Annotated in this window: 103 protein-coding genes and 3 tRNA genes (1 of these 106 running past the window's edge); 57 read left to right on the top strand and 49 right to left on the bottom strand. The window is 57.2% G+C overall.

Annotation, left to right across the window (positions count from 1 at the left end):
* On the bottom strand, window positions 1-143 hold the 5' portion of the coding sequence (locus VNZ60_RS17220) for a LysR family transcriptional regulator (protein ID WP_325661233.1). It extends 793 nt beyond the left edge of the window; 143 of the gene's 936 nt are visible here — the first part of the coding sequence; it begins with the start codon at window positions 141-143; its stop codon lies beyond the left edge, outside the window.
* Between the two features lie 134 nt (window positions 144-277).
* On the opposite strand from VNZ60_RS17220, the gene lysA reads away from it, so the two are divergent.
* On the top strand, window positions 278-1,528 hold the full coding sequence (gene lysA, locus VNZ60_RS17215; RefSeq protein ID WP_325661231.1) for a diaminopimelate decarboxylase: 1,251 nt from the start codon (window positions 278-280) through the stop codon (window positions 1,526-1,528).
* 116 nt (window positions 1,529-1,644) lie between these two features.
* Here the strand turns inward: lysA and VNZ60_RS17210 are convergent, their stop codons facing one another.
* The 3 genes from VNZ60_RS17210 to VNZ60_RS17200 form a co-directional block, all read right to left on the bottom strand.
* Window positions 1,645-3,084, bottom strand: coding sequence for an efflux transporter outer membrane subunit (locus tag VNZ60_RS17210; protein WP_325661229.1), 1,440 nt, complete (start codon window positions 3,082-3,084; stop codon window positions 1,645-1,647).
* A gap of 2 nt (window positions 3,085-3,086) precedes the next feature.
* Window positions 3,087-6,305: an efflux RND transporter permease subunit gene (locus tag VNZ60_RS17205; RefSeq protein ID WP_325661227.1), complete on the bottom strand. Its 3,219-nt coding sequence runs from the start codon at window positions 6,303-6,305 to the stop codon at window positions 3,087-3,089.
* Window positions 6,306-6,366: 61 nt separating this feature from the next.
* On the bottom strand, window positions 6,367-7,578 hold the full coding sequence (locus VNZ60_RS17200; RefSeq protein WP_325661225.1) for an efflux RND transporter periplasmic adaptor subunit: 1,212 nt from the start codon (window positions 7,576-7,578) through the stop codon (window positions 6,367-6,369).
* Between the two features lie 430 nt (window positions 7,579-8,008).
* Between VNZ60_RS17200 and VNZ60_RS17195 the strand changes: the two genes are divergently transcribed.
* Complete coding sequence (locus VNZ60_RS17195) at window positions 8,009-8,632, top strand: TetR/AcrR family transcriptional regulator (protein ID WP_325661223.1); 624 nt, start codon at window positions 8,009-8,011, stop codon at window positions 8,630-8,632.
* A 48-nt stretch (window positions 8,633-8,680) separates the two neighbouring features.
* Here VNZ60_RS17195 and VNZ60_RS17190 read toward each other — a convergent pair whose 3' ends face one another.
* The 5 genes from VNZ60_RS17190 to VNZ60_RS17170 form a co-directional block, all read right to left on the bottom strand.
* On the bottom strand, window positions 8,681-9,880 hold the full coding sequence (locus VNZ60_RS17190) for a type II toxin-antitoxin system HipA family toxin (RefSeq protein ID WP_325661221.1): 1,200 nt from the start codon (window positions 9,878-9,880) through the stop codon (window positions 8,681-8,683).
* Window positions 9,877-10,200 (bottom strand): helix-turn-helix domain-containing protein, encoded by a 324-nt coding sequence (locus tag VNZ60_RS17185; RefSeq protein ID WP_325661219.1) that lies wholly within the window; start codon window positions 10,198-10,200, stop codon window positions 9,877-9,879. The genes VNZ60_RS17190 and VNZ60_RS17185 overlap by 4 nt, the downstream gene beginning before the upstream one ends.
* 68 nt (window positions 10,201-10,268) lie before the next feature.
* Window positions 10,269-10,502: a hypothetical protein gene (locus VNZ60_RS17180; protein WP_325661217.1), complete on the bottom strand. Its 234-nt coding sequence runs from the start codon at window positions 10,500-10,502 to the stop codon at window positions 10,269-10,271.
* A gap of 13 nt (window positions 10,503-10,515) precedes the next feature.
* A tRNA-Lys gene (locus tag VNZ60_RS17175) sits at window positions 10,516-10,591 on the bottom strand.
* Between the two features lie 187 nt (window positions 10,592-10,778).
* The gene (locus VNZ60_RS17170; RefSeq protein WP_325661215.1) at window positions 10,779-11,018 is read right to left on the bottom strand and encodes a hypothetical protein; all 240 of its coding nucleotides are present in this window, start codon (window positions 11,016-11,018) and stop codon (window positions 10,779-10,781) included.
* Between the two features lie 349 nt (window positions 11,019-11,367).
* On the opposite strand from VNZ60_RS17170, the gene VNZ60_RS17165 reads away from it, so the two are divergent.
* Complete coding sequence (locus tag VNZ60_RS17165) at window positions 11,368-11,652, top strand: hypothetical protein (protein WP_325661213.1); 285 nt, start codon at window positions 11,368-11,370, stop codon at window positions 11,650-11,652.
* A 193-nt stretch (window positions 11,653-11,845) separates the two neighbouring features.
* Here VNZ60_RS17165 and VNZ60_RS17160 read toward each other — a convergent pair whose 3' ends face one another.
* Both VNZ60_RS17160 and VNZ60_RS17155 read right to left on the bottom strand, forming a co-directional pair.
* Entirely contained in the window at window positions 11,846-12,082 is a 237-nt protein-coding gene (locus VNZ60_RS17160; RefSeq protein ID WP_325661211.1) for a hypothetical protein, read from the bottom strand.
* 69 nt (window positions 12,083-12,151) lie between these two features.
* The gene (locus VNZ60_RS17155) at window positions 12,152-12,544 is read right to left on the bottom strand and encodes a BON domain-containing protein (protein WP_325661210.1); all 393 of its coding nucleotides are present in this window, start codon (window positions 12,542-12,544) and stop codon (window positions 12,152-12,154) included.
* Between the two features lie 285 nt (window positions 12,545-12,829).
* Between VNZ60_RS17155 and VNZ60_RS17150 the strand changes: the two genes are divergently transcribed.
* A complete protein-coding gene (locus VNZ60_RS17150) occupies window positions 12,830-13,156 on the top strand; it encodes a hypothetical protein (RefSeq protein WP_325661208.1) in 327 nt (108 codons plus the stop codon).
* A 105-nt stretch (window positions 13,157-13,261) separates the two neighbouring features.
* Here VNZ60_RS17150 and VNZ60_RS17145 read toward each other — a convergent pair whose 3' ends face one another.
* Window positions 13,262-13,807 carry a GNAT family N-acetyltransferase gene (locus VNZ60_RS17145; RefSeq protein ID WP_325661206.1) on the bottom strand — a complete coding sequence of 182 codons (546 nt, stop codon included), beginning with the start codon at window positions 13,805-13,807 and terminating at the stop codon, window positions 13,262-13,264.
* 23 nt (window positions 13,808-13,830) lie between these two features.
* Window positions 13,831-14,400 carry a helix-turn-helix domain-containing protein gene (locus VNZ60_RS17140; RefSeq protein WP_325661204.1) on the bottom strand — a complete coding sequence of 190 codons (570 nt, stop codon included), beginning with the start codon at window positions 14,398-14,400 and terminating at the stop codon, window positions 13,831-13,833.
* A gap of 217 nt (window positions 14,401-14,617) precedes the next feature.
* Here VNZ60_RS17140 and VNZ60_RS17135 point away from each other — a divergent pair, with 217 nt between their 5' ends.
* The 5 genes from VNZ60_RS17135 to VNZ60_RS17115 all read left to right on the top strand — a co-directional run bounded on the left by VNZ60_RS17135 (window position 14,618) and on the right by VNZ60_RS17115 (window position 18,743).
* Window positions 14,618-15,853, top strand: coding sequence for an RNA polymerase sigma factor (locus VNZ60_RS17135; RefSeq protein WP_325661203.1), 1,236 nt, complete (start codon window positions 14,618-14,620; stop codon window positions 15,851-15,853).
* Window positions 15,854-16,032: 179 nt separating this feature from the next.
* Complete coding sequence (locus VNZ60_RS17130; protein WP_325661202.1) at window positions 16,033-16,395, top strand: YciI family protein; 363 nt, start codon at window positions 16,033-16,035, stop codon at window positions 16,393-16,395.
* Window positions 16,396-16,472: 77 nt separating this feature from the next.
* Window positions 16,473-16,946: a VOC family protein gene (locus tag VNZ60_RS17125; protein WP_325661201.1), complete on the top strand. Its 474-nt coding sequence runs from the start codon at window positions 16,473-16,475 to the stop codon at window positions 16,944-16,946.
* Between the two features lie 191 nt (window positions 16,947-17,137).
* A complete protein-coding gene (locus VNZ60_RS17120) occupies window positions 17,138-17,857 on the top strand; it encodes a Crp/Fnr family transcriptional regulator (protein ID WP_325661200.1) in 720 nt (239 codons plus the stop codon).
* Window positions 17,858-18,050: 193 nt separating this feature from the next.
* Complete coding sequence (locus VNZ60_RS17115; RefSeq protein WP_325661198.1) at window positions 18,051-18,743, top strand: Crp/Fnr family transcriptional regulator; 693 nt, start codon at window positions 18,051-18,053, stop codon at window positions 18,741-18,743.
* 98 nt (window positions 18,744-18,841) lie between these two features.
* Here VNZ60_RS17115 and VNZ60_RS17110 read toward each other — a convergent pair whose 3' ends face one another.
* Window positions 18,842-19,060: a glycine zipper 2TM domain-containing protein gene (locus VNZ60_RS17110; RefSeq protein ID WP_325661196.1), complete on the bottom strand. Its 219-nt coding sequence runs from the start codon at window positions 19,058-19,060 to the stop codon at window positions 18,842-18,844.
* Between the two features lie 230 nt (window positions 19,061-19,290).
* Between VNZ60_RS17110 and VNZ60_RS17105 the strand changes: the two genes are divergently transcribed.
* Complete coding sequence (locus tag VNZ60_RS17105; RefSeq protein ID WP_325661194.1) at window positions 19,291-20,316, top strand: class I fructose-bisphosphate aldolase; 1,026 nt, start codon at window positions 19,291-19,293, stop codon at window positions 20,314-20,316.
* 22 nt (window positions 20,317-20,338) lie between these two features.
* On the opposite strand, the gene VNZ60_RS17100 is transcribed toward VNZ60_RS17105, so the two are convergent.
* From VNZ60_RS17100 to VNZ60_RS17075, 6 genes are all read right to left on the bottom strand, one after another.
* Window positions 20,339-21,559, bottom strand: coding sequence for a 6-phosphofructokinase (locus VNZ60_RS17100; protein ID WP_325661192.1), 1,221 nt, complete (start codon window positions 21,557-21,559; stop codon window positions 20,339-20,341).
* Between the two features lie 87 nt (window positions 21,560-21,646).
* Complete coding sequence (locus tag VNZ60_RS17095) at window positions 21,647-22,753, bottom strand: substrate-binding domain-containing protein (RefSeq protein WP_325661190.1); 1,107 nt, start codon at window positions 22,751-22,753, stop codon at window positions 21,647-21,649.
* A gap of 345 nt (window positions 22,754-23,098) precedes the next feature.
* Entirely contained in the window at window positions 23,099-24,880 is a 1,782-nt protein-coding gene (gene tfpB / locus VNZ60_RS17090) for a type IV pilus assembly ATPase TfpB (protein WP_325661188.1), read from the bottom strand.
* Between the two features lie 53 nt (window positions 24,881-24,933).
* The gene (locus VNZ60_RS17085; RefSeq protein WP_325661186.1) at window positions 24,934-25,770 is read right to left on the bottom strand and encodes a spermine/spermidine synthase domain-containing protein; all 837 of its coding nucleotides are present in this window, start codon (window positions 25,768-25,770) and stop codon (window positions 24,934-24,936) included.
* A 138-nt stretch (window positions 25,771-25,908) separates the two neighbouring features.
* On the bottom strand, window positions 25,909-26,403 hold the full coding sequence (locus tag VNZ60_RS17080; protein ID WP_325661184.1) for a DNA-deoxyinosine glycosylase: 495 nt from the start codon (window positions 26,401-26,403) through the stop codon (window positions 25,909-25,911).
* A gap of 11 nt (window positions 26,404-26,414) precedes the next feature.
* On the bottom strand, window positions 26,415-27,071 hold the full coding sequence (locus tag VNZ60_RS17075; protein ID WP_325661318.1) for a Crp/Fnr family transcriptional regulator: 657 nt from the start codon (window positions 27,069-27,071) through the stop codon (window positions 26,415-26,417).
* 262 nt (window positions 27,072-27,333) lie between these two features.
* Between VNZ60_RS17075 and VNZ60_RS17070 the strand changes: the two genes are divergently transcribed.
* The 9 genes from VNZ60_RS17070 to VNZ60_RS17030 all read left to right on the top strand — a co-directional run bounded on the left by VNZ60_RS17070 (window position 27,334) and on the right by VNZ60_RS17030 (window position 37,275).
* Complete coding sequence (locus VNZ60_RS17070; protein WP_325661182.1) at window positions 27,334-29,301, top strand: AMP-dependent synthetase/ligase; 1,968 nt, start codon at window positions 27,334-27,336, stop codon at window positions 29,299-29,301.
* An 18-nt stretch (window positions 29,302-29,319) separates the two neighbouring features.
* Window positions 29,320-30,222 carry an ABC transporter ATP-binding protein gene (locus VNZ60_RS17065; protein WP_325661180.1) on the top strand — a complete coding sequence of 301 codons (903 nt, stop codon included), beginning with the start codon at window positions 29,320-29,322 and terminating at the stop codon, window positions 30,220-30,222.
* A 23-nt stretch (window positions 30,223-30,245) separates the two neighbouring features.
* Complete coding sequence (locus VNZ60_RS17060) at window positions 30,246-31,160, top strand: branched-chain amino acid ABC transporter permease (RefSeq protein ID WP_325661178.1); 915 nt, start codon at window positions 30,246-30,248, stop codon at window positions 31,158-31,160.
* Between the two features lie 47 nt (window positions 31,161-31,207).
* Window positions 31,208-32,284 carry a branched-chain amino acid ABC transporter permease gene (locus tag VNZ60_RS17055; protein WP_325661176.1) on the top strand — a complete coding sequence of 359 codons (1,077 nt, stop codon included), beginning with the start codon at window positions 31,208-31,210 and terminating at the stop codon, window positions 32,282-32,284.
* 25 nt (window positions 32,285-32,309) lie between these two features.
* The gene (locus tag VNZ60_RS17050) at window positions 32,310-33,638 is read left to right on the top strand and encodes an ABC transporter substrate-binding protein (protein ID WP_325661174.1); all 1,329 of its coding nucleotides are present in this window, start codon (window positions 32,310-32,312) and stop codon (window positions 33,636-33,638) included.
* A gap of 99 nt (window positions 33,639-33,737) precedes the next feature.
* Complete coding sequence (locus VNZ60_RS17045; protein ID WP_325661172.1) at window positions 33,738-34,541, top strand: ABC transporter ATP-binding protein; 804 nt, start codon at window positions 33,738-33,740, stop codon at window positions 34,539-34,541.
* A gap of 51 nt (window positions 34,542-34,592) precedes the next feature.
* Window positions 34,593-35,840, top strand: a complete 1,248-nt coding sequence (locus VNZ60_RS17040; protein ID WP_325661170.1) for a phenylacetate--CoA ligase family protein — start codon at window positions 34,593-34,595, stop codon at window positions 35,838-35,840.
* Window positions 35,841-35,852: 12 nt separating this feature from the next.
* A complete protein-coding gene (locus VNZ60_RS17035) occupies window positions 35,853-36,602 on the top strand; it encodes an SDR family oxidoreductase (protein ID WP_325661168.1) in 750 nt (249 codons plus the stop codon).
* Between the two features lie 217 nt (window positions 36,603-36,819).
* Window positions 36,820-37,275, top strand: coding sequence for an outer membrane lipoprotein (locus tag VNZ60_RS17030; RefSeq protein WP_325661166.1), 456 nt, complete (start codon window positions 36,820-36,822; stop codon window positions 37,273-37,275).
* Window positions 37,276-37,378: 103 nt separating this feature from the next.
* Here VNZ60_RS17030 and VNZ60_RS17025 read toward each other — a convergent pair whose 3' ends face one another.
* Entirely contained in the window at window positions 37,379-37,969 is a 591-nt protein-coding gene (locus VNZ60_RS17025) for a helix-turn-helix domain-containing protein (protein WP_325661165.1), read from the bottom strand.
* A 92-nt stretch (window positions 37,970-38,061) separates the two neighbouring features.
* Between VNZ60_RS17025 and kbl the strand changes: the two genes are divergently transcribed.
* Together kbl and VNZ60_RS17015 are read left to right on the top strand one after the other, a co-directional pair.
* Complete coding sequence (gene kbl, locus VNZ60_RS17020) at window positions 38,062-39,297, top strand: glycine C-acetyltransferase (protein ID WP_325661163.1); 1,236 nt, start codon at window positions 38,062-38,064, stop codon at window positions 39,295-39,297.
* 24 nt (window positions 39,298-39,321) lie between these two features.
* The gene (locus VNZ60_RS17015) at window positions 39,322-40,275 is read left to right on the top strand and encodes an NAD-dependent epimerase/dehydratase family protein (RefSeq protein ID WP_325661161.1); all 954 of its coding nucleotides are present in this window, start codon (window positions 39,322-39,324) and stop codon (window positions 40,273-40,275) included.
* Window positions 40,276-40,372: 97 nt separating this feature from the next.
* Here VNZ60_RS17015 and htpG read toward each other — a convergent pair whose 3' ends face one another.
* Both htpG and VNZ60_RS17005 read right to left on the bottom strand, forming a co-directional pair.
* Window positions 40,373-42,286 carry a molecular chaperone HtpG gene (htpG, locus tag VNZ60_RS17010; RefSeq protein WP_325661159.1) on the bottom strand — a complete coding sequence of 638 codons (1,914 nt, stop codon included), beginning with the start codon at window positions 42,284-42,286 and terminating at the stop codon, window positions 40,373-40,375.
* Window positions 42,287-42,443: 157 nt separating this feature from the next.
* Window positions 42,444-43,910, bottom strand: coding sequence for an aminotransferase-like domain-containing protein (locus tag VNZ60_RS17005; RefSeq protein ID WP_414648874.1), 1,467 nt, complete (start codon window positions 43,908-43,910; stop codon window positions 42,444-42,446).
* Window positions 43,911-44,047: 137 nt separating this feature from the next.
* Between VNZ60_RS17005 and VNZ60_RS17000 the strand changes: the two genes are divergently transcribed.
* The 5 genes from VNZ60_RS17000 to VNZ60_RS16980 all read left to right on the top strand — a co-directional run bounded on the left by VNZ60_RS17000 (window position 44,048) and on the right by VNZ60_RS16980 (window position 47,856).
* On the top strand, window positions 44,048-44,368 hold the full coding sequence (locus VNZ60_RS17000) for a DUF2917 domain-containing protein (protein ID WP_325661157.1): 321 nt from the start codon (window positions 44,048-44,050) through the stop codon (window positions 44,366-44,368).
* A complete protein-coding gene (locus tag VNZ60_RS16995) occupies window positions 44,368-44,961 on the top strand; it encodes a LysE family translocator (protein ID WP_325661314.1) in 594 nt (197 codons plus the stop codon). Before VNZ60_RS17000 ends, VNZ60_RS16995 begins: the two co-directional genes overlap by 1 nt.
* A gap of 23 nt (window positions 44,962-44,984) precedes the next feature.
* Window positions 44,985-45,863 carry a DMT family transporter gene (locus VNZ60_RS16990; RefSeq protein WP_325661155.1) on the top strand — a complete coding sequence of 293 codons (879 nt, stop codon included), beginning with the start codon at window positions 44,985-44,987 and terminating at the stop codon, window positions 45,861-45,863.
* Window positions 45,864-46,046: 183 nt separating this feature from the next.
* Window positions 46,047-46,505: a RidA family protein gene (locus tag VNZ60_RS16985; protein ID WP_325661153.1), complete on the top strand. Its 459-nt coding sequence runs from the start codon at window positions 46,047-46,049 to the stop codon at window positions 46,503-46,505.
* Window positions 46,506-46,662: 157 nt separating this feature from the next.
* The gene (locus tag VNZ60_RS16980) at window positions 46,663-47,856 is read left to right on the top strand and encodes an aminotransferase-like domain-containing protein (protein WP_325661151.1); all 1,194 of its coding nucleotides are present in this window, start codon (window positions 46,663-46,665) and stop codon (window positions 47,854-47,856) included.
* A gap of 63 nt (window positions 47,857-47,919) precedes the next feature.
* Here the strand turns inward: VNZ60_RS16980 and VNZ60_RS16975 are convergent, their stop codons facing one another.
* From VNZ60_RS16975 to VNZ60_RS16955, 5 genes are all read right to left on the bottom strand, one after another.
* On the bottom strand, window positions 47,920-50,154 hold the full coding sequence (locus VNZ60_RS16975; protein ID WP_325661149.1) for a fimbria/pilus outer membrane usher protein: 2,235 nt from the start codon (window positions 50,152-50,154) through the stop codon (window positions 47,920-47,922).
* A gap of 197 nt (window positions 50,155-50,351) precedes the next feature.
* The gene (locus tag VNZ60_RS16970) at window positions 50,352-50,783 is read right to left on the bottom strand and encodes a DUF1090 domain-containing protein (protein WP_325661147.1); all 432 of its coding nucleotides are present in this window, start codon (window positions 50,781-50,783) and stop codon (window positions 50,352-50,354) included.
* A 267-nt stretch (window positions 50,784-51,050) separates the two neighbouring features.
* Window positions 51,051-53,369 (bottom strand): DNA topoisomerase IV subunit A, encoded by a 2,319-nt coding sequence (gene parC, locus VNZ60_RS16965; RefSeq protein WP_325661145.1) that lies wholly within the window; start codon window positions 53,367-53,369, stop codon window positions 51,051-51,053.
* 18 nt (window positions 53,370-53,387) lie between these two features.
* Entirely contained in the window at window positions 53,388-54,251 is an 864-nt protein-coding gene (locus VNZ60_RS16960) for a lytic transglycosylase domain-containing protein (protein ID WP_325661143.1), read from the bottom strand.
* Between the two features lie 317 nt (window positions 54,252-54,568).
* A complete protein-coding gene (locus tag VNZ60_RS16955) occupies window positions 54,569-56,566 on the bottom strand; it encodes a DNA topoisomerase IV subunit B (RefSeq protein ID WP_325661141.1) in 1,998 nt (665 codons plus the stop codon).
* A gap of 291 nt (window positions 56,567-56,857) precedes the next feature.
* On the opposite strand from VNZ60_RS16955, the gene VNZ60_RS16950 reads away from it, so the two are divergent.
* The gene (locus VNZ60_RS16950; RefSeq protein ID WP_325661139.1) at window positions 56,858-57,697 is read left to right on the top strand and encodes a response regulator; all 840 of its coding nucleotides are present in this window, start codon (window positions 56,858-56,860) and stop codon (window positions 57,695-57,697) included.
* 22 nt (window positions 57,698-57,719) lie between these two features.
* On the opposite strand, the gene VNZ60_RS16945 is transcribed toward VNZ60_RS16950, so the two are convergent.
* On the bottom strand, window positions 57,720-58,889 hold the full coding sequence (locus tag VNZ60_RS16945) for a vWA domain-containing protein (RefSeq protein ID WP_325661137.1): 1,170 nt from the start codon (window positions 58,887-58,889) through the stop codon (window positions 57,720-57,722).
* An 18-nt stretch (window positions 58,890-58,907) separates the two neighbouring features.
* A complete protein-coding gene (locus tag VNZ60_RS16940) occupies window positions 58,908-59,762 on the bottom strand; it encodes an AAA family ATPase (protein ID WP_325661135.1) in 855 nt (284 codons plus the stop codon).
* A gap of 184 nt (window positions 59,763-59,946) precedes the next feature.
* On the opposite strand from VNZ60_RS16940, the gene VNZ60_RS16935 reads away from it, so the two are divergent.
* The 3 genes from VNZ60_RS16935 (at window position 59,947) to VNZ60_RS16925 (ending at window position 63,210) form a co-directional block, all read left to right on the top strand.
* On the top strand, window positions 59,947-62,160 hold the full coding sequence (locus tag VNZ60_RS16935) for a site-specific recombinase (RefSeq protein WP_325661133.1): 2,214 nt from the start codon (window positions 59,947-59,949) through the stop codon (window positions 62,158-62,160).
* Between the two features lie 363 nt (window positions 62,161-62,523).
* The gene (locus VNZ60_RS16930; RefSeq protein WP_325661132.1) at window positions 62,524-62,844 is read left to right on the top strand and encodes a c-type cytochrome; all 321 of its coding nucleotides are present in this window, start codon (window positions 62,524-62,526) and stop codon (window positions 62,842-62,844) included.
* 12 nt (window positions 62,845-62,856) lie between these two features.
* Complete coding sequence (locus VNZ60_RS16925) at window positions 62,857-63,210, top strand: c-type cytochrome (protein WP_325661131.1); 354 nt, start codon at window positions 62,857-62,859, stop codon at window positions 63,208-63,210.
* Window positions 63,211-63,293: 83 nt separating this feature from the next.
* On the opposite strand, the gene VNZ60_RS16920 is transcribed toward VNZ60_RS16925, so the two are convergent.
* Both VNZ60_RS16920 and VNZ60_RS16915 read right to left on the bottom strand, forming a co-directional pair.
* Window positions 63,294-64,703: a heavy metal sensor histidine kinase gene (locus VNZ60_RS16920; protein WP_325661129.1), complete on the bottom strand. Its 1,410-nt coding sequence runs from the start codon at window positions 64,701-64,703 to the stop codon at window positions 63,294-63,296.
* Window positions 64,700-65,371: a heavy metal response regulator transcription factor gene (locus tag VNZ60_RS16915; RefSeq protein WP_325661127.1), complete on the bottom strand. Its 672-nt coding sequence runs from the start codon at window positions 65,369-65,371 to the stop codon at window positions 64,700-64,702. Before VNZ60_RS16915 ends, VNZ60_RS16920 begins: the two co-directional genes overlap by 4 nt.
* Window positions 65,372-65,587: 216 nt before the next feature.
* Here VNZ60_RS16915 and VNZ60_RS16910 point away from each other — a divergent pair, with 216 nt between their 5' ends.
* The 4 genes from VNZ60_RS16910 (at window position 65,588) to VNZ60_RS16895 (ending at window position 71,779) form a co-directional block, all read left to right on the top strand.
* Window positions 65,588-65,818, top strand: coding sequence for a hypothetical protein (locus VNZ60_RS16910; RefSeq protein WP_325661125.1), 231 nt, complete (start codon window positions 65,588-65,590; stop codon window positions 65,816-65,818).
* 174 nt (window positions 65,819-65,992) lie between these two features.
* Window positions 65,993-67,288: a TolC family protein gene (locus tag VNZ60_RS16905; RefSeq protein ID WP_325661123.1), complete on the top strand. Its 1,296-nt coding sequence runs from the start codon at window positions 65,993-65,995 to the stop codon at window positions 67,286-67,288.
* Window positions 67,289-67,333: 45 nt separating this feature from the next.
* Window positions 67,334-68,563 (top strand): efflux RND transporter periplasmic adaptor subunit, encoded by a 1,230-nt coding sequence (locus tag VNZ60_RS16900; RefSeq protein ID WP_325661121.1) that lies wholly within the window; start codon window positions 67,334-67,336, stop codon window positions 68,561-68,563.
* A gap of 21 nt (window positions 68,564-68,584) precedes the next feature.
* Window positions 68,585-71,779 (top strand): CusA/CzcA family heavy metal efflux RND transporter, encoded by a 3,195-nt coding sequence (locus VNZ60_RS16895; protein ID WP_325661119.1) that lies wholly within the window; start codon window positions 68,585-68,587, stop codon window positions 71,777-71,779.
* Here VNZ60_RS16895 and VNZ60_RS16890 read toward each other — a convergent pair.
* From VNZ60_RS16890 to ppk1, 11 genes are all read right to left on the bottom strand, one after another.
* Entirely contained in the window at window positions 71,776-72,201 is a 426-nt protein-coding gene (locus VNZ60_RS16890; protein ID WP_325661117.1) for a DUF1841 family protein, read from the bottom strand. The genes VNZ60_RS16895 and VNZ60_RS16890 overlap by 4 nt on opposite strands.
* A 4-nt stretch (window positions 72,202-72,205) precedes the next feature.
* Entirely contained in the window at window positions 72,206-72,904 is a 699-nt protein-coding gene (locus tag VNZ60_RS16885) for a VIT1/CCC1 transporter family protein (protein ID WP_325661115.1), read from the bottom strand.
* 4 nt (window positions 72,905-72,908) lie between these two features.
* Window positions 72,909-73,559 (bottom strand): endonuclease III, encoded by a 651-nt coding sequence (gene nth, locus VNZ60_RS16880; RefSeq protein ID WP_325661113.1) that lies wholly within the window; start codon window positions 73,557-73,559, stop codon window positions 72,909-72,911.
* On the bottom strand, window positions 73,556-74,290 hold the full coding sequence (gene rsxB, locus VNZ60_RS16875; RefSeq protein WP_325661111.1) for an electron transport complex subunit RsxB: 735 nt from the start codon (window positions 74,288-74,290) through the stop codon (window positions 73,556-73,558). Before rsxB ends, nth begins: the two co-directional genes overlap by 4 nt.
* 104 nt (window positions 74,291-74,394) lie before the next feature.
* The gene (locus VNZ60_RS16870; RefSeq protein ID WP_325661109.1) at window positions 74,395-75,630 is read right to left on the bottom strand and encodes a polyhydroxyalkanoate depolymerase; all 1,236 of its coding nucleotides are present in this window, start codon (window positions 75,628-75,630) and stop codon (window positions 74,395-74,397) included.
* Between the two features lie 378 nt (window positions 75,631-76,008).
* Window positions 76,009-76,413 carry a PRC-barrel domain-containing protein gene (locus tag VNZ60_RS16865; protein WP_325661107.1) on the bottom strand — a complete coding sequence of 135 codons (405 nt, stop codon included), beginning with the start codon at window positions 76,411-76,413 and terminating at the stop codon, window positions 76,009-76,011.
* 155 nt (window positions 76,414-76,568) lie between these two features.
* Window positions 76,569-78,032, bottom strand: coding sequence for an AdeC/AdeK/OprM family multidrug efflux complex outer membrane factor (gene adeC / locus VNZ60_RS16860; RefSeq protein ID WP_325661105.1), 1,464 nt, complete (start codon window positions 78,030-78,032; stop codon window positions 76,569-76,571).
* A gap of 3 nt (window positions 78,033-78,035) precedes the next feature.
* Window positions 78,036-81,197 carry an efflux RND transporter permease subunit gene (locus VNZ60_RS16855; RefSeq protein WP_325661103.1) on the bottom strand — a complete coding sequence of 1,054 codons (3,162 nt, stop codon included), beginning with the start codon at window positions 81,195-81,197 and terminating at the stop codon, window positions 78,036-78,038.
* A gap of 12 nt (window positions 81,198-81,209) precedes the next feature.
* The gene (locus tag VNZ60_RS16850; protein ID WP_325661101.1) at window positions 81,210-82,388 is read right to left on the bottom strand and encodes an efflux RND transporter periplasmic adaptor subunit; all 1,179 of its coding nucleotides are present in this window, start codon (window positions 82,386-82,388) and stop codon (window positions 81,210-81,212) included.
* A gap of 421 nt (window positions 82,389-82,809) precedes the next feature.
* Window positions 82,810-83,268, bottom strand: a complete 459-nt coding sequence (locus VNZ60_RS16845; protein ID WP_325661100.1) for a SixA phosphatase family protein — start codon at window positions 83,266-83,268, stop codon at window positions 82,810-82,812.
* Between the two features lie 13 nt (window positions 83,269-83,281).
* On the bottom strand, window positions 83,282-85,432 hold the full coding sequence (ppk1, locus tag VNZ60_RS16840) for a polyphosphate kinase 1 (protein WP_325661098.1): 2,151 nt from the start codon (window positions 85,430-85,432) through the stop codon (window positions 83,282-83,284).
* Between the two features lie 346 nt (window positions 85,433-85,778).
* Here ppk1 and pstS point away from each other — a divergent pair, with 346 nt between their 5' ends.
* The 8 genes from pstS (at window position 85,779) to VNZ60_RS16800 (ending at window position 93,765) form a co-directional block, all read left to right on the top strand.
* A complete protein-coding gene (gene pstS / locus VNZ60_RS16835) occupies window positions 85,779-86,822 on the top strand; it encodes a phosphate ABC transporter substrate-binding protein PstS (protein ID WP_325661096.1) in 1,044 nt (347 codons plus the stop codon).
* A gap of 338 nt (window positions 86,823-87,160) precedes the next feature.
* Complete coding sequence (pstC, locus tag VNZ60_RS16830; protein ID WP_414648882.1) at window positions 87,161-88,093, top strand: phosphate ABC transporter permease subunit PstC; 933 nt, start codon at window positions 87,161-87,163, stop codon at window positions 88,091-88,093.
* Window positions 88,090-88,983, top strand: a complete 894-nt coding sequence (gene pstA / locus VNZ60_RS16825; RefSeq protein WP_325661092.1) for a phosphate ABC transporter permease PstA — start codon at window positions 88,090-88,092, stop codon at window positions 88,981-88,983. The genes pstC and pstA overlap by 4 nt, the downstream gene beginning before the upstream one ends.
* Window positions 88,984-89,019: 36 nt before the next feature.
* Window positions 89,020-89,820 (top strand): phosphate ABC transporter ATP-binding protein PstB, encoded by an 801-nt coding sequence (gene pstB / locus VNZ60_RS16820; RefSeq protein ID WP_325661090.1) that lies wholly within the window; start codon window positions 89,020-89,022, stop codon window positions 89,818-89,820.
* A 54-nt stretch (window positions 89,821-89,874) separates the two neighbouring features.
* Window positions 89,875-90,579, top strand: coding sequence for a phosphate signaling complex protein PhoU (gene phoU, locus VNZ60_RS16815; RefSeq protein ID WP_325661088.1), 705 nt, complete (start codon window positions 89,875-89,877; stop codon window positions 90,577-90,579).
* Between the two features lie 20 nt (window positions 90,580-90,599).
* Entirely contained in the window at window positions 90,600-91,289 is a 690-nt protein-coding gene (locus VNZ60_RS16810; RefSeq protein WP_144736864.1) for a winged helix-turn-helix domain-containing protein, read from the top strand.
* An 87-nt stretch (window positions 91,290-91,376) separates the two neighbouring features.
* Window positions 91,377-92,681: a phosphate regulon sensor histidine kinase PhoR gene (phoR, locus tag VNZ60_RS16805; protein WP_325661085.1), complete on the top strand. Its 1,305-nt coding sequence runs from the start codon at window positions 91,377-91,379 to the stop codon at window positions 92,679-92,681.
* A gap of 130 nt (window positions 92,682-92,811) precedes the next feature.
* Complete coding sequence (locus tag VNZ60_RS16800) at window positions 92,812-93,765, top strand: patatin-like phospholipase family protein (RefSeq protein WP_325661084.1); 954 nt, start codon at window positions 92,812-92,814, stop codon at window positions 93,763-93,765.
* 130 nt (window positions 93,766-93,895) lie between these two features.
* On the opposite strand, the gene VNZ60_RS16795 is transcribed toward VNZ60_RS16800, so the two are convergent.
* A complete protein-coding gene (locus VNZ60_RS16795) occupies window positions 93,896-94,348 on the bottom strand; it encodes a C40 family peptidase (protein ID WP_414648881.1) in 453 nt (150 codons plus the stop codon).
* A 387-nt stretch (window positions 94,349-94,735) separates the two neighbouring features.
* On the opposite strand from VNZ60_RS16795, the gene VNZ60_RS16790 reads away from it, so the two are divergent.
* From VNZ60_RS16790 to VNZ60_RS16770, 5 genes are all read left to right on the top strand, one after another.
* Window positions 94,736-95,143, top strand: a complete 408-nt coding sequence (locus VNZ60_RS16790; RefSeq protein WP_325661082.1) for a GlcG/HbpS family heme-binding protein — start codon at window positions 94,736-94,738, stop codon at window positions 95,141-95,143.
* Between the two features lie 431 nt (window positions 95,144-95,574).
* Window positions 95,575-96,753, top strand: coding sequence for a glutamine-hydrolyzing carbamoyl-phosphate synthase small subunit (gene carA / locus VNZ60_RS16785; protein ID WP_325661080.1), 1,179 nt, complete (start codon window positions 95,575-95,577; stop codon window positions 96,751-96,753).
* Window positions 96,746-99,967, top strand: coding sequence for a carbamoyl-phosphate synthase large subunit (carB, locus tag VNZ60_RS16780; protein ID WP_325661078.1), 3,222 nt, complete (start codon window positions 96,746-96,748; stop codon window positions 99,965-99,967). The genes carA and carB overlap by 8 nt, the downstream gene beginning before the upstream one ends.
* 232 nt (window positions 99,968-100,199) lie before the next feature.
* Entirely contained in the window at window positions 100,200-100,676 is a 477-nt protein-coding gene (gene greA / locus VNZ60_RS16775; protein ID WP_325661076.1) for a transcription elongation factor GreA, read from the top strand.
* Between the two features lie 79 nt (window positions 100,677-100,755).
* Window positions 100,756-101,217, top strand: coding sequence for a DUF4149 domain-containing protein (locus VNZ60_RS16770; protein ID WP_325661074.1), 462 nt, complete (start codon window positions 100,756-100,758; stop codon window positions 101,215-101,217).
* A 135-nt stretch (window positions 101,218-101,352) separates the two neighbouring features.
* Here VNZ60_RS16770 and VNZ60_RS16765 read toward each other — a convergent pair whose 3' ends face one another.
* A complete protein-coding gene (locus VNZ60_RS16765) occupies window positions 101,353-101,823 on the bottom strand; it encodes a YhbY family RNA-binding protein (RefSeq protein WP_325661072.1) in 471 nt (156 codons plus the stop codon).
* Between the two features lie 31 nt (window positions 101,824-101,854).
* On the opposite strand from VNZ60_RS16765, the gene VNZ60_RS16760 reads away from it, so the two are divergent.
* The 8 genes from VNZ60_RS16760 (at window position 101,855) to VNZ60_RS16725 (ending at window position 109,650) form a co-directional block, all read left to right on the top strand.
* A complete protein-coding gene (locus VNZ60_RS16760; RefSeq protein WP_325661070.1) occupies window positions 101,855-102,499 on the top strand; it encodes an RlmE family RNA methyltransferase in 645 nt (214 codons plus the stop codon).
* Between the two features lie 226 nt (window positions 102,500-102,725).
* Entirely contained in the window at window positions 102,726-104,612 is a 1,887-nt protein-coding gene (gene ftsH, locus VNZ60_RS16755) for an ATP-dependent zinc metalloprotease FtsH (protein ID WP_325661068.1), read from the top strand.
* Between the two features lie 115 nt (window positions 104,613-104,727).
* Complete coding sequence (folP, locus tag VNZ60_RS16750; protein ID WP_325661066.1) at window positions 104,728-105,588, top strand: dihydropteroate synthase; 861 nt, start codon at window positions 104,728-104,730, stop codon at window positions 105,586-105,588.
* Window positions 105,589-105,662: 74 nt separating this feature from the next.
* On the top strand, window positions 105,663-107,000 hold the full coding sequence (gene glmM / locus VNZ60_RS16745) for a phosphoglucosamine mutase (RefSeq protein WP_325661064.1): 1,338 nt from the start codon (window positions 105,663-105,665) through the stop codon (window positions 106,998-107,000).
* 40 nt (window positions 107,001-107,040) lie between these two features.
* Entirely contained in the window at window positions 107,041-107,739 is a 699-nt protein-coding gene (locus tag VNZ60_RS16740) for a winged helix-turn-helix domain-containing protein (RefSeq protein ID WP_325661062.1), read from the top strand.
* On the top strand, window positions 107,736-109,055 hold the full coding sequence (gene phoR / locus VNZ60_RS16735; RefSeq protein WP_325661060.1) for a phosphate regulon sensor histidine kinase PhoR: 1,320 nt from the start codon (window positions 107,736-107,738) through the stop codon (window positions 109,053-109,055). The genes VNZ60_RS16740 and phoR (VNZ60_RS16735) overlap by 4 nt, the downstream gene beginning before the upstream one ends.
* A gap of 326 nt (window positions 109,056-109,381) precedes the next feature.
* Window positions 109,382-109,458, top strand: a tRNA-Pro gene (locus tag VNZ60_RS16730).
* A 115-nt stretch (window positions 109,459-109,573) separates the two neighbouring features.
* Window positions 109,574-109,650: transfer RNA gene (locus VNZ60_RS16725), tRNA-Arg, on the top strand.
* Window positions 109,651-110,050: 400 nt separating this feature from the next.
* Here VNZ60_RS16725 and VNZ60_RS16720 read toward each other — a convergent pair.
* The 3 genes from VNZ60_RS16720 to VNZ60_RS16710 all read right to left on the bottom strand — a co-directional run bounded on the left by VNZ60_RS16720 (window position 110,051) and on the right by VNZ60_RS16710 (window position 113,137).
* Window positions 110,051-111,397 carry a DEAD/DEAH box helicase gene (locus tag VNZ60_RS16720; RefSeq protein ID WP_325661058.1) on the bottom strand — a complete coding sequence of 449 codons (1,347 nt, stop codon included), beginning with the start codon at window positions 111,395-111,397 and terminating at the stop codon, window positions 110,051-110,053.
* A gap of 283 nt (window positions 111,398-111,680) precedes the next feature.
* Window positions 111,681-112,151, bottom strand: coding sequence for a VOC family protein (locus VNZ60_RS16715; RefSeq protein WP_325661056.1), 471 nt, complete (start codon window positions 112,149-112,151; stop codon window positions 111,681-111,683).
* Between the two features lie 182 nt (window positions 112,152-112,333).
* On the bottom strand, window positions 112,334-113,137 hold the full coding sequence (locus VNZ60_RS16710; protein WP_325661054.1) for an inositol monophosphatase family protein: 804 nt from the start codon (window positions 113,135-113,137) through the stop codon (window positions 112,334-112,336).
* 153 nt (window positions 113,138-113,290) lie between these two features.
* Here VNZ60_RS16710 and VNZ60_RS16705 point away from each other — a divergent pair, with 153 nt between their 5' ends.
* Window positions 113,291-114,067: an RNA methyltransferase gene (locus VNZ60_RS16705; RefSeq protein WP_325661052.1), complete on the top strand. Its 777-nt coding sequence runs from the start codon at window positions 113,291-113,293 to the stop codon at window positions 114,065-114,067.
* 74 nt (window positions 114,068-114,141) lie between these two features.
* On the opposite strand, the gene lexA is transcribed toward VNZ60_RS16705, so the two are convergent.
* Complete coding sequence (gene lexA / locus VNZ60_RS16700; RefSeq protein WP_325661312.1) at window positions 114,142-114,792, bottom strand: transcriptional repressor LexA; 651 nt, start codon at window positions 114,790-114,792, stop codon at window positions 114,142-114,144.
* A 305-nt stretch (window positions 114,793-115,097) separates the two neighbouring features.
* On the opposite strand from lexA, the gene rpsF reads away from it, so the two are divergent.
* Window positions 115,098-115,343 (top strand): 30S ribosomal protein S6 (gene rpsF, locus VNZ60_RS16695; protein WP_325661050.1); only part of this gene is annotated, 246 nt, incomplete at its 3' end.

The raw sequence follows: 115,343 nt of genomic DNA, 5'->3' as shown, positions 1-115,343 counted from the left end.
TTCATGTGAACCTGTGATTCAAAACGGGCGAGATCTCTGCTGACGGTCGGTTGCGAGGTCCGCAGCAGCGCCGCTGCCTCGGTGACGCTCCCTGTGGTCATTACAGCTCGGAACACCTCGATGTGCCTAAGTGAAATGGGCATGGCTAGAAAATCCAGAAAATGTTAATCCATATCATAAATGAATAGGTCTCATAAAAATTGATATTTTATTGAATTCACTTTTTAGCGGATGATTAAATCTGATTCCTTACTCGAACTCGAACTGTCCATTACCCATGAATACAATTTCTTCCGATTTGATGCCCGAGCTCGCCCGCTGTTATGGCACTCCGTTATGGATCTATGACTCGCAAACCATCGAGAACCAGGTACAAAAACTGCGAGCCTTCGACGTGATTCGCTTTGCTCAGAAAGCATGCTCGAATATTCACATACTAAAAATAATGCGCGAGCACGGGCTGACGGCAGATGCGGTTTCCTTGGGCGAAATTGAGCGCGCATTAATTGCCGGGTTCAGTCCGCAAGGCTCACCGGCGGGATTGATCTTTACAGCAGACGTCATCGATGCCGATACCCTGGCACGGGTCACCGAACTTGGGATTGAGGTCAATGCCGGCTCCATCGATATGCTAGAACAACTTGGCGCAGTCAAACCCGGCCATCGCGTCTGGCTCCGCGTCAATCCGGGTTTCGGTCACGGCCACAGCAACAAGACCAATACTGGCGGAGAAAACAGCAAGCATGGTATTTGGCACACCGATCTGCCGCAAGCGCTGGCGGTGATTAAAAAACACAACCTGCACTTGGTCGGCCTGCACATGCATATCGGTTCCGGAGTCGATTACGATCATCTACAGCAGGTATGCGCCACTATGACCGCACTGGTAGCGCAGCTAGGGCACGACATCGAAGCGATTTCTGCGGGCGGCGGTCTTTGCATTCCCTATCACGAGAACGATGCGGAGGTCGATACCGATCATTATTTTGGTTTATGGGACGCGGCACGCAAAGAGATGGAGCTGCATCTCGGCCATCCGCTTCGGCTTGAGATTGAACCAGGTCGTTTTCTGGTTGCTGAGGCCGGCGCCTTGCTGGCCGAGGTGCGTGCCGTAAAAGACAGCGGGGCCAATCATTTCGTGCTGGTTGACGCGGGCTTCAATGATCTTGTGCGTCCGTCCATGTATGGCAGCTACCATCATATATCGGTGATCCATCAGGCCGCCATATCTCTTGAGGCAATGCAAGCTCGCCCTACGGTAGTAGCTGGGCCACTGTGTGAAGCCGGTGATGTGTTTACCCAGCAGGAGGGCGGGATTGTTGAGCCGCGCATGATGGCGGGGGCTAGACCAGGCGACTATCTGTTGTTTCATGACACCGGTGCATACGGCGCATCGATGTCATCGAACTACAACAGCCGGCCGCTGTTGCCCGAAGTGTTGATCGAACGCGGCGCACATCGGTTGATCCGGCGACGCCAATCGATTGCAGAGCTGATTGCACTGGAGACCAATCTGGGAGCCGGATAATCCGCAGCTTGAGCGGGCAGATCAAGTTGCGGCCATTGAGCGCGTAAGTGATATTTTCGAAAGTGGCGATGCAGCGTGAGCGGCACCGCCATTTTCTAAGCCGCGTATTTACTTAACTATTTGGCCAGGGCCAATGCGCTGCTGTTGGCAGCCGGCTGCTCCCAGCCGCCGCCCAGCGCCCGTATCAAGCCCACCGACGCCACTGCCCGCTGGCCAACGCTCTGGCTTTTCGCACGCTGCGCGGAGAGACTCGAACGTTGCGCATCGATCACTTCGAAATAGCTGGTAGAGCCATTCCGATAGCGCGAATCCGCGAGGCGGGCGGCGAGTTGCGCCGACTTCACGGCATCTTCCTGAAAACGAATCTGATTATCCAGGGTGCGCAGGGCGCTCAGATTGTCTTCCACGTCCTGGAAGCCGACCAGCACCTGCTGCCGGTAATTCGCTACGACCGATTCATAGTTGGCGTCAGCCCGCGCCAGATTGGCCTTGTTGCGGCCACCATCCAGCAACGGCAGGTTGAGCACGGTGCCGACCAGCGGGCCCAGTAGCCAGCTACGGCTCGACCACTTGAACAGATTGTGCAACGAGTCCGAAGCGAAGCCGCCAGAGGCTGTCAGCACCAGGCTCGGAAAGAACGCTGCCTTGGCGACGCCAATACGGGCGCTGGCGGCAGCCAGCTGGCGCTGGGCCTGGGCGATGTCCGGCCGCCGTTCCAGCAGATCGGAAGGCAAGCCGGGCGGGACGCTGACTGTCACCGGTTGCAGCGGTTCTGCCGCTAGCGTGAACTGCGCCGGCGCTTTGCCGAGCAGGATCGCCAGCGCATGGTCGCGCTGGGCGCGGTTGCGGCTGACGCCCTCCTGTTCGGCCTGGGTCACCGACAGCTCGGTATTGGCTTGCGCCACATCCAGCTCGCTGGTGTCGCCGGCATCGTAGCGATGCTGCACCAGGCGCAGGTTTTCCTGGCGCAGCTTGATGGTTTGCTGCAGCACGTCGAGTTCCGAATCGAGCGAGCGGATCGCGAAATACTGCTGGGCGACGTCGGCCTGCAACGCCAGCAGCACCGAGCGATACGCTGCTTCCTGTCCTTCGGCATCGAGGCGGGCGGCGCGGCTGCTGTCTGACAGACGGCCGAACAGATCGACTTCATAAGAAGCGCTCAGTTGCGCACGCCATTGGGTTGAGGCGCCGCTGGCGTCGCCCTGGCGGGTAGGGCCGAAGCCAGCGCCGAGCTGAAATGCGCGATCGGCGTCGGCCAATCCCGCCGTAGCGCGTGCTTCCTTGACACGCGCCATGGCCATCACCAGAGTCGGGCTGGATTGGGTTGCCTCGGTAATCAGCTTGCTGAGTTCGGCGTCGCCGAACACCGACCACCAGACGCCGCGGTCGGCGGCGTCGGCAGGTTGCGCCAGTTTCCATTTGCCATCCAGCGTCGCCGCTTCGCGATACTGGCCGGGCAGGTCGACGGCGACCTGTTCCGGCGGTTTGGTGGTGGAGCAGCCGGCCAGCACCAGAGCGGCAACCAGCGTGCTGAGTTTGAGATTGAAAAGTTTCATATTCAGATTCCTTCTATGTGCGCCGCAGTTGCAATGGCTGGCGCTGTCGGCGTTGGGCCGGTATGGTGTTCGGCTTGCGGTTTTTTGCCGGTAAAGCGCGACGCCAAGGTGCGCAGCAATACATAAAAAATCGGTGTCAGGAACAACCCGAAAGCGGTCACGCCGATCATGCCGGAGAACACCGCGACCCCCATTGCATGCCGCATTTCGGCGCCGGCGCCGCTCGACAGGATCAGCGGGATGACGCCGGCGATAAAGGCGATCGAGGTCATCAGGATAGGCCGCAGACGCAGATGCGCAGCTTCGATCGCAGCGGCGTAGATGGAACGCCCTTGCGCTTCCAGTTCATGCGCAAATTCGACAATCAGGATCGCGTTCTTGCACGCCAGCCCCACCAGTACGATCAAGCTGATCTGGGTGAACATGTTGTTATCGCCACGGGTCAGCCAGACGCCGAAGATCGCCGACAGGATCCCCATCGGCACGATCAGCAGCACCGCCAGCGGCAAGGTCAGGCTCTCGTATTGCGCCGCCAGCACGAAGAACACCAGCAAGATCGACAGCGGCAGGATGATGAACAGCGTATCGCCGGCGATCTTGTCCTGGTAAGTGATTTCGGTCCATTCGTAGCTGATGCCGCGCGGCAGCGTCTCGGCCGCGATGCGTTCTACCGCAGCCTGCGCCTGGCCGGTACTGTAGCCGGGCGCCGGGCCGCCGTTGACGTCGGCAGAAGGGAAGGCGTTATAACGTATCGCCTGATCCGGGCCGTAGCTTTGCGTCATCTTCAGCAGCGACGACAGCGGCACCATTTCGCCACGGTCGTTGCGCGCTTTCAGCAAGCCGATGTCTTCGGCATGGGCACGGAACGGCGCATCGGCCTGGACCCGCACCTGGAAGGTACGGCCGAACTTGTTGAAATCGTTCACGTACAGCGAGCCGAGATAGATTTGCAAGGTGTCGAATACCGCCGGGATCGAGACTCCCAGTTGCTGGGCGCGCACGCGATCGACATCGGCATACAACTGCGGCACGTTGATCTGGAAGCTGGAAAACATGCCAGCCAGTTCCGGCGCTTTTTGCGCTTTTGCCATGAAGGCCTGCAAGCCGTCGTTCAAGGCCTGGTTACCCAATGCTGCGCGATCTTCGATCTGCAGCTTGAAGCCGCCGATAGTACCTAATCCCTGCACTGGCGGCGGCGGGAACACGGCGATGAACGCGCCCTGGATCGCGGCGAATTTCTGGTTCAGCTGCTGTGCAATGGCGATACCGCTCTGGTCGGCGCCACGGCGCTCGTCAAACGGCTTGAGCGTGGTGAACACGATGCCGGAGTTGGGGCTGTTGACGAAGCCGTTGATCGACAAGCCAGGGAAGGCCACCGCCGATTCCACACCGGGTTGTTTCAGCGCGATTTCGGACATCTTGCGCATCACGTCTTCGGTACGGTCCAGCGACGAAGCGTCAGGCAATTGCGCGAATCCCACCAGGTATTGCTTGTCCTGGGCCGGGATAAAGCCGTTCGGCACGGTGTGAAACAACAGCACGGTGACGCCCATCAATACCGCATACACGGCCAGCGCTGCCGACTTGCGTTTGAGGATGCCGGCGACGCCGCCGCTGTAAGAGTCGGAAGCGCGATGGAAGACCCGGTTGAACACGGTAAAAAAGCCGCCGAAGAAGCGATCGATCAGGCGCTGAAAAGCATCTTTCTTGGCGCCGTGGCCCTTCAGCAGCAAAGCTGCCAGCGCTGGCGACAAGGTCAGCGAGTTGAACGCGGAAATCACGGTCGAAATTGCAATCGTCAGGGCGAATTGTTTAAAGAACTGGCCGGTCAGGCCGCTGACGAAAGCCAGTGGAATAAACACGGCGCACAAGGTCAAGGCAATCGCCACGATAGGCCCGGACACTTCGCGCATGGCTTTGTAGGTGGCCTCTTTGGCGGACAGGCCGTTTTCGATATTGCGTTCGACGTTTTCCACCACCACGATGGCGTCATCGACCACGATCCCGATCGCCAGCACCAGCCCGAACAAGCTCAAGGCGTTGATCGAAAAGCCCAGGCCCATCATCACCGCAAAGGTGCCGATCACCGATACCGGCACCGCCAGCAAGGGGATGATCGAAGCGCGCCAGGTTTGCAGGAAAATAATCACCACGATCACCACCAGCAGGATCGCTTCCAGCAAGGTGTGAACCACGGCTTCGATGGATGAGCGCACGAACTGGGTCGGGTCGTAGACGATCTTGTAGTCGACGCCTTCCGGCATGTCTTGCTTCAGTTCTGCCATGGTGCGACGGACGTTGTCGGAAATTTCCAGAGCGTTGGAGCCGGGCGCCTGGAAGATCGGGATCGCCACCGCTTGTTTGTTGTCGAGCAGCGAGCGCAGCGCGTATTCGCTGGCGCCGAGTTCGATCCGCGCTACATCTTTCAGATAGGTGACCACGCCATCGGGCGAAGTGCGGATCACGATGTTGCCGAACTCTTCCTCGTTGGCGAGGCGGCCGCGAGCATTCACCGAGATCTGATAGTTAACTCCAGGCACCGATGGCGAAGCGCCAATCACGCCGGCGGCGACATTGACGTTTTGCTGGCGGATGGCGTTGACCACATCGGTGGCAGCCAGACCGCGTTCCGCCACCTTGCGCGGATCGAGCCAGACGCGCATCGAATAATCGCCGGAACCGAACAGTTGCACCGAACCGATGCCGGGCAGGCGCGCCAGGCGATCCTTGACATTCAGCACCGCGTAGTTGCGCAGGTAAGCCATGTCGTAGCGGTCATTGGGCGACAGCAAGTGCACCACCATGGTCAGGTTGGGTGAACTTTTAACCGTGGTTACGCCCAGTCGCTGGACCACATCCGGCAATCTCGGCAAAGCCTGGTTGACGCGGTTCTGCACCAGTTGCTGGGCCTGGTCCGGCGAAGTGCCCAGCTTGAAGGTGATGGTCAGCGTCATCAAGCCGTCCGAGGTGGCTTGCGATGACATGTACAGCATGTTTTCGACGCCGTTGATTTGCTCCTCGATCGGCGTCGCCACGGTTTCCGCGATGGTTTGCGGATTGGCGCCCGGATACTGCGCCTTGACGATCACCGATGGCGGAATCACTTCCGGGTATTCGGAGATCGGCAGGCTGAGCATGGAAATCAGGCCGCCGATCAGGATGATCGCAGATAGCACGCCCGCAAAGATCGGGCGGTCGATAAAGAATTTTGAAATATTCATGGTGTTGTGCTCTGCTGAGTGTTTGGCATCGATGCGATTGTGACGATCGTCGTTGCCTTTGTTATTTAGCGCTAGCCACTGTCACGGCAGCCTTGGCGGAGGGCGTACCTTCTCCATCCATGCTTACCGTCACCGGTGTGACCAGATCATTCGGGCGTATCCGTTGCAAGCCGTTGACGACGATCCGTTCATCTTTCTTGAGGCCGGAACGGACCACCCGCAAGCCGTCGACGATCGGGCCTAGCTTGACGGGGCGATACACGACCTTGTTGTCGGCGCCCAGCACCATGACGAATTTCTTGTCCTGGTCGTTGCCGACTGCCTTATCGTCGATCAGCACTGCGGTCTCTGCCGCCGAGCCGCCGGTGCGCACCCGGGCGTACATGCCTGGAGTGAGGGCGCCGTTCGGATTGTCGAACACGGCGCGCACGCGCATGGTGCCGGAGGCGGTGTCAAGCCGGTTATCGAAAGCCTTGATCTGGCCTTGATGCGGATAACCGTCTTCGCTGGCCAGGCCGATAGAGACCGGCAGGTGGCTGACGCCGGAGTTGCCGACCGCGCCATTGGCGGCGTAGCGGATGTAGGTTTGCTCATCGACTTCGAAGCTGACATACACCGGTGACACCGATACCACGGTGGTCAGGGCTGGCGAAGCAACGCCGGCGCCGACCAGATTGCCGACCGTGATTTCAGCACGCGAGACACGGCCGCTGACCGGCGCCGTGATCGACGTATATTGCAGATTCAGGCGCGCGCTCAATACGGCTGCTTCAGCCGCCTTGAGACTGGCGTCGGCTTCCAGCAAAGCATTGTTGCGTTGATCCAGTTCACGCTGGGCCACTGCATGTTCTTCGATCAGGCGGCTGCTGCGCGCCAGTTCGGTTTTTGCCAATGCCAGCCCGGCCTGGGCGCCAGCCTGGGTGGCCGTTGCGCGCGCCAGTTCGGCTTGATAGGGGCGAGGATCGATGGTGAACAGCAGATCGCCTTTTTTCACCAGTTGACCTTCCTGGAAGTGAATTGAGTCGATGGTGCCGGATACCCGTGGCCGGATTTCAACCCGTTCGATGGCTTCCACCCGTCCCGAAAAATCGTCCCACTCAGTCACTGATTTTTCCAGGGCGGCGGCGACCGAGACCGATGCCGCAGGAGGTGGTGCACTGACAGCTTTGGCCTGGCGGCTGGTCAGGGTGAAGGCGCCGGCGGCGGCCAGAACAAGAATGCCGACCGCAATCGCTACGGCTTTGCGAGAAAATAATGGTGTCGAAGTTTGCATGTGAGACCCCTGGATATATGTGTGAAAACGGGAATGGAGAACTGCGTATTCAGAAACAATCGCTTAGCGAAGAATCATCTAGATAAAGTGGCAGTCAGGTCTGGCGACCGACATTGGCGTTTTTGATTAGCTAGCATTGCCTTAAATCGTGATTAGCAATATATGGCTGACTGCCTGTCAGCCGATAGCCGCTTACTGGACGCTTCTTGTCTGATCCTCCAAATGTGCTGATTTTTCTCTTATCTAAGAGCAAAAAGCCGAGCTCGGAAATGTGCCCGGAAAACGCCAAATTTAATTCTGTGCGACACTAATGTTTCCATTCGGCCACATGCGTACTTTCTGAATTTGTATTTGCTAGCGATCGCTATGAATTAGAGTGTGACTCTAGCGGGCTTGTTTTGAGCTGTCAAGTGGTTTAATATCGATCACTATGGAAATGACACAAGACAAGCCGCGCAAGAAGGCCGGCCGTCCTTTATCGTTCGATAGGGAACTCGCGCTGGAGCGCGCAATGCTGGTTTTTTGGCGCTACGGGTACGAGGCGACTTCGCTCAATGACCTCACCGGCGCCATGGGAATCACGCCACCGAGCCTGTACACGGCGTTCGGCGATAAGGAACGCTTGTTCCTGGAAGCGGTGGAATATTACCTGGCAAAAAAACCATGTTTTTTTGAATCGATCGTGGCGGAACCGCTGACCGCAAAGGAAAGTATCAGAAGTTATCTTGAGGTCATCGCGATCTCGCAATCCGATCCGAACCAGCCGCCCGGCTGCATGGTCGTCACCTCGGCCACCAATTGCACTGCTGCCTCCGCCCATGTACAGGAAGTACTGGCGGATTACCGCGGACAGATGGAGGCTGGTATCAAGGATCGCCTCGACCGTGGCGTCCGCGAAGGCGAGATGGCGGCCGATACCGACACTGCCGCACTGGCTAGTTTTTTCGTGACGGTGATTCACGGCATGTCGACCCAGGCGCGTGACAAGGCCGGCCGCGAGAAATTGCTGGCGATAGGTGCGCAAGCGATGCGTGCGTGGCCTGATCCAGTTTGAAACCAGGGTTGCGCGGTCGTGGAGCGGTAGAGCGATAGAGCGGCCGCCTCAAACTCCGGCCAGGATCGATGGCGTCATCACATACTGGCTGCACATCTGAATGTCTTGATCTGAAACGCCGTCTTGCGCAAAGTGTTCGCGCCAATCACGAAGCTGCGCCAGGATCTCGGCAATCTGATCCCGTGCCGCATCCTTCTTCAGCAAGAATCTGCTGCTGCTGGAAAGAACGTTGGATAAAGTCGGTTCATGACCGGCGTCGCCGATGCGTAGTTGCTGATACCCAAGCCCCTGAAGCTGTGGCTGGATATCGTAGGCTGGCGCTAATCGCCACTGGCTCCCTTTGAACAGGAAAGCATGGTTTTTTTCATGATCGTCGGTATTTTCCAGGCAGACGTTGAGCGCCATGCGCCGGAACAATTCAAGACAATCTTCCTGCGGCGATTTCGATAAACGACGAGCCAGGTCGGCGATATCTGCGTATCCCATATCGCTTAGGTCGACGCCTTCGGCGATCAGCATGGTGCGGGCGCTGGCAAAGTGCAGCCGGCTAGCACCTTCGCGGTCGAAGCGCTTTACCAGCAACACGTTGCGCCCGCTAATTTGCTGCAACGACGATTCGGGCACCCGAATTCCACAGCGCGCGGCCAAGCGCAAACTGGCGTGCTCAAGGGCGCAAACGTCGGCTGGATCGCCATCCGCGGGGAATTTGGCTAGCCAGTCTTCATTGTTGTGCGTGATGATGGCTTTCGGGCGCGCACCGCCAGCGCTCGCGCCTGGCCGCAGCAAGCGTCGCATCGCATCGTCGATCGGCATCTGATTTTCAAGCGCCTGGGCGGCGCGTATCAAGCCCGGCAGATCAGCTGTATGAAACGCCTGCTCTTCGGCTACCAGGTAGGCGTCGCGCGAGCGTGAGAAGCCTAGCGCACCGATACGGTCTTCGCCGGCCAATTCCAGATACTCCAGATGGGAGCGGCGACGCGGATTGAATATCTTGTTGATCACCGCTTGACCCCAGCGATCCGGGCCAGCGTCTTCAAAAATAGGGTGGATCTCTTGGCCCGCTGGCGGCTCCATGACACCTGATCGCAGCGCCATATCCGGAGACAGCGCGAAGGACTGCGGATGCTGCAGCCAGGCTTCTTCATACGAAAAAAGGCAGCGCCGGCCGCGCAACAACTCCAGCTTTCCGCAAAGTGCCGGCTGTTGTGCGCCTTCAGGATATATCCACACGTACAGGATGTCGTTCATGAAGAAATCCTTTTACCCTTTTTAATGGTTCGCAGCTCCTGCAACAGTGCCATCTCATCCGCTTCAGGGTTGGCCAGTTCACCCAGGAAATGGATGCCGCCGAGCGCCCACAGTGCAGTCGCATAAGCCCCCATCGAGACCGACGGATCGCCTGCCTCGACCCGTCGCAGCGTCGGAATCGATACCTGGATCCGGCCGGCAAACGTCGCCAGCGATTCCTTGCGGCGTTTGCGCGCGATATGGATATGCTCGCCGAAAGCACGCAGATTGCGTTCGACAGCCGCCGGCAACATGACTTTGACGTTGGAGTTTTTTGACATGAACATATAATTACAAATATTCGAAATTTATGCAAATATATGTTCTGTTTTGAGCGATTTTTGTTTCTTTATTGAAATATTGTTTGTCTGGTATTCTGCGAGAAATCGCCCTGGAAGCTGGTGGAATCCGTGAACGGCGCCTGCCTGGCATGGCCGATGAGTACAAATGCGGCCCGATGTATTTTGGCGGTCGAATGTTTGGTGGCGTGCAGCGGGGGAGAGATGAGGTGGCTAGAAATATGCGCACCCTCCGGAATCTCGAGCAATAAAAAAGCGCCCTTTATTTCTAAAGAGCGCTTCATTATTGTGTTCTGTTGGTGGGGCGTGTGTGATTCGAACACACGACCTACGGATTAAGAGTCCGCTGCTCTACCAGCTGAGCTAACGCCCCAACAGGGGACGAATTATAGCTGCTGTTTATTATTTTTACTAGTTCTTAATAGGAATTTCTATCGGATGGAATACAGATCGTTGTATTCAGTCTTCCCGGCGTTCTGGCGTCAGTAGCAATTCCTCATCGTCCATCTTGTTTTGCGCCTGTCGGCAGCACAATTTGCGCCACAAGCTTTTATTCAGTACTAAGGATTTTTACAGCCCATCTCAATCATCGAAAGGGCAATTTCACGCGCCTCTTCCTGTGCTATTTGTTCATTCGGAAATACGCAGTCAAGCGCAACCCGCTGCGGTGGAAAAATGCCATTTCTATGGATCGGATTGCAGCGTGCATAAATGGCGAGTATCGCGACCCAGTCCTCGCGATCAGGTAATTTAAATCCGGAATACTCGATTTCATATTTGCCAATAGTTTCAGATTTCATCGGCGCCTCCATCAGTGTCATCCCCGCCTTAACAGTATAGACAGCGGATAGCAGCATGCCCTGCTATTTTTCTTGATTCAGTGCGTCGACCGAAAATAGTCTTTGTACGTCAGCGCACAGACCCTGCGATGTTTCCTGAATATTCTGATCTGCAATCGTAGCGCATCGATTGGATGCGATCGTGTAGTAGCGCTGGCCTGATCTGCCGACGCTCATCATTGCCGCCAGAGACTGATCAAATCTGGATGACTGCGCACAATCATGTGCGTAGTTCTGGTTAGCTAATCAAAGGAAATCATCATGAGGTATTCAATACAGTTATTCACATTGTTGGCGACGCTCACGCTGGGTGGATGTTTTACCTTGCCTACTGGCCCGGCCGGACCGCAAGGCGCGACCGGATACACCGGGGCAACCGGTAGCACCGGATATACCGGCGCGACCGGCCGCGCTGGGGCAACTGGCGGCACCGGCGCAACTGGCGATACTGGCGCGACCGGAGGTACAGGTGCAACCGGAGGTACGGGTGCAACCGGGGATACCGGGGCAACTGGCTATACCGGCGCAACCGGCAGCACAGGCGCTAGAGGAAATACGGGCGCCAGAGGAAGCTCAGATCCTGGAACTGTTGTGATTGTGCCGGCGCGTTAAAAGAGCTCCAGACGAGAGTTTCAAGCGAACCCTTGCTGATATGTACATACGCAAGGGTTCGCCAAACATGCGTGAATCCATGCAACAGGAAGCGGCTATTCGTCGGTAGTTTGCATGGTGAAATCATGCTGTGGAGGCGACAGGTGTGACAGGTAGGGCGGGTGCGGTGGTTCGAATCAGGAGATCTTGATGCGTTTGCCGTTGCAACTGACCCTGATCGCCTTTTGACACCAATACTTTGATTTTTCCTGTTGCGGCTCGCAACCGGTCAGCAGGCACATGGTTGAAACGCCAAAGACGTACAGCTTGAACCACCAAGCCATCCTGAATTCGATCAGATCGGTAGAGATGGCGGCTTCGCGATTATGACTGCGCGGCGCGGCGTCGGCAGGCAAGTCTGGTTTGGTATTCATTTTTTGTCCCTTGTCGTCACTCACGCAATTCACGCAATTCACCAAGTTCAGTCAAATCGCAATTAGCGTTCAGGTGAATCTCCTGATGCTCATGCGATTGATTACCCGCCGGACTCCTTCAACACGTTTCACCATTTTTATGCTGCGATCGATTTGAGCCTGACTGTCAGCGAAACCGCTCAACATGACTTCATCTTTTTGCGTCCGGATTCTTATATCGAGATCACTGCTGGCGCCACCCGCCATCAAGGCGATTTTAATTTTGGCTGTGAGCATTGCATCGTCGGCTGTGGCGTCAACCGTAGCGGGTGGGGCGATGACAGGCATGCCCTGCGCACTATTGCAGCCGGATAAAATCACTGGCAGAGTAAGAGCAGCAATTGCGAGCAGGGATGCAAAGCGGTTTGCAGGCGTAACCATGATTTTTTTCAGTGCGAAGTAAGAGAATTTCAATATATGCACTGAACTCTGATCCTTTACGCGACTTCTCTCTGTTCGTTAGCGTACCTAGGGGTAGATAGATCGTCCTGCGCACGTGATTCGAACATATCCCTGACCCTCTTATTTTCCCGCGATTGGAAAATTTTATGCAACGTGGGATAGCGAACGGATCTGTCAGGAAATAAGTTTTATAAGATCTTTCATTGGGTGAGCAACGCGGAATCCTTCCTCGTTGCATTCGCTATTCCACGCTCACTCAATCTAATATCAACTCGATCAACTCGTCTTCTGACAAAGGGGTGTGCCATGGGAATGGAATGGATTAGCGGATGGGCTAGAAAATACGCTGTGACGCCAGAAAAACTGGCAGGAAATGAATTACGCGATACGCGTCTGTCATTGTTCCAGTCCGAAAGACAATTATTGGAAGCGGAAATGCGGGTCGATTACCACCGCAACGTCCTGGCTTTCCTCGAAGCCATTACTACCGACGGTGTGGAAAGTGTCGCCGACAGGCAGCGGCCGCCGCAGCAGCCGTCAGCCCAGCGTCCTGTTGTACTGCATCAGATATTGCAGGAAGAGTCAGCTGATATGAGAAGAGCGGTACGCACCGGAAAGGTGAATTATGAGTAAGCAGCAATTTGAAAAAGCACAATCCAGAACGGAAGGACTGGCAAACGCTTTGTGCATATAAGCCACTCGACGCATGCATTTCTACCGGCCTGCATGCATAGTCGCTCATCCCAATCTGCTGTTTCCTACACGCTTGTAGAAGATAGTAGTTGCGCACAAGCCGCCATTCGGCCACAGCGCATAGTCGGGAATAACTCCGGATACTTGCCACCCCAACTGTTTGTACAACTGTTCCGCCGGGCTGCCGCTGACTGTATCCAATACCAGCAAACTTTTGCCGGCGCGCGCGGCGAAATCCTCCGCTGCCGTCACCAGCGCCGCTCCCAAACCAGCGCGCCGCGCCTTGCGATGGACCAGCAGTTTTGCTACGTCCGCGCGATGCGGCTGATTCTCCGGCTGGCTCAGCACCACTTGTACCGTGCCTAGAATCTCGCCATGCTGGTCTTGGGCCACCAGCAACAGGCGTTCGCCGGCGGCGACACCGGCCGCGACGCCGCGCCAGAAACCGTCTGCCCGCGAGCGCGACAGAGGATGCATGAAACTGACCGAAGCGCCGCCGTCGACGCAATCGATCAGGATTTCGCTCAAGGCGGCGATCGAGGCCGGATCTTCAAGCGAGGTTAAGCGACGGATTTGCAGGTTGTCTTGCATGGCTTACTCCTTATTGACGCAGGCTATCCGTGCGGCTTGTCCGTGCAGGTAATCACGGCGTAGCGCGCAGGTTTGCGATGGGGGTTGTGAAAGGTGACGGGGAGGTTTAACTGGAACGCCAGGCAGTCGCCCGCTGCGATCGCATAGTGTGCATTGCCGACGCTGACATCCATCCGGCCTTCCAGGATCCATACCTGCTGCTGCACAAGAGCTTCGCGGGCGGCGGTCTCGTAAGTCACTTTGGCGCCGGCCGGAAACTGCACTTCGACAATCCGCAGCGGCGATTGCGGGTTTGGCGGCGAGATATTGCGGCGCAGGTATCCCGATTGCGGATCGCGCCATTCCGGTTGGTCGGCGTGGCGCATGAGCGGTGCGGTTTGCGGCTGCGGATCTTCGAACAAGGCCGCCAGCAAAACGCCAAGTCCGGTCGCCAGCTTTTCCAGGACGACTGCGGTGGCGTTGCTTTGACCTCTCTCGATCAAGGAAATCATCGAGCGGCTGACACTGCATTTGGTGGCCAGCGCATCCAGCGACAGGCCGCGTTCCTGGCGCAAGAAACTCACGCGGGCGGCAATGCGGGCATTGATGTCCATAAGGGAATGCGTCCTCAATATCCAAAATAATGGATGAATTTTCTATTATGTTGGATACTGAAGTCAAGCTTAAAAATCTAAAACTTCAATGCTTGCTGTGGCAGCGGAGGAGTTTGGCTGGCTACGCGAGTGTGGTGTACGATCCTGTCAGGCCGTAAGCGCAACACCGGGTGTTGCACCGCGAAAAAAACTATCACCAGATACATTGCCAGACACGATGCCAATAAGTGACACGATTGATAGTATTTACCGCAGCGAATCGCGACGCGTATTCGCCACCCTGATTCGCCTGCTGGGCGATTTCGACATGGCTGAAGAAGCCTTGCAAGAGGCGTTCAAGGCGGCGATGGAGCAATGGCCGCGCGACGGCGTTCCCGATAAGCCGGTACCGTGGCTGGTATCGGCAGGGCGCTTCAAAGCGATCGACGGCATACGGCGTCAAGCCAGGTTTACCGCCTATGACGAGGTGGCCGAGACGATCGAGGCGATGGCCGACGAGACGCCGGCGCCGGACGAGCGCGAGCACGTCGAGGATGATCGCTTGCGGCTGATCTTCACCTGTTGCCATCCCTCGCTGGCAGCGGATGCGCAGATTGCGCTCACCTTGCGTGAGGTTTGCGGCCTGACCACGGAGCAGATCGCGCACGCTTTCCTGACTCCCGCGCCTACGCTGGCGCAGCGCATCGTGCGCGCCAAAGGCAAGATCCGCGACGCCCGCATCCCCTATCAGGTTCCCGGTCGCGACGAATTGCCGGCGCGACTCGGGACTGTCTTGCGTGTCATCTACCTGGTGTTTAACGAAGGCTATTCGGCATCCTCGGGGGCGACGCTGACACGCCATGATTTATCGCAAGAAGCGATCCGGCTGGCGCGCCTCCTGCTGGAATTGCTGCCCGCGCCTGAGGTCATGAGTTTGCTGGCCTTGATGCTGTTGCATGAATCGCGTCGCACTGCGCGCAGTACTGTGGGCGGCGACCTGGTGCCGCTGGATGAACAGGACCGGAGTTTGTGGAACGCCGAGCACATCGCCGAAGGTTCGGCGCTGGTGGCGCGCGCCATGTCAGCGGGGCACTTTGGAGCGTATGCGTTGCAGGCCGCGATTTCAGCGGTGCATGCGGAAGCGCGCCATGCCGAGGCCACCGACTGGGAACAAATCGTCGGCCTGTATGACGCCTTGCTGCGGCTGGAGCCGACCCCGGTGGTCGAGCTGAACCGGGCGGTGGCCATCGCCATGCATCAGGGGCCGGATAGCGGCCTAGCCTTGGTGGATAGCCTGATTGCCGGCGGCCAGTTGCAAAATTATCATCTGGCGCACGCAGCGCAAGCCGATTTGCACCGACGCCTGGGCCATGTGGCGGAAGCGCGGGCCGCTTACGGCCGGGCGCTGGCCTTGACCCAGCAAGAACCGGAGCGGCGCTTTCTGCATCGGCGCCTGGCGGCGTTGCCGGATTGAGAATGTATACGATGCTGGCCTGCGCCGGAAAAGTAAAAATATTCGAATAACTGTCGATTGCGCCGTGTGTGATTCGACTACCCAGTGTAAGTGCAAGTAAGTGTATATAAGCCGACGCCAGACAGGCATTGCACCGCCGGCTGCCGCCCACCAATCCTCGTCATCTATTGGAGACCAACATGAATTATCTATGCCTCGTCTATCTCGCTCAGGACAAGCTGCACGCCTGTCCGGACAGCGTTTGTTTTGCCTATGGGCAGGAGCTGCGCGAGAGCGGCCACTACGTCGCCGGGCAAGCGCTGCAACCGATAGCCACCGCGACCACCGTGCGCGTGCGTAACGGCCAGTTGACCTTGACCGACGGCCCGTTTGCCGAAACCAAGGAGCAACTGGCAGGTTTCTACATGATCGAAGCCAAGGATCTCAACGAGGCGATCCACTGGGCCTCGAAAATCCCGCCAGCCCGTTTTGGCAGCATCGAAGTAAGGCCGGTGCGGGAGCTCGACATAGGCAACATGGCGGCCGCCGACGAAGCCGTTTAAAGCCGTATGGGGGTCATGTGCATGGAACCACAAGTGGCGAGCGCCTGATGTATTTCCGTTATTGAGGAGTAAACAAAATGCAGAAAATTTCTCCATTCCTATGGTTCGACGGTAAAGCCGAGGAGGCAATGAATTTTTATACCTCGATTTTCAAAGATGCGAAAGTCGGCAACGTCATGCGTTACGGCGATGCCGGCCCCGGCCCCAAAGGCAGCGTGATGTCGGCGACATTCCAGCTGCATGGACAGGATTTCATCGCCTTGAACGGCGGCCCGCAATTCAGCTTCACGCCAGCCATTTCTTTCTTCGTGAATTGCGAGACGCAAGAAGAAGTCGATGAGCTCTGGGGCAAGTTCTCCGAAGGCGGCGAGCCGCAGGGCTGCGGCTGGATCAAAGACAAGTTTGGCCTGTGCTGGCAAATCATCCCGACCATTCTGGGCGAGCTGCTGCAAGACAAGGATGCCGCCAAAGCGCAAAGAGTCATGCAGGCAATGATGAAGATGAGCAAGATCGACAGCGCACTTTTAAAACAAGCTTACGAACAGCAGTAACGATACGAGCCGCCGCTTACAGCTTGTTGTCTTTTGCATAAAAATACAGGGCGGCGCTAACCCTTTTTGTTCTTAGTCGTCTTTCTTTGTACAGTAGCGCACATAAAAACACATCCGGCGTATATTATTAAGACCCGGATTGAGCATCGCCGGAGGGATTTCCAGAAGTCAAACCAGCTTGGAGTTTCTTCATGGACAAGCTACCTGACCCTAGAAAAAACCATTTGCTGGCGGCGCTTCCTGAAGCTGAGTGGCAGCGCTGGTTGCCGCAACTGGAAGCGATCGAGATGCCGCTCGGCCAAGTACTGTACGAATCGGGCAGTACGCTGAATTATGTCTATTTCCCGACCACCTCCATCGTTTCACTGCTGTATCTGCTGGAAAACGGCGCTTCGGCCGAGATCGCGGTGGTGGGCAACGAAGGCCTGGTCGGCGTTTCCTTGTTCATGGGCGGTGAAACCACGCCTAGCCGTGCGGTGGTGCAAAGTGCCGGCCAGGGTTTTCGGCTGCGAGCGCGGGTTATGAAAGAAGAGTTCAATCGCGCCGGGCCGGTGCTGCACCTGTTGTTGCGCTATACCCAGGCTTTGATCACGCAGATGTCGCAGACGGCAGTTTGCAACCGGCACCATACGCTGGACCAGCAACTATGCCGCTGGTTGCTGCTGAGCCTGGATCGGCTGCAGGGCAACGATCTGGTGATGACCCAGGAACTGATCGCCAACATGCTCGGCGTACGTCGCGAAGGTGTGACCGAGGCAGCGGGAAGTTTGCAGACGGCAGGACTGATTCGCTATGTGCGCGGACACATCACAGTGCTAGACCGAGAGGGGTTAGAGAAACGCACTTGCGAATGTTATGCAGTGGTCAAGAAGGAATGCGATCGGTTGCTCCCGGATAAATTGGCAAGCTGATTTAGCCGCCTGCGCTGTCTTGCCGGCGCTTCCATCAAATCTTCCTTATGTGTGCTAGCAGACGGTCAGGCGTAAATGCCTGTTGCAAACTGCTGGTAATACCCGACATTGTATTCGTCAATAAGGCGATCTTCATTTCGGTCCCGCTCCGGCAAACCAGTTAAGCCGGGCGGCAATATACCGGAGAACTAGTTTGGGCACCGTCGAGAACCATTTGATCGAGCTGCTTCCTCGCAAGGATCGCTTGCGTCTGCTGGCTGTCAGCGAGCAGATTGAACTGGAGTTGTCCGAAATACTGTGCGAGCCTGGCCTGGCTATCCGTCACGTCTATTTCCCCATCGAAGCATCGATTTCGTTGATGGCTTTGATTGATGGCAGTCCCGGTGTCGAGGTTGGCATGGTGGGGCGGGAAGGCATGCTGGGCGGGCAGATGGCGCTAGGTATGGTCACGGCCTCGGTGCATGCCGTGGTGCAAAGCCCTGGCGCGGTACGGCGCATAGGTGTCAATGCTTTTCGCAGCGAATTGGCGACGAGCCCGGCTTTACAGCGCGGCCTGCACCATTATCTGTATGTACGCATGGCGCAGATGACAACTTCGGCCGCCTGCCTGCGCTTTCATCTGATCGGTCCACGCTTGGCGCGTTGGCTGTTGATGAGCCAGGATCGTGCACATTCCGACAGCTTCCGTGTAACCCACGAATTCCTGGCCGCCATGCTCGGCGTGCGCCGTGAAGGCGTCACCGCCGCCGCCAGCGCCTTGCAACGTAAAGGGCTTATAGAATATCGACGCGGCAATCTCAAGGTGTTGAATAGAGCCGGACTGGAAGCCGCTGCATGCGGTTGTTACGCCGTCGAGCAGCAGGCTTATGCAGCACTGTTGTGCTGATTGTCGAGGCCCATGGAGCGGGCCGCTGTTTTTTTTCAGCAAGACGCCGCCAAACCTGTCGCAAGCAAGCTTGTCGGCTCTGCCGTACTACTGGCTACTTAGCGCTTCCCAGCCTGGTTACCGATGAGACCGCCAACTGCGGCGCCACCGACCGTGCCAACGGCGCTACCGTTGGTCAACACAGCACCACCGACCGCACCTATACCGGCGCCGATTGCAGTGTCCTGGCCACGGCGCGACATGCCGTCGCATGCACTCAAGCTAAGAACCATCAGCAGAGTCATCGCGCCGGCTGAAATCTTTTGCATCGTTTTCATGGAACACCTCTTTATCAAATGTCAAGTTATAGGAAAATACCTATACTATGGCTTTGAAAATAGCCGCAAAACGGCGTGTAGTCGGTACGGTAGCGCACCTAAGCCTGCTGGCGGAATTCAGGCCATCCTTTTGTATTCAGAGTAATCTTGGCATACAGTAGTTACAACGCGGGGAAGTGTGTTTTGGAAGGTTTTCCGCAGTTTACAGTCATCACTGGGAGTAACCAGCAATGAACCTCGACCAACTAAGCGCGGTGGCAAACGCTATCGTTGCAGAACCGAAAGGCATATTGGCGGCGGACGAAAGCGGGCCGACCATCAAGAAACGGTTTGATGCCATCAAACTGGAATGCAGCGAAGAAAACCGCCGCCGCTATCGCGAAATCCTGTTTACTACCGAGGGCGTCGAAGCTTATCTGGGCGGTGTCATCCTGTACGACGAAACGCTGCGTCAGAGCAGTGCCGACGGTACGCCGTTTGCGGAGCTGCTGGCGCGCCGCGGCATCATCCCCGGCGTCAAGGTAGACGGCGGCGCCAAGCCGCTGGCCTTGCATGCGGGCGAGAAAATCACCGAGGGGCTGGATGGTTTGCGCGAACGCCTGCTGGAGTATCGGCAACTGGGGGCCAGGTTCGCCAAGTGGCGCGGCGTGATCGAGATTGACGAACACGGCATTCCAAGCGCCTACGGCATCCGAGCCAACGCCCACGCTTTGGCGCGTTACGCCGCGTTGTGCCAGGAAGCCGGTATCGTGCCGATCGTCGAACCGGAAGTACTGATGGACGGTTCCCATAGCCTGGAACGGTGCGAGGCGGTGACCTCGCAAGTGTTGGAAATCGTGTTTGCCGAACTTGATGCGCAGCGTGTCGTATTCGAGGGCATGCTGCTCAAGCCGAATATGGTGATTGCCGGCATGAAGTGCACGCAGCAAGTCGATCTGTATCAAGTTGCTGCAGCCACCGTGCGTTGCCTGGTGCGCTATGTGCCGGCGGCGGTGCCGGGCATAGTGTTTCTGTCTGGCGGCCAAAGCGCGCAAGATGCGACTGCCCATTTGAATGCCATGAACCAGCTCGGCCCGCATCCCTGGCAAGTGAGTTTTTCTTACGGCCGGGCGCTGCAGGCGCCGGTGCTGACGGCCTGGAAGGGGCTGGAGCAGAATGTCGCCGAAGCGCAAAAAACTTTCTTTCGGCGCTGCCATTTGAACGGCTTGGCGCGCGCCGGCAAGTACGACAGCGCCATGGAAGCTACGCCGCTCTGAGGAGACTGCGGGAGGCCGTCTTTTAGCCGGAACTGCTGCGTATCCTGGCCACCGCAGGAGAGCGTAACCGGAAGCCGTCCGGCATGCCCGATCCCAGCAGCGGTTGCAGATAGAGCCGGAAAGCATCGGTGACATCGGTGCCGCTGGCGGCGATCAACTCATCTTCCATGACGCGGGTTTTGCCTGCCACCACATCCAGCGCCAGCAATTCATAGTTGACCGAATAATTTCCGTTGCGCTTGATCGCCACCGTACCGTTACGGTCATCGTGGACGGCAAACTGCAGCGCTTTTTCGCCGACTTCACGCGCTTCTCGCTGGTCCACATCCGAGACGCAACCCATGAACGAACGCTGCAGATAACCAAAGGTATCGCCGCGCACGCGCTTGATGTTCAATTTCGACTTGATCTCTTCGCACAGCAAGTCGGCCAGGGCGCCGTTGCCCGACAGTTGCACATTGCCGTGAGCGTCGCGCTCCACCGTCTTCGCCAGCAGGCTGGCGATAGGCGTGCCCGATGCATCGTGTATGCCTTCAGAGACCGCAATCACGCAACGGCCGAAGCGTTCATAAGCCAGTTTCACATCGGCCAGGAATTTTTCCAGCACAAAGATGCGCTCAGGCAGATAAATCAAATGCGGGCCGTCGTCGGCAAATTTCCTGCCTAGCGCCGCTGCCGCCGTCAAAAAACCGGCGTGCCGGCCCATCACCACGCCGACATACACACCGGGCAGGGCGGCGTTATCCAGGCTGGCGCCGGCAAACGCCTGCGCCACGAAACGCGCAGCCGATGGAAAGCCCGGCGTGTGATCGTTGCTGACCAGATCGTTGTCTATGGTTTTAGGGATATGGATGCAGCGTAGCGGGAAGGCCAGTTTTTCTGCTTCAAGACTGAGGATGCGCAGGGTGTCGGACGAATCGTTGCCGCCGATGTAAAAGAAATGATTGATCTGGTGCGCTTGCAGCACCTGGATGATTTCCTGGCAATATTTGAGGTCAGGTTTGTCGCGTGTCGATCCCAGTGCGGAAGACGGGGTGTTTGCCACCAGCTCCAGGTTGTGGCTGGTCTCCTGGCTTAGATCGAGGAAATCTTCATTGACTATGCCGCGCACGCCGTTCCGTGCACCATAAACCAGGTCGACATCGCGTACGCCGCGCGCCGCCAGGACCACTCCCACCAGGGATTGATTGATGACGGCGGTAGGGCCGCCGCCTTGCGCGATAAGGATTTTTCTGGAATGCATTTGCTTCCCCTTGAGCTATCGTTGAACGGAGCTATCCTTTGCCGATTCTACGCTCATCGCGCCAGCACAGCCTCGCGGCCACGGGCGTTATTTCCCCCAGATTTTCTTATACTCGCTACGGTAGCCGTTATTCGGTTCAAAGGTGTTTTGCTGGCCGCCGTGAAAGGCAATGTTCTGCTCGGTGAGCAGATACACCGGAGTGGCGTAGGCGCTGGCTTTTTCGCCGGCAAACGAGCGGTTCAGTTCGTCGATGATTTGCCAGCCTTGCTGGCTGAACGGTTCCGGTACGGTGGCGAGCTGGGCAGTCTTGCTGCGGATGCGTTGATAGGCCGTTTCAGAGCCTTCGCCTGCAGACAGCGCCTGCACTTTGTTGCTGGCGATAATCGCCGTCGAGGCTGGCGTTGCCAGCAGATCAAGGTAGTTGTCGTTGACGCCGATTATGTGCGTCCATTTCTTACCGAAACGCTGCGCCAGTGAAGTCAGCAGGGCGGGCATCTTGTCGGCGGCAGTAGTGGCGGGCAATGCCTCCACACTGAGCAGGCTGCAAGTCCGGCATTGTTTGACGACGGCGACGATTTCATTCGATTTCGATTGCGCGTACAGGCTGTTCGGATCGGTCAGGACCACCACCCCGGCCTTGCCGTTGGAGTCGACGACGCTTAACAGGGTCGCGATCAGGGCTTCTTCTTTAGGATCGGCAGTGACATTGGTAAACAAGCCATCGCTAGGGCCGATCCTGGTGGAAGCATGCCAGCCGACCACAGGTACATTTTGGCTGTTGGCGGCATGCATTTCCTTGGGTTGTTCGTTGGCGTCGATCCCGGCCAGCACGATGCCGTTCGGATTCAGCGCCAGCGCTCTGCTGAAGGCTTCCGCATGTTTGCTGTTGACGCCCCAGCAATCGATCACAAACACATCCCAGCCCGCGACCGCCGCTGCCTCTTTCACGCCATTGGCGACGCGCAAGACACTATTGTTCTTGAGGCTTGAGGCGATCAGTACAATCGATTTTTTTTGTGCTGCGATTTTCGGGCCGCTGGTGGGGCCGTCCCAAGTGGTTTTAAAAGCCATCGCTTTGGCGATTTTGGCGTTGGCGCGGTTCAGGAACAAGGTTGGATCTTCCTGCGCGAATGTGGAACTGATGAGGCCGAAGACAAGTGCTACCGTTACGAAATTAAAATGTGTCAATTTCATTATTTTTATCCGGATTTGACTGCTTATGGTCGGAGCGGATTTCCCGCCTGTTTTTTTTATTGCAAACTAATCGCTGCTCACTACTCCCTGTATTGCAAAATACATGCCTCTCCCTGAGCCAGTACTGACGCCGCTTTCAAGCAAATGAGCAAGCATGGAAAACGGCGTCGGCAACAGCGTGCCTAAGCTTACGCAAAGGTTAAATAATTGTCTATTGGAAATCAATTCTAAAATAAACAAGCGAGCTGTTTTTATATCGGAGCGATGACAAATGGACAAAAGGGCTAGCCGTCGCGCAGACGGCTAGCCCTTTATGGCGTGTTTCGGTAGCGGCAGATTGCCGCTTCAGGTCAGCGCCGAGGTGACCTTCAGGACTTCTTCCACGGTGGTGACGCCTTCCAGCACCTTCAGCGCACCAGCCAGGCGCAAAGGTTTCATGCCGTCGCTGATGCTTTGCTGCTTCAGCGCATGGATGTCGGTTTCGGTCTGGATCAGTTTCGAGAACGGTTGGCTGACGGTCAGCAATTCATACAGGCCGGTGCGTCCGCGGTAGCCGGTCTGGCGGCATTCCGGGCAGCCGACCGGATGATAGACGCTGGCCGGCTTGGGCAGCTTCCAGTTTTCCACCAGCGTGGCCCAGACGTCGTCGGCGACCTGGCCGTCGGCGCTTTTGCAATGGGTGCAGAGGGTACGCACCAGGCGTTGCGCCATGATGCCGATCAAGGTGGTTTCCAGCAGATAGTAGGGTACGCCCAGTTCCAGCAAGCGCATCACTGCCGACGGCGCGTCGTTAGTGTGCAAGGTGGATAGCACCAGATGGCCGGTGAGCGCCGCCTGGATTGCCATTTCCGCGGTTTCCAGATCGCGGATTTCGCCCACCATGATGATGTCAGGATCCTGCCGCATCAAAGCCCGCACACCGTCGGCGAAGGTGAGGTCGATGCCATGATTGACCTGCATCTGGTTGAAGGACGGCTCCACCATTTCGATCGGATCTTCCACCGAACAGACGTTGACTTCGGAAGTGGCCAGCGCCTTGAGGGTGGTGTACAGCGTCGTGGTTTTACCGGAGCCGGTGGGGCCGGTGACCAGGATAATGCCGTGCGGGCGTTTGGTCAGCGCATCCCAACGCAAGGCGTCGTCGCTCGGGAAACCGAGTTCCGGCAAGGTTTTCACCACCACGTCCGGATCGAAAATCCGCATCACCAGTTTTTCGCCGAAGGCAGTCGGCAAGGTCGACAAACGCAGTTCAATCTCCTGGCCGCCGGCGGTGCGGGTCTTGATCCGGCCATCTTGCGGCCGGCGCTTTTCGATGACGTCCATCCGCCCCAGCAATTTGATGCGCGCGGTCATGGCAATCATGACCACCGCCGGCACCTGGTAGACCTGGTGCAAGACGCCGTCGATCCGAAAACGGATGGCGCTGAAATCGCGCTTCGGTTCCATGTGGATGTCGGAGGCGCGTTGTTCAAACGCGTATTGCCACAACCAGTCGACGATATTGACGATGTGCTGGTCGTTGGCGTCGACTTGCTTGTTGGATTTGCCCAGCTCGACCAGTTGCTCGAAGTTGTTGCGCAGCGCCAGTTCCTGGCCGCCTGATTTATGCGCACTCTTGATCGATTTCGCCAGCGTGAAAAACTGCGTGATGTATTGCGTGATATCGAGCGGATTGGCAATCACCAGGCGGATATTGCGGCGCGTGATCTTGGCGATTTCCGCCTGCCATTCGGTGCGGAACGGCTCGGCGGTGGCGATTACCAGATCGGTCAGGCTCAGTTCGACCGGCAGGATATTGAAACGGGTGGCGTAACTGGCGGACATGACGTCGGCCACTTTGGCGAAATCAATCTTGAGCGGATCGATCCGGTAGAACGGCATTTGCACCTGGCGCGCCAGCCATTCGGTAAGCCACTCCAGAGTGATGACGCGATGCGGCGGCAACGCCGACTGGCGCTTGCACTGGGCTACGGCGTTAAGCGGATGGATCGCAATCGGGGCGTTGCGGAAAATCCCCTGCGCCTGGGTGTAGAAGGCTTTGACCTCATTCTTGTCGACCGTGCCATCGTTCAGCAACCAGGTGAAGATTTGCTGCAGGTCTAGTGTTTTTGGCGATGCGTTGTTCATTGCGATAGGAGTATCGATTAGTTGAGCAGCGTTGGTTGGTCCAGCCTAACTTCTTAATGCGGCGAATGCCAGGCCTTCAAGCCGTTGACCCAGGATTTGGCCGGCAGCTTGGTGGCCGCGGTAATTTCGGCGGCGCGTTCATATAGGGCGCCAAAATCGGCTGGCGGGGCTTTTTTGAAAGCGATGGCGATGACATTGCCTTCGTGGACTTCCGGCAGACACCAGACGTCGTCGAAGGCAAATTTCATGGCCTTCAGGTTCTTGGCATAACTGGGGTGGTCGCCGAACAGGTTGACGGTCATGACGCCATCATCTGTCAGGCAAGCCGCGCAAGCGCTGTAAAACTCGGGAGTGTCGAGCACCGGGCCGCGTGCGGTAGCGTCGTACAGATCGACCTGCAAGGCATCGATGCTGCCGTGGTTGAGCGGATCCAGCACGAAATCCATGGCGTCCATCTCCAGCACCGAGAGCCGTTCGTCATCGGCCGGTAGCTTGAACATGGAGGCGCAGATTGTCAGCACGGAGGGATTCAGTTCAATCGCCGTAACACGTGCGGCGGGGAACTGGCGATAACTGAATTTGGTCAGCGCGGCGGTGCCCAGGCCCAATTGCACGATGTGTTGCGGTTGCTGGTTAAATAGCATCCAGGCCATCATTTGCTGCGCATATTCGAGTTCCGGCCAATCCGGCTTGCGAATCCGCATGGCGCCTTGCACCCACTCGGTGCCGAAATGCAGGTAACGCACACCGTCTTGTTCGGACAGCGTGACGGGAGCAAATTTAGGTTTGCGAGCGGGTTTTGGCGTGTCTTTTTTTGCAACTTCGGAACGTTTTCCGGGGCCGGCCTTACGGTTGGCGTCGGCTTCTATGGATTTGCGTTTGATCAGCATGAGGCGAAATAGGGGGTGAAATAGCGGGCGTCGAATAAAAATGTAGGGCAATGATACCGCGCCGCAGCAGGAACTATGGCAAATCTTGCCTAATTCCTTGCTTTATTCATTACGTAATTTAAGCCGCGGCCGGCAATCTCAAGCCAGGCAATCCTGCAGCGCCAGCCAGGCGGCCAGCTTTTCGGCATACGGCCGGGTATAGGCCGGGCTGCTGGACGGCAGCTGGATGATGCGATAACGCTCAGCCTGCTGGCCCAGCGCCTTCAGCCCCAACCTGGCGGCGGTGCCGCCGTTGAAGGCGATGGCGGTCAGTTGCGGCAGGCTGGCGGCCAGGCTGGGCAGGTCGTTATGGACATGGTCGCGGATATTGCTGTCGAGGCTGCCATCGCGCCGCGCTTCGGCCACCACATCCCACAAACCGATATGTTTGGCCAGCAGCGTCTGCAGCCGCTCTGGATAGGGCAGCGCCGGCAGGTCGACGGCGGTCACTTGCGCCAGCAATTTCCAAAAGCGGTTTTGCGGATGTGCGTAATACTGGCTGTGGGCGAGGGACACATTGCCCGGCAGGCTGCCCAGTATCAGGATGCGAACCTGTTGATCCACCACCGGCGGAAAGCTGCGTTTGCGGGTCATCGTTGCTGGCCCTAGGAATGGAATTGGCGCAAGCCGTCAAGGTCAAGGATGGTGATGCTGCCGTAATCGACCTTCAACAGACCGGCCTTTTCCAATACTTGCAGCGCCTGGTTGGCGCGCTGGCGCGAAGCGCCGGACAGGTTGCCGACTTCTTCCTGGGAAATTTGCAGTTCGCGGCCTATGCCTGGATTCAGATAGGGGTTGAACAGTGCCGCCAGACAACGCGCAACCCTGGCGTCAGGTTCCAGCATGCGATCATATTCCACCAGCGAAATAAACAGCGCCAGCCGTTCATTCAGTTGCGTGACCAGGAAACGGTTGAATTGAATGCTGTTGTCAAGCAGCCATAGATAAGTAGCTTTCGGCATGTACAGCAGTTCGCTGTCGCGCAGCGCCACCACATCGTATTTGCGCGGCTCGCTCTTGAGCAGCGAGCCTTCGCCCAGCCAGCCGCCGTTCGCCATGCCGGCAAACGATACCGGTTTGCCCTCGGGAGAGACGCTGCTCATCTTCAGCAGCCCCTCGTGCACGCCTATCCAATGGCTGACCGGATCGCCTTTGTGGCAAACAAAGGCGCCAGCGGCAATCTTGCGGCTGAACACCTCCGCTTCAACGCGCGTCAGCTGTGCGCTGGTGAGCGAAGGGGCCCACATGGTTTTAGCCAGCATGTCTTTAATCGACGTCTCTTGGATCATTATGATGCGTTGCAATATCGCGTTTTAAAATTTATTGGCAATTGTCTGCGAGATGACAACCGCATCTCTCGGCTGACATTACTATCATCGCATAAAGCAGCGAATAACCGGCATGGGTACTACACTAAAGTAAGTGCAATGTAAGCATGCCGGTGCAGACTGACTAGACACTGACAAGGCGCATGGCGTCGATATCGAATCGATCTCATGGGCCCATATAAAAAAGGTGGGGACGATGGTGGAGACAACACGACGTCCAGGAGCGGAGACATTTCCAAGCCTGCTCCTGAAGCATGCCCAGCTACGCCCGCAGCGGCCGGCGTTCCGGGAAAAAGATCTCGGCATCTGGCAGGCCAGCAGCTGGGCCCAGGTTGCCGACGAAGTCAGAGCTTTTGCCTGCGGCCTGGCGGCGCTTGGCTTCCAGCGCGGCATGCGGCTGGCGATAGTCGGCAATAACTGCCCGCGGCTGTATTGGGCGATGTCGGCCGCCCAGTGTCTGGGCGGCATGCCAGTGCCGCTGTATCAGGATGCGCCTGCGGCTGATATGGCCTTTGTCATGGACGATGCGGAAATCGATTTCGTGGTGGTCGAAGACCAGGAGCAGGTCGACAAGGTGTTTGAAATCAAGCAGACACTGCCGCCGTCACGGCTAAGCCGCATCATCGTCGACGATGAACGCGGCCTGCGCAATTATCATCAGCCGGAATTGACATCGTTTGCCGAAGTGGCTGAGATGGGACGCGCTTACGACCAGATGCATCCGGCATTTTTCATGGCCGCGGTGGATGCCGGCCAGGCCGACGATATCGCTATCATCTTGTATACCTCCGGCACTACCGGCAAACCGAAAGGCGTTTGCCATTCGCACGCGGCAATGATCACCACTGCGCAGACGCTGGTCGAATTCGATCAGCTGAACGAACATGACGATCTGCTGTGTTATCTGCCGCTGGCCTGGGTCGGCGATTTCCTGTATTCGTTTGCGCAAGCACATATTGCCGGTTTCTGCCTGAATTGCCCGGAATCGCCGAATACCGTGATGACGGACTTGCGCGAGATCGGGCCGACTTACTATTTCGCACCGCCGCGCATCTATGAAAATATCCTGACGCAAGTCATGATCAGGATTGAAGACGCCGGCTGGATCAAGCGCAAGCTATTCCATGTCTTCATGGGCGTCGCCCGGCGTGTCGGCATCCGCATACTCGATAAGAAGCCGGATGTGGCGCTGGCCGATCGCCTGCTGTACGGGCTCGGCCATCTGCTGATCTACGGCCCGTTGAAGAATGTGCTGGGCATGTCGCGTATCCGTGTCGCCTATACCGGCGGTGAAGCAATCGGCCCTGACCTGTTTGATTTCTACCGTTCGCTGGGAATCAACCTGAAGCAGTTGTACGGCATGACCGAAACCTGCGTCACCGTCTGCATGCAGCCATCCGGCGACGTCAAGCTGGATACGGTGGGGCGGCCGATGAAGGGGGTCGAGGTGCACATCGATAGCAAGGGCGAAGTGCTGGTGCGTTCGCCGGGTTTGATGAAAGCGTATTTCAAGCGGCCAGACGCAACTGCCGAAGCGATCGACGCCGACGGTTATTTTCATACCGGCGACGCCGGTTTTTTCGACGGCGACGGCCATTTGAAAATCATCGACCGCGCCAAGGATGTCGGCAAGATGGCTGGCGGCACCTTGTTCGCGCCGAAGTACATCGAAAACAAACTGAAGTTTTTTCCCTTCATTAAAGAGGCGGTGGTGTTCGGCAACCAGCGCCAGCAATGCACCGCTTTCATCAATATCGATATGGATGCGGTCGGCAACTGGGCCGAGCGCCGCAACCTGGCTTACAGCAGTTATACCGACCTCGCGGCGCAGCAGGCGGTGTATGCGCTGATCGCCGGCTGCGTCGAAAAAGTCAATGCCGACCTGGTGCAAGATCCTTTGCTGGCGGCGTCGCAGATTCACCGCTTTTTGGTCTTGCACAAGGAGCTGGATGCGGATGACGACGAGCTGACGCGGACCCGCAAGGTGCGGCGCGATTTCATTGCTAAGAAATATGCCGTACTGATCGACGCCCTGTATGGCGGCAAGCAATCGCAGTACATAGAAACCCAGGTCAAGTTCGAAGACGGTCGGCAAGGCATGATCGCTGCCGATTTGCAGATCGCCGACGCCAAGACTTTTGCCAACATTGATAAAGCAGCCTGAGCCACTATGAGCGCGATCATGAAAAGAGATGTAACGGCGGGAGATGTAACTGCGGGAGATGTCTCGACGGAAGTCCTGCCGCTGGAGCCGGCGCCGCTAGCTTCAGTGCTGCGCGATCCGCGGCCGCAGGCGACCGGTAGAGAACGCAACATCGGCGAAGTGGTGCTGGATCTGCAAAATATCTCGCTCTCCTTCGGCGGCGTCAAGGCGCTTACCGATATCTCGTTCAATGTGAAAGAACATGAGATCCGCGCCATCATCGGCCCCAACGGCGCCGGCAAAAGCTCGATGATCAACGTCATCAACGGCGTCTATCATCCGCAACAGGGCAGCATCGTATTTCACGGCGTACCGCGCCACAGCATGCAGCCGAGCAAAGTGGCGCGGCAAGGGATCGCGCGCACCTTCCAGAATATCGCCCTGTTCAAGGGCATGACGGTGCTCGACAATATCATGACCGGCCGCAATACCAAGATGCACGCCGGTTTCCTGGCCAACGCCATCTGGTGGGGGCGGGCCCGCAATGAAGAGATGCAGCACCGGCGCAAGGTCGAGGAGGTGATCGACTTCCTGGAAATCCAGCACATCCGCAAAACCCCGGTCGGGCGCTTGCCTTACGGTTTGCAAAAAAGGGTGGAGCTGGCGCGGGCGCTGGCCGCTGAGCCCAGCATGCTGCTGCTGGACGAGCCTATGGCCGGCATGAATGTCGAGGAAAAACAGGACATGTGCCGCTTCATCCTGGATGTCAACGACCAGTTCGGCAGCACCATCGTGCTGATCGAGCATGACATGGGCGTGGTGATGGATATATCGGACCGGGTGGTGGTGCTCGATTACGGCAAGAAAATCGGCGACGGCACGCCCGATGAAGTCATGAACAATCCGGAAGTCATCAAGGCTTACCTAGGCAGCTCTCATTAGCTCTCACTGAATGGAGGCGATAAATGCAATTCTTCTTTGAAGTGGCGCTAAGCGGCTTGCTTTCGGGCCTGATGTATTCGCTGGTGGCGCTGGGTTTCGTGCTGATCTACAAGGCGTCCGGCGTGTTCAATTTTGCCCAGGGCGCGATGGTTTATTTTGCGGCGCTGGCGGTGGTCGGCCTGATGGATAAAGGCCTGCCCATGTGGGCGGCGATTATCGGCGCCTTCGCGGTGATGCTGGTGGTCGCCGTGGCGACCGAACGCCTGGTGCTGCGCAAGCTGGTCAACCAGCCGCCGATCACGCTATTCATGGCAACCATCGGCCTGGCTTTTTTCCTGGAAGGATTGGGGCCGATGCTGTTCGGCAGTGAAGTGCGGGCGATCAACCTGGGCATCGTCGACGAGCCGATTGCATCGGTCATGGATAGCTTTGGCATCGGCATTTCCAAATTCGATTTGTTCGCCTCGGGCATGGTGATAGTGCTGGTCTTGCTGCTGGCGCTGTTTTTCCAGAAAACCAAGGTCGGCCGCGCCTTGCGGGCAGTGGCCGACGATCATCAGGCGGCGCTCTCGCTGGGGATTCCTCTACGCCATATCTGGGTCATCGTCTGGGGCGTGGCCGGATTTGTGGCTCTGGTTGCCGGCTTGCTGTGGGGCTCGCGCAACGGCGTCCAGTTTGCCTTGACGATGACCGCCTTGAAGGCCTTGCCGGTATTGATCCTCGGCGGCTTTACCTCGATTCCGGGGGCGATTGCCGGCGGCTTGATTATCGGCGTATCGGAAAAACTGGCTGAGATCTATATTCCGCCGGTGATGCAAGACATGTTCGGCGGTAATTTCGGCGGCATAGAAGGATGGTTCCCGTATGTGTTCGCATTGCTGTTTTTATTGGTGCGGCCGGAGGGCTTGTTCGGTGAGCGCCATATCGATCGGGTGTGACGCTGTGCGTGTTTATAGAGCCTTGAGAATTCAAACGGAGAAATGCCATGCTTTATCGTGAGGCCGGACAGTTTAAAACCTCGTACATCGCGGATAGTCAGATATTCCCGATCCGCCAGGATCGCATCGGCATGGCCATCTTGCTGGCCATCGCCTTTGTCGGTATCCCGATGATCGGCAGCGAATACTGGTTTTCCGCGATCCTGATTCCGTTCCTGGTATTTGCGCTGGCGGCGCTAGGCTTGAACATACTGACCGGTTACGCCGGTCAGTTGTCGCTGGGCTCGGCGGCTTTCATGGCGGTGGGCGCCTACGCTGCCTACAATTTCCAGCTGCGGGTGGATGGCATTCCCATCTTGCTATCCTTTATTCTGGCCGGCTGTTGCGCGGCTGCGGTCGGCGTGGTGTTCGGCTTGCCGTCATTGCGGATCAAGGGTTTTTACCTGGCGGTGGCGACGCTGGCCGCGCAATTTTTCGTGGTCTGGGTGTTGACCAAGTTTTCCTGGTTTTCCAACAACAGCTCTTCCGGCGTCATCAGTGCACAAAAAATAGATCTGTTTGGCTTCGCCATCAACACCCCGGTCAGGAAATACCTGTTCGTGCTGGCGATTGTCTGCGTGATGGCGCTGCTGGCCAAAAACCTCGTGCGCTCCTCCACCGGACGGGCCTGGATGGCGGTGCGCGATATGGATGTGGCGGCGGAAGTCATCGGTATCCGCTTGATGCCGACCAAGCTGCTGGCGTTTGCCGTCAGTTCTTTTTTCTGCGGTGTCGCCGGCGCCCTGTACGCCTTCTGTTATCTGGGCTCGGTGGAGCCGGACGGCTTTTCCCTGGACCTATCGTTCCGCATCCTGTTCATGATTATCGTCGGCGGCGTCGGCAGCATCCTGGGCGCGTTTCTCGGTTCCGCCTTTATCCTGCTGCTGCCGATTTTCCTGGATAACGTGTTGCCGCCTCTGGCGACCTGGCTGCATCTGCCATTTACCAACGCCACGGTGTCGCATATCCAGATGATGCTGTTTGGCGGCCTGATCATTTTCTTCCTGATTGTAGAGCCGCACGGGTTGGCGCGCCTGTGGCAGATCACCAAGGAAAAATTGCGCTTGTGGCCGTTCCCGCATTGAATAACCCGCACTAGGAGACAAGATAATGAAAAACATTAAACGGATCATGCTTGCTGTCGCAGCTGCAGCCTGCATGCTCGCGCCAGCCTTGCCGGCGATGGCGCAAGCGCAGCCTAGCGATCAATTCATTGCGATCCCCAGCTACCGGGTCGGCCCTTACGGCAACAACGGCCAGTCCTATTACGGCGGTTATATCGATTACCTAAGCTACGTCAACCTGAAGGAGGGCGGCGTCAACGGTGTCAAGCTGTCCTGGGAAGAATGCGAAACCGAATACAACAATGCCAAGGGCGTCGAGTGTTACGAACGCCTGAAGGGCAAGAACCCGGTCACCAAGGGCACCGCCATCAACGCCATGGCGACCGGCATCGCCTATGCCCTGATCGACAAGACGGCGGAAGACAAAGTGCCGCTGTTGATGGTCGGTTACGGCCGTACCGATGCGGTCGACGGTTCGGTCTTCCCGTACGCCTTTCCGCTGGTGACTACCTACCAGATGCAGGTGTCGGCCATCGTGAAATACCTGGCAAGTAAGAACGGCGGTTCGCTGGCCGGCAAGAAGATCGTGTTCCTGTATCACGATTCGGCCTACGGTAAGGAGCCGATCGTGGCGCTGGAGGCCGAGGCGACGCTGGGCAAGTTCAAGCTGGTACAGATCCCGGTCGCCCATCCCGGCAACGAACAGGGCGCGCAATGGCTGAAAATCCGCCAGGAGAATCCGGATTACGTCATCTTCTGGGGCTGGGGCGTGATGAACCAGACGGCCTTGAAAGCGGCGCAAAAAGTCGGCTTCGCACGCGACAAGATCATCGGTTCCTGGTGGGCTGGCTCTGAGGAAGACACCATCCCGGCCGGCGACGCCGCCAAAGGGTATCTGAGCGCGACCTGGAATGTTTCCGGCAAAGCCGTGCCGCTGATTGCCGATATCGAGAAGGTGGTGTACGGCGCCGGCAAAGGCAATATGCAGGACAAGGCCAAGATCGGTTCGATACTTTATAACCGTGGCGTCTCGGCGGCAGTGGCCACGGTGGAAGCGATCCGCACCGCGCAAGCCAAGTACGGCAAAGGCAAGGTGATGAGCGGTGAAGACGTGCGCTGGGGATTGGAGAACCTGAACATCACCAACGCCCGCCTGCAGCAACTGGGTGCCAGCGGCCTGCTGCCTGAAATCAAGACTTCCTGCGACAACCATGAAGGCTCCGGCAAGATCAAGATCCAGCAATGGGATGGCGGCAAGTGGGTGTTGGTATCCGACTGGATCGAAGGCAACAAGAACCTGATCCATCCTTTGTTCAAGGCTTCGGCCGCTAAGTACGCCAAGGAAAAGGGCATTACTCCGGCTTGCATGAAGTAATTCCGGCGTCGGCGCTCGCCGGGGTGTCGACGTTTTTTGCCACCGTTTTTTGCCACCGTTTTTTGCCACCGTATACGGCCAGGTCAGCTAGAGGAAAGCATGGGTACAGCGCTCAACATCAACAACATCGAAGTGATTTACGATCACGTCATCCTGGTGCTCAAAGGGGTGTCGCTGGCGGTGCCGGAAGGGAAGATCGTTGCCTTGTTGGGCGCTAACGGCGCCGGCAAAAGCACGACCCTGAAGGCGATTTCCAATTTGCTGTCGGCGGAACGTGGCGATGTCACCAAGGGCAGCATCGAATACAAGGGCGAGCGGGTCGACCGCCTGACGCCGAACGATCTGGTCAAGCGCGGTGTGATCCAGGTGATGGAAGGGCGTCATTGTTTCGGCCATCTGACGGTGGAAGAAAATCTCTTGACCGGGGCTTATACCCGCAACGTCAGCAATACCCAGGTCAAACACGACCTGGAGAAAATCTACGATTATTTCCCGCGCCTGAAAACAAGGCGTAAATCGCAATCCGGGTATACCTCCGGCGGCGAACAGCAGATGACGGCGATCGGCAGGGCGATGATGGCCAAGCCATCGATGATTTTGCTGGACGAACCGTCGATGGGCCTGGCGCCGCAAGTGGTGGAAGAGATTTTCGAGATCGTCAAGGATTTGAACCGCAGGGAAAACGTGTCTTTCCTGCTGGCGGAACAAAACACCATGGTGGCGCTGCGTTACGCCGATTTCGGCTACATCCTGGAAAACGGCCGGGTAGTGATGGAGGGTGCTGCCAGCGAGTTGGCCAACAACGAAGACGTGAAAGAATTTTATTTAGGCGTATCGGCTGCAGGCCGCAAGAATTTCCGCGACATGAAATTTTATCGACGCCGCAAGCGCTGGCTGGCCTGACGTTCTCGTTTTTATATCAGCAGCTTCCCGCCCACGTATACAGGCCACGCCATGTCTGACATTCTCGATCCTCTAGAACAACGTCTGCCGCAACAACGTGAGGCGGACCTGATGGCGAACCTGCCGCAACTGATTGCGCGGGCTCAGGGTGCATCCGGCTGGGCGCGCATTCTGCACGGCGTACCTGCCGCCGAGATCCGCGACCGGGCCGCGCTGGCGCAATTGCCGCTCACACGCAAATCGGATTTGTACAATCTGCAGGCGCAGCAGCCGCCGTTCGGCGGCTTGACGACGACGCCGCACCGGCAACTGCGGCGCTTGTACGTTTCGCCCGGGCCGATTTTCGACCCAGAAGGATATAGCCAGGACTGGTGGCGCTTCGCACGGCCGATGCGGGCCTTGGGATTGCGCGCCGGCCATCTGATCCAGAATTGCTTCGCCTACCATTTCACGCCGGCCGCCTTCATGGTCGAAGGGGCGGCCAGCAAGCTTGGCTGCGCCGTGATCCCGGCCGGCAGCGGGCAGACTGAATTGCAGGTGCAGGCAATGTCGGCCTTGCGTCCGGACGCCTATGTCGGCACGCCGTCTTTCCTCAAGATCATTATCGAAAAAGCGCGTGAGATGGGAGCGGATATCGCCACCCTGCAACGGGCGCTGCTCAGCGCCGAGGCCTTGCCGCCGTCGCTGCGCCAATGGTTCCAGGATAACGGCGTGCCGCACGTGCTGCAATTGTATGCCTCGGCCGATATCGGCAATATCGCTTACGAATCACTCAGCAACGGCCAGCTCAATCCGGGTATGATTCTGGACGAGGATCTGATCCTGGAAATCGTGCGGCCGGGCAGCGGTGATCCGGTCGCCGTTGGCGAAGTAGGCGAGGTGGTGCTGACTTCTTTCAATCCGGATTATCCTTTGATACGTTTTGCTACAGGCGATTTGTCTGCGGTGCTGGAGGGCGTTTCGCCATGCGGCCGCACCAATACCCGCATCAAGGGTTGGATGGGGCGTGCCGACCAGGTGACCAAGGTGCGCGGCATGTTCGTTCATCCGTCGCAGCTGGCAGAGGTGTTGAAACGTCATCCGCAGATTCTGAAAGCGCGGCTGGTGGTGAGCGGTGCAATGGCGAACGATGTGATGACGCTGCATTGCGAGTTGGCGGCTGCGGCGGCCGATGCCGCTGAGCAGATTGCGACTAGTCTGCGCGAAGTGACTAAGTTGCGCGGCGAGGTTTTATTTGTCGCGCCGGGCAGTTTGCCGAATGACGGCAAGCTTATCGAGGATGCACGCAAATACGAATGAGGGAAGTAGCCGATGTCGAAACAAGTGATCGTGATTACCGGCGCCAGCCGCGGTATCGGCGCTGCTACCGCCCATCTGGCCGCTGCCCGTGGTTATGCGGTGTGTGTCAATTACGTGCATAATCGCAGCGCCGCCGAACTGGTGGTCGATGCGATCCGCAAAACCGGTGGCGAAGCTTTGGCGGTGGCCGCCGATGTTGCGGTCGAGGCGGACGTGTTAAAGCTGTTTCAAACCGTGGATGAACAACTAGGCACGCTGACCGCCCTGGTCAACAACGCCGGGATTCTGGAGCGGCAGATGCGCGTTGATGAAATGGATCTGGCGCGTTTGCAGCGCGTGTTTACCACCAATATCGTCGGCAGTTTCCTGTGCGCGCGTGAAGCGGTGCGCCGCATGTCGACTCGCTTCGGCGGCCACGGCGGCGCCATCGTCAATCTGTCGTCGATGGCGGCCAAGCTGGGCGGTCCGGGCGAATATGTCGATTACGCTGCATCCAAGGGAGCTATCGACGCCATGACGGTTGGCTTGGCGAAGGAAGTCGCCGACCAGGGCATCCGCGTCAACGCCGTCAGGCCCGGCGTCATCTATACCGATATTCATGCGAGCGGCGGGGAACCGGGCCGGGTCGATCGGGTCAAAGCGTCGGTGCCGATGCAGCGTGGCGGCAGCACCGAGGAAGTGGCGCGGGCGATCATGTGGCTGGTATCGGACGAGGCGTCGTATTCGACCGGTGCATTTATCGATGTTGCCGGCGGCCGTTGATGTGGCGCGGTTCTAAAGGCAAGCGGAGCGCCGGCTCTGATCTTTTGACGAAATCCCGGCTGCCTGCGAAAATTGATAAAATGCGCGGTGTTGGCGAAAGTGCAATCCAATGATGCTGCAATAGGCTGGGTCGGCAACCCCTCTGTTGGTGCGCTTCGTGGCTTATTTTTATGCGGCAATTTTAGTGTGAGAACAATTTATGATGGAGTTAATAAGAATGAAGAAACTGATCGTAGTCGCTGCTCTGGTGGCATTGGGCGGTTGCGCCGTGACCCCGAATTCGGCAAACGTGTATACCAGCAGGCAGGCTCAGGGCGAGCAGTCGGTGCGTATGGCGGTGGTTGATTCGGTGCGTCCGGTCACCATCGACAAGAATCGCGGGGACAACGCTGCCGGCACCTTGGCCGGCGGTGCGCTCGGTGGGGTTGCTGCCGGTTCGCTGATCGGTAAGGGTAACGGTTCGCTGGCGGCTGGCGTGGTTGGCGCGGTACTTGGCGGGATTGCGGGCAACCAGGTCGAAAGTAACCTGAACCAGCGTCCAGGGCTGGAAATTACCGTGCGTCTGAATAACGGCGAGTTGCGCGCGATTACCCAGGATGCTGACGAACGCTTCAATGTCGGCGACCGCGTCCGCTTGCTGTCATCGGGCGGCGTTACACGGGTCACGCATTAATAGCTGGCGCACTAATAGCTTTATCAAGCGCTGGTAAAAGCAAAAGGCTGGAAGACATGATTGTCTTCCAGCCTTTTTTATTGTCCGCGTTTAGCGGGTAGATTTACTGCCCGTTATGAATCACCACCAGCAAAGCGGTAGCCGCATTCTTGCCGACATTTTTGATGTAATGGGGGCGGTCTGCCGCATAGCGCGCCGTTTCGCCGACTTTTATCTTGGTGAGATTGCTGCCGCTCTGGACTTCCAATATACCGGACAGCACCGTCAGATGTTCACGCGAAGCCGGCTCGTGCGCTTCCGAGTCGAGGCAGCCGCCAGGTTCCACCGACAGTTCATACCATTCAAACTGGCCGGCCAGCTCGATCGGCCCGAGGATGCGCAGCACGCAATGGCCGTCTCTTGAGCGCAGCGAAGGGGTGGCGTGGCTAGGCAAGGTTTCGATCGATGCCGCAACCGGCTGATTGCCGTCGACCAGCAGCGAGATAGGCACGCCCAAGGCATTCGCCAGGCGCCAGACCACGGCAACTGTCGGATTGGCCTGGTTGCGTTCGATTTGCGATAGCATGGACTTGGAGACGCCGGCGCGTTTCGATAAGGCATCCAGCGAGAGTCCGTCAGCCTGGCGCAGTTTCACCAAGGTATCGCCAACCTTGGGTGGTGCGTCCTCCAAATTTTTACCTGAATTGCTGCTCATCTGGTTGACAACCTCGTTTTTGTGCATTATCGTGGAATTTGTGTTCGATATATCGAATTAGAACAATATATTATATAAGATCGAGGCTGACAATGACACAAGATGCAAGCACAGATGCAACTACGAACGCTGGCGCTCCCGGGTTTTACACCCACCTGCGCGATGAACTGACTGCGATCGAGGCCGCCGGCCTGTTGAAGTCCGAGCGTCTCATCCTTGGCCCGCAAGGCGGCAAGATCAATACCGAAAGTGGCGAATTAATCAATTTGTGCGCCAACAATTACCTCGGATTGTCTTCCCATCCAGCCTTGATCAAAGCCGCACACGCCGCCCTGGACAGCCATGGTTTCGGCATGAGTTCGGTGCGTTTCATTTGCGGTACGCAAGACATCCACCGCCAGCTGGAGCAGCGCCTGGCGAGCTTCCTGGGCACCGAAGACTGCATTCTGTATGCGGCAGCATTCGACGCCAATGGCGGTTTGTTCGAACCCTTGCTGGGAGAGCAGGACGCCATCATCAGCGATTCGCTCAACCACGCATCGATTATCGACGGCGTCCGTTTATGCAAGGCCAAGCGCTACCGTTATGCCCACAACGACATGGAGGATCTGGAGCGCTGCCTGAAGCAAGCGCGGGCCGACAATGCCCGTTTCGCCATGGTGTTTACCGACGGCGTGTTTTCGATGGACGGCACGGTGGCGCAGCTCGACGTCATCCGTCAACTATGCGACAAGTACGATGCATTGCTCGGTGTCGACGATTGTCACGCCACCGGTTTCATGGGAGCGCGGGGCCGCGGCACGCATGAAGCACGCGGCATTTTCGGCAAGGTCGACGTGATTACCGGCACGCTAGGCAAAGCCTTGGGCGGCGCCAGCGGCGGCTTCACTGCCGGCCGGCGCGAAGTGATCGACTTGCTGCGGCAGCGCTCCAGGCCTTATCTGTTTTCGAATACCCTGATGCCGGCGATTGTCGGCGCTTCCATCGAAGCACTCAATCTGCTGGAGGCGTCCACCGAATTGCGCGACCGCCTGGAACGCAATACCGTCTATTTCCGCAAAGCCATCACTGAAGCCGGCTTCGAGATCAAGCCGGGCACCCATCCGATCGTGCCGTTGATGGTGTACGACGCCGTGGTTGCGCAGAATTTGTCGCGTCGTTTGTATGAACTCGGCGTCTACGCGGTTGGTTTCTTCTATCCGGTCGTGCCGCAAGGGCAGGCGCGGATCCGGGTGCAGATGTCGGCGGTCCATGATGAGGCGACATTGCAGCGCGCAGTGAGCATCTTCCGGCAAGCCGGTGAAGAGCTCGGCTTGGTAACGAACTGAAGAGAAGAATTGAAGAGACAAGCGATGAAAAAAATATTGGTAATTGGCGCCAACGGCCAGATCGGCACCGAGCTGACGACGGCGCTGGTCAAGCTGCATGGCGCACAGCAAGTGGTTGCGAGCGATATACAAGCCCTCGGCCGGCACCAGGAACTGGCCTACGAAAAACTGGATGTGACCGACGCCAGGCATTTGGCCGAGGTAGTGCAGCAGCACGACATCGGCGAAATCTATCACTTGGCGGCGGCCTTGTCGGCCAAAGGTGAAGAGCATCCGGAGTGGGCCTGGAATTTGAACATGACAGGCCTTCTGAATGTGCTGGAAGTAGCGCGCCAGGCCAAGCTGTCAAAAGTGTTCTGGCCGAGTTCGATTGCAGCCTTCGGCCCTTCGACGCCGCGCGACAATGCACCGCAGACCGGCGCCATGGATCCCAAGACTGTTTATGGCATCTCCAAGCTGGCGGGCGAGCACTGGTGTTCCTGGTATGCGGAAAAATACGGCATGGATATTCGCAGCCTGCGCTATCCGGGTTTGATCAGCTATTCTGCCGAACCAGGCGGCGGCACCACCGATTACGCGATCCAGGCCTTGTTTGCTGCCGCCGCCGGCCACGACTACACCAGTTTCCTGAGTGCGGACAGCACGCTGCCGATGATGTACATGCCGGACGCGGTGCGTGCGACCATCGAATTGATGAGCGCGCCGAAGGAGCAGCTCAAGGTTGTTGGTTCATACAATCTCGCAGCCTGGAGTTTTTCGCCGCATGAACTGGCGGCGATCATCAAGCAGCATTATCCGGCCTTTCAAATTGCATACAAGCCGGATTTCCGCCAGGCGATTGCCGACGCATGGCCGCGTTCGATTGACGATTCCAAGGCGCGCCAGGAGTGGCATTGGTCGCATGCATATAGCTTGACCGATATGGTGGACGACATGCTGGCAGCTCGCAAGCCGATCACGCAAGAACAGGCTGCTTGAGGTTAGGGCGCGGCTAAAGCAAAAGGGCTGGCAGACAATCATGTCTCCCAGCCCTTTGTTTTTGCCCGTACGGGCGATAAGGCGATTTTCCCCTGGCTTACTTGCCAGTCATGCCCAACAACATTTCATTGAGTCGTTTGACGAAGCCAGCCGGATCGGCCAACGCTCCGCCTTCCGCCAGCAACGCCTGATCGAACAAGATGTGCGACCAGTCGCCGAACTTGGCTTCTTCGTACTTCAAGCGTTGCACCAGCGGATGATCCGGATTGATTTCCAGGATCGGCTTGGAGTCAGGTGCTTCCTGGCCGGCGGCTTTCAGCATGCGCAGCAGGTTGCCCGACAATTCGTTTTCATCGGCCACCAGACAGGCTGGCGAATCGGTCAGGCGGAAGGTGACGCGCACATCCTTGGCTTTGTCAGCCAGCGCCGTCTTCATCTTTTCAACCAGGTCCTTGAACTGGGTTTCGGTTTCTTCGTGCTGTTTCTTTTCTGCTTCGTCTTCCAGTGTGCCGAGATCGAGGCCGCCCTTGGCCACCGACGCCAGTTCCTTGCCTTCGAAATCCTGCAGGAAAGACAGCATCCATTCATCGACGCGATCGGTCAGCAGCAGTACTTCAACGCCTTTCTTGCGGAAAATTTCCAGGTGCGGGCTGTTCTTGGCCGCGGCAAAGGTTTCGCCGGTGGCGTAATAGATCTTGTCCTGGCCTTCTTTCATGCGGCCGATATAGTCGGCGAAGGAGACGGTCTGTGCGTCGCCGTCGTTATTGGTTGAGGCAAAGCGCAACAGCTTGGCGATTCTTTCCTTGTTGGTCGCGTCTTCGCCTATGCCTTCTTTCAAGACCTGGCCGAATTCTTTCCAGAAGGCGGCGTACTTGTCCTTTTGCGCCTGGTCGTCGCTGTTTGCCAATTCTTCCAGCAAGCCCAGCACGCGTTTGGTCGAACCTTCGCGGATCACCCGTACATCGCGCGATTCCTGCAGGATTTCACGCGAGACATTCAATGGCAGATCGCTCGAATCGATCACGCCCTTGACGAAGCGCAGGTAGACCGGCATCAGTTGTTCGGCGTCGTCCATGATGAAGACGCGCTTGACGTACAGCTTGATGCCGCCGCGCTTGTTGCGATCCCACAGATCGAACGGGGCGCGGCTTGGAACGTACAGCAGTTGCGTGTATTCGCTACGGCCCTCAACCCGGTTGTGGGTGTAGGTCAGCGGTGCTTCGAAATCGTGCGAGACGTGTTTGTAGAACTCGATGTATTGCTCTTCCGTGATGTCCGACTTGTTGCGTGCCCACAGCGCACTGGCCTGGTTGACGGTTTCCAACTCGTCCTTGACCACGGTTTCTTTTTTCTCTTCATCCCATTCTTCTTTCTGCATCACGATCGGCAGCGAGATATGGTCGGAATATTTGCGGATGATGGATTTCAGTTTCCAGGCCGACAGGTACTCGTCTTCGCCTTCGCGCAGATGCAGGGTGATGGTGGTGCCGCGTGATGGCTTATCGATCGCTTCGACGCTGAAATCGCCGGCGCCGGTGGATTCCCAGCGCACGCCTTCGGTGGCGTTGGCGCCAGCGCGGCGCGTGTCAACCGTGATCTTGTCGGCAATGATGAAAGCGGAGTAGAAACCGACACCGAACTGGCCGATCAGGGCGGCGTCTTTTTGCTGGTCGCCGGACAGTTTCGAGAAAAATTCCTTGGTGCCGGACTTGGCGATCGTACCCAGGTGCGAGATGGCTTCATCGCGGCTCATGCCGATGCCGTTGTCCGAGATCGTGATGGTGCGTGCGGCCTTGTCGAAACCGACCTTGATTTTCAATTCCGGATCGTTCTCGAACAGGGCGCCGTTGTTGATCGCTTCAAAGCGCAGCTTGTCGGCGGCGTCGGATGCATTGGAAACCAGCTCGCGCAGGAAAATTTCCTTGTTCGAATACAGCGAGTGGATCATCAATTGCAGCAGTTGCTTTACTTCTGCCTGAAAACCAAGGGTTTGCTTTTCGGATACGGCCATAGTTTCCTCTATATAAACGTAGAAAAAGTGATGTGAAAACGATAAAAGTCGGTAAAGCGGCCGGACAGGCTCCGCTTTCGCGCTGTGCATTGTTCGAAAAATGGGGAGTAATCCGGATTTTACAAGAGCGGATCGGGCAGCGGCCTTTCAACTTGCCTTATTTGCCACATTCCTGTTCGAGGAAGCGCCAGATGGCTGGATCCGACATCGCTGCCACGTTGACCCGCATCCGCGAGGAGGGCAGCTGGCTGGGCGAGAACAAGGCGCCAGGCGCCAGCAAAAAGCCCTCGGCCAAGGCTTTTTCCGCCATCACATTAGTGTCGTGGCCGGTATCGGCCCAGACAAAGATGCCGGCCGGGGTGCTGATGTCGACCGTCATGCCTATCCTTTCCATCTGCCTGATGGTGCGGTCGCGCACGCTGTCGAGCTTGTTGCGCAAGCGGTCGAGATGCTTGCGGTAGTGGCCTTCGGAGAGGATTTTATAGACTACCCGTTCGCCGACTTCAGCGCTGGTCAGGTTGGTCAGCATCTTACGATCGGCAAAGTGCTGGGCTAGTTCCAGCGAAGTGGCGATGAAGCCGGAGCGCAGGTTGGGCGACAACGTCTTCGAGAAGCCGCCCATGTAGATCACGCGATTAAGCTGGTCTAGCGCAGCAATGCGAGTCGCCGGCTGGATTGCCGAGCCGGGATGCATGTCGCAATAGATGTCGTCTTCGACAATCATGAAATCATGCTCTTCGGCCAGCTTGAGGATCTGGAACGCCTTGGCTGCCGAAAGCGAGGTCGAGGTTGGATTGTGCAGCACCGACACCAGCACATACAGCTTGGGCTTGTGCAGCGCCACCAGTTCCGCCAGCTTGAGCATGTCGGGGCCATCGGCCAGGCGCGGTACGCCGACCACCTTGGCGCCCAGCGCGGCGAACGAGGCGAACATCAGGAACCAGGATGGATCGTCGACCAGAATCACGTCGCCGGGCTGGGTAAAGTGGCGCGCCACCAGGTCCAGCGCCTGGGTGACGCCGGTGGTGGTGACGAACTGTTCTGGCGTGGCGGCGATTTCCAGTTCGGCCATCTTCAGCTGCAATTGCTGACGCAACGGCAAAAAGCCCTGCGGAATGCCGTAGGAGAGCAGTTGCGCCGGGTTCTGCCGGCTGATGCTGCGCAGGGCGTTGGCGATCAGGTCGGCATCCAGCCACTCGCTGGGAAACATGCCCGAACCCGGCATTTTCTTGTTCGGCGCCTGCTGGTGCATATTGCGCACCAGCCAGACCACATCGATCAGTTGCGGTTGTTTGTCGTTGGCGGGGTTACTGCCGCGCTCGTTCAGCAGCGGCGAGCGTTCGCGCACATAAAAGCCCGAGCCGCGCCGTGATTCCAGGCAGCCTTTGGCGACCAGCCGGTCGTAGGCTTCCACTACCGTGAAGCGCGACACGCTGTGGCTGTCGGCAAACTGGCGGATCGACGGCATGCGGGCGCCGGTGCGCAGCAGGCGGTCGCTGATGCGGGTTTCGATACTGCGCACGATCTGCTCGACCAGCGAGGTATCGCTATCGCGTGACAGAGTCTGCGCGGCGGAAGGCAGCTGGCTGTTGCTCAGCTTGCGGGGAGGGATTGTGTTGGTCACTGTGTTGGGTACTGTATTGGTAGTTTGGCCGGGACAATGTCAGGAACTACTTGTTTAACTGTACTGGTACTGTATTGGTTTATTGGCTTAGCATAGACCTAAATCCTCAATGCTGCAAATCCGGAAGCGAGTGCGCCATGCAAACACTATTCAAGCAACAGTCTCATACCTTGTCGGGCGGCAGCGTGCTGTCCGGCGTCACAGAACAGCAGTTGATCCTGAAGGTGGTCAGCGGCCGTGTCTGGGTGACTTTTGAGGGGCAGCCGGAAGATCACTGGCTGCACGCCGGCCGTTCACTGACTTTGTTGCCGGGGCGGGTAGTGGTGGTCGAGTCCGACCCAGGCAACAGCCGCATCAGCCTGAGCGGCTTGCCGCAGCGCGGTACGCCGGGCATTCTGCGGGCGCTGCTGGCGCGCCTGCGCGACCCTGGCTTCCACCCAGCCACCAGCGTGTCATGATGTTGACTTCTCTGCTGCCGCTGGCCGTGTTTGCCTTTGTCTCCTCGATCACACCGGGGCCGAACAACATCATGCTGACCTCGTCCGGCATCATGTTCGGCTTTAACCGCACCATCCCGCACATGCTCGGCGTTACCTTCGGTTTCGGTGTGATGCTGGTGCTGTGCGCCGCCGGCATAGGCGGCCTGGTGCTGGCCTTGCCATCGATTCATGTGATCCTGAAAACCCTGGGCTCGGCCTATTTGCTGTATCTGGCCTGGAAGCTGCGCCATATGTCTTTCAAATCGGCGGTCGGCGGTAATCATAGGCCGATGACTTTCCTGGGGGCGGCTGCATTTCAAGCCGCCAACCCGAAAGCCTGGATCATGGCGATCACCAGCGCTTCGGCATTTCTGCCGCCGTTACAGCCTATCTGGCTGTCGATCGCCATCTATTGCCTGGTGTTCTGCGTCATCAACCTGCCGTGCGTGAGCGTCTGGGCCGGCGCCGGTTCGGTGTTGCGGCGCTATCTGGCGCAGCCCTTGTGGCAGCGCGTGTTTTGTACGGTGATGGTGTTGCTGACTATCTATTCCGCGGTTTCGATCTGGCTCTGATCACTACTCGAAAGACAAATGACATGACGGACGAATCCAAGGGTATGTGGTTGGGACTGGCCGGCGTTGCTGTATTCAGCCTGACCCTGCCGTTTACCCGGATGGCGGTGGCAGAACTGAATCCGGTGTTTGTGGCGTTCGGCCGGGCTGTGGTGGCGGCGCTCTGTTCCATGCTGTTGCTGTGGAAACTGAAAGCGACACTGCCAACCGCTGCGCAATGGAAACCACTGGCGGTTACTGCCTTGGGCGTGGTGATTGGCTTTCCTGTGTTTTCTTCGGTAGCGATGCGCTATGTCCCGGCGGCGCACGGCGCCATCGTGCTCGGCATCTTGCCCCTGGCGACCGCCATGTTTGGAGCCTTGCGGTTTGGCGAACGGCCTTCGGCCGGATTCTGGATTGCGGCCGTAGCCGGCAGCGCCATCGTTATTGTTTTTGCACTAAACCAAGGTGGCGGCGGTTTGACGCTGGCTGACCTGGCCTTGCTGGCGGCGGTGTTAGCCGCCGCCATGGGTTACGCCGAAGGCGGGCGCTTGTCGCAAACCATGGGCGGGCAGCAAGTCATTGCCTGGGCCTTGTTATTGGCTTTGCCGGTCTTGCTGCCTATAACCATCTGGCTAGGCTGGCGTTACGGCGTCAATGCTTCGCCCAGAGCATGGCTCGGATTTGCCTACGTATCGCTGTTTTCGATGCTTATCGGTTTCTTTTTTTGGTACAAGGGCCTGGCGCTGGGCGGCATTGCGCGGGTTGGCCAGGTGCAACTATTGCAGCCGTTCCTGACATTGCTGGGGGCCGCGTTGTTGCTGGGCGAGACCTTGAACCGCAGCAATATGCTGTTCGCAATGGCAGTGCTGGTGGTGGTGGCGTTTGGCCGCAAGATGACGGTGCGGCGGCAGGCGGCCTAGCAACACGCCTTAGTCAGTAGGCCTTAACCCGCATTGCAAAATATCAAGCCGGGCTTTCGTAAACTTGGCGGTAAGTGAGATAATCGTTCATTGGCCGGGACAAACCGGCTGTATCTCATTTATCCCGTCATTGTTGCTGGCGTCAAAAGCGTCGACAAATGACTTTTTTCTTCGGAGTGTCAGATGTCTGTATATGAAAAGTTGCAAGCCCTGAATATCACATTACCTGCGGTAGCCGCACCTGCTGCTGCCTACGTGATGTATGCCCAAAGCGGCAATACGGTTTACCTGTCCGGTCATTTGTCTAAGAAAGACGGCAAGATCTGGGTCGGCCAACTGGGCAAAGACACCACTACCGAAGAAGCAAAATTGGCCGCACGCGGCATCGCGGTTGATCTGATCGCCACCTTGCAAGCTGCTTGCGGCGGCGATCTGAAGCGCGTCAAACGCGTCGTCAAACTGATGAGCCTGGTTAATTCAACGCCCGATTTTACCGAGCAGCACCTGGTCACCAACGGCGCCTCCGAATTGATCGGCGAAGTGTTTGGCGAGCAGGGCAAGCATGCCCGTTCCGCCTTTGGCGTAGCACAGCTGCCGTTGGGCGCCTGCGTGGAAATTGAAATGATTGCTGAATTAGAGTAGTCCGCGCAGCAGTGTAGTCCTGGTAGCGCTATCCGCTGCCAGCCCAGGAGACGGCAGATCATAAAAACCGCAGGCTGTTGCACACATGCGTCCAGGCCCGCTTTGGGCCGGCGCTTGGCGGCAGTCTCTCAGAACAAGATCACTTGAAGAGAACAGTATGAAAATCGAAAATCCAGCGCCGCTGCAATGGCATTTTTCGCAGCGCGCACAGAAACTGCAAAGCTCGGCCATCCGTGAAATCCTCAAGATCACCATGCGTCCGGAAATCATTTCCTTCGCCGGTGGTTTGCCGTCGCCGGCTACTTTCCCGGTCGAGCCATTGAAAGCGGCGTTTGACAAAGTGCTGTCGCTACAAGGCAAGGTCGCCTTGCAATACGGTCCTACCGATGGTTATGGGCCGCTGCGCGAGTGGGTGGCCGACTCTTTATCGACCAGCGGCGCCAAGATCATGGCAAATCAAGTCATGATGACTTCCGGTTCGCAGCAGGGCCTGGATTTGCTGGGTAAGGTATTGATCGATGAAGGCAGCAAGGTGCTGGTCGAAACGCCTAGTTACCTGGGCGCTTTGCAAGCTTTTTCCCTGTACGGCCCGGAGTTCGTTTCGGTGCCTAGCGACGAAGGCGGCTTGATCCCGGAAACCGTGGCAACCCTGGGACAGGGCGCGCGCATGTTGTACGCGCTGCCGAATTTCCAGAATCCTACCGGCCGGACTTTATCGGTAGAACGCCGTCACGCCCTGGTGGATATCTGCGCCCGGCTCGGTTTGCCGCTGATCGAAGACGATCCTTACGGTGCGCTCAGCTATCGCGCTGAACCGCTGCCTAAGATGCTGAGCATGAATCCGGGCGGCGTGATTTACATGGGATCGTTCTCCAAGATCCTGACGCCGGGCATCCGGCTGGGTTACGTGGTGGCGCCGCGGCCGCTGATCGAAAAGCTGGAACAAGCCAAGCAAGCTACCGATCTGCATACCGCCCAGCTGACGCAGATGGTGGTGTACGAAACCATCAAAGACGGTTTCCTCGATCAGCATATCCCGACCATCCGCAAACTGTATTCGGATCAATGCGACGCCATGCTGGATGCGCTCAAAACCTATTTCCCAAGCGGTACCAGCTGGACCAAGCCGGAAGGCGGCATGTTTATCTGGGTAACCTTGCCCAAGCATATCGACAGCGTCAAATTGCTGGCGGAGGCGGTGGAACAGCACGTGGCGTTTGTGCCAGGCGGCCCGTTCTACGGCAATACGCCGGAACAGCATACCTTGCGCCTGAGTTTCGTTACTGTGCCGCCGGCCAAGATACGCGAAGGGATTGAGCGTCTGGGTAAATTGATCGCCGCCAAGATGTAAGCTGGCCCCGCTTGACGCCTGGCGCACTAGCGCCGCGCACTGTGCTGCAAGCTCGACCTGGCGCTAGCCGGGCGGCTGGGTTTGCGGTGCGATGCGGCGATAGATGACGGCGCCAGCGGTCGGCGCGACTTCGCGAAACAGCGATTGATAATCGATCGTGCCGTCAAATACTGTGCTGTCTAGCCCGATCCGGTTCATGCGGTAAGGGGTCAGCCAGGAAATTATCGCGCGGCCCTGGCTGTTGGTGCGCATGCCGAACTGGCCGTCCACCGCGACACCGGCATATCCTGGGGCATCCACAATAGCGATAGTATCTCCCAGCGATTGTCCCAGGACCAAACCGCCTGCGTAAGCGACCATGCTGCCTGCCGCAGACCAGTCCAGCTTGCCGAAATTTCTGCCCTCGGCATAACCGAGCGCCACCGTGCCGCCGTCACCCTGGTACGAAGTGCGCGCACTGTATTGATTGCCGCTTTCGCGAGAATATTCCTGGTCCAGGCTATAACTCAGACGGTAATCCTGCAGAGCCGATCCGGACAGGCTGTTGCCCCGTGTCAGGGGGGCGTCGTGGTTCTTGCTTACTGTGCCGCCATAGCGCAGATTGCCAGGCAATTTGCCGAGGTTGACCGATACACTGAGCTGGAAGGAAAGCTCTTTCCGGCGCCCGCTCATGGTGTAGCCGGCTTGTGCATCAAGATCGAAGTTGTCGCCGCTCCAGGTTGCACCCAATTGCGTGGAAATCCGGCTTGGCTTATTCTCGTTTTTATAGCTGCGCCCGATGAAAGTCGCATTCAGGCTGCCATCTTCGCCGACATTTTTTTTCAGGTTGATCTGCAGTTGTTGTGCGGGCCGGGTTTCGGATAGAAAATTCTCGGCGTCGTCACCCAGCAAGTCGCGCCAGAATGTTTCGTCGGCGTCGCGTTTAAGGGCCGCATCCAGAGTGCGGAACTGGCCGGCGGTATAGCGTTGGTAGTCGACACCGAGGCCGACTCCGTGGCCGACAAAGGATTTAGCATAGCGCATCCGGAGACGATTGCCGCTTCGGTTTTGCGGGGCGCTCTCGGTTTCGGAGCGGGTCAGATCCAGCGACAGCGAGCCGTACTGGTCCAGGTCCTTGCCAATGCCGACGGCGTTGCTTTGGTAGTTGCGCGCGCTCAGCAGCCCGCCGAACAAACTCAGCTTCATCGGCAAGCCGTAGCCGACTGTCGCCTGCAGGAATTCAGGACTGGCCTGGTTTGACCAGCCGGCCGGTCGAAAGCGGCCAGCGTTTACGGCATATTTCCAGACTTTGCCGTGAACCAGCAGCGGCATCGCGATGTATGGTTCGATATATACGCGCTCATCGCCATCGGCTTCACGCAAGGTGACTTCGATGTCACCGCCGCCGGGCGGGCGCACGTCGTATAACGCAAACGGGCCGCTGGCAACAAACGCATGGTAGAACAGCCTGCCGTTCTGTCTAATGGAGATTTCGGTGTTGCCTTGTGCGATGCCACGTATTACCGGCGAAAAAGCATGCAGGTAATCGGGCAGCATTTCGTCCTGGGACATTAGTTGTGCGCCGCGAAACGCCACGCTGTCAAACAGAAGTTCATCGGTATGGCTATCGCCCAGCAGCAATTTGCCGCGCCAGGCGGCGAGATCGCGCTGCAGATAACTGTCGCTATGTTCCCATTGGGGGGCGCCGGATAGTGGCTGCGTCCAGGTATGATTGCTGCGCAAACGCCATGCGCCCCAGTTGGCGCCGGCGTTCAGTGCCGCGAACAATTGCGTGCCGCGTTCATTATCTTCAGAATCGAGACCGCTGTTTTGTGAGCCGGACAGTTGATAGTCCAGCCGCAGCGCAGGAATGCCCGCATCGCGGCGCGATATCGGCACGTCGCCGCGAGCGCGGTTCATCAATTCCGGCGCGATCCGGACCGATAGCTGCTGGCGGCGCGCGTCGTAACGCAGTCGTACTTGCTCCTCATCGCTGGGCGGCAGGACACACACGTCGTCGGCGCCGTCATGTTCGCTGCTGAATTTCAGCGTTGAGGCCAGCCCCCAGTCCAGCCAGGATGCGACGTTGATGCAAGGTTCGCCGTTTGCCCGCAGGCGCAGCCAGGTATAACCCTGCCAATGGCCGTTAACGTAGACAGCGGTTTTCATAAGGCCACGGTCGAGCATTTTTTCTGTATGCAAGGCGGCGTCATCGATGGGCGATTGTGATGCCGGCGGATTGGCGGCGACGGCTGCCGCCTGAGCGAGTAACGGCAACAGCAGGAGCAGACTTCCGAAGCAACGAACAATCTTTCGCATTGGATCGCGTGTCGTAAATGGAAAAGGGAGGTGATGCCCTAATGTCGTTCAGTTAGGGCAATTCCCCCACATGGCAGCTCCGTCATTCCCGCGAACGCGGGAATCCAGCTTGCGTACCAGTTTTGAGGAGGCGAAAAAAAGGAGGAAAAATCCTCCTTTTTGTCTATGGAAAAGAATGCATCTTCGTTGTTGCCGGATCAGCCCTTCAAAGTAGCCAGATCAGCTTGTGCGCTGCGCAGGTCTTCCATTTTTTCACGCAGCTTATCTTGTTTTTCGCTCAGCTTCTTTTGTGTTTTTTCGATCTTTTTGGCGTCGCCTCTAGCTTGCGCTTCGCGCAAATCGGCTTCAGTCTTGGCGATCTCTTGCTGCGCCTTGCTCACATTTTCCTGTTCCTTGCGGACTTTTTGTTCGGCGCGCAGATTTTGACCGGCGTCGGTGCAATGCTGCTGGGCTTCTCTCAGCGCCTTTTCCAGGCCGGCGATTTGGTAAGTGTTGCCAGCTTTTTTCGCAAAGTCGATTTGCGTCTGGATCTGGTTGATCTTTATCGAACAGTTGTTGGTGGCGGCGAATGCATGGCCGGCTACCAGCATGGACAGAGGAATGATGGCAGCGATCAGTTTGGTCTTCATGTTATTTCCCTTTGCGTAGTTAAATTAAAGCGGCGCAGCCGCTGAACCGAACTATGCCAAAGCGGGTTGGCGTGCACTATAGAATAAATTCGATTTTTGATTTAACTACGTACTTGGGAGGTATTCTGAGGAGGATTCGGCAACTCGCGATTCAATGTGCCGCAGAGCGTAGAAACCAACAGTCTTGGAGAAAACTGTTGGATGTTGCGAGAAATTGAAGACGGCGTCGAATCACGCCGTCTTCAGATGAAGCCATGGACGTTGAGTTTAGGATTGCGCCGTCAATGCAGCCGGCTTCAACTTCGACTCCAGCAGTTTGCCTTTACGCGCCCGCTTACCGATATGCGGCGCCAGTCCGGATGCCGACAAAGCCACCTGCTGCGCCTTGCCGCCACGGCCGGCGCCGGTCACCAATACGCCGCGCTGGCTGATCGGTTGCGCCGCCAGCAATTTCTCGTTGGGCTCCAGTTCCATCAGGATCACGCCACGGCCGCCATTGCTGAGCGTCTTGCATTCGTCCAGGCCGAACACCAGCAGGCGGCCCTTTTCCGACAGGCAGGCGATGGCGCTGACAGCGTTGCTTAGTGCCTGCGGCGGCAAGGGCAGGTCGCCTTCATCTAGCGTGACATAGGATTTACCAGCCTTGACCCGGCTCAGCATATCGCCGATCTTGGCGGTGAAACCGTAGCCGCCGGAGCTGGCCAACAGCAGCATCAGCTCGGATGGGCCAGCAAAATAATGCATGACGCTGCTGCCGTTAGCGAGGTCGATCAGGGTGGTGATCGGCACGCCATCGCCGCGGGCGTTGGGCAAGCTTGCCACCGATACTGAATAGATGCGGCCGTTGGAGCCGAAGGTCAGCAGATTGTCGACGGTGCGGCATTCAAAGGCGCCGTACAAGGTGTCGCCAGCCTTGAAACCAAACTGACTGGCGTCATGGCCGTGGCCGGTACGTGCGCGGACCCAGCCTTTTTGCGAAATGATGACGGTCACCGGTTCATCGACGATCCTGGTTTCCACCACGGCTTTTTCCGCTGCTTCAATCAGCGTGCGGCGTGCATCGCCGAACTGTTTCTGGTCGGCTTCGATTTCCTTGATCACCAGGCGCTTCATCGACGCCGGATTGTCGAGCAGATCGAGCAGGGTGGCTTTTTCATTGCGCAGCTCCGCCAGTTCCTGCTGGATCTTGATCGACTCCAGGCGCGCCAATTGGCGCAAGCGGATTTCAAGAATGTCTTCGGCCTGGCGGTCGGACAGATTGAAGGCCGTGATCAAGGCAGGCTTTGGTTCATCCGATTCGCGGATGATCTTGATGACCTTGTCGATATTCAGCAGGATCGCTTCGCGGCCTTCCAGGATATGGATGCGGTCTTCGATTTTCTGCAGCTTGAATTGCGAGCGGCGGGTAATGGTGGCAAAGCGGAAAGCGATCCACTCGCGCAAGATCATGCCCAAGCCTTTTTGGCGCGGACGGCCATCGCCGCCTATCATCACCAGATTGATCGAGGCGCTGCTTTCCAGCGAGGTATGGGCCAACAGCATGTTGGTGAACTCGGTCTGGTCCAGGTTCTTGGATTTTGGCTCGAACACCAGGCGTACCGGCGCATCGCGCCCCGACTCATCGCGTACTGTATCGAGCACAGACAGGATGGAAGTCTTGAGCGCCAGCTGTTCCGGCGTCAGGGTTTTCTTGCCGAGCTTGATTTTCGGATTGGTCAGCTCTTCGATTTCTTCCAGGATCTTTTGCGAAGAAGCGCCGGGCGGCAGTTCGGTAACCACCGCCTGCCATTGGCCGCGCGCCAGGTCTTCGATTTTCCAGGTGGCGCGCACCTTCAAGCTGCCGCGTCCGCTTTCGTACATTTCCGAAATCGCGCTGGCCGAGGTGATGATCTGGCCGCCGCCGGGGAAATCCGGGCCGGGGATGATTTGCATCAGCTCGGCATGGCTCAAGTTAGGATTGCGGATCAGGGCTACGGCCGCCTTGGCGACTTCCTGCAGATTGTGCGATGGGATTTCGGTCGCCAGGCCAACCGCAATCCCGGAAGCGCCGTTCAGCAGTACGAAGGGCAGGCGCGCCGGCAGCAGTTTCGGTTCTTCGGTCGAGCCATCGTAGTTGGGCTGGAAATCGACCGTGCCCATGTCGATTTCTTCCAGCAGCAGCCTGGCGATCGGCGTCAGGCGCGCTTCGGTATAACGCATTGCCGCAGCACCGTCGCCGTCGCGCGAGCCGAAGTTGCCCTGGCCGTCGACCAGCGGGTAACGCAGCGAGAAATCCTGGGTCATGCGCACCAGAGCGTCATACACCGATTGATCGCCGTGCGGATGCAGCTTACCCAGCACATCGCCCACCACCAGCGCCGATTTGCGCGGTTTGGCGGCGGCGTTCAGGCCCAGTTCGCTCATCGCATACAAGATGCGGCGCTGTACCGGTTTCTGACCGTCGGAGACGTCGGGCAAGGCGCGCCCTTTGACTACCGAAATGGCGTAATCAAGGTAGGCGCGTTCAGCGAAAGTGGCAAGGGTTAAGGATTCAGCGTCCGGGGTTGGTGCATCTGGCGTAGCAAACAGATCGTTTTGGTCAGTCATGTATAGAAGAGTGGACGGTTATTCGATAAAAAGTGGCGCTGCCGCGGGTATTGCCGCAGCTGGCGGAATCAGTGTCGCGGCCGGTGTTGTGCCGGCGGGCATATTGCTGCGTCCGGGAATCACCAGGCGGATGCGCTTCAGATTGCCATCGTTGCCGGCGCTGGATTGCCCCAATTGCCCAAGCGCGGGTTTATACAGTTGATAAAACTGGCGCACCAACTGCACATAATTACGTGTCTCAGGATACGGCGGCACTTGATTATTGTACTTTTGCACCGCACCTTCGCCAGCATTGTAAGAGGCGATCACCAGCTCTTGCTGGGCCGGATAAAGCTTCAGCAAGTCGCGCAGATAGCGCGCACCCAGGCGGATATTGGTGCGGGGGTCGGTCAGCTTTTTCTCGACCGGTTTTTTGCTGTCGCCGGTCAAGCCGTAGCGCTCGGCCGTAGCCGGCATGATCTGCATCAGCCCAATCGCGCCTTTAGGCGACACCGCGCCGGGATTGAAGCCGGATTCAGCCGCCATCACTGCCTTCAGCAAGGCCGGCTCAAGCGCAAACTCCAGCGCCGCCTGATCCACCAGTGCTTCGTATTTTTTCAGATTCGGATGTTGCGACAGATAGCGGAATAGCGGGCTGTTACGCATTTTCGGATCAAGCGGTTTGGTGCTGCCGGCCGCCAATTGGGAGGAGTCGAAAAAGCCGTCGCCGCGCATGAAAAGCTGGTAACGGTTATCCAGTTTTTCAGTCGAGAAATGCCCCATGCCATCCGCATCGATGTAGCCGAAGATATCCGCGCGCGCGCTGCCGACCACGCTGAATAATGCGAGCGTCAGCAGAGTAGCTGTGAAGAATCGGCCGAAGTGATGGCGGAGCTGCGTCATTTGCTATCAATGGCCAATCATGTGTTCAGTGGCGTTACGGTGTTTCATGAAAAGCAATGTCCTTTGGATTTGCCAGCGCGCGTATTAAAAAAGAGCCTGGGCAAGGTGTCAATTCTTGGCGCGCACGCAATATTGCAGGAATGATCGGAATTGCGGGCAAGCAGACAAGCCGCGCTATACCAAGGCAGCGGGCAAGGTATACAACTGCGACAACCGCGCTAAAACTCCGGCCATGATAATACGTTTTGCTGTTACGGATGGCTGGCGCCGATAAAAGCGCCAGGTTTCCTAATAGATAACTAGTGCGAAGCGCCGCACTAGATATCCGCCTCAGCCTCATTCCCATGCTCTTCGATCCAGGCCCGGCGCGCTGCGGCCTCGCCCTTACCCATTAGCATGTTGAAGCGGTTTTCCGAGGCTTCCAGATCGAAGTTGCCGAGTGCAACCGGCAGCAATCTGCGGGTATCCGGATTCATCGTGGTTTCCCACAGCTGCTCAGCGTTCATTTCGCCCAGGCCTTTGAAGCGGGAGATGGACCAGGCGCTATCCTTGACGCCATCCTTGCGCAATTTATCCTCGATGGCTTCCAGCTCGCCATCGTCCAGCGCGTAAATCTTCTGCGCCGGTTTCTTGCCGCGCGCCGGGGCGTCGACCCGGTATAGCGGCGGCCGGGCGATGCAGATATTGCCGCGATCGATCAATTGCGGGAAGTGACGGAAAAACAGCGTCAGCAGCAGCACCTGGATGTGCGAACCATCGACGTCGGCGTCGGACAGGATGCAGATCTTGCCGTAACGCAGGCCGCTGAAATCGATAGTGTCGGTTTTGCTGTGAGGATCGACGCCGATGGCGACCGCAATATCGTGGATTTCATTGTTGGCGAACAGGCGGTCGCGTTCGGTCTCCCACGAATTCAGCACTTTGCCGCGCAGCGGCAGAATCGCCTGGAATTCCTTGTCGCGGCCCATTTTTGCGGAACCGCCGGCGGAATCGCCCTCGACCAGGAACAATTCATTGCGGCTGATATCACTGGATTCGCAATCGGTCAGTTTGCCCGGCAAGACGGCAACTCCGGACGATTTTTTCTTCTCGACTTTTTGCGCCGAACGCAGGCGGTTCTGGGCTTGCTTGATCACCAGATCGGCCAGTTTCTTGCCGTACTCGACGTGCTGGTTCAACCACAGCTCCAGCGCCGGACGGGTGTAGGTCGAAACCAGCCGCACTGCATCGCGCGAATTCAAACGTTCCTTAATCTGCCCCTGAAACTGCGGGTCCAGCACCTTGGCGGAGAGGACGAAGGAGACGCGTGCAAACACATCTTCCGGCAACAGCTTGACGCCCTTAGGCAACAGCGAGTGCATTTCGACAAAGCTTTTGACAGCGCCGAACAAACCTTCGCGCAAGCCGGATTCATGGGTGCCGCCGGCCGAGGTCGGAATCAGGTTGACGTACGATTCGCGCACGATGGCGCCATCTTCGGTCCAGGCCACGACCCAGGCCGCGCCTTCGCCTTCGGCGAAACCCTCGGCGTCGGCATTGGCGTATTGCTCGCCTTCGAACAGGGGGATCAGCGGCTCGGCATTGGAGGATTGCGCCAGCGATTCCATCAGGTAGCCGCGCAAGCCTTGATCGTATTGCCAGGTCTGGCTTTCGCCGCTCTTGGCGTTCAGCAACGTTACTTTAACGCCAGGCAGCAGCACCGCCTTGGAGCGTAGCAGGCGCTGCAATTCCGGCTGCGAGATGGCGGGTGAGTCGAAGTATTTGGGATTCGGCCAGGCGGTGACGCGGGTACCCGTTTTTTTATTGTCTTCACGGTTGATCGGGCGCGACTTGAGCGTTTCAATCACGTCGCCATCGGCAAACACCATATGATGCACGCCGCCTTCACGCCACACCGTAATCTCTAGCCGCGAGGAGAGGGCGTTAGTGACCGAGACGCCAACGCCGTGCAAACCGCCGGAGAACGAGTAGGCGCCGCCGCTGCCTTTGTCGAACTTGCCGCCAGCATGCAAGCGGGTGAATACGATTTCTACCGTCGGTACCTTTTCTTCCGGATGCATGCCGACTGGAATGCCGCGGCCGTCATCCTCGACGCTGACGCTGCCGTCGGTATTCAAAGTTACCAGGATATTCTTGCAAAATCCGCCGAGAGCTTCGTCCGAGGCGTTGTCAATCACTTCCTGAATGATATGCAGCGGATTTTCGGTGCGGGTGTACATGCCAGGGCGTTGCTTGACCGGCTCCAGGCCCTTCAGTACACGGATCGATGATTCGCTATAGTCAGATTGAGATTGCGGTGATTTTTTGGTTGCCATTCAGTGGTGTAGGGTTAAATGTGAATTGTTGTTAATTCGAAACTAATTTGCAACTGAAGCGGAGCTTAGTCGTTATCATCCTTGCGCATTCTAATGAAAAAGCGCTTCGCTTGCGCAAGCAAGATGCGCTAAAAGAAATATCATCCGATGGCGTCGCTGCGAAGTGTGTATTTTATTGACGTCCAGCAATCAAATGTTGTTGTTTTATGCAGTGTGTTTGCAAAAATAACATTTAAAAAATGGCACTGTTATGATGCTTGCCGTCGGCAATAGCGTAGAAGGGACTAAAAAATGAAAATTCATGACGCACCATTCGCTATCCGATGCATCGGATTTTCCGCTCGTGAAATCAATATCTTTGATGCTACTTTTTCGGTCGAGCAAAAGCGCCGGAAACAATATTTCCGTTTATCCGTCGACAGCCTGCAGGAACCGGATCTGTATCTGGTCAACGCCGACGATCTGAAAGCCCTGGCTACCCTGGCCGACATGGAACCGAATAATCTGCGGCCGGTATTGCTGGTCGGCGCCCCTCATGTGGAACTGCCGTTTGCCAATATCGAGCGGCCGATACGCTGGCCGAAATTGTTCGATGCGCTGGATACCTTGATGGAACGGCGCCTGATCATGCTGGCCAAGCAAAATCCAGCCGATGCAGCATTGCTCAATAATGCGCCGGAGCGCCGCCGGCGTGAGCGTCTCGATCTGGATTTGACCGATCCGCTCGAATATGAGCGCATGCGCAGCATTCCTCCGCAAAGTGATCGCATCCTGGTGATCGATGACCATTCGACGTTTCGCGATGATTTGGCAATTACCTTGGCGCATCATGTGGTGCCGGTTGAATGGGCCAGCGATCCCGAAGCCGCGGCTGAAGTCTACGCACGGCGGAGCATTTCGGTAGTGCTGATCAGTCCCCAGTCAGGGTCGTTTGATCCCTATGATTTGTGCAGCAGCATCAAACATCAGCATCGGGATAGCAGGATTGCGGTTATTTTCCTGATCGATCAAAACTTCGTTTACGACCATGTGCGGGCACGGCAGGTTGAATGCGACGGTTTCCTCAACCGGCATCTGGAGCAGCCCCAGATATTACTGGCGCTGGGGAAGTTTCTGTCCTTGCGGCGCTAGAAAATACTGTTCAGAAATTGCATTATTTGCTTAACAAACGCATGCCGCGTTCCAGTCCATCCATCGTCACTGGAAACATGCGGTTACTCATCAACTGCCGGATCACTTCCACCGATTGACGGTATTGCCACAGGCCCTCGGGCTCAGGATTGAGCCAGATGAACTTGGGGAAAGCCTTGGTGAATCGCTGCAGCCATTCGGCGCCGGCTTCTTCGTTGTTGTATTCGACCGAGCCGCCGGGCTGCAGGATTTCATAAGGACTCATAGTGGCGTCGCCGACAAAAATCAGTTTGGTGTCCGGCGTGTATTTGCGCAAGATGTCCCAGGTCGGGAAGCGTTCGGCATGACGGCGTTGATTGTTTTTCCACACATAGTCGTAGACGCAATTGTGAAAATAAAAGAACTCCATGTTTTTGAATTCGGTCTTGGCGGCCGAAAATAATTCTTCGGTGCGGGCGATGTGATCGTCCATGGTGCCGCCGACGTCCAGCAACATCAGGACCTTGATGTTGTTCTTGCGCTCGGGCCGCATCTTGATGTCGAGGTAGCCGGCATTGTTGGCTGTGGCGCGTATGGTGTCATCCAGCGCCAGCTCTTCGGCTATGCCTTCGCGCGCGAACTTGCGCAAGCGGCGCAGGGCCACCTTGATGTTGCGTGTGCCCAGTTCAAGGTCGTCATCATAATCGCGGTAGGCACGCGCATCCCACACTTTGACCGCAGTGCGATTGCCGCCGCTGCCGCCGATGCGGATCCCTTCCGGATTGCTGCCGCCGTGGCCGAACGGCGAAGTACCGCCGGTGCCTATCCATTTGCTGCCGCCTTCGTGCCGTTCTTTCTGCTCTTTAAGCAGCTCCTGCAGACGATCCATCAGCTTGTCGTAACCGAATTTCTCCAGCTGCGCTTGCTGTTCCGGCGATAATTCGCGTTTCATGCGCTGGATCAGCCATTCCAGCGGGATCTCCGGATTTTTCTCGAAGACGGTTTGAATCCCCTTGAAGTAGCGGCCGAAAGCCTGGTCGAATTTGTCGAAATGGGCTTCATCCTTGACCAGCGTGGTGCGCGCCAGATAATAAAAATTATCGAGCGTGGGCGAAATGACGTTCTTCTGCAGTGCTTCCAGCAGGATTAGAAATTCCTTAATCGACACCGGAATCCTGGCGTCTTTCAGTGTGAAGAAAAAATCGATCAGCATGGCGTGGCTTATTTATGTTTATCTATTTTTCCTGGCCATGAACACCAGGCGCTCAAACAGATGCACATCTTGCTCATTTTTCAGCAGGGCGCCGTGCAGCGGCGGCACCACGGCCTTGGCGTCGCTGCTGTGCAGCGCTGCCGGCGGAATGTCTTCTGCCAGCAACAGCTTGAGCCAGTCCAGCAGTTCCGAGGTCGACGGTTTCTTTTTCAGGCCCGCCACATCGCGCACCTGGTAGAAGGTTTCCAGCGCTTGCGCCAGCATGTCTTTTTTCAGATTCGGGAAATGGACATTGACGATATCCTGCATGGTCGCCTTGTCTGGAAACTTAATGTAGTGAAAGAAGCAGCGGCGCAGGAAGGCGTCCGGCAATTCTTTTTCGTTATTCGAGGTGATGATGACTAACGGACGATACTTGGCACGCACCATTTCACGTGTTTCATACACATAAAATTCCATGCGATCCAGCTCGCGCAACAAGTCGTTGGGGAACTCAATGTCGGCTTTGTCGATCTCATCAATCAGCAAAACCACTTGTTCGTCTGCGTTAAACGCTTGCCACAGTACACCTTTGACAATGTAATTGTGAATGTCCTTGACCCTGGCGTCTCCCAGTTGCGAATCGCGCAGGCGCGAGACGGCGTCGTATTCGTACAAGCCTTGCTGGGCTTTTGTGGTCGACTTGATATGCCATTGCAACAAGGGCATATTCAGGGCGGCGGCCACTTCTTCAGCCAGCATGGTTTTGCCGGTGCCCGGCTCGCCCTTGATCAGCAGCGGTCTTTGCAGTGTCAGCGCAGCATTTACGGCAAGTTTCAGATCATCGGTGGCGACGTAGCCGGGGGAACTTTCAAAACGTGTCTCAGGTCGCATTGTGGTTCGCATTGTGGTTAATCATGAGGAAGCAACGAGGTAAGCAAATAAAGCCGAGTACCGAGTATAAACGAGATGGCCGATTGGCTGGCCCGAGCTTGACAACGCCTGTTTTGATCATTGTTGATCATTGATCAGCCTTGCAGACGAGACAAGCACCCCCTCACCATTATAAGAATAGCCAATGAAAATACTGTTTCTCCGCCTGCGGGTAATGTGGCGCCGGTTTCGACACGGCGAGCGGCATCTGCAAAGCGATAACCAGCATTACGCCATCCAAGTCGACGCTTTGATGCGCCGCGCCAATCCATTTTATTCCTGGCAAGAACGCGCCAACTGGATTATCGATATTGTCCAATGGCTGCGCCACGTCCCCAAAGTCTCGATGCTCGACGACGACGCCAAGCTGCGCGCCAAGCAGCAGCGTTTGCTGTTCCTGCTGGAATGGCTGGACAGCAACCGCGACGTCCGTCGGCTAGTGCAGGCCACGCTGCAAAAAACCTTGCGCGAAGCCGCCGGCCCGGAGCTGTTTTGCGCCACAGGCTTGCCGCATGAGCCGGCGTTCTTTAGCGAGCTGTCTGAGCACGCCATCAAGCTGGTGCTGCCGAAACCGCCGTTCGAAGCCGATTTGTCGTCATTGTTCACCGCCTTGTTTCCGACCCCGGAAGATGCCGACTGGCTGTTAGCGCTGGATCGGCAAAGCGTGGCGAAAATCTGGAAACTGATTGCCGATGACGGCATCGCCCATAGCTATCAGCAGCAGATCGATGAGGCATTGATTTATCTGGCGGCGACGGTATTGGCGGACGGCATCAGCAAGGCCTTCCGCCAGAAGCTGGACCCCAAGATGCCTTTGCAGGCAACCCCGTTCATGGTCTTGCGCCGTGAGCTGGAAACCTATTTGTATGTCAGCCCAAGGGATGAGGCCGCCTTGCGCAGCGTGCGCATGCTGATCGCCGTCTGCCAGGCGCAGACGGATAGAATTTACGCCCATCTTGACGAGCATGGCGTCTCGGTCAGCCTGGTCTACCGGGTCGAGCGCATGCGCGCACAGCTGACGCGGATGGCGCTGCTGACCGATTTGCGCTCGGTGATTTACGGCGCCAGTGCGGCCGGGGCCCAGGATATAGAGCCGGGCGCAGGGCAGATCCAGGCCTTGCTGGGAGATCTGATCGCAGCCCATCATCAACGCTCTTCAGTACGTGGATTGATACAACGCAGCTTCTCTCTACTGGCGCGCAAGATGGTCGAGCGCAATGCCGATCATGGCGAACATTATATTGCGCGCGATAGCAAGGAGTACCGGGCCATGCTGAAAGCCGCCGGGCGCGGCGGTGTTATCACCGCGTTTACCGTGCTCGGCAAATCCCTGCTCTCGGGAATCGGTGCGGCCAGGTTTTTCGAGGGGGTATTCGCTTCCTTGAATTATGCCGTCAGTTTCATGGCGATTTCTGCCGTCGGCGGCGTGCTGGCCACCAAACAACCGGCGGTGACGGCGCCGGTGCTGGCCTCCAAGATGGGGCAGCTGGATACGGTAGAAGGCTTGCGCGCTCTGCTGAGTGAAATCGCCTTGCTGTTGCGCTCGCAAGCCGCTGCAGTGTTCGGCAATCTGATGGGCGTGATTCCGGTGATGCTGCTGATTTCCGGCCTCATCATGCTGACTACCGATGCGCCGATGATGACGGCGGGGCATGCCCGCGCCAGCTTGCATAGCCTGTCCGTGATCGGGCCGAGCCCTCTGTTTGCCGCTTTTACCGGGATTTTGTTGTGGCTGTCGAGCCTGGCGTCGGGTTTTGCCGACAATTGGTTTGCCCTGCGCCGTCTGCGCGAAGCGCTTACCTATCAGCGGCGCCTGGTGTTCATACTGGGCCCGATGCGGGCTGAACGCTGGGCCGCTTGGCTGGATCGGAATGTGGCGCAGATTGCGGGCAATGTCTCGCTTGGCTTCCTGTTGGGGATGACGCCGGTGCTGGCGCAGTTCTTCGGTTTGCCGCTGGATGTGCGGCATGTCACGCTGGCCACCGGCACACTGACTGCCGCTGCCAGCAGCCTCGGCTGGCAGGTGCTGGCGACGCCGCAATTCTGGCTGGCGATTGCCGGGATTGCCTGCATCGGCGTGTTGAATGTCGGCGTCTCGTTTACCTGTGCGCTGACCCTGGCTTTGCGTGCACGCGATGTGCCGGCACGCATAAGGCGGCTGGTGTTTCGGGCGGTGCTACGCCGTTTCAGCGCTTCGCCGCGTTCTTTCCTGTTCCCCGAGCGGTCGGCGTCGCTTACCTCAGCGTCTCAGGCAGATGGCGTGGTTGCCGACATCGCAGCAGCAGATATCGCCGCCTCCGCGCAGCCGACTGAGCCGCCTCCCGCGCCGCAACGCCAGCCCGGCAGCCGCCATGGCTAAATTGACATTGGCGGGCGTGGACTGTGCCTGTTTCTTGGGGTAGAATTAGCCGGTTTTGGTGTAGGGTGGCGACGGCAGTCGGCGTCGGGCAGGGCTACCTTATGTAATATGCGGTGGTATACGCGGCAAGGTATAGGGACTATATCTGCCGTCCGCGCTGTATTTGTTTCAGTATTTGAGGCAATATTCGCGGCAAGTTCGCAGTAAGAGGGGCCACAAAAAACCGTAGTGAGCGGTGGCAGGCCGGCAGGAGACGCGTAGCCATACGAAATACTGTGTGAGCATCGCGGCGCCGGGATTGCGCCGAGTATCAGGTTTTGAGTAGCTCTTTAAACCGGTTTCGCTACAAATTACCCAGCTAATATGAAAAAACTAATTGCACTTCTCGCGCTTGCGAGTCTTGCCAACCTGGCCGCAGCTGCGGACGTGGTCGGCAACGCTAAGGCAGCTGAAAACAAGGTATCGATGTGTATCGGCTGCCATGGCATTCCCGGCTATAAAGCTACCTTCCCGGAAGTCTATCAAGTGCCTATGCTTGGCGGTCAGTCGGCGCAATATATTCAAAATGCGCTGATGGCCTATAAAAAGGGCGATCGCAAGATGCCAACCATGCGCGGTATCGCAGCCAGCTTGTCCGAACAGGACATGGCGGATATTGCGGCATATTACTCGCAGCAAAAATAAGGGACCCACACAATGAAAAAGATTTTTGCTGGCGTGGTGTTTCTGCTTTCCACTAGCGCATTCATGACTGCGCATGCTGCCGGGAATATCGCGGCGGGCGAAGCTGCAGTGAAAAAAAATTCCTGCGCAGCCTGCCACGGCGCCGATTTTCACAGCCCGACCACGCCGGATATCCCAAGGCTGGCCGGTCAGCCTCAAGATTATCTGCAGCATGCTTTGATTGCCTACCAACGCGGCGCTGACGGTCCGAATGGCCGTAACAATGCGGTGATGGGTGGCCTGGCCAAGTCGCTGTCGCATCAGGAAATACAAGACATTGCGGCCTACCTGCACAGCCTGCCGACCACACTGGTGTTGCGCAAGTAAGCCAGCAAGTAGGGCAGCAAGTAAGGCCTAGCCGCCACCGGACCATGTAAAAAACCACGCAATGACTGTTGCGTGGTTTTTTTTCAGCGGTGCGCGTGCGGGAAGTGCAGCGTAAATACGGTCATCTGATCCGCGCTTCGGCTTAGTTCAACCCGGCCGCCGTGCAGTCTCATGATCGATTGCACGATGGCCAGGCCGAGCCCGGCCGATGAAGCCGAATCACTGCGCGCCGGGTCGACCCGGTAAAAACGATCAAACAGCCTCGGAACCGCCGCTGCCGCTATCTGCGGTCCGGGATTGCTGACCGTGATCAAGGTCGCTTGCTCCGCTGGTTTCGCTTCCAGCCGAATCGCCTGGCCGGCAGCGGTATAACGAATTGCGTTAGCGACCAGATTGCTGATCGCACGCCGTAACAGCATCGCATCGGCCCGCACATTGCCGGATGCGACAATGTTCAGGCGGACGCCGCTGTCTTCCGCCACTCCTTCAAAATAGTCGGCGATACGCTGTAATTCCAGGCGGCAGTCGAGCTGCTCGAAGGCGAGCGCGACATGTGCATGATCGGCGCGCGCCAGGAACAACATATTGTCGAGCATGCGCGCCAGTCTTTCATACTCCTCCACGTTGGATACCAGCAGTCCTTGATATTCTTCCTGCAAGCGTGGCTGCGCCAGCGCCACCTGGGTTTGCACCATCAGGTTATTGATCGGTGTGCGCAAGTCGTGCGCCAGGTCGGCGGAAAATTGCGAGAGACGCTGGAAGCTGTCGTGCAGGCGATCCAGCATGCTATTGAACGCCAGCACCAATTGCTGCAACTCATACGGCGCGCTGGCGACATCCAGGCCGCGGTCAAGGCGTTGCGCGGTGATGGAATGCGCCTGTTGCGCGATCAGGCGGGCAGGGCGCAAACCGCGCCGCACCAGCAGGTAACCCAGCAGGGCTGCCAGGATCGCACCCGATAATGCGGCGCCGAGTATCTGATTGCGATAGCTGGCCAGCAGCTTCAGGCTGTCGCTGATATTGTGGGCAACGATGATTTGCACTTTTTCGCCGCTGCTGTCGACCTTGGCCCAGAGCGCCGTTGCCCGTACCGGCAAACCGGCCGAGGTGCGCAGGTTTTGCCGGGATTTTTCATCCGGTGTCTGGTCGACGGCCGCCATCGGCAAGGCCGGTAAACTGCCGGCCTCGGGCCTGGTGTCCAGCAATGGCGCACCGTCTGCGCTGCGCAGCATCAATAGCAGATCATTGTGACCGAGCGTCGCATCCATGAACGAGTGCGGGTCGTCGCGAATGGCCTGGACCGATCTGGCCTTGGCAACCAGATGCCGCATCAGCGTGATTTTTCCCATCAGCTCCTGGTCGTCGTGGCTCTCCAGCTGGCGCGCCAGCGAATAATACAGATAGCTGCCGACCAGGGTAAACGTGAGCAATGTCGCCAGCGCAAACAATAGCGCCAGACGCACGGTAAGCGAGCGTGGCCCCCAGTGTCTCAAGTGCGGTCCTCCAGCACGTAACCCATGCCGCGCACGGTGTGAATCAAGGGCGGCGCATAGGGTTCGTCGATCTTGATGCGCAAGCGCCGGATGGCGACATCGACGACATTGGTGTCGCTGTCAAAATTCATATCCCAGACCTGCGACGCGATCAGCGAGCGCGACAATACTTCAGACTGGCGTTTTGCCATCAGATGCAACAGGGAGAATTCCTTGGTGGTCAGGTCGATACGCTCACCATTGCGGGTGACGCGCCGTTTCATTACATCGATTTCCATATCCGCGATATGCAACAGATCGGATTCTCGCAGCGGCCCGCGCCGCAGCAGGGTACGGATCCTGGCGACCAGTTCGGCAAACGCAAACGGCTTGACCAGATAGTCGTCGGCTCCCAGTTCCAGGCCTTTGATGCGATCGTCAACCTCGTCGCGTGCGGTTAAAAACAGCACCGGCGTCGAATGGGTCTTGCGCAGCTCGCTGATCACCAGCCAGCCATCCATGCCGGGCAGCATGACGTCCAGCACGATCAGATCGTAGTCCTCCGAAGTCGCGCGGTGCAGACCGTCGACGCCAGTCCTCATCCAATCGACCACATAACCGGATTCACTCAGTCCTTTGCGCAGGTATTCACCAGCCTTGGGCTCATCTTCTACCAACAGGATGCGCATATATCACCCTTCTGCTTGCCTATGTTTGCCGCCGATTATCTTACAGAAAGCAGCGGTGGTGGATTACAAAAGCGTAATCCAGCCGTCACCTTCCGGTTTCCGTCTGCTTCCTACACTTGCCTTCAACGATCTGGCCGTTGCAAGCGCTTTAGTGAGTGACTTGCCTGCAAGCAGCGGCTTCCTCGTTGAACTCTTTCTTAATTTCTGGAGATTGAAATGAACGTAAAACAGTTATTTGCCATCGTGACTTTATTGGCTGCCAGCGGCGTCGTGCTGGCGCAAGCACCTGCCGCCGACAAACCGGCAAGCGCTGCCAAGAGCAGCAGTACTGATAGCAAAGCCACGGTAGCCCAGGAAACAAGCAAGCCGGCTGAAGGCAAAAGCAAGTCCTCTGCGCATGACCACAAAGAAGACGGCCCGAAGAAGTCGATTCATTCCGGCGCCTGATAGCACAATCCCGCGTAACTCATCTCTCCGACGCGGCAAGCGTGCTACGGAAGCCGCATCCCTCGTTGGAGGTCTTTGAAAAATTATTCATGAGGCAGATTTCATGGCGCGGGTCTAACGGCCCGTCAGCCATGCAAGCTGGGACATCTGTAGCTGTTTTTAGGAGAGCCGGCTATGTACAAGCTTTTATTGCCGATCGGTTTAGCGGCATTGGTCTGCCAGCCGTCTTTGGCGCAGGAGATAAGACCGGAGACTGTGCAGCCCAATATCAATTACAAGCTGCCGCCGCTCAGCAGCAGCGATGCGGGCGGCAAGCTGACGCTGGAACAGGCGCTGGCGCAAGCATTCAAGTCCAATCCGGAACTGGCTGCTGCGGTACTTGAAGTAGAAGCAGTCAAAGCCTCGATTTTGCAAGCCGGTGCAAGGCCCAATCCGGAATTCTCGACCTTGCTGGAAGATACGCGCAAGGCGACCCGGACTACCACGGTACAGCTGAATCAAGCGTTGGAATTAGGTGGCAAACGCGGTGCGCGGATTACCGCCGCAGAAAAAGGACGGGATGCGGCGCAAGCCGATCTGCTCGCCAAGCGTGCCGATATACAAGCGGAAGTAGTTGCTGCCTATTTCTCAGTGCTGGAAGCACAAGAGAATCTGAAATTGCTGCGAAACTCCTTGCTACTCGCTCAACGCGCTACTGCAATCACCTCGAAACGCGTTATCGCCGGCAAGGTGGCGCCGATCGAGGAAACCAAGGCGCGGGTTGCCGAAGCCGGTGTCCAGGTCGAGTTGCAACTGGCCGATAGCGCCTTGAATATTGGGCGCCGCCGCCTGGCCGCCACTTGGGGCGACAGCAGGCCAGCGTTTGCAACTGTCGACGGTGAAATCAACAATTTACCGGCGCTGCCTGAGATGAGTACGTTGCAGGCACGGCTGCAAGATTCACCAGCTTTTGCCAGAGCGCGGCTGGAAGTTGAACGGCGTCAGGCTATGACCGAGCTGGAGCGTAGTCGTCGGATTCCCGACCTCACCGTCAGCATCGGCGGCAAGCGGGTACCGGAAGACGGGCGTACCCAGATGATTCTCGGCCTGTCGATTCCAATTCCTGTTTTTGACCGTAATCAAGGCAATTTGCTGGAAGCCTTGCGCCGCACCGACAAGGCCCGCGACGAACAGAAAAGCGCTGAACTACGGCTCAAGGGCGAGCTGGCGGATGCCTATGAACGCTTGAAGTCGGGACGTCAGCAAGTGGTGGCGTTGCAGAACGAAATTCTGCCGGCTGCGCAGAAAACCTATGACATCACTACCAAGGGTTTTGAACTCGGGAAATTCAGTTTCCTGGAAGTGCTGGATGCGCAGCGCGTATTGTTTCAAGCCAAATCACAGACCCTGCGCGCACTCGCCGATACCCATCGCGCTGCTACCGAAATCGAACGCGTAGTAGGGGCTTTTCCGTCAAGCGACTCCTTGTAGTCGGCTTGTTAGTCAACTTATTAGCCAACTTATACAGCAGCCAATATGAAAATCAATTTGAGCAAAAGCAAAGCCGTTGCGGCCGGCGTGGCAACGATTGTCGTGCTGATAGCAGCCGCGGTATATCTGAGTAGCGGCAGCAATGCCGGCGAAGCACAGGATGAGGCCACGCACCGGGAAGCGGCGGCGCACGCCGATGCCGAACATCACGACCAGACTATGCAGGCCGGATCTTCCCAGGAAGAAGGCAAGATAGAGCTGGACGAGGCCCAGGTCGCTGCGGCCGGCGTCAGACTTGAGAGCGCTGGAGTGGCAAAAGTAAAGACGGCGATTACCTTGCCGGGGGAAATTCGCTTCAATGAAGACAAGACCGCCCACGTAGTGCCGCGTCTGGCGGGCGTGGTGGAGCAGGTCGCGGTCAGTCTGGGGCAGCAGGTCAAGCGCGGGCAATTGCTGGCGGTGGTGGCCAGCACCGGCCTGGCGGAACAACGCAGCGAATTACTGGCAGCGCAAAAGCGTTACGCCTTTTCTCGCACTACCTACGAACGGGAAAAGAAGCTGTGGGAAGAAAAAATATCCGCAGAACAGGATTATCAGCAAGCGCGCCAAGTCATGAACGAGGCCGAAATCGCCTTGCAGAATGCACGTCAAAAACTCAATGTGCTGGGCACCGGAGCAGGCAGTTCCGGCGCCTTGAATCGTTATGAAATCCGGGCGCCGTTCAATGGCCTGGTGACCGAGAAACACATCGCGCTGGGTGAAGCGGTAGCGGCCGACGCCAGCATTTTTACTATCTCTGACCTGTCGACGGTGTGGGCCGAAATTATCGTGCCGGCCAAGGATCTGAACCTGGTGCGGCTGGGCGAAAAAGTCAAGATCAGCGCCACCGCCTTCGAGTCGACCGCGAGCGGCAGCATCTCCTATGTCGGCGCCTTGCTCGGCGAGCAGACCCGTACCGCCAAGGCCCGCGTCACCCTGGCCAATCCGGATATGGCCTGGCGGCCGGGTTTGTTTGTCAATGTCGAGGTGGTTGCCAGCGATGCCGAGGTAGCGGTGGCGGTGCAGCCGCAAGCGATCCAGAACGTGGATGACAAACAGGTGGTGTTCGTCCGCATCGCCGACGGTTTCATGGTGCAGCCGGTAACTACCGGCCGCGCCGACAGCCAGCATGTAGAGATCGTCAAGGGGCTCAAGGTAGGCGCACGTTACGCGACTGACGGCAGCTTCGTTCTCAAATCGGAACTCGGCAAGAACAGCGCCGAACACGCCCACTGATGAAGCAAAGGATCCGATCTCATGTTTGAACGCATCATACGTTTCTCGATTGAGCAACGCTGGCTGATCATGCTGGCGGTGTTCGCGATGGCTGCACTCGGCATTTACAACTACCAGAAACTGCCGATCGATGCAGTGCCGGATATTACCAATGTCCAGGTGCAGATCAATACCGCTACGCCAGGCTATTCACCGTTGGAGACTGAACAGCGTGTCACTTTTCCGATAGAAACGGTGATGTCGGGCTTACCGCATCTGCAACAGACACGTTCGCTGTCGCGCTACGGCCTGTCGCAAGTGACGGTGATTTTCAACGATGGCACGGATATCTATTTCGCGCGCCAGATGGTGAACGAACGGATCCAGGAAGCCAAGGGCAGATTGCCGGCCGGCGTGACGCCGGCGATGGGGCCGATTTCAAGCGGCCTGGGCGAAATCTACCTGTGGACCGTGGAAGCCAGGGATGGCGCAAAAAAAGCCGATGGCAGCGCCTACACGGCGACCGACCTTAGAGAAATCCAGGACTGGATCATCAAGCCGCAATTGCGCAACGTCAGCGGCGTCACCGAAATCAATTCAATCGGCGGGTTCGCCAAGGAATACCAGGTTGCGCCAGTGCCGGAAAAACTGGCCTCGTATGGTTTGACCCTGCAGGATATCGTCACTGCGCTGGATCGCAACAATAGTAACGTCGGCGCTGGTTATATCGAAAAACGCGGCGAACAGTTGTTGATCCGTGCTCCGGGCCAGGTCAGTTCAATAGAAGATATCCGTAACATCATCCTTGGCAATGTGCAGGGGGTGCCGATCCGTATCCGCGATGTCGGCGAGGTTGGCATCGGCCGCGAACTGCGCACCGGCGCCGCCACCGAAAACGGCCGCGAAGTGGTGCTGGGTACGGTATTCATGCTGATCGGCGAAAACAGTCGTGCAGTGTCGCAGGCAGTCGATCGCAAGATGGTGGAAATCAACCGCAGTTTGCCGGCCGGGGTGGAGGCGGTCACGGTATACGACCGCACGGTGCTGGTCGACAAGGCGATCAACACCGTCAAAAAGAATTTGCTGGAAGGCGCCATCCTGGTGATCGCGATTCTGTTCCTGTTCCTCGGTAACATGCGCGCCGCGATCATTACCGCGATGGTGATTCCGCTATCGATGTTGTTTACCTTTACCGGCATGGTCCAGTACAAGGTCAGCGCCAACCTGCTCAGCCTCGGCGCACTGGATTTCGGCATCATCATCGATGGTGCGGTGGTCATCGTCGAAAATTGTGTGCGGCGGCTGGCGCATGCACAGGCGCACCACGGGCGGCCGTTGACGCGCAGCGAGCGCTTCCATGAAGTATTTGCCGCCTCCAAGGAAGCCCGTCGTCCCTTGTTGTTCGGCCAGGTCATCATCATGGTGGTCTACCTGCCGATCTTTGCGCTCACCGGCGTCGAAGGGAAAATGTTCAATCCCATGGCCTTGACGGTGGTGATCGCCTTGGTCGGTGCGATGATTTTGTCGATTACCTTCATCCCGGCTGCAGTGGCGCTGTTTATCGGCAAACGCGTATCGGAAACCGAAAATTTCCTGATGCGCGGCGCCAAGCGCTTTTATGCCCCGGTGCTGGAATTGGTGATGGAGCGCAAGGCTGCGGTGTTGAGCGGCGCGCTCATCGTGCTGCTGCTATCGGGCTTGCTGGCAACCCGTCTCGGCAGCGAGTTCGTGCCGAGCCTGAATGAAGGCGATATGGCGATCCAGGCCATGCGTATCCCCGGTACCAGCCTGACGCAATCGCTGGAGATGCAAAAGCAGATCGAAACCACATTGAAGCGGCAATTTCCCGAGATAGAACGGGTGTTCGCTCGCACCGGAACCGCAGAAATTGCCTCCGATCCGATGCCGCCGAATATCTCCGATGGCTACATCATGCTCAAGCCGGAAGCCAGCTGGCCCAAGCCGAAGAAATCGCGGCCAGAGTTGCTGGCCGCCATTCAGGAGGCCGCCAACAGGATTCCTGGTAATAACTACGAATTTTCACAGCCGATCCAGCTGCGTTTCAACGAGCTGATTTCCGGCGTACGCAGCGATGTCGCAGTCAAGATATTCGGTGACGACATGGCGGTCTTGAACGATACCGCCGATAAGGTCTCGACGGTGCTGGGCAAGATCACCGGCGCGGCCGAGGTGAAAATCGAGCAGACTTCCGGTTTGCCGATGCTGACGGTGAATATCGACAGGGATAAAACTGCGCGCTACGGCCTCAATGTGGCCGATGTACAGGATGTCGTAGCCACTGCGATAGGCGGCAAGGAAGCCGGCACCTTGTTTCAGGGCGACCGCCGTTTCGATATCGTAGTGCGCCTGCCGGAGGAGTTGCGTAGCGATCTGGAGATATTCAAGCGCCTGCCGATTTCCTTGCCTCGTAATATCAGTGCCAGTGCCAGTGCCGGTGCCGGTGGCGAAGGCCGCACCAACTATATTCCATTGGGCGAAGTAGCCAGCCTGGAACTGGCGCCGGGGCCGAATCAAATCAGCCGCGAAAACGGCAAGCGGCGGATCGTGGTGAGCGCCAATGTGCGAGGCCGTGATATCGGCTCGTTTGTCGCCGAGGCCGAGACCAGGCTGCAGCAGCAAGTCAAGATCCCGTCCGGGTACTGGACCAGCTGGGGCGGCCAGTTCGAGCAGCTGCAATCGGCTGCTCAGCGTTTGCAGATCGTGATCCCGCTAGCTTTGCTGCTGGTATTCACGCTGTTGTTCGCCATGTTTGGCAATATCAAGGATGGTTTGCTGGTATTCAGCGGCATTCCGTTTGCATTGACCGGCGGCATCGTCGCTTTATGGCTACGTGGAATTCCCTTGTCGATTTCGGCGGCAGTCGGTTTCATTGCCTTGTGCGGCGTGGCTGTGCTGAACGGCCTGGTGATGATCGCCTTTATCCGCAGCTTGCGCGAAGAGGGCCGCAGCCTGGATGTGGCAATCCGCGAAGGGGCCTTGACACGCTTGCGGCCGGTGCTGATGACGGCGCTGGTGGCGTCGCTGGGTTTTGTGCCGATGGCGATTGCTACCGGCACCGGCGCTGAAGTGCAGAGGCCGCTGGCAACGGTGGTGATCGGCGGGATTCTGTCGTCGACCATCCTGACCTTGCTGGTGCTGCCGATCCTGTACCAGTTATTTCACCGTCGTGACGATGAAGGCGCGGATCAAATAGGCGAGACCGCAGCAAACCGCTAGACGCGTTTCCTGACGCAATCGATATAGGCAGCGCCATCCGGTGGCAAGCCGCTGCGTTGCGAATTCCAGATCATCTCGCCCAGGCATTCCATGATGTGGTGATGGGCTTCATGTTCCGATTGCAGGCGTTGGGTCAAGGCGGTCGCGGCGGCGCGTATGCCAGGCGGCTGGTCGATCGAGATTTGCTCAGCAATCGACAGATGCATGGACAGGTGCAGGAAAGGATTGGTGCGGCCGTTCTCGACCGAATAATCGGCGCTCAGTGCGGCGTCGACATCTTTCAGATCGTCGGCATATTCCGGGTGCTGCGCCAGCCAGTCGCTGGCGATGGCTTCCAGCGGTGTCAGGATTTCATTGGCGCGGTGCTTGCGATAGGTTTCGCAGAAAAAGCGGCGGACGTCGTCTTGAGATGGATTGAACATGATGTTAGCTGATCAGTCTGGCGACGCCGAAAGCGACGGCCGCAGCGAGGCCGCCGACCACCAGGGTTTGCAGCGCCGATTTAAAGGCACCGGTGCCGGTTACGCTACCTTTCAGGTAGCCGAAGATAAACAGCGCCAGCAGTGTGACTACGATGGAGGCGGCGAGGGCGCGCGGAATGGAAGTCATCAGCATGTACGGCGCCAGCGGGATCAGGCCGCCGACCAGGTAGGACAGCGCGATGGTCACAGCGCTTTTCCTGGCCGCAGCCGGTTGCGGTTCTTCCAAGCCGAGTTCAAAGCGCATCATGAAGTCGCGCCAGGCAATCGGATTACGTTCCAGTCCGGCCAGCATCGGCTCGCACTCCTGTTTGGTGACGCCGTATTGCGCCATGATATCGATCACTTCCTTGCGTTCGCGATGCGGTACTTGCCGGATTTCCTGCTCTTCGCGGTCGCGCTCGGCGTAATAGTGCTGGCGCTGGGTGCGTCCGGCCAGGTAGCCGCCCAGGCCCATGGCGATTGAGCCGGCGGCAATTTCCGCAACGCCGGCAGTGACCACGATGTTGATGCCGACGGCCGCGCCGCTGATGCCGGCGGCCAGCGCAAACGGCACCGTCAAGCCGTCAGCCATGCCGATGACTATGTCGCGTACGGTGTCGCTGGCTTCGAAATGGTGTTCGGTATGCGGGTGAGTGTGCTGCATGGATTCAGACCCCTTTTTCCGGTAGCGGTGTTTTCGCCTTGAAATCGCAGAGGTCCGCAATATTGCAGTTCCAGCACAGCGGCTTGCGGGCGATGCAGGTATAGCGGCCATGCAGGATCAGCCAATGATGCGCATCCAGCAGGAATTCGGTGGGCACCAGTTTCATCAACTTGTGTTCGACCGCGTCGACATCCTTGCCGGGCGCGATGCCGGTGCGGTTGGCGACCCGGAAGATGTGGGTGTCGACTGCAATCGTCGGCACGCCAAAGGCGGTATTCAGCACCACGTTGGCAGTCTTGCGGCCGACGCCGGGCAAGGCTTCCAGCTGTTCGCGGGTACGCGGTACCTGGCTGTCATGCTGGGTCACCAGCATGCGGCAGGTTTCGATCACGTTCTTGGCCTTGGTGCGATATAAACCGATGGTCTGGATATACGGAATCAGGCCGTCGACGCCGAGCGCGTAGATTTGCGCCGGCGTATTGGCAACCGGGTACAGCTTGCGGGTCGCCTTGTTGACCGAGACATCGGTGGCTTGCGCCGACAGGATCACCGAGATCAGCAATTCGAACGGCGAGGTGTATTCCAGTTCGGTGGTCGGATGCGGCATGGCGGCGCGCAGGCGGGTAAATATTTCCCGGCGTTTTTCAGCATTCATTGCGAGTCCTTGGCGGCCTGTTCGGCTTGTTGTTCTTTCTTCAGCCGGGCCCGTTCGATGGCAGCCTGAATGATGGCTTTCTTGCGCTGTTGTTCGGCTTGTTGTTCCGGGGTGGCCGCAGATTCGGCGGCGACTGCCTTGAGTTTTTCCGCTGCCTTGGCAGCCAGGCGCTCGTCGTTCTCCTGTTTTTCGCGCGCCAGCCTGAGTATATGGAAATCATGGCGAGCGCGGGCTTCATCGGCTTGCTGCTGGGTCCAGGCGTCCCAGCCGGTGCGGGCACCGCTGACGTCGACCATGGTGATGCAGTCGACCGGGCACGGCGCCAGACACAGATCGCAGCCAGTGCAGAGATCGTTGATCACCGTGTGCATTTGTTTGGCGCCGCCGGCGATGGCGTCCACCGGACAAGCCTGGATGCAGAGGGTACAGCCGATGCAGACAGCTTCATCAATGACCGCCACCGGCCGCGGCCGTTCGGCGCCGTTGGCCGGGTTCAGCGGGATGACTGGTTTTTGCAGCAATTGCGCCAGCCGGGCCACGCCTTGCTGACCGCCGGGCGGACACTGGTTGTAACTGGCGCTGCCGTCGGCGATGGCTTCGGCATAGGGGCGGCACGCCGGATATCCGCACTTGGTGCATTGCGTCTGCGGCAGCAGCGCTTCAATACGGTCAGCGAGGGAAGGCGAGGGTAGGACTGGCACAGGCGGCGGGGAACTGGATGATGACAACATAGACTCTATTATCCGAGTAAACAGTCGGTGCGCCAAATGAAAAAAGCCGTTCCTGGCGAAGGAACGGCTTTTACAGCGGATTTTTGCCGCTCAAACGACTGCCGTTAAGCGTTGTTCTTGATAAATGTGCTTATTTTCGGGCAAATCACTTCGCGCCAGCGGCGGCCAGAGAAAATCCCGTAGTGGCCGCATTTCTCCGCCGTGAAATGTTGTTTTTTGGCTTTCGGGATGGAACTGCACAAATCGTGCGCAGCCTGGGTTTGCCCTGGACCGGAAATGTCGTCTAGTTCGCCTTCGATGGTAAACAGCGCGACACTTTTGATATCTTGCGGCCGCACCAGCTTGCCCCCAACTTCCCAAGTGCCATGCGGCAGGGCGAAATCCTGGAACACGGTCTTGATGGTTTCCAGGTAGTACTCGGCCGGCATATCCAGCACCGCGTTGTACTCGTTATAGAATTTGCGATGGCTGTCGGCCGATTCGTTGTCGCCTTCACGCAAGTGCATGTAGAAATCCCAATGGCTCTGGGCATGACGGCTTGGATTCATCGCAACAAAACCTGCATGTTGCAGAAAGCCCGGGTATACCTTGCGGCCGAAACCAGGGTAGTTGGAAGGCACGCTGTAGATCACCGTGTTTTCAAACCAGCTGAACGGTTTCTCGGTCGCCAGGTTATTGACATCGGTCGGCGACTTGCGCGGATCGATCGGGCCGCCCATCATGGTCATGCTCTTCGGCAGGTGGCTATCCTTGGCGGTCGCCATCAGTGCGATAGCGGCCAATACCGGCACCGTCGGCTGGCAGACTGAAATTACATGCAGGTCCGGCCCCAACTGGCGGATGAAATCCTGGACGTAATATATATAGTCATGCAAATGGAAAGGGCCGGCGCTGGCAGGCACCATGCGGGCGTCGGTCCAGTCGGTGATATAGACGTCATGCTCAGGCAACAGGCCGCGCACGGTATCGCGCAACAGGGTCGAATGATGGCCGGACAAGGGTGCGACCAGTAACACGGTCGGCTGCTTGAGAGCGGTCAATTCCTTGGCGCTCAAACTCTTCTTGAAATGCAGCAGGCGGCAAAACGGCAGGGTGGTGGCGACTTCCTCGACGATTCCGACCGGTTTGTCATTGATCAGCGTGCTGTCGATTTCGAATTCAGGTTTTTCATACTGTTTGCCGAGGCGGTACATCAACTCGTAACCGGCGGCGATGCGTTGCGCGAATGGCGTGTGGGCTAGGGGCGAGATCGGATCGGTGAAGAGTCGGCTGCCAGCGTCGGCCCATTGCACCAGAGGAAGCAGTAAAGACCGGTTGAATTCGTGAAATTGATAGAGCATGCCTTACCTCTTGGGTGATTCATTGCGGTGGTTCAGTGCAACGGTTTAGCGTAAAAATATTGCACTTAATGCAATTTAAGTACCATTTTATCTTATGCACGGAAATGTCGCAAAAATCCTGTAGTTTCACAACAACGGCAGAAAATAGAGTAAACGATTTGGCCGCAAATATACCACTTGCTTCACCTAAACAGCGCATTTGACGCACAGTTTGAGTGCTTGCACTCAAAGTATCGTCTTAAGATTTCTGAGGGGCAATGAATTTGTTTGAATAACCGTAACAAAAGCCCGTAATAGGAACGGAGTTGCCATACGGATCCAGCGCTGCCTGGCCGGTTTCGCATGACAACTCCGCTGTGTTACTTCAGTGTTATGGCATTAGCCACGTTTGGCAGGGTAGGTAAAGGCGGGAAGTGCCTTGATCGTATCTTTGGTAGCGTCTGGCAGCGTGATCTTGCCAGCATCTTCCTTGATCTGATTGACTGGAATCGCCACGTCATGACGATCGATGCCGACGAAGCCGCCAGCACCAATAATCACGAATGAGACTGCCTTCTCAGGCGACACGATCAAGTCATCGATCTTGCCGATCTTTTCCTTCTTGGCGTTATACACGGTTTGACCGATCAATTGCTTTTTTGCGCTCCAGCCCTTGATCACGACGTCCATTTCAGAAACCGACACACCCAGCACCGCGCTGCCGGCGACTTGGGCGTGCACAGGGGCCAGGACAGCCATCAATACGCCAGCGCATATTGCAAATTTGCTTACAGTATTTCTCATGTAAATCTCCTTGGTGGTTGAGTGCCAGAGCGGATATGCGCCAGGATGGCCATCCGATCCGGCACTGGTGGTTGGTTGAAAACATGTCTTGTCTCTGATCTCTTGTGAAGCAGCGCCATCCTGGCAATTGCAAAAATGGCGGCTCCGTGTATGGCTTAGCCCTTGCTGGCCGATGCCGCTACCGGTGTTGCTGTCGGCGTTGCGGCCTCAACCCAGCCGCCGCCCATCACCTTGTACAGCGTGACAAAGTTCGACAGCCGCGACAATTGCAGTGCGGCCAGGTTCTGCTGCGCGCTATACATCGCCCGTTGCGAGTCGAGCAAGGTCAGGTAGCTGTCGACGCCGCTGCGCACTCTCGCATCCGACAAGCGATAAGTTTCGGCAGTGGCTTCAGCCAGCGACATCTGCGCCTGCAATTGCTGATCCAAGGTGCCGCGCGCCGCCAGCGCATCGGCAACCTCCTGGAAGCCGCTCTGGATCGCTTTTTCATATTGGGCAACGGCGATCTCGCGTTCGACTTTCGCTACTTTCAGGTTGGCCAGATTGGCGCCGCCGTGGAAGATCGGCAGATTGATCTGTGGCATGAAACTCCAGGAACCGGCGCCGGCCTTGAACAGATCGGACAGTTGCGCGCTCGATGCGCCGCCGCTAGCCGTGAGCGAGATGCTCGGGAAGAAGGCGGCGCGGGCGGCGCCGATGTTGGCGTTGGCTGCCTTGAGCTGGTGTTCCGCCTGCAAGATGTCGGGCCGCCGCTGCAATACCGCCGATGGAATATCGGCAGGCAGTTCGGTGAAGCTGGTCACTTCCGCCAGGCGGCCGTCGGGCAGCAGCGCCGGCGGCAGCGGGGTGCCGAGCAATAGCGCCAGCGCAGTCTGGTCTTGCGCCACCTGCTGCGAGTATTTCGCGACATCGACGCGGGCGCTGTCGACGCTGGTCTGAGCCTGGCGCAGATCGAGCTCGGACGAAACGCCTCTTTGCATGCTGCGCAAAGTAAGGTCGTAGGAAGCCAGTTGGCTATCGCGGGTGTCCTTGGCGATATTCAGATGATACAGATCGGCCGACAAGGTCAGGTAGGCGTTGGCGACTTCGGCAATCAGGCTGATGTGGGCGCTGCGGCGCGCTTCTTCGGTCGCCAGATAGCTTTCCAGTGCTTGCTGGTTGAGGCTGCGGACGCGGCCGAAGAAATCCAGTTCATAAGCGCTGAACCCGATGCCGGCACTGTAGGAATGGCTGATGGTCGGCGCGCCGCTGGTCGATAGCGAAGCCGGCGTGCGCTGGCCGTTGCCGCTGCCGCTGGCGTTGATTGCAGGCAGCAGATCGGCGCGTTGAATCTGATATTGCGCGCGCGCCTTCTCGATGTTGAGGATGGCGACCCGCAGGTCGCGGTTATTGGCCAGCGCCAGCGCGATCATTTGCTTGAGCTTGTCGTCGCGAAAATAATCGCGCCAGCCAAGTTCGGCGGTGCTGGCGGCCGGCAGCGCCGGCGCTGTTTGAGTGGCGGCGCCAGCCGGCCAGGTCTGCGCTGTCGGCATGGCCGGACGGGTGTATTCCGGCGTCAGACTGCAGGCCGACAAGGTCAGGCACAGCAGGGCGAGCGAGGGGAGGGTTCTGTTAGTCATGGATCAGTTCTCCACCGATGGTGAGGCAATATCTGGAGTTGCTGCCGCGGCGGACGGCTTGCTGCGGCCGCCGAACAGATGCGTTACCACCACAAAGAACAGTGGCACGAAGAAAATCGCCAGGAAAGTGGCGGTCAGCATGCCGCCGATGACGGCGGTGCCGAGCGCGTTCTGGCTACCGGAACCGGCGCCGGTGCTGATCGCCAGCGGCAACACGCCCAGTACGAAGGCGATCGAGGTCATCAAGATAGGCCGCAGGCGCAGACGCACTGCGGTCAGGGTGGCCGCGATCAGGTCCTTGCCGTCGTCGTATTGCTCCTTGGCGAATTCGACGATCAGGATCGCGTTCTTGGCCGACAGGCCGACCGTGGTCAGCAAGCCGACCTGGAAATACACGTCGTTGGATAAGCCGCGTGCAGTGGTCGCCAGCAAGGCGCCGACTACACCGAGCGGCACCACCAGCATCACCGCGAACGGGATCGACCAGCTTTCATATAATGCGGCCAGGCAAAGGAACACAATCATCAGCGAAATCGCATACAGCGCCGGTGCTTGCGCGCCGGACATCAACTGCTCGTAGGAGAGGCCGGTCCATTCGAAACCGATGCCTTTGGGCAGGGTCGCGGCGATTTTTTCCATCGCATCCATGGCCGTTCCGGAGCTCACGCCGGGGGCCGGCGAGCCGAGGATTTCAGCCGATGACACGCCGTTGTAGCGTTCCAGCAGCGGCGAACCATAAGTCCATTTGCTGCTGGCGAAAGCCGAGAACGGCACCATGTTGCCGGCAGCGTTGCGGACATACCATTTATCCAGGTCTTCCGGCACCATGCGCGAGGCTGCCTCCGCTTGCAGGTAGACCTTTTTGACCCGGCCTTTGTCGATAAAATCGTTGACGTAGCTGCTGCCCCAGGCAATCGATAAGGCGTTGTTGATATCCGTCAGCGCCAGGCCCAGCGCTTGCGCCTTGGCCTGGTCGACTTCGATCTTGAATTGCGGCGTGTCGTCCTGGCCGTTGGGGCGTACCGCCGCCAGCGCCGGATCCTTGGCCGCCGCCGCCAGCAATTGATTGCGGGCCGCCAGCAGTTTTTCATGACCGAGTCCGGCCTCGTCTTTCAGTTCGAAGTCGAAGCCGGAAGAGTTACCCAGTTCGGATACCGCCGGCGGCACAAAGGCGAACACCATCGCATCGCGGATTTTCGAGAACGTTTGCATGGCGCGGCCAACCACGGCGTCGGCGCGCAGATCGGCACGGTTGCGGACCTTCCAGTCGCGCAGCTTGACGAAGGCAAGGCCGCTGTTCTGGCCCTGGCCGCCGAAGCTGAAGCCAGCCACGGTAAACAGAGATTCGACCGCGCCTTTTTCGTCGTTGAGGAAATGATTCTCGACTTGCTTGAGCACTTCCAGGGTGCGTTCCTGGGTGGCGCCGGTAGGCAGTTGTATCTGCGCAAACAAGATGCCCTGATCTTCTTCCGGCAGGAAAGAAGTCGGCAAGCGCATGAACAACAAAGCCATGACGGCGACGATGGCGACATAAATCACCAGATAACGCTTGCTGTTATTGATAAAACGCCCCACGGTCGATTCGTATCTGGTGGTATTGCGCGCAAACATGCGGTTGAACCAGCCAAAGAAACCATGTTCTTTTTCAATCGACTGACCCTTGGCGACCGGCTTGAGCATGGTCGCGCACAGCGCCGGCGTCAAAATCATCGCCATCAATACCGACAGCACCATGGCCGACACGATGGTGATCGAGAACTGCCGGTAAATCACGCCGGTGGAGCCGCCGAAAAAAGCCATCGGGATGAACACGGCGCACAGCACCATGGCGATGCCGACCAGCGCGCCGGTGATCTGGCCCATCGATTTGCGGGTCGCTTCCAGCGGCGACAAGCCGTCTTCCGACATCACCCGCTGGACGTTTTCCACCACCACGATGGCGTCATCCACCAGCAAGCCGATCGCCAGCACCATGGCGAACATGGTCAGGGTATTGACTGAGAAGCCGGCCAGCGCCAGCACCCCGAAAGTCCCTAGCAGCACTACTGGAACCACGATCGTAGGAATCAACGTGGCGCGGATGTTTTGCATGAACAGATACATCACCAGGAATACTAGAACCACGGCTTCCAGCAAGGTCTTGATCACTTCTTCGATCGAAATCTTGACAAATGGCGTGGTGTCGTAAGGCATCACGACTTTCATGCCTTGCGGGAAAGTGCCAGACTGTTTGACAATAAAGTTTTCGACCGCCTTGGCGGTGTCTAGGGCGTTGGCGCCGGTCGACAAGCTGATCGCCAGGCCGGTTGCATCCTTGCCGTTGTAACGCGATTCGACGTTGTAGCTGGCGCTGCCCAGCTCGACCCGGGCGACATCGCTGAGCAGCACCGAGGAACCGTCGGTGTTGGTGCGCAGCAGGATATTGCGGAATTGTTCTGGCGTTTGCAAGCGGGTCTGGGCGGTAATGGTGGCGTTCAACTGCTGGCCTGGAATAGCTGGCGTGCCGCCCAGCTGCCCCATCGAAATCTGGGCGTTCTGGGAAACGATGGCGTTGCTGACATCGGTCGGGGTCAAGCCGTAATTGTTCAGTTTGCTGGGGTCCAGCCAGATCCGCATCGCATATTGCGCGCCAAACAGCTGGACGATACCGACACCCGGCAAGCGGCTGATGGGGTCTTGCAGATTGGCTGCCACGTAATCCGAGAGATCGGCCCGATTCATGCTGCCGTCATCGGAAACAAACCCGAGCACCATCAGGAAACTCTTCGAGGCTTTGCTGACCGCAATCCCCTGTTGCTGCACTTCTTGCGGCAACAGCGGTGTCGCCAGTTGCAGTTTGTTTTGCACTTGCACCTGGGCGATGTCGGGATCGGTGCCGGCGTCGAAGGTCAGCGTGATCTTGACGCTGCCGGCGGAATCGCTGGTCGAGGCCATGTAGCGCAGATGATCGATGCCGTTCATCTGCTGTTCGATGACCTGGGTCACCGTGTCTTCCAGCGTTTCGGCGGAGGCGCCGGGATAGGTGGCGCTGATCGCCACCGATGGCGGCGCGATGCTGGGGTATTGCGAAATAGGCAGCGAACCGATCGCCAGTACGCCAGCCATCATGATGATGATGGCGATGACCCAGGCAAAGATCGGCCGGTCGATAAAAAAGCGAGACATGAAGATAACTCCTTATTGCGGCTTGGCTGAGGCGGCGGGCGTGGCAGATCCAGCGGCCGCTGCCACCTTGGCTTCGATGCCGGGGCGGACTTTCTGCAGGCCGGCGACGATCACGCGGTCGCCCGCTTTCAAGCCTTCGCTGACCAGCCATTGGGCGCCGATGGTGCGGTCGACCTTGAGTGCGCGTTGTTCAACCTTGTTGTCGGCGTTCAGCACCAGCGAGCTGGTATCGCCGCGGCTGTCGCGGGTGACGCCTTGCTGCGGCACCAGGATGGCGTCGTTTTTAACGCCTTGCTGGACGATGGTGCGGACATACATACCAGGCAGCAAAGTGTGTTGCGGATTCGGGAACACCGCGCGCAGCGTGACCGAGCCGGTAGTCTGATCGACGGTCACGCCGGCGAATTGCAAAGTGCCGGCGAGCGGGTAGGTGCTGCCGTCTTCCAGCACGAGTTGGACCTTGGCCTTGCCTGCGGCGCTTTTTTCGATAGCTCCAGCGGCCAGATCACGCTGCAATTTGAGCAACTGACTGCTCGATTGGGTGACATCGACATAGATTGGATCGAGTTGCTGCACCGTGGCTAAGGAGTTGGTTTGGCTGGCGGTAACCAGGGCGCCGGCGGTAACCGTAGACTGGCCGATGCGGCCGCTGATCGGCGCCGTGACGCGGGTGTAATCGAGATTGATGCGGGCACTGTCGACGGCCGCCTGCGACGAGGCGACATCAGCCTCCGCTTGCTGGAGGGCGGCGACGGCGTTGTCGTAATCCTGCTGGCTGACCGCCTTGATTTGCACCAGGTCGCTATAACGCCCTGCCTGCAGGCCGACCGAGAACAGATTGGCGCGGGCCTTGGCCAAGGCCGCCCTGGCGCTATCCAGATTGGCCTGGTAGGTGCGGGCATCGATTTGATACAGGAGGGCGCCGGCCTTGACATCGCTGCCCTCGGTAAACGCGCGGGTCTTGATGATGCCGCCGACCTGCGGCCGGATTTCAGCGATGGTGTAGGCGCTGGTGCGTCCCGGCAGTTCGGTGTCCAGCTTGACCGTGGTTGGCGTCATTACGGCGACTTCAACTTCTGGCGCAGCGTGCGCCTGGTTTTCCGGAGTGCGGCGGTTGCATCCGCTTAGCAAAATGCTGGCGGCTAGCAGCGTGCTTAGAATAGGTATGGCGCGAGAATGACGGCGATGCATAAAATCTCCATAAATGACGTCGGGATCAGCTAGCACCCGCAAGGAGAGGTGCCCAGGGCGGGATAGCTGTTGCAATAGGGGGTACGAGTGTTGCGGCCTCAGGTGTCAGGCCGCTTCGGGGGAGTGATGGAAGATGGTTGAAGCCATGGCGGCCTGATCTCAACCGCCGCTGGTCGACTCGCGGAAAATCCGCGGGGTAGCCGCAGCGAAATCATTTGTGTAAGAGCTAGGTCGTTCATGTTGAACGCGGCGTGCTGACTTACTCCCGGTAAAGCAGGGGTAATCGCGGCACAATTTCCATATGGTCAAGGAAGCACCATTTTCACGATTGTTATCGTGTCGAAATATAAGAAATGTCTGGTTTTTCTTGTTTTAACTGTAATTGGATTTTAATTTTGCACAGGCGCGCAGCGGCCAGCTTTTATTTAGCAATCAAGTCCGGCGACATGATCGCTTTTAAATAGTTGGTCGTGATATCACCGCGTTCGCGCTGGGCGATCCACCAGACATTGCCTTTTCTGATCGACCATTCCAGCTTCTGACCCGCTATCAGCAATGCAGCGGCCTGGCCCAGCGTGGGTTGGTGGCCGATGATCAGCACCGGTTCGCGGTTGTTGGGCCAGTTGGCCACCGCCAGCAATTGCTCCGCGCTACAGTCGGGAGCGAGTTCGTGATGGGTCTTGAATTTGCGGCCGAGCGCTTCTGCCGTTTGCACCGTGCGGGTGGCCGGGCTGCTGATGATCTTGCAGCTATGCGGCAGGTTGTGGTCCAGCCAGTCAGCCATTTTCCAGGCTTGTTTGTGCCCCTTGCCGGTCAGGGCGCGGCCCTGGTCCGGTTCGCCGATTTCTGCCTCCGCGTGCCGCCATAGAATCAATTCCATGATTTGCCCTTGCTCATTTATTTGAAGATTGGGTGGGAGAAAGCGCGCCTAAAGCTAGCATCAAATGTCGTTGCGCACCGTATTGCTTTTGTCTCCGATGAGGCTTGTTTTTATGCCAGTTGCCGTCAGAGCCGAGGCTCCAGGCATTGGTATTATCTTTCAGGTAGGGCGTGAGACCCTCGTTGATGACTCTTCTCTTGAGCGTTTTGTCGTGTACCGGGAAGGCTACTTCGACCCGCCGGAACAGATTGCGGTTCATCCAGTCGGCGCTGGCCAGATAAACATCGTGCTGCAGGTTGTTGCGGAAATAATAGATGCGGCTATGCTCCAGGAAGCGGCCGATGATGGAGCGTACATGAATGTTTTCGGACAGGCCTGGAACACCTGGCCTGAGGGCGCAAGCGCCGCGCACGATCAACTCGATCTTGACGCCGTCGGCAGAGGCGTCGTACAGGGCGCGGATGACCGATTCGTCCAGCAGCGCATTCATCTTGGCGACGATGCGCGCCGGCCGGCCCTGGCGCGCAATCTCGGCTTCATTATGGATGGCCCGGATGATTTCTTTTTGCAATAAGAACGGCGCCAGCCACAGATAATCCATTTTCTTGGGTTTGGTCAGGCTGGTCAGGTGCATGAAGACTTCGTTGACTTCGATTGCCAGTTTCTGGTTTGAGGTGAGCAAGCCGAAATCGGTATACAGCTTGGTAGTGGTGGGATGATAGTTGCCGGTACCGAGGTGGGCGTAATAGCGCAGTTCGCCGTTGCCGTCCTTGTCCTTATTGCGCTCGCGGCGGATCACCAGCGACAACTTGGCGTGGGTTTTGAGGCCGACCACGCCGTACACCACTTGGGCGCCGGCGCGCTCCAGTTTGTCGGCCCAGTTGATATTGGCTTCTTCATCAAAGCGCGCCATCAATTCCACCACCACGGTCACCTCTTTGCCGCGTTGCGCGCCGACAATCAGTGCTTCCATCAGGTCGGAGTTCATGCCGGTGCGATAAATGGTTTGCTTGATCGCCACCACATTGTGGTCAAACGCTGCGGAGCGGACAAAATCGACCACCGGCTGGAACGACTGGAAGGGATGATGCAGCAGCACGTCTTTCTGCTTCAGTTGTTCGAAGATGTCGTTGCCGTTGTCCAGCTGCAGATGCGGCGGCAAGCCGGGCGCAAATGACGGGAAGCGCAAGCCGGGATTGCTGATCTGGTCGACCATCTCCGACAAGCGCACCATATTGACCGGCCCATCGACCGCGTATAAGCGGTTGGCGGCAATGCCAAACTGGTCGAGCAGAAACTGGGACAGGTGCGGCGGACAGGTGCGCGCCACTTCCAGCCGCACCGCAACCCCGAACTGGCGGCTTTGCAGTTCGCTTTGCAGCGCTTGCCGCAAGTTCTTGACTTCTTCTTCGTCAACCCAGAGATCGCTGTTGCGGGTCACCCGGAATTGCGAATAAGCCAATAGCTGGCGGCCGGAAAAAAGCTCGCCTATATGGGCATGGATGATGGACGACAGCAAACAGAACGAGCTGCCGTTGGGCGACATCACATCGGGCAGCTTGATCACGCGCGGCAATACCCGTGGCGCTTTGATGATGGCGATGGAAGTGCTGCGGCCGAACGCATCTTTGCCCGCCATTTCGACAATGAAATTGAGACTCTTGTTGACTACCTGGGGGAAGGGGTGGGCTGGATCCAGCCCGATAGGGGTTAGCAGGGGACGGATTTCCTGGTCGAAGAAGGTTTTCACCCAGGCCCGTTGTTCTTCGTTGCGGTCGCTATGCCTTAGCAGGTGGACGCCGTTGGCTGAGAGTTGCGGCAAAATGGTCTGGTTCAGGATGGCGTACTGGCGGTCGACGATCTGATGGCACTCTACGCTGGTGCGTTCAAGCGCTGCAACCAGTGCCGGTGGTTCTGCCCCATCAATTTGACTATTTGCCAGCAGGCTGGCGATACGGACTTCAAAGAATTCATCAAGATTATTACTGACGATGCATAAATATCGCAATCGCTCCAGCAGTGGGATATGCCGGTCTTCGGCCTGGGCCAGGACGCGCCGGTTGAAGGCCAGTTGTGATAATTCGCGGTTCAGATAGCTTGGATTGGCGCCTATTCTGGCGCTGGGGTGCTGGGTGGCATCGTCCGACTTGGTTTTCTTGTTCATGAATCAAGCAGCTGGTCTGATGGTTAGGGCGGAGTGTATGCAGTGAATATGACAGCTTGATGAAGAAAATGGAAGTGTTGCAAGTCACTTAATGTTTTGATACTGCGCCGCCTGGCGCTTTGCAGGGAAAACTGGGCGGCTCGATACTGCATTCCGTTATTGATTTATTGATAATTCAATCGTCATTTCGCTTCATTTTTTGCTCGTCATAAAGCTGTCATAAATGTTGGTTAGAGTTCGCCCTGTCTCAGGGGCTGTTGTGAAATTAACCTTCTTGCCAAAAGGTGCATCTCACAACAGTCTCGACTCGGGCACACCACATCTATAGTCATCAAGGGAGTAACAAATGCGATTGAATCACTTCGTCAAAGCTGCCATTCTTGCCATGAGTTCGACACTGGCGGTTTCTTCAGTCATGGCTGCGGAAATCACCGGCGCCGGCGCTTCTTTTCCTTATCCGATCTATTCGAAATGGGCTGAGGCCTATAAAGCCGCAACCGGCAACAGCCTGAACTATCAATCGATCGGCTCCGGCGGCGGTATCAAGCAGATCAAAGCGAAAACAGTGGATTTCGGCGCTTCCGACATGCCGTTGAAAGCTGAAGACTTGAACGCCGATAACCTGGCGCAGTTCCCGGCAATCATGGGTGGCGTGGTGCCGGTCGTGAATCTGGACGGTGTGGCTCCAGGCCAGGTCAAATTGACCGGCGCGGTGCTGGCAGATATCTATCTGGGCAAGATCACCAAGTGGAACGCCGCTGAAATCACTGCGCTCAATCCAGGCGTCAAATTGCCGGCTGACGACATCACCGTGGTATATCGCGCTGACGGCTCGGGCACTTCATTCGTATTCACCAGCTACCTGTCGAAGACTAGCCCAGCATTCAAGAGCGGCGTCGGCGCGGGTACTGCTGTCAAGTGGCCAGTCGGTGTCGGCGGCAAGGGTAACGAAGGTGTTGCTGCCAACGTCCAGAAGATCAAAGGTTCGATCGGCTATGTTGAATATGCTTACGCCAAGAAAAACAAACTGCAGCATACCCAGCTGAAAAATCGCGATGGCGGTTTTGTGCAACCGGACGACGAAACTTTCAAGGCAGCCGCAGCCGGCGCCGACTGGGCTAAAACCCCAGGTTTCGCAGTGGATTTCACCGACGCAGCGGGCAAGACCAGCTGGCCTATCACTAGCGCTTCTTTCATCCTGATCCACAAAACCCAGGCTGATGCAGCCAAGGGCAAGGAAGTACTGAAATTCTTTGAATGGGCCTACAAGAACGGCGGCGCTTCTGCTACCGAACTGGACTATGTCGCGATTCCTGCATCGGTGGTGAAGCTGGTGGAAGAGTCGTGGAAAAGCCAGATCAAGGATAACGCTGGTAAAGCCGTCTGGTAATTGTCGTAACTTGATGCGGACTTGACGGGTTCAGGTCCGCATTGCGAGTGTTAACCGTTGTAGCGTTGCGTTATAGCGTTATAGCGTTATAGATATGCATGGCTGGCTTTGCTCGGGAAATAGCGAGAATTGCCGGCCTGATTGAATCACCTAGTCTCCACGCGAAATATCTCCAGATCAAGCCCGGCTGGCAGTTGAAATCTTCGCCGCAGCATCTTATTCTTCATCGGATATCGCTACTCATGAGTGCAAATATTCCTGTCATGGAACAATCAATCTCACCCCAGGCAATCAGCGCTGAAGAGGCGGGTTTATCGCATCAGAGCTTGCTTGCCACGATGCGCAAGCAACGCATCCAGGATTTCCTGTTTCACAAAATCACGTTGCTGTTTTCGCTGATCGTGCTGCTGGTTTTGCTCGGCATTATCGTTGTTCTGGCGATCGGCGCCTGGCCGGTATTCCGCGAGTTCGGGCCATCCTTCATTACCACCGTCGAGTGGGATCCGGTCAATGACCATTACGGCGCCATGATCGCCATCGTCGGCACCCTGGTGACCTCGTTCATTGCGCTGGCGATCGCGTTTCCAGTGAGTTTCGGGATTGCCTTGTTCCTGACTGAAATCTGCCCGCCAAAATTGCGCCGTCCGCTGGGTACCGCAGTGGAACTGCTGGCCGGCGTGCCGAGCATTATCTACGGCATGTGGGGTTTGTTTGTCTTTGCGCCGCTGTTTGCCAAATACGGCCAGCCTTTCCTGTCTTCCACGCTCGGCCAGCTGCCGCTGATCGGCGCCCTGTTCAACGGCCCTAAGATGGGCATTGGCTTGCTGACCGCCGGCCTGATTCTGGCGGTGATGATTATCCCGTTTATTTCCTCTGTCATGCGGGACGTGTTTGAAGTGGTCCCTGCGGTGTTGAAAGAGTCTGCCTATGGTCTGGGTTGCACCCGTTGGGAAGTAGTGCGCAAGGTGGTGCTGCCGTATGCCAAAACCGGTGTTGTCGGCGGTGTCATGCTCGGCCTCGGGCGTGCTTTGGGCGAGACCATGGCGGTGACGTTTGTGATCGGCAATGCGCAGCGCTTGTCCTGGTCGCTATTTGCCTCCGGCAATAGTATTGCTTCGACGCTGGCCAATGAAATCGCCGAGGCTTCCAGCACGCTGCATGTATCCGCCTTGTTCGCATTGGGCCTGATTCTGTTCGTGATTACCTTCATCGTTTTGTCGATTGCCAAAATCATGTTGATGGGCATGTCCCGTAAGGAAGGCTCAAAATGAAAAATTCTTCGCAAGTTGACGCCGATATCCAGGCCAGTCCGCTGACCAATCAGGTCTATCGGAAACGCCTGCTGATGCATCGTTTCGGCATGCTGCTGTCTTTCCTGGCGATGGCCTTGGGTCTCGCGGTATTGGCCTGGATTCTGGCGACTCTGGTCATCAAGGGTTTTGGCGCGCTGAATCTCGGCATGCTGACGCAAAACACGCCGGCCCCTGGCTCAGGCGCGGGCGGTCTGCTGAATCCAATTGTCGGCAGCTTGATGCTAGTGGGGCTGGCAACGCTGATCAGCACACCGGTCGGTATCCTGGCCGGTATCTATCTGGCTGAATATGGCGAGGAAAGCAAGCTGGCGCAGGTGACACGGTTTATCACCGACATCATGTTGTCGGCGCCGTCGATCGTGATCGGCTTGTTTGTCTACGCTATCTACGTTGCTAAGGTTGGTCATTTCTCCGGTTGGGCCGGTACCTTTGCCTTGTCCCTGATTGCAGTGCCGGTGGTGGTGCGGACTACCGACAATATGTTGAAGCTGGTGCCCGGCAGCCTGCGCGAAGCGGCGTTTTCCCTGGGTGCGCCGCGTTGGAAGGTGGCCTTGCTGGTGCGTCTGCGAGCGGTCAAGGCCGGCGTGGTCACCGGTGTATTGCTGGCGGTGGCGCGGATTGCCGGGGAAACTGCGCCCTTGTTATTCACTGCCTTGAATAACCAGTTCTTCAGCAGCAACATGAACAAGCCGATTGCGAATCTGCCGGTGGTTATCAGCCAGTTTGCGATGAGTCCGTTTGATAACTGGGTGCCGCTGGCATGGGGTGGGGCGCTGTTGATCACGTTCAGTGTGCTGGCTTTGAACATCGTCTCGCGTTCATTGTTCAGTCAAAAAATCCCGGGCTAAGTCGACCCTCTTGTATTCACTTAGATTGTCAATATCATGCAAACATCGAGCAAATTGAATCATTTCAGCGAACAGCAGACCAAGCAGCCGACCATAGAAATCTCGCAGCTGGATTTCTACTATGGCAATTTCCAAGGCTTGAAGAATATCAATCTGCATGTCAATGAAAAGAAAGTGACTGCATTTATCGGCCCGTCGGGTTGCGGCAAATCGACCTTGCTGCGCACGCTGAACCGGATGTACGACCTGTATCCAGGTCAACGCGCCGAAGGCAAGATCATGTACGCCGGCCGCAATATCCTGGAGCCGGGGCAAGATCTGAACATGCTGCGCGCCAAGGTTGGCATGGTGTTCCAGAAGCCGACGCCGTTTCCGATGTCGATTTACGACAACATCGCTTTTGGCATCCGCCTGTACGAAAACCTGCCTAAGGGCGAGATGGACGAGCGCGTCGAATGGGCCTTGTCTAAGGCGGCCCTGTGGGGTGAAGTCAAGGATAAGCTGAACAAGAGCGGACTGAGTTTGTCCGGCGGCCAGCAGCAGCGCTTGTGCATCGCGCGCAGTGTGGCGGTGCGTCCTGACGTCTTGCTGCTGGATGAGCCGACGTCGGCGCTGGATCCGATTTCGACCGCCAAGGTGGAAGAATTGATCAGCGAACTGAAACAGGATTACACCATCGCCATCGTGACGCACAACATGCAGCAGGCGGCGCGTTGCTCCGATTACACCGCCTATATGTATCTGGGCGAGCTGGTGGAGTTCGGCGAGACCGATCAGATTTTCATGAATCCGGCACGCAAGGAAACCCAGGATTACATCACCGGCCGCTTTGGTTGAGCGCGCAGCGACCTATTAACCTGACATGAATCGCAAAGAACAGAAGGAATGCAGATGAGCGGCGAACACTCTTCAAAACAATACGACACGGATCTGGAAACCATACGTTCCAAAGTGTTGCTCATGGGCGGCCTGGTTGAACGCCAGTTCCAGGAAGCGATCAACGTTTTCCGCAACGGCAACCTGGAAGCGGCGGAAAGAGTCATCAAGGACGACGATCAGGTGAACCGCCTGGAAGTTGAGCTGGATGACGCTTGCAGCCACTTGATCGTGCGCCGCCAACCGACCGCCAACGATTTGCGGACCGTGATGGCGACTATCAAGGTGATTACCGACCTGGAACGGATCGGCGACGAAGCGGCAAAAATCGCGCGCACCGCAATCCATCTGCACAAGCGCGGCACTGGCACTATCGATCACATCGAAACGGTGCGGGTTATCGCCGTCGGTGCGGCTGACCTGCTGCACGATGCGCTGGATGCGTTGGCGCGCCTGGACGAGAAGCAAGCCATGAGGCTGATTGCGCAGGACGAGGTGATCGATCGCGATTTCCGCTCGATCATGCGCAACCTGATCACCTTCATGATGGAAGATCCGCGCACGATTTCGGCTTCCATGGATACCTTATGGGTGGCCAAGGCGATCGAGCGTATCGGCGATCATGCCAAGAACATCGCCGAGTACGTGATTTACATTGTCGAGGGCAAGGATATCCGTCATACGGATTACGCCGCCAGCCAGCTCGGCGATGACGCGTAATGTTAACCGTGTGTTAAAAAATGGCCGCCGACAAAACATCCATCCTGATCATTGAAGATGAGCCGGCGATTGCCGAGCTGATCGGTTTTACCATCAAGGAAGCCGGCTGGACGCCGTCCATCGTGCATACCGCGGCAGACGGCTGGGAATTCGTCCAGCGCCGCACGCCGCATCTGGTGTTGCTGGACTGGATGTTGCCGGACCAGAGCGGTTTGCGCCTGCTGTCGCAAATGCGCGCCGATCGCCAGCTGCAATCCATGCTGATCATGATGCTGACTGCGAAAAGCATGGAGGAGGACAAGATCTCCGGCCTCGACAATGGCGCCGACGATTACATGACCAAGCCTTTTTCGCCGCGTGAACTGACATCGCGGGTCAAGGCCTTGTTGCGGCGCAAGGGTACTGATGAAGTGCCGGGCATGATGTCGGCTGGTGCGGTCTCGCTCGATCCTGCCAGTTGTTCGGTCTGTCTGGAAAACCAGAAAATCGATATCGGCCACGCTGAATACCGTTTGCTGAAATTCTTCATGGCTAATCCGGACCGGGTTTTCTCGCGCAGCCAGCTGCTGGACAAGGTCTGGGGCGACCACGTGGTGATCGAAGAGCGTACCGTGGATGTCCACGTGCTGCGCTTGCGCAAGGCGCTGCGCGAATCGGAGCACCTGATTCGGACGGTGCGCAGCGTCGGTTATATGCTCTCGGCAAAATAGCGCAAAATATATAGCTGGATCTCGAACGCGAACCACTCACCCTGGTTCGCTGCCGTGAATGATGCCTCCCTCCCAAAATAGTGATTTATGAACCCACAGATGTTGTTCTGGATCCCGGCATTGCTACGGATCCTGCTGATTTTTGTCATCTCCGGCGTGATCTGGGCGTTGTTCGGCGTGCTGCCAGGCCTGTTATTGGGTTTGGCTTTGATGTCGATTGCGGTGGTGGTGCAACTGCATTATCTGTTTCGGCTCAGCGGCTGGCTGGATAATCCGCGCAGCGAAAAACTGCCGGACGGCTGGGGCGCCTGGACCGATATTTTTTCGCGCCTGTATCGCCTGCGGCGCGACGATGAAAAGCATCAGACCGAATTGAGCGAATGGCTGGCGCGCTTTCGCCAGGCCATGCATTTATTGCCGGATGGCGTCGTCATCATGGACGATGTCTTGTTCCTGGAGTGGTGCAACCCGGCCGCCGAACGGCATCTCGGCCTGCAGCACGGGCGCGACAAGGGGATGCGGGTGACCAATCTGATCCGTACCCCGGATTTTATCGATTACATCATTCTGGGCCGCTACGATCAGCCGCTGACCTTGAGTTTGCGTGAGCGCAAGCTCATCGTGCAAATCATTCCGTTTGAAAACCGACGCCAGATCCTGGTGACCCACGACGCCACCGAATCCGAAAGAATCGACATGATGCGGCGTGATTTCATCGCCAACGCCTCGCACGAGTTACGCACGCCGCTCACCGTGATCAACGGTTTTCTGGAGATTGCGCAGGCGCAGCCCGATCTCGATCGAAAAACCCGCGCCGCCCATTTGCAGCTGATGACGGAGCAGGGTCATCGCATGCAAAACCTGATCGGCGACATGCTGACCTTGACGCGCCTGGAGTCGGTCGATTATCCCTTGCGGCCCGAGCCGGTGGATATGCAGGCGATGTTGCGTAGTTTGTTGCTGGAAGCGGAAGTCTTGTCGGCCGGGAAGCACAGTTTTTCTCTGGCAGTCGATGGGCCTGACATCACAGGCAGCAACGACGAATTGCGCAGCGCTTTCAGCAACCTGATTTCCAACGCGGTCCGGTATACGCCGGCCGGCGGCAAGATCCAGATCATCTGGCAAAACGGTAAGGCTGGGCCGCAACTGGTGGTCAAGGATTCCGGTATCGGCATCAGCTCCGAGCATATCTCGCGACTGACCGAGCGCTTTTACCGGGTCGATAAAAGCCGTTCGCGGGAAACCCAGGGCACCGGCCTCGGCCTGGCGATCGTCAAACACGTATTGCTGCGCCATCATGGCAGCTTGGGGGTTGAGTCGCGGCCAGGCGAGGGTAGTGTGTTCACGGTTAAATTGCCGGCGACTTCAGTCGTTGTCGCAGAGAAAGGCTGAGCGCTGCCGCGATCGGTCGAAGTTCTCAACATCGGCTACAATTCTGCGGCGACAGCGTGTCGCCAGCCGCGTTCATTGTTGACGATTGACAACGTTTGCGCCTTCCTTTCGTCTTCCTAAGTTTTTCCCCATGCTCATGTCCGTCCCCATGTCCTTCCCCCTGTCTCGCTCCCGCCTGCTGTCCTCTTTTAGTCTTGTTTTATGCGTTTTGCTGGCCGCCTGCGGCAGTAATCCGCTGGCGCCGCAAACACCGCCGGTGGCAGTGATCCCTACGGTAGTCCCGAAAACACCCAAGCCAATCAAGATCGGCCTGGCGTTGGGCGGCGGCGCTGCCCGTGGTTTCGCCCATATCGGCGTGATCAAGGCGCTGGAAGCGCAGGGGATCGTGCCCGACATCGTGGTCGGCACCAGCGCTGGTAGTGTGGTCGGCGCGCTGTATGCGGCTGGCAATAACGGTTTTGCGCTGCAGAAGATCGCCTTGCAAATGGACGAGGGGGCTATCTCCGACTGGTCGGTGCCGTTTTTTGCCAAGGTCAGTGGCGTGCTGAAGGGCGAGGCGATCCAGAATTACGTCAACAAGACCATACGTAATGTACCGATTGAAAAACTGAAAATCCCGTTTGGCGCGGTCGCCACCGATTTGAACAGTGGCGCACCGATTCTGTTTCGACGCGGCAACACCGGTGTCGCCGTGCGTGCCTCTTCTGCAGTGCCGGGTGTCTTTCAGTCAGTGAATGTCGGCGGTCATCTGTATGTGGATGGAGGCCTGGTGTCGCCGGTGCCGGTGCGGTTTGCCCATGAAATGGGGGCGGATTTTGTGATTGCAGTGAATATTTCGGCATCGCCAGAGGCTCAAGCCGCCTCCAGTTCGGTCGACGTATTGCTGCAGACTTTTGCCATCATGGGGCAAAGCATCAATAACTATGAATTGAAAGATGCCGATGTTGTCATTCGTCCGGAGTTGGGGGCGATGAAGGGCAATGACTTCACGGCGCGCAACACCGCGATCCTGGCCGGCGAACAGGCGGCAATGGCGCAGATGGCCAGCATCAAAAAGAAATTGAAGGAAAAGCGCGAGGAGTAAATGCCGCTCAAAGCGGATCTGTCCTTAGCAAAACGGCGCGCCGCTGGCTTCGCTTTTCAGCAAAATGCCCCTGGCAGTCTCGGACTGGCAGGGGCATTTTGTTGGGCGCTAGGGCCGATTCTAAGGCCGACTATTGATGGTTATCGGTATCGGGTTCCGGGTCATTGATACGGCGTGCGCCGTTAAAGCGCGCTTTCCAATAAGCCAGATCCATGCTTTCGATGCGGACTTTGCCGCCGGCAGAGGGCGAGTGAATGAATTTATTGTCGCCCAGGTAAATGCCGACGTGAGAGAAGCTGCGGCGTAGCGTGTTATAGAACACCAGGTCGCCCGGCTTTAAATCCTGCTTGTCGATTTTCTCACCGCTGCGGCTCAATTCGGCGGCGGTGCGCGGAACGTTGACACCCCAAGCATCCTTGAAAACATAGCGTACCAGGCCGCTGCAATCCAGGCCGTTTTCCGGGTTAGTACCGCCGTATTTGTAATGAATCCCTATCATACCCATCGCGCTCACGGCCAGATCCGACGCCCGATCGGTAAATTGCTGGAGTTTGCTGCGTGTGCTGTTGGGTTGCGGCCGCATGTCGATATCGGTGATATCAGAAGCGCGGGCGGGGGTGCAGAGCCATAAGCTGGCGATCAGGGCACAGGCAAGCGCCAATGTCTGGAATAGGGGGAAGGCTTCTTTAATCGTCATCGTTATGGGTAGGCTTTGGGACATTACGATCGCACGAATGTAAGTGAATAAGAGGTACCTGTCAAATCTGGCAGGCGATAGGGCAAAACTATAGCATGCCAATATGCCAATCAATATCAGACAAATCTTGAAAATCGTGGGAAGCTCATTTTGTTTGGGTTTTCTCTGAAGCAAGTATCGCGCCAGAAATAATCTGACTGGAATGCAAGTGATGCAGGTGCCTATTGCGGGGCACTAAAGTACAATATTCAGTTATTTTCACAAGGAGCAAAAATGAAATCCAAACAAGTGCTGACACTCGATGATGTCAAGAAAATTGCCGCTGCGGCAGAGGCTGAGGCCTTGAAGAATCGCTGGGCGGTGACAATTTCAATCGTTGACGACGGCGGCCACCTGCTGTGGCTGCAGCGCATGGATGGCTGCGCGCCGATTTCGGCCCATATTGCACCGGCCAAGGCCAAGACTGCCGCATTGGGTCAGCGCGAATCGAAGATCTATGAAGATATGATCAACAATGGCCGTTTCTCGTTTATCACTGCACCAAATCTGGAAGGTTTGCTGGAGGGTGGCGTGCCAATCGTGGTCGGCGGCGAATATCTGGGTGCGGTCGGTGTTTCCGGCGTCAAGTCGAGCGAAGACGTACAAATCGCCAAGGCCGGCATTGCTGCCTTGGGCGCCTGAGCTGGGTTCTAAAATTCGGTTTGCTGCGATGGCTGGCAAGCTGTTTTTGGGGTGACTGGTAAAGCAGCTTGCCGGTTCGAAATGCCGAATCGACAAGCTGACCAATATTGTTCGCCGTGCTGGCCATCGTGGCGTAGTTTGTCACGCAGTTTGTCAGTATTGTTGTCAACTCCATCATGCTTGCGTGTTTTTCATAATTATTTATACAAAAATCTTCAGCTTGGCGTCTGTTCGGATTGCCGGGCAGGTTGCTGTCGGCTATAATTGCAGGGTTTAGCCCAATTTACTCCGCCGTAGCGCATACCACCTTCCATCTCGTCCCCAAAGGACTAAAAGCAGACCACGTAAAACCGCCAAATCATCACTGTTTGGGGTTTCATAGCGGTCGTTTGGCGCAGCGCAGCGGCGGTAACAACATCAGGAGTTACCCCTTGCAGCCATTTTTTTCTGGCCTCACCGTACCGGCCATCCTCGCGCTAGCAGATGGGACGATTTTCCAAGGTATTTCAATCGGCGCTGCTGGTCATACGACTGGCGAAGTCGTATTCAATACCGCCATGACCGGCTACCAGGAAATCCTCACCGATCCAAGCTATAGCCGTCAGATCGTCACCCTCACTTATCCGCATATCGGTAATACCGGTGTCAATGAAGAAGATGTCGAATCTTCGCAAATCCACGCTGCCGGGCTCATCATCCGTGACCTGCCGCGCCTGGTCTCGAATTTCCGCTCGACCAAGACCCTGGACGCCTACCTGCAAGAATCGAATATCGTTGCCATCGCTGGCATCGATACGCGCAAGCTGACGCGCATCTTGCGCGAAAAGGGCGCGCAGGGCGGCGCCATTGTCGCCGGTGAGGCCGACATCGCCGCGGCTACCGCCAAGGCGCTGGAGTTGGCGCGTGGTTTCCCTGGCCTGGCCGGCATGGACCTGGCCAAGGTGGTTTCTACTACCAAGGCTTACAGCTGGAGCGAGACCGAATGGCGTCTCGGCCGCGGCTACGACCAGCAGATCACGCCTAAGTATCATGTGGTGGCGTTTGACTACGGCGTCAAATTCAACATCCTGCGCATGCTGGCCCAGCGCGGCTGCAAGATCACCGTGCTGCCGGCGCAAGCTTCGGCCGCCGATGCGCTGGCGCTAAATCCGGATGGCATTTTCCTGTCCAACGGCCCGGGCGATCCGGAGCCGTGCGATTACGCGATTGCCGCCGTCAAGGAATTGATCGAACGCGCGATTCCGACTTTCGGCATTTGCCTCGGCCATCAAATCATGGCGCTGGCATCCGGCGCCAAGACACTGAAGATGAAGTTCGGCCACCACGGCGCCAATCATCCGGTGCAAGACCTGGATAGCAAGCAAGTGCTGATCACGTCGCAAAACCACGGTTTTGCAGTAGACGGCGCAACTCTGCCGGCCAATTGCCGCGTGACTCACGTATCGTTGTTCGACGGTTCGCTGCAGGGCTTCGCCCGCACCGACAAGCCGGCATTTTGCTTCCAGGGCCACCCGGAAGCATCGCCTGGCCCGCATGACATCGCCCCCTTGTTCGATCGTTTCATTCAGCTGATGAATCAAACGAAGTTGGAGAAAAATAAAAATGCCTAAGCGTAGTGATATTAAAAGTATTCTGATTATCGGCGCTGGCCCGATCATCATCGGTCAGGCTTGCGAGTTCGACTACTCGGGCGCGCAGGCTTGCAAGGCGCTGCGCGAAGAGGGTTACAAGGTAATCCTGGTCAACAGCAATCCGGCCACCATCATGACCGATCCGGAAATGGCCGATGTCACCTACATCGAGCCGATTACCTGGCAAGCGGTGGAACGCATCATCGCCAAGGAAAAGCCGGACGCGATCCTGCCGACCATGGGCGGCCAGACCGCGCTCAATTGCGCGCTGGATTTGCATCACAACGGCATCCTGACCAAATACAACGTTGAATTGATCGGCGCTTCGCCGGAAGCCATCGACAAGGCTGAAGACCGCTCCAAGTTCAAGGCGGCGATGACCAAGATCGGCCTCGGCTCGGCGCGTTCCGGCGTCGCCCACACCATGGATGAATCCTGGGGCGTGCAGAAGGAACTCGGCTTCCCGGTCATCATCCGGCCATCGTTCACCATGGGCGGCACCGGCGGCGGCATTGCTTACAACGCAGAAGAATTCGAAACCATCTGCAAGCGCGGCCTGGAAGCATCGCCGACCAAGGAATTGCTGATCGAGGAATCGCTGATCGGCTGGAAAGAGTATGAGATGGAAGTGGTGCGCGACAAGGCGGACAACTGCATCATCGTCTGCTCGATCGAAAACCTGGATCCGATGGGTGTGCATACCGGCGATTCGATCACGGTAGCGCCGGCGCAAACGCTGACCGACAAGGAATACCAGATCATGCGTAACGCCTCGCTGGCAGTATTGCGTGAGATCGGTGTCGATACCGGCGGCTCCAACGTGCAGTTCTCGGTCAATCCGGCCGACGGCCGCATGATCGTGATCGAAATGAATCCGCGTGTATCGCGTTCCTCGGCGCTGGCGTCCAAGGCTACCGGTTTCCCGATCGCCAAGATCGCGGCGAAACTGGCGGTGGGTTTTACGCTGGACGAGTTGCGCAATGAAATTACCGGCGGCGCTACGCCGGCATCGTTCGAACCTTCGATCGATTACGTGGTCACCAAGATCCCGCGTTTTGCGTTTGAAAAATTCCCGACCGCCGACGACCATCTGACGACTCAGATGAAATCGGTGGGCGAGGTGATGGCGATCGGCCGCACCTTCCAGGAATCGTTCCAGAAAGCCTTGCGCGGCCTCGAAGTCGGTGTCGACGGCATGAACGAAAAGACCCAGGACCGCGAAGTCATCGAAGAGGAATTGGGCGAGCCTGGTCCGGATCGTATCTGGTATGTGGGCGATGCGTTTGCCCAAGGCTTCACGCTGGAAGAAGTGCACCAGCTGACGCACATCGATCCGTGGTTCCTGTCGCAAATCAAGGAAATCGTCGATATCGAATTGTGGCTGGAAAACAGCCAGACGCTGGAAGCGCTGGATCGCGATACGCTGTTCCGCCTGAAGCAAAAGGGCTTTGGCGATCGCCGCCTGGCCAAGCTGCTGAAGACTACCGATACCGCGGTGCGCCTCAAGCGCCTGGCATTGAACATCCGTCCGGTGTACAAGCGGGTTGATACCTGCGCCGGCGAATTTTCGACCAACACCGCCTACATGTACTCGACCTACGAGGAAGAGTGCGAATCGAAGCCGACCGACAAAAAGAAGATCATGGTGCTGGGCGGCGGTCCTAACCGCATCGGCCAGGGTATCGAATTTGACTATTGCTGCGTGCATGCGGCGCTGGCGATGCGCGAAGACGGTTACGAGACCATTATGGTCAACTGTAATCCGGAAACCGTATCGACCGATTACGACACTTCCGATCGCCTGTATTTCGAACCGGTGACGCTGGAAGACGTATTGGAAATCGTCGACAAGGAAAAGCCTTACGGCGTGATCGTGCAATACGGCGGCCAGACGCCGTTGAAGCTGGCGCTCGACCTGGAAGCTAACGGTGTGCCTATCGTCGGCACTTCGCCGGACATGATCGACGCTGCCGAAGATCGCGAGCGTTTCCAGAAACTGTTGCACGATCTGAATTTGCGCCAGCCGCCTAACCGTACCGCCCGCACCGAAGAAGACGCATTGCGCCTGGCGCAGGAAATCGGTTATCCGCTGGTGGTGCGTCCATCCTACGTATTGGGCGGCCGCGCAATGGAAATCGTCCATGAGCAACGCGACCTTGAGCGCTACATGCGCGAAGCGGTCAAGGTCTCGCATGATTCACCGGTATTGCTGGACCGCTTCCTGAACGACGCTATCGAAGTCGACGTCGACTGTCTGTCCGACGGCGAGCGCACCTTCATCGGCGGCGTCATGGAGCATATCGAACAGGCTGGCGTGCACTCTGGCGATTCGGCTTGTTCGCTGCCGCCTTACTCGCTGTCGCAGGAAACTATCGAAGAGATCAAGCGGCAGACGTCGCTGATGGCCAAGGGCTTGAACGTGGTTGGTTTGATGAACGTGCAGTTTGCGATTCAGCAGATCGATGGCAAGGACGTCGTGTTTGTGCTGGAAGTCAATCCGCGCGCCTCGCGTACCGTGCCGTTTGTATCCAAGGCTACCGGTTTGCAACTGGCCAAGATTGCCGCCCGCTGCATGGTCGGCCAGTCGCTCGACAGCCAGGGTATCAAGGAAGAAGTCGTGCCGAAATACTTCAGCGTCAAGGAAGCGGTATTCCCCTTCGTTAAATTCCCTGGCGTCGATACCATCCTCGGGCCGGAAATGAAATCCACCGGTGAAGTAATGGGCGTTGGCAAAACTTTCGGTGAAGCGTTCGTCAAGTCGCAACTCGGCGCCGGCATCAAGTTGCCGAAGTCGGGCAAGGTATTCCTCAGCGTCAAGGGCAGCGACAAACCACGTGCGGTGCAGGTTGCCAAGGATCTGGTGGCAATCGGCTTCTCGGTGGTGGCGACCAAGGGTACGGCGGCGGCAATCAGCGCTGCCGGCATCCCGGTGGAAACCGTGAACAAGGTGGTGGAAGGGCGTCCGCACGTGGTCGACATGATCAAGAACAATGAGATTTCATTGGTGATCAACACGGTCGAAGAAAAGCGCAGTGCGATTGTCGATTCACGGGCGATCCGCATCTCGGCACTGGCGGCGCGCGCCACGACGTATACTACGATTGCAGGCGCAGAGGCGGCGGTTGAGGGCATGCGTCATCTGGACGAGTTGCATGTCTATGATTTACAAGGCCTGCATAAAACCTTACACTAAGGTCAAATCAGGATGCGTCTATGCGCATCCTGAATCGCTTTCGGGCTGCTTGCTGCCCGAAAAGCCGCCGAAACCTACAATTTAGCTACAGAAGTTCCTGCGGAGGTCATAAGCGCACCCTTTTTCGGTACGTTTTTGACCTCCGTGACCTTTTATTGTGTGCGGGATAAACCCTGCGTCATAAAGCTTCTGCGTCATAAACCTTATTTAATATTTGTTGAATACCATCCCTATGAGCTCAGTACCTCTTACTAAACATGGCGCGCAATTGTTGAAAGATGAATTGCATCATTTGAAAACCAAAGAGCGTCAAGCTGTCATCAAGGCCATCGCAGAAGCGCGCGCACATGGCGATCTTTCGGAAAACGCGGATTATGATGCGGCCAAAGAGCGGCAAGGTTTTGTCGAGGGTCGGATTGCCGACCTGGAGGGGAAGCTGGGAGCTGCGCAGGTTATTGATCCGGCAACCCTGGATGCGGATGGGCGCGTGGTGTTTGCCTCTACGGTCGATCTGGAAGACCTGGAATCGGGCGACAAGGTAACTTATCAAATCGTCGGCACCGATGAGGCCGACATCAAGCTGGCCAAGGTTTCCGTTACGTCGCCGATCGCGCGCGCGCTGATTGGCAAGACCGCCGGCGACGTGGTTGGCGTACAAGCGCCATCCGGCATCCGTGAATATGAGATTTTGGAAGTTCGCTACATCTAAGCAGTCTGGCCGGGCATTTTGCGTACTTGCATGCGGCCGAGGCGATTAGCGTAGTTTGATCGGAAAACCGGGAGTGGCAATGCTTGTAGTAAGGCTTAGATTGTTAATTGCCACCTTATGGGTGGGTAGTCTGTGGACGGTTGGTTATCTGGTCGCGCCGACTTTGTTTGCCACCTTGCCCGACCGCGTGCTGGCCGGCACCATCGCCGGCAACCTGTTTCGGATCGAAGCATGGCTGACGCTAGCCTGCGGGATCGTCCTGATCATGTTGTTCAGCTATAGAACCCATGACGATGCAGCGCCGTTGCGCAAGTCTTTGCTACGGCTGACGCTAGCGATGCTGGCTTGCACCTTGGTCGGTTATTTCTGTACCCAGCCATTCATGGCTGCCTTGCGCGAAGCGGCTGTGGTTACCGGCGGCGTAATGAATGAAAGCGCCAAAACGCAGTTCGGCATTTTGCACGGGGTTGCCCAAGGCATCTATGTGATTCAGAGTTTGTTTGGAGTCGGGCTGATTTTGCGCTTGCGTAGTTTGCGCTAGGCGCAAACTGTAATGGGTGCTAGTCGCAAGGGGCGGCACAGAAGAATCCGATCTAGCTGGATCCTGGTGCCGCCGCAAAAAATTGCGGCCCCTTTGCCTGGTATCGCGTTGTTGTGCTTGCCGAGGCGGCGAGCATTAACGGCCTAGTGCTGACTTCTTGCTGCTTTTCTGGCGCGGTTTGGCGCGTTTGATATTACCGCCTTGGGTCACGCGTTCATTGCCTTTTACCATGACCTTGGTCACCGATGGCCGCTTGGTGCCGCTTGGGCTTGGTTTGACGATGGTCACTTCACGCATGCCCTTGCCGCGGCTTTCGCTGCGTTCTTTAGCGGCATCTTTTTGCGGGCGATACAGGACCAGCAGTTTGCCGATGTGTTGTATTGGCGCTGCACCGAGTTTTTCGCAAATGGTTTCGTAGATGGCAATCCGTGCCTCGCGATCATCACCGAATACACGCACTTTAATCAGGCCGTGCGAGTTCAGGCTGGCATCGATCTCTTTCATCAGGGACGGTTTCAAGCCATCTTCGCTGATCAGGACCACCGGATTCAGTCCGTGGGCTTGGGAACGGAGCTCGCTACGCTCGGCGGATGTAAGTTTCAACATAAAAATTCCTTAAAAACGGTATTCTACGCGAATGGCAAAGAAGAAATTAAACAAAAACTGGCTGCACGACCACATTAACGATCCTTACGTGAAGCTGGCGCAGAAAGAAGGCTACCGTGCGCGGGCCGCTTACAAGCTGAAGGAAATCGACGAACTGGACAAGCTCATTAAGCCTGGCCAGATCATTGTCGACCTTGGATCTACTCCGGGCAGCTGGTCGCAATATGCGCGCAACAAGCTGGCAGGGCAGGACGGTGGCGGCATCCATGGCATGATCATCGGCCTGGATATCTTGCCGATGGAGCCGATTGCCGACGTTCATTTCATCCAGGGAGATTTCCGTGAGGCGGACAGCTTGCGCCAGTTGGAGCGCTTGCTGGAAGGGCGCAAGGTGGATCTGGTGCTGTCCGACATGGCGCCCAATCTGTCCGGTATCGCTATTTCCGACGCAGCTCGAGTCGAGGAAATTATTGATTTGGCAATTGAATTTGCGCAACAGCATATGAAGCCCACGGGTGCACTGTTGGCAAAATGTTTCAACGGCACTGGCTACAATGAAGTGCTGATGAAATTCCGTCAGGAATTCAAAACCGTAGCGTCCAGGAAGCCTAAAGCCAGCCGTGACAAGTCGTCAGAAATCTTTTTGCTCGGAAAGATCTTGAAAAATCCACGGTAATTCACAAATTTTCCTTGATTTATCATGGGGCGGCCGCATATCCAGCAACGGAGCCTGCCGAACTTAGGGTGATCGGCTGAAAAAATACCCGGGCGGTCCATATTTTGTCGCTTCGATCCCCTAAGTCCGGCAGGCTCCTAGCAAGCCGTACCTATTCCGAGTAAAATCTAAGGAATACCTCGAAGCAGTACCTATGTCCGGCGCGCAGCGCGTCCAAGGAGTTCTAGTGAACAACATGTTTTCCAAAGCCGCCATCTGGGTGGTCATCGCCCTGGTGCTTTTCACCGTATTCAAGCAGTTCGACGGGCGAGGACTGGCAAGCGGCGCAGGGCCGATCGCCTATTCCGACCTCATCAGCGAAATACGGTCGGGCCATATCACTGATGCGACGATCGAAGACCGCAGCATTGTTGCCACTACTTCCGACGGCAAGAAAGTCAAGACTGCTATTACCATGCTGGATCGCGGTTTGATCGGCGACCTGGTCAACAACAACGTCAAATTCGAGATCAAGCAACCGGAAGAACCATCGTTCCTGCAACAAATCTTCATCTCCTGGTTCCCGATGATCCTGTTGCTCGGAGTCTGGATTTTCTTCATGCGGCAAATGCAAGGCGGCGGCAAGGGCGGAGCATTCTCGTTCGGCAAGTCGAAGGCGCGCATGCTGGATGAAAACAGCAATTCGGTGACCTTCGCCGATGTTGCCGGCTGCGATGAAGCCAAGGAAGAAGTTTCCGAGATGGTCGACTTCCTGCGTGACCCGACCAAATTCCAGAAATTGGGCGGCCGCATTCCACATGGCGTACTGATGGTCGGTCCTCCAGGTACCGGTAAAACCTTGCTGGCGCGTGCGATTGCGGGCGAAGCCAAAGTACCGTTTTTCACCATTTCCGGTTCCGATTTCGTTGAAATGTTTGTCGGTGTCGGCGCATCGCGGGTACGCGATATGTTCGAAAACGCAAAAAAACACGCTCCTTGCATTATTTTCATCGATGAAATCGATGCTGTCGGCCGCCATCGCGGCGCTGGCATGGGCGGCGGCAATGACGAACGCGAACAAACGCTGAACCAGATGCTGGTTGAGATGGATGGCTTCGAAGCCAATTCCGGTGTGATCGTGATCGCCGCTACCAACCGTTCCGACGTGCTGGACAAAGCCTTGCTGCGTCCGGGTCGCTTTGACCGTCAGGTGGTGGTGGGCTTGCCGGATATCCGCGGCCGTGAACAGATCTTGAATGTGCACATGCGCAAGGTGCCGATTTCCACCGACGTCAAAGCCGACATCCTGGCGCGTGGTACGCCTGGCTTCTCGGGCGCTGACCTGGCCAATCTGGTCAATGAGGCTGCCTTGTTTGCGGCTCGTCGTTCCAAGCGCCTGGTCGAGATGCAGGATTTCGAGGACGCCAAGGACAAGATCGTGATGGGACCTGAACGCAGATCGGCAGTGATGCGCGAAGAAGAGCGTCGCAATACCGCCTATCACGAATCCGGCCATGCAGTGGTGGCCAAGCTGTTGCCGAAAGCCGATCCGGTGCATAAAGTCACCATCATGCCGCGCGGCTTTGCGCTTGGCCTGACCTGGCAATTGCCTGAGCATGATCGGGTCAATATGTACAAGGACAAGATGCTGGAAGAAATCGCCATCCTGTTCGGCGGCCGTATTTCAGAAGAGATTTTCATGCATCAGATGTCGACTGGCGCTTCGAACGACTTCGAGCGCGCCACCAAGCTGGCGCGGGCGATGGTTACCCGTTACGGCATGTCCGAGACCCTGGGCACCATGGTCTACGAAGATACTGAGCAGGACGCCTATTTCGGCCGCATGTCGGCCAAGACCGTGTCGGAAGCCACCCAGCAAAAAGTCGATGCCGAGATTCGCAGCATTCTCGATCAGCAATATGCCTTGTCGCGCCGTCTGTTAGAGGAAAACAAGGACAAGGTCGAAGCGATGACCAAGGCTTTGCTGGATTGGGAAACCATCGATGCGGATCAGATCAACGACATCATGGACGGCCTGGAGCCACGCCTGCCAAAAGCTGGTAGTTCGGTCCGCAAAGCGCCTAGCGATAGTTCGTCTGGCGGTGTTTCGCCGAATGCTACGGCGCCGGCCTGATCGGCTCTGTAGCGCCTGCTTGGCGTAGCCTGTGAAATATTATCAGCAAGGGTGAGGAGCAATCCTCGCCCTTTTTGTTTATTTTCACGCTTTCGAGATTTACTTTACCTTTCATATGCAACCATATTTTCAATGCGGCCGTTACCGGCTGCCGGTCAATACGCCACAGGCGCGGCCTTTGGTGATGGGCATACTCAACATCACCCCCGATTCGTTTTCCGACGGCGGACAATTCTATTCACTCGAATTTGCCTTGTCGCGTGCGGAGCAGATGATCGCGGATGGCGTCGATATCATCGACATAGGCGGTGAGTCGAGTCGCCCCGGCAGTCCGGCGCTGTCGCTGGAAGAGGAGCTGGATCGGGTCATGCCTGCCATTTACGCCTTGCGCGATTGTGGCAAGCCGCTCTCCATCGATACCTATAAACCGGCGGTGATGCGTGAAGCGCTGGCCGCCGGCGTCGACCTGGTCAACGACATCAATGGCTTGCGCGAGCCTGGCGCCTTGGAAGCGGTGCGCGACAGCGATTGCGGCGTGTGTGTCATGCATATGCAGGCCAATCCTCAAACCATGCAAATCAAGCCCGAATACCAGGATGTGGTGGCCGAAGTCAGCGCTTTTTTACTGGAACGGGTGAATGCGCTGGAACAGGCCGGGGTAGCCCGAAATCGCATCAGCATCGATCCGGGCTTTGGCTTTGGCAAGACCTTGGCGCATAATGTTGCCTTGTTGCAAAGCATCGGGGATATTCAAAGCGTTCTGGATCTACCTTTGCTGGCGGGAATCTCGCGTAAAACCATGTTGGGGGAGCTGACCGGCAAGCCGCTGGAACGGCGCCTTGCGGGCAGCCTGGCAGCGGCTTTAGCGGCGGTTTCCCTGGGCGCCAAGATAATCCGGGTGCATGATGTGGCCGAGACTGTGGACGCGCTCAAGGTATGGCAAGCGGCGCAGCGGATACAAGCGACAGAGATATAGGCAGTAAGAATATAAGCAGTAATACGGAAGCAGTAACACCGTTGTGATTGAAGTGAAAGCGAACGAAGGCTGAGATGACAAGAAAATATTTTGGTACCGATGGTGTGCGTGGTCGTGTCGGTGTAGCGCCGATCACACCGGATTTTGTAATGAGACTGGGTTATGCCGCCGGCAAGGTGCTGGCGCAAGCGAAATCGGGCACGGGGAAACCGACTGTATTGATAGGTAAAGATACCCGCGTCTCCGGCTATATGCTGGAGGCAGCGCTGGAGGCTGGCTTTGCCGCGGCGGGAGTTGACGTGATGCTGGCCGGCCCGATGCCTACGCCAGCGATTGCCTATCTGACGCGGGCTTTGCGCTTGTCGGCCGGGGTGGTGATTTCGGCATCGCATAATCCTTATGAAGATAACGGCATCAAATTCTTTTCGGCGCAGGGTACTAAATTGCCGGATGCGGTGGAAACCGCGATCGAGGCGGCCTTGGAATTGCCGATGGAATGTGTGGCCTCCGATAAGCTGGGCAAGGCAAGACGCCTGGATGACGCTCCCGGACGTTACATCGAGTTTTGCAAAAGCACTTTCCCCAACGAGCTCGATTTGCGCGGGCTGACCATTGTGGTCGATAGCGCCCATGGCGCTGCCTATCATATTGCGCATCACGTATTTCACGAGTTGGGAGCCGAAGTCATTTCTATCGGTAACCAGCCGAACGGTTTCAACATCAACGACGGCTTTGGCGCCACCGCGCCGGATGCGCTGGCGCTGGCAGTGCGTTCCAATCACGCAGATATCGGGATCGCCCTGGACGGCGACGCTGACCGCCTGGTGATGGTGGACGCCAGTGGCCGCATCTATAATGGCGACGAGCTGTTGTATGTGATGGTCAAGGATCGCATGAAGGTGGGTCCGGTAAAAGGCGCGGTCGGCACGCTGATGACGAATATGGCGCTGGAAGTGGCGTTCCGCGCAATGGGAGTCGAGTTTGCACGCGCCAATGTTGGCGATCGCTATGTGCTGGAAGTGATGAAAGAGCGCGGCTGGAACCTGGGTGGCGAGGGTTCGGGCCATCTGCTCTGCCTGGACAAACACACCACCGGCGACGGCATCGTTTCTGCCTTGCAGGTCTTGTCGGCATTGAAGCGCACTGGTAAAACCCTGGCGCAACTGACTGCTGATATTGCACTCTATCCACAAACCTTGATCAATGTAAAAGTGAGCGCAGGTTTCGACTGGAAGAAAAATCCGGCGATGGTGGCAGAGAAAGAAGCGGTTGAACGGGAGCTCGGCGATAACGGACGGGTGTTGATTCGGGCCTCCGGCACTGAGCCATTGATACGTGTCATGGTCGAGGCAAAAAGTGCCGATCTGGCGCAAACGATGGCGCGCCGGATCGCAGATAAAGTGACGGCTTGACGCTGTTCCAGATCGTCTAACTGAATAGAGTTAATTGCCGATGTCGAAATATCAAACCCACATTTTGATCGTCGAAGATGAGCCCGGCATCGCTGAGCTATTGAGATTTACGCTCGATGACGCCGGGTTTTCCTGCGAGATTGCATATAGCGCCAGCGAGGCGCGGCAAGCGATCGTCGGTGTTTTACCCAAGGCCGTGCTGCTGGACTGGATGCTGCCCGACACCTCTGGCCTGGCGCTGTTGCAGGAGTGGCGCAGCCAGCAGCGCAGCGCTACCTTGCCGGTCATTATGCTGACGGCCAAGGGGATGGATGAGGACAAGGTTCGCGGGCTCAACGCCGGCGCCGACGACTATGTCACCAAACCGTTTTCGCCGAAGGAACTGATCGCACGGATTCAAGCGCTGTTACGGCGCAAGATACCGGAGCTCGGACAAAGCCTGCTCAGCCACGGTTTGATCCAGATCGACACCGATCGCTATCAGGTCACTGTCGACAGCCGGGAAATCGAACTGGATCAGGCAGAGTTCAAATTGCTGCGTTTCCTGGTGGCGCATCCGGACCGGATTTTTTCACGCGCACAGTTGCTCGATAAAGTCTGGGGCGATCATACTTTCATCGAAGAGCGCACGGTCGATGTCCACATCATGCGCCTGCGCAAATCGCTCGGCCTCGCCGCCGATTACGTCAAGACCGTGCGCGGCGTCGGCTATAAACTCAACGCCGAGCCGACGGCGTGACAAGGCCCTTGGCGGGCAGCCGTAGCGCACGCAAATTCTGGGTGCCGGCGCTGCTCTGGTTTGGTTTGCTATCGTTGGTTGCGGTGGCGCTCGCTGTCATTGGCGGCGTCATCGTAGGCCTGTTGTTCTTTAGTTTGTCGCTGGCAGGTTTGCTGTTTCTGCAGATGTGGTCGCTGTATCAGATCGAACTGTGGATGGATGCGCCGGTTGGCGGCCGGCGACCGCGTACCTGGGGCTTATGGGCGCATGCATTTTCTGCACTGGAAGACATCAGGCGGGAAGACGAACGTTCGCGCGCCGAGATGGCGGAATGGCTGGCGCGTTTTCGGCAAGCCATGAGCCTGCTGCCGGACGGCGTGGTGATCGTCGACGGCGTGATGCATCTGGAATGGTGCAACCCCGCAGCGCAAGCTCATCTGGGCCTGGATCTGAAGCGGGATGAGGGGCGTTTGCTGACCAACCTGATACGGTCCCCCGATTTTGTCGACTACATGCTGGCGGGTCGTTTCGAGCAGCCGCTACCGTTCATGCATCACGATCGAAAAATTCTGGTGCAACTTATTTCCTTCGAAAGCCGGCGTCAGATTCTGGTCACCCATGACGTGACGCAAAACGAAAAAATGGATACCATGCGGCGCGATTTCATCGCCAATGCATCGCATGAGTTGCGCACCCCGCTGACGGTGATCAACGGCTTTCTTGAGCATGCGTTGAGCAGCGAGATGAGCGATGAAACCCGACAACGCCAGCTTCATCTGATGGCGGAGCAGGGGCAGCGCATGCAGAGGCTGGTGGCCGACATGTTGACCTTGACCCGGCTGGAATCTCTGCTGCAGCCGCCGTCTAGCGATACTGTGCGCATCAAGCCACTGCTGAGTCGCATAGTGGAAGAGGCCAGGGCTTTATCCGGCGGCAAGCACAGCATTACTTTGAAGGTGCAGGAAATCGATCTGAAAGGCAATCACGACGAGTTGGAAAGCGCGTTTACCAATCTGCTCTCGAACGCAGTCCGGTATACCCCCGATGGCGGCCGTATCGATGTCAGCTGGGGCATGGAAAACGACCATGCAAGCCTGACCGTGGTTGACGATGGCATCGGCATCGCGGCCGAGCATCTGAGCCGGCTGACCGAACGTTTCTATCGCGTCGACAAAACCCGCTCGCGCGCCACGCAAGGAACCGGTCTCGGCCTGGCGATTGTGAAGCATGTTCTGTTGCGTCATCGCGGCCATCTGGAAATTACTTCCGAATATGGCAAGGGCAGTCGTTTTAAAGCGAGTTTTCAGCGTGCGCAACTAGCGTTGCGGCAGGATTGATTAAGGCGGGATTAATAAAATTTATAAATAATTTTGAAGCGGTGATTTGCATCGTGTATCGGCGCTGTTTTTTACTCGTTTCTTATTTGTTTTTCGCTGATTTGCTGATGTTTTAAGCAGAATGGAAAGCAGAGCAAAATTTTTATTAAAATATGCGATTTTCTCTCGCATATTTTTCTAAATTCTGGTCTAATCCGTCTCTCAAGTTTTTCAGCAGATAAGCTTTTGGCGGTACCGTTATTGGGTTGGTTTTTGCAGCAAAATTTCAAAATTTTCCTGTATAAAAATTTGACAAAAATCGGAATACTGTTTATTATCTTGCTTCTCGGAGTGTAGCGCAGCCCGGTAGCGCACCTGGTTTGGGACCAGGGGGTCCAAGGTTCGAATCCTTGTACTCCGACCAAAAAATAAGCGGGCTGTCTTCGGACAGCCCGTTTTTCATTTGTAGTTTGGAAAGATCAGCTGCATTTGCTGATAGATCTCACGATCGGAATCAAAGCATCACTTGGCGCATGAATCCGGCCGTAGCTCAACTGGATAGAGCATTCGGCTTCTACCCGAAATGTTGGGGGTTCGATTCCCTCCGGCCGGACCAGTTTTTAGCCAATCTTTTCACCGCAGCATCCCGTTATCAAAATCCATATTTGCAATATCTCGTCTGCGACTTAAGCATGTTCGCGGATTCTTGCTATCCATTCATTCTCCTGAAACTCCTGCTGGATAAAACTAAGTACACGTTTGTTGGTTCGCCTGTGCGATCGCAATATTGCGATGCATTACGGGCATCGGTGAAGTGAATTAGGGGAAATTGCATGAAGGCACTGCGATCCGCTGCGGATCGGGTCCATAGCTAGGAAATGCTGTGTATGACGACGTCGTGCCGATGAGGGAGGCTTAAGCCAAGCTCATCGGCAGGCGCTATTTGTGCTGCAGATATGTGGTGGCGATGCCGATTGATCCGGCATCGCACTGGTTTCAACGTGGCTCAGTTCGATTTAACGACCGCGTCCGCCCGAGCGGCGTGGGGCCGCAGGACGAGCTTGCGAGCCAGTGCCGCCGCCATGGCCGCGCGATGGTCCCTGGCTTGGCTTGACGCCGGGTGCTGCGCCTTGTGAGCGTCCACGTCCGCCACCACCAGCGCCACGATTGCCGCCACCGCCGCCGCCACTACGCAGTTGTATAGGCTGGGCGCGCGCATTCGGATCTGGTTCAAAACCGACGACCACTTCTTTCGGCAATTCGCGTTTGATCAGTTTCTCGATGTCTTTCAACATCTGATGTTCATCCACGCACACCAGCGATACCGCTTCGCCAGTAGCGCCGGCGCGGCCGGTACGACCGATCCGGTGGACGTAGTCTTCCGGCACGTTAGGCAAATCATAGTTGACCACGTGCGGCAGTTGATCGATGTCGATGCCACGCGCCGCGATGTCAGTCGCTACCAGCACCTGCAGGCTGCCATCCTTGAACTCTGCGAGCGCGCGGGTACGTGCCGACTGGCTCTTGTTGCCGTGGATCGCCATGCCGCTGATGCCGTCTTTCTCCAGCTGCTCAACCAGTTTGTTGGCGCCATGCTTGGTGCGGGTAAATACCAGTACTTGCGACCATTGATGAGTCTTGATCAAATGCGCCAGCAGCGGATGCTTGCGGTCGCGGTCGACCGGATGAATCTTTTGCTGGATCACTTCGACTGTGGAATTGCGGCGTGCCACTTCAATCATGGCCGGTGAATTCAGCAAATTGTCGGCGAGGATCTTGATTTCGTCTGAGAAGGTAGCGGAAAACAGCAGGTTCTGACGCTTCTTCGGCAGTACCGCAAGAATCTTTTTGATATCGCGGATAAAGCCCATGTCCAGCATGCGGTCAGCTTCGTCCAGGATCAGGATTTCCACCTGGCTCAGATTGACGGTGCCTTGTTGCATATGATCCAGCAGGCGGCCTGGGGTGCACACCAGAATATCGACGCCATGCTTGAGCAGCTTGATTTGCGGATTGATGCCGACGCCGCCGAAAATCACGGCCGAAGTCAGCTTCAGATACTTGCCGTACAGGCGCACGCTTTCTTCGACTTGCGCCGCCAGTTCGCGCGTTGGTGTCAGCACCAGTGCGCGGATCGGGCGTTGACTGCCGGTCGGGTTGGTGGCCGAGGTCGACAAGCGATGCAGCACAGGCAAGGTAAAGCCGGCGGTCTTGCCGGTGCCGGTCTGGGCGCCGGCCAGTAGATCGCCGCCCGCCAGCACCGCAGGGATTGCCTGGCTCTGGATCGGGGTAGGGGTGGTGTACCCATGTTCGGTTACGGCACGAACGATGGCTTCGGACAAGCCGAGTTCAGAAAAAGACATGACAACTCATTAGAAGAATATCGGCCTGTCGCCTATCAAGAGGCGCCAGTCGCAGGCAAACGGATTAGAGGAGATTGGAGCTGTATTGGCTCCTTGACAGCAGCATTTGACTGGAGAATGTGCTGTGTCGCCGCAGAGTATAACAACGGCGCGCTACAGGCAAGTAATTCCGGCGTGTTTTTCGGCGTCTTGCGAGTCGGCGCAGCATAAAATTTACGGTGAGCGATCCGCCGCGGAGTACAGCGGATCGCAATATGTCGAATCGATGCTCGGAAAGCCCCGGTCAGCCAGCTTTTTTCATGGCGGCAGCGGCGCGCTCGCGCAGTTCTTCTTCTTCTGAATAGTCGGCGATATGTGTGCTTACGGTCCAGACATGGCCGAACGGATCTTTCAGGGTGCCGGAGCGATCGCCATAAAACTGGTCTTGCAGCGGCCGCAGCTCCGTGCCGCCGGCGGCAATTGCCTGCGGGTAAAGCAGGTTCACATTTTCCACGTACAGCACAATGCTGACGCCAGCTCCGCCCAATGTTTTCGGGCTGCGAATTTCCATCTCAGGGAAGGCGTCGGCCAGCATGATGTGGGAATCGCCAATTTTTATTTCTGCGTGTCCGATTCTGTGATCCGGACCTTCCATGCGAAATATTTCCACCGCATTGAAGGCTTTTTTATAAAACGCGATGGCCTCGGCGGCGCCGTCGACAACGAGATAGGGAGTGACGGTAGAGTAACCGTCGGGAATTGGTTTGACTGCCATATTATTCTCCTGCGAGTTGAGAGATGGTCGTTAAATTTATCCTGAATGCGGTATCCCAAGTGGATATCCAAAGCGCGCTGTTGCGCATGCATTGTAGACGTTCGACTGCGCAGTTGACATGACAAAAACAGTATTTTGCGGGTTCCGGCGAAAAGGATTCCTTATCGCCGGAAAGTCTGGTTTTATTTCTTGCCGAACGGGGACAGTAAGCCAACCATTTGTGCAAAAACCTTCGGGCTGCCAGCCAGCACATCGCCCTTGTACAAATAATCGGACTCGCCGGTGAAATCGCCGACAATGCCGCCCGATTCGCTGATGAGCAAGGAGCCGGCAGCGATATCCCATGGCTTCAAGCCTTTTTCAAAGAAGCCGTCCAGGCGGCCTGCAGCGACATACGCCAGATCGAGCGCGGCAGCGCCAGGGCGACGCAGGCCAGCACAGTTTTGCGTCATGATGCGGAACATTTTCATGTATTCATCCATTGCCGGGCCTTCGGTTTCGCGGAATGGGAAGCCGGTGCCAATCAGGGCGTCGGCAATCTTGTCGCGTTTGCCGACACGGATCCGCTTGTCGTTCAGATAGGCGCCGGAACCTTTGGTGGCGGTGAACAAGTCGTTGCGGGTCGGGTCGTAAATGACAGCTTGGGTGATCTGGCCGCGGTGTTGCAATGCGATCGATACGCAGTATTGTGGGAAACCGTGGATGAAGTTGGTAGTGCCGTCGAGCGGATCAATGATCCAGACGTTTTCATTGTCGTCGTGCAGATTGGCGGAAGCGCCGGATTCCTCTGCCAGGATGGCATGGTCCGGATAGGCATTCTTCAATACATCAATGATCGCTGCTTCTGCAGCCTGGTCGACTTCGGTAACAAAATCGTTATGCTGTTTTTTTGTCACTTTCAGCAGATCGAGGTCGAAAGAGGCGCGCGAGATAACCTTGGCACCGTTACGGGCGGCCTTGATGGCCGTATTGAGCATTGGATGCATGATCGGGTTCCGTTAAAATGGCGGCACTGTGCCAACCGGGAACAGAACCACCTATATGATGAATAATAATGAACGAAGCGGACGTCCCAGATGAATATTTTGATAAATAAGCAGCTTTTAGTCGAAGAAATCCGCGGAATGGCGCTATTTTAAATGAAGCCGGCAAAAACCAACACGTCTCTTTTCAAACGACTGCGCTTTGTGCTGGTCGAAACCAGCAGCCCGGGCAATGTCGGCGCGGCTGCCCGCGCTATCAAAACCATGGGGTTTTCTGAGTTGATCCTGGTGAATCCGCGTTTTCCCGATGTATTGCAACGCGACGAAGCCATCGCGTTTGCCAGCGGTGCGCAAGACATTCTGGCGGCGGCGCGGATTGTCGATAGCGTAGAGCAGGCCTTGGATGGCTGCAATTTTGCCGCGGCCTTGAGTGCTCGTTTGCGTGAATTTTCACCGCCTTTGACTGCGCCGCGCGCCTTGGCAGCACAGCTTGCCGGCGATTCAAGCCTGAATGCGGCAGTGTTGTTCGGTAGCGAGCGCTATGGCTTGCCCAACGAGATTGTCGAAAAATGCAATGTGCTGTTGAATATCCCAGCCAATCCAGAGTATTCGTCGCTGAATCTGGCGCAGGCGGTACAGGTGCTAGCCTATGAATGCCGGGTTGCCGCCAGCGAGGATTTGTCGCCGCCAACTGGCAGCGAGATCGGTTTCCAGGGCAATGCCGCCAGCCTGGCTGATATTGATGGCATGTTTGCGCATCTCGAAAAAGCCTTGGTGGAGATTGAGTTTCTAGATCCGGCCAGTCCCAAAAAGCTGATGCCGCGCCTGAAGCGCCTGTTTTCACGTACGCAGCTGGAAACTGAAGAGGTGAATATCCTGCGCGGAATTGCCAGTCAGATCTTGACCAAGCGGCGCCGCCTCGATCGATCCTGAGCGAGCCACGGCTTAGGTGGACCTAACTGCGTGGACCCAACTGCATGGGCTCAACTGCATGGACTCAACTGCGATCAAGCCCAACTGCGCAGCAGGCCGACCGCCAACCCTTCCAGCGCGAAATCCTCTTGTTGCGACGTCACGATGATAGGCAAGAAATCCGGGTTTTCCGGCAGCAACTGAATCACTGAGCCGGATTTTTGATAGCGCTTGACCGTGACATCGTCGCCCAGGCGAGCTACCACGATCTGGCCGTTTCTGGCGCTGTCGGCCTTTTTGACCGCGAGCAAGTCGCCATCCAGGATGCCGGCGTCACGCATCGACATGCCGCGTACCTTGAGCAAATAATCCGGTTTGGCGCTGAACAGGGCGGGGTCGACGTTGTAGCTGGCCTGGATATGCTCTTGCGCCAGAATCGGCGATCCTGCTGCGACTCGGCCGACCAATGGCAGGCTGAGCTGCATCAGGGCAGGGTGCGGCAACGCCAGCTGTGTGCCCTGGCTGCGGCTGATGCTTTCGGTAAGGCGGATTCCGCGCGAGGTGCCGGGCGCGATTGCGATGGCGCCTTTGCGCGCCAGCGCCTGCAAATGCTCTTCCGCCGCATTGGCTGAGCGAAAGCCCAGCTCGGCCGCTATTTCAGCGCGTGTCGGCGGGAAGCCGGTGTTTTCGATGGCGTCCTTGATCAGATCGAGGATTTGTTGTTGACGAGCGGTCAATTTGATCATGGTGTGTGTGGCGTAGAAGGTGCTGGAAAAAAGCAGCAAGGGCCGCGCTGTTGCGCCTGGCGAATGCTGTGCATAACAACAGTCTGTATTTTTGTACAGTATTTGTGCAAATGCAAGACAAATTGATGCTGTTAGGTCGTTCCTTAATCCCCCTTTTTGTGGCCGTCTTGCATTTCCGTCAGTCCCAAACACCTGAAAACGTTGAGTTTTGTTGCAATTGCTAGTATTATTACTGGTTTTCCTCTTCCCACACTCGTCTTGACGCCGAGGTGGGCGATTCTTCAATCCGTCCAAAAGGAGCTTACATGCGTCATTATGAAATCGTATTTATCGTCCATCCAGATCAAAGCGAGCAAGTGCCTGCAATGATCGAACGCTACAAAGGTATCGTCACCACACGTGGCGGCACCGTACATCGCGTGGAAGACTGGGGCCGCCGCCAACTGGCATACCTGATCCAGAAACTGGCTAAAGCACATTACGTCTGCCTCAACATCGAGTGCGACAGCGAAACTCTGGCTGAAATCGAAACCGGCTTCAAGTTCAATGAT

The sequence above is a fragment of the Collimonas sp. genome, assembly GCF_035566375.1.
GTDB lineage: Bacteria > Pseudomonadota > Gammaproteobacteria > Burkholderiales > Burkholderiaceae_D > Collimonas.
The sequence above is the reverse complement of the archived record's forward strand: the minus strand, read 5'-3'. Positions and strand labels throughout refer to the sequence as shown.

Coding starts and splice junctions, on each gene's coding strand:
- VNZ60_RS16710 (WP_325661054.1), bottom strand. CDS start 113,137: ATGCATCCAATGCTCAATACGGCCATCAAGGCCGCCCGTAACGGTGCC.
- VNZ60_RS17060 (WP_325661178.1), top strand. CDS start 30,246: ATGCAATTCTTCTTTGAAGTGGCGCTAAGCGGCTTGCTTTCGGGCCTG.
- kbl (WP_325661163.1), top strand. CDS start 38,062: ATGACACAAGATGCAAGCACAGATGCAACTACGAACGCTGGCGCTCCC.
- phoU (WP_325661088.1), top strand. CDS start 89,875: ATGAGCGGCGAACACTCTTCAAAACAATACGACACGGATCTGGAAACC.
- VNZ60_RS17120 (WP_325661200.1), top strand. CDS start 17,138: ATGGACAAGCTACCTGACCCTAGAAAAAACCATTTGCTGGCGGCGCTT.
- VNZ60_RS16940 (WP_325661135.1), bottom strand. CDS start 59,762: ATGCGACCTGAGACACGTTTTGAAAGTTCCCCCGGCTACGTCGCCACC.
- VNZ60_RS17025 (WP_325661165.1), bottom strand. CDS start 37,969: ATGAGCAGCAATTCAGGTAAAAATTTGGAGGACGCACCACCCAAGGTT.
- htpG (WP_325661159.1), bottom strand. CDS start 42,286: ATGGCCGTATCCGAAAAGCAAACCCTTGGTTTTCAGGCAGAAGTAAAG.
- VNZ60_RS17105 (WP_325661194.1), top strand. CDS start 19,291: ATGAACCTCGACCAACTAAGCGCGGTGGCAAACGCTATCGTTGCAGAA.
- VNZ60_RS16740 (WP_325661062.1), top strand. CDS start 107,041: ATGTCGAAATATCAAACCCACATTTTGATCGTCGAAGATGAGCCCGGC.
- lexA (WP_325661312.1), bottom strand. CDS start 114,792: ATGATCAAATTGACCGCTCGTCAACAACAAATCCTCGATCTGATCAAG.
- VNZ60_RS17135 (WP_325661203.1), top strand. CDS start 14,618: ATGCCAATAAGTGACACGATTGATAGTATTTACCGCAGCGAATCGCGA.
- tfpB (WP_325661188.1), bottom strand. CDS start 24,880: ATGAACAACGCATCGCCAAAAACACTAGACCTGCAGCAAATCTTCACC.
- VNZ60_RS16930 (WP_325661132.1), top strand. CDS start 62,524: ATGAAAAAACTAATTGCACTTCTCGCGCTTGCGAGTCTTGCCAACCTG.
- pstA (WP_325661092.1), top strand. CDS start 88,090: ATGAAAAATTCTTCGCAAGTTGACGCCGATATCCAGGCCAGTCCGCTG.
- VNZ60_RS16900 (WP_325661121.1), top strand. CDS start 67,334: ATGAAAATCAATTTGAGCAAAAGCAAAGCCGTTGCGGCCGGCGTGGCA.
- greA (WP_325661076.1), top strand. CDS start 100,200: ATGAGCTCAGTACCTCTTACTAAACATGGCGCGCAATTGTTGAAAGAT.
- VNZ60_RS16905 (WP_325661123.1), top strand. CDS start 65,993: ATGTACAAGCTTTTATTGCCGATCGGTTTAGCGGCATTGGTCTGCCAG.
- VNZ60_RS16980 (WP_325661151.1), top strand. CDS start 46,663: ATGAAAATCGAAAATCCAGCGCCGCTGCAATGGCATTTTTCGCAGCGC.
- VNZ60_RS17150 (WP_325661208.1), top strand. CDS start 12,830: ATGGGAATGGAATGGATTAGCGGATGGGCTAGAAAATACGCTGTGACG.
- VNZ60_RS16765 (WP_325661072.1), bottom strand. CDS start 101,823: ATGTTGAAACTTACATCCGCCGAGCGTAGCGAGCTCCGTTCCCAAGCC.
- VNZ60_RS17045 (WP_325661172.1), top strand. CDS start 33,738: ATGGGTACAGCGCTCAACATCAACAACATCGAAGTGATTTACGATCAC.
- VNZ60_RS17185 (WP_325661219.1), bottom strand. CDS start 10,200: ATGTCAAAAAACTCCAACGTCAAAGTCATGTTGCCGGCGGCTGTCGAA.
- VNZ60_RS16845 (WP_325661100.1), bottom strand. CDS start 83,268: ATGGAATTGATTCTATGGCGGCACGCGGAGGCAGAAATCGGCGAACCG.
- VNZ60_RS17075 (WP_325661318.1), bottom strand. CDS start 27,071: ATGCTGGCTAAAACCATGTGGGCCCCTTCGCTCACCAGCGCACAGCTG.
- adeC (WP_325661105.1), bottom strand. CDS start 78,032: ATGACTAACAGAACCCTCCCCTCGCTCGCCCTGCTGTGCCTGACCTTG.
- VNZ60_RS17205 (WP_325661227.1), bottom strand. CDS start 6,305: ATGAATATTTCAAAATTCTTTATCGACCGCCCGATCTTTGCGGGCGTG.
- VNZ60_RS16995 (WP_325661314.1), top strand. CDS start 44,368: ATGTTGACTTCTCTGCTGCCGCTGGCCGTGTTTGCCTTTGTCTCCTCG.
- VNZ60_RS17130 (WP_325661202.1), top strand. CDS start 16,033: ATGAATTATCTATGCCTCGTCTATCTCGCTCAGGACAAGCTGCACGCC.
- VNZ60_RS16760 (WP_325661070.1), top strand. CDS start 101,855: ATGGCAAAGAAGAAATTAAACAAAAACTGGCTGCACGACCACATTAAC.
- VNZ60_RS16885 (WP_325661115.1), bottom strand. CDS start 72,904: ATGCAGCACACTCACCCGCATACCGAACACCATTTCGAAGCCAGCGAC.
- folP (WP_325661066.1), top strand. CDS start 104,728: ATGCAACCATATTTTCAATGCGGCCGTTACCGGCTGCCGGTCAATACG.
- VNZ60_RS16950 (WP_325661139.1), top strand. CDS start 56,858: ATGAAAATTCATGACGCACCATTCGCTATCCGATGCATCGGATTTTCC.
- VNZ60_RS17095 (WP_325661190.1), bottom strand. CDS start 22,753: ATGAAATTGACACATTTTAATTTCGTAACGGTAGCACTTGTCTTCGGC.
- pstB (WP_325661090.1), top strand. CDS start 89,020: ATGCAAACATCGAGCAAATTGAATCATTTCAGCGAACAGCAGACCAAG.
- VNZ60_RS17085 (WP_325661186.1), bottom strand. CDS start 25,770: ATGCTGATCAAACGCAAATCCATAGAAGCCGACGCCAACCGTAAGGCC.
- nth (WP_325661113.1), bottom strand. CDS start 73,559: ATGAATGCTGAAAAACGCCGGGAAATATTTACCCGCCTGCGCGCCGCC.
- VNZ60_RS16810 (WP_144736864.1), top strand. CDS start 90,600: ATGGCCGCCGACAAAACATCCATCCTGATCATTGAAGATGAGCCGGCG.
- pstC (WP_414648882.1), top strand. CDS start 87,161: ATGCGCAAGCAACGCATCCAGGATTTCCTGTTTCACAAAATCACGTTG.
- pstS (WP_325661096.1), top strand. CDS start 85,779: ATGCGATTGAATCACTTCGTCAAAGCTGCCATTCTTGCCATGAGTTCG.
- VNZ60_RS17195 (WP_325661223.1), top strand. CDS start 8,009: ATGGAAATGACACAAGACAAGCCGCGCAAGAAGGCCGGCCGTCCTTTA.
- VNZ60_RS17110 (WP_325661196.1), bottom strand. CDS start 19,060: ATGAAAACGATGCAAAAGATTTCAGCCGGCGCGATGACTCTGCTGATG.
- phoR (WP_325661085.1), top strand. CDS start 91,377: ATGAACCCACAGATGTTGTTCTGGATCCCGGCATTGCTACGGATCCTG.
- VNZ60_RS17080 (WP_325661184.1), bottom strand. CDS start 26,403: ATGACCCGCAAACGCAGCTTTCCGCCGGTGGTGGATCAACAGGTTCGC.
- VNZ60_RS16795 (WP_414648881.1), bottom strand. CDS start 94,348: ATGCGGCCGCAACCCAACAGCACACGCAGCAAACTCCAGCAATTTACC.
- VNZ60_RS16935 (WP_325661133.1), top strand. CDS start 59,947: ATGAAAATACTGTTTCTCCGCCTGCGGGTAATGTGGCGCCGGTTTCGA.
- VNZ60_RS16955 (WP_325661141.1), bottom strand. CDS start 56,566: ATGGCAACCAAAAAATCACCGCAATCTCAATCTGACTATAGCGAATCA.
- VNZ60_RS17100 (WP_325661192.1), bottom strand. CDS start 21,559: ATGCATTCCAGAAAAATCCTTATCGCGCAAGGCGGCGGCCCTACCGCC.
- rsxB (WP_325661111.1), bottom strand. CDS start 74,290: ATGTTGTCATCATCCAGTTCCCCGCCGCCTGTGCCAGTCCTACCCTCG.
- parC (WP_325661145.1), bottom strand. CDS start 53,369: ATGACTGACCAAAACGATCTGTTTGCTACGCCAGATGCACCAACCCCG.
- VNZ60_RS17035 (WP_325661168.1), top strand. CDS start 35,853: ATGTCGAAACAAGTGATCGTGATTACCGGCGCCAGCCGCGGTATCGGC.
- VNZ60_RS16890 (WP_325661117.1), bottom strand. CDS start 72,201: ATGTTCAATCCATCTCAAGACGACGTCCGCCGCTTTTTCTGCGAAACC.
- VNZ60_RS16985 (WP_325661153.1), top strand. CDS start 46,047: ATGTCTGTATATGAAAAGTTGCAAGCCCTGAATATCACATTACCTGCG.
- VNZ60_RS17000 (WP_325661157.1), top strand. CDS start 44,048: ATGCAAACACTATTCAAGCAACAGTCTCATACCTTGTCGGGCGGCAGC.
- VNZ60_RS16945 (WP_325661137.1), bottom strand. CDS start 58,889: ATGCTGATCGATTTTTTCTTCACACTGAAAGACGCCAGGATTCCGGTG.
- VNZ60_RS16865 (WP_325661107.1), bottom strand. CDS start 76,413: ATGAGAAATACTGTAAGCAAATTTGCAATATGCGCTGGCGTATTGATG.
- VNZ60_RS16800 (WP_325661084.1), top strand. CDS start 92,812: ATGCTCATGTCCGTCCCCATGTCCTTCCCCCTGTCTCGCTCCCGCCTG.
- VNZ60_RS16915 (WP_325661127.1), bottom strand. CDS start 65,371: ATGCGCATCCTGTTGGTAGAAGATGAGCCCAAGGCTGGTGAATACCTG.
- VNZ60_RS17170 (WP_325661215.1), bottom strand. CDS start 11,018: ATGAAATCTGAAACTATTGGCAAATATGAAATCGAGTATTCCGGATTT.
- VNZ60_RS16970 (WP_325661147.1), bottom strand. CDS start 50,783: ATGAAGACCAAACTGATCGCTGCCATCATTCCTCTGTCCATGCTGGTA.
- VNZ60_RS16850 (WP_325661101.1), bottom strand. CDS start 82,388: ATGCATCGCCGTCATTCTCGCGCCATACCTATTCTAAGCACGCTGCTA.
- VNZ60_RS16790 (WP_325661082.1), top strand. CDS start 94,736: ATGAAATCCAAACAAGTGCTGACACTCGATGATGTCAAGAAAATTGCC.
- VNZ60_RS16960 (WP_325661143.1), bottom strand. CDS start 54,251: ATGACGCAGCTCCGCCATCACTTCGGCCGATTCTTCACAGCTACTCTG.
- VNZ60_RS16990 (WP_325661155.1), top strand. CDS start 44,985: ATGACGGACGAATCCAAGGGTATGTGGTTGGGACTGGCCGGCGTTGCT.
- VNZ60_RS16720 (WP_325661058.1), bottom strand. CDS start 111,397: ATGTCTTTTTCTGAACTCGGCTTGTCCGAAGCCATCGTTCGTGCCGTA.
- VNZ60_RS16895 (WP_325661119.1), top strand. CDS start 68,585: ATGTTTGAACGCATCATACGTTTCTCGATTGAGCAACGCTGGCTGATC.
- VNZ60_RS16975 (WP_325661149.1), bottom strand. CDS start 50,154: ATGCGAAAGATTGTTCGTTGCTTCGGAAGTCTGCTCCTGCTGTTGCCG.
- VNZ60_RS17030 (WP_325661166.1), top strand. CDS start 36,820: ATGAAGAAACTGATCGTAGTCGCTGCTCTGGTGGCATTGGGCGGTTGC.
- VNZ60_RS17065 (WP_325661180.1), top strand. CDS start 29,320: ATGAAAAGAGATGTAACGGCGGGAGATGTAACTGCGGGAGATGTCTCG.
- VNZ60_RS17050 (WP_325661174.1), top strand. CDS start 32,310: ATGAAAAACATTAAACGGATCATGCTTGCTGTCGCAGCTGCAGCCTGC.
- VNZ60_RS17125 (WP_325661201.1), top strand. CDS start 16,473: ATGCAGAAAATTTCTCCATTCCTATGGTTCGACGGTAAAGCCGAGGAG.
- VNZ60_RS17180 (WP_325661217.1), bottom strand. CDS start 10,502: ATGAAGCGCTCTTTAGAAATAAAGGGCGCTTTTTTATTGCTCGAGATT.
- lysA (WP_325661231.1), top strand. CDS start 278: ATGAATACAATTTCTTCCGATTTGATGCCCGAGCTCGCCCGCTGTTAT.
- VNZ60_RS17210 (WP_325661229.1), bottom strand. CDS start 3,084: ATGAAACTTTTCAATCTCAAACTCAGCACGCTGGTTGCCGCTCTGGTG.
- VNZ60_RS16910 (WP_325661125.1), top strand. CDS start 65,588: ATGAACGTAAAACAGTTATTTGCCATCGTGACTTTATTGGCTGCCAGC.
- VNZ60_RS17190 (WP_325661221.1), bottom strand. CDS start 9,880: ATGAACGACATCCTGTACGTGTGGATATATCCTGAAGGCGCACAACAG.
- VNZ60_RS17070 (WP_325661182.1), top strand. CDS start 27,334: ATGGTGGAGACAACACGACGTCCAGGAGCGGAGACATTTCCAAGCCTG.
- VNZ60_RS16870 (WP_325661109.1), bottom strand. CDS start 75,630: ATGCTCTATCAATTTCACGAATTCAACCGGTCTTTACTGCTTCCTCTG.
- VNZ60_RS17015 (WP_325661161.1), top strand. CDS start 39,322: ATGAAAAAAATATTGGTAATTGGCGCCAACGGCCAGATCGGCACCGAG.
- VNZ60_RS17160 (WP_325661211.1), bottom strand. CDS start 12,082: ATGAATACCAAACCAGACTTGCCTGCCGACGCCGCGCCGCGCAGTCAT.
- ppk1 (WP_325661098.1), bottom strand. CDS start 85,432: ATGAACAAGAAAACCAAGTCGGACGATGCCACCCAGCACCCCAGCGCC.
- VNZ60_RS16925 (WP_325661131.1), top strand. CDS start 62,857: ATGAAAAAGATTTTTGCTGGCGTGGTGTTTCTGCTTTCCACTAGCGCA.
- VNZ60_RS16770 (WP_325661074.1), top strand. CDS start 100,756: ATGCTTGTAGTAAGGCTTAGATTGTTAATTGCCACCTTATGGGTGGGT.
- glmM (WP_325661064.1), top strand. CDS start 105,663: ATGACAAGAAAATATTTTGGTACCGATGGTGTGCGTGGTCGTGTCGGT.
- VNZ60_RS17055 (WP_325661176.1), top strand. CDS start 31,208: ATGCTTTATCGTGAGGCCGGACAGTTTAAAACCTCGTACATCGCGGAT.
- VNZ60_RS16705 (WP_325661052.1), top strand. CDS start 113,291: ATGAAGCCGGCAAAAACCAACACGTCTCTTTTCAAACGACTGCGCTTT.
- VNZ60_RS17200 (WP_325661225.1), bottom strand. CDS start 7,578: ATGCAAACTTCGACACCATTATTTTCTCGCAAAGCCGTAGCGATTGCG.
- VNZ60_RS16855 (WP_325661103.1), bottom strand. CDS start 81,197: ATGTCTCGCTTTTTTATCGACCGGCCGATCTTTGCCTGGGTCATCGCC.
- carB (WP_325661078.1), top strand. CDS start 96,746: ATGCCTAAGCGTAGTGATATTAAAAGTATTCTGATTATCGGCGCTGGC.
- VNZ60_RS17145 (WP_325661206.1), bottom strand. CDS start 13,807: ATGCAAGACAACCTGCAAATCCGTCGCTTAACCTCGCTTGAAGATCCG.
- VNZ60_RS16715 (WP_325661056.1), bottom strand. CDS start 112,151: ATGGCAGTCAAACCAATTCCCGACGGTTACTCTACCGTCACTCCCTAT.
- VNZ60_RS17040 (WP_325661170.1), top strand. CDS start 34,593: ATGTCTGACATTCTCGATCCTCTAGAACAACGTCTGCCGCAACAACGT.
- VNZ60_RS17140 (WP_325661204.1), bottom strand. CDS start 14,400: ATGGACATCAATGCCCGCATTGCCGCCCGCGTGAGTTTCTTGCGCCAG.